The sequence below is a fragment of the Enterococcus pseudoavium NBRC 100491 genome, assembly GCF_001544295.1.
GTDB lineage: Bacteria > Bacillota > Bacilli > Lactobacillales > Enterococcaceae > Enterococcus_A > Enterococcus_A pseudoavium.
The window spans coordinates 115,344-222,319 of sequence record NZ_BCQF01000001.1; the positions used below are offsets into that span (position 1 = coordinate 115,344).

Annotated in this window: 114 protein-coding genes, 1 tRNA gene, 1 riboswitch and 1 other annotated feature (1 of these 117 only partly in view); of the genes, 23 read left to right on the forward strand and 92 right to left on the reverse strand. The window is 40.4% G+C overall.

The genetic code is table 11. From position 1 onward, the window contains the following. The 18 genes from rplE to rpsL all read right to left on the reverse strand — a co-directional run. Window positions 1–536, reverse strand: the 5' portion of a protein-coding gene (gene rplE / locus EP1_RS00535; RefSeq protein WP_067621749.1) for a 50S ribosomal protein L5. Its footprint begins 4 nt before the window's first position; the window shows 536 of its 540 coding nt (coding positions 1–536); it begins with the start codon at window positions 534–536; the stop codon falls past the left edge of the window. A 26-nt stretch (window positions 537–562) separates the two neighbouring features. Beyond that, window positions 563–874, reverse strand: coding sequence for a 50S ribosomal protein L24 (gene rplX, locus EP1_RS00540; protein ID WP_067621751.1), 312 nt, complete (start codon window positions 872–874; stop codon window positions 563–565). A gap of 35 nt (window positions 875–909) precedes the next feature. After that, window positions 910–1,278 (reverse strand): 50S ribosomal protein L14, encoded by a 369-nt coding sequence (gene rplN, locus EP1_RS00545; RefSeq protein WP_010742760.1) that lies wholly within the window; start codon window positions 1,276–1,278, stop codon window positions 910–912. Window positions 1,279–1,333: 55 nt separating this feature from the next. Then, window positions 1,334–1,600, reverse strand: coding sequence for a 30S ribosomal protein S17 (rpsQ, locus tag EP1_RS00550; protein ID WP_067621753.1), 267 nt, complete (start codon window positions 1,598–1,600; stop codon window positions 1,334–1,336). A 19-nt stretch (window positions 1,601–1,619) separates the two neighbouring features. Beyond that, the gene (gene rpmC, locus EP1_RS00555; protein WP_010747210.1) at window positions 1,620–1,811 is read right to left on the reverse strand and encodes a 50S ribosomal protein L29; all 192 of its coding nucleotides are present in this window, start codon (window positions 1,809–1,811) and stop codon (window positions 1,620–1,622) included. Beyond that, a complete protein-coding gene (gene rplP, locus EP1_RS00560; RefSeq protein ID WP_010742757.1) occupies window positions 1,801–2,235 on the reverse strand; it encodes a 50S ribosomal protein L16 in 435 nt (144 codons plus the stop codon). Before rplP ends, rpmC begins: the two co-directional genes overlap by 11 nt. Window positions 2,236–2,237: 2 nt before the next feature. Then, a complete protein-coding gene (rpsC, locus tag EP1_RS00565) occupies window positions 2,238–2,894 on the reverse strand; it encodes a 30S ribosomal protein S3 (RefSeq protein WP_010782057.1) in 657 nt (218 codons plus the stop codon). A gap of 13 nt (window positions 2,895–2,907) precedes the next feature. Beyond that, window positions 2,908–3,255 carry a 50S ribosomal protein L22 gene (rplV, locus tag EP1_RS00570; RefSeq protein ID WP_010742755.1) on the reverse strand — a complete coding sequence of 116 codons (348 nt, stop codon included), beginning with the start codon at window positions 3,253–3,255 and terminating at the stop codon, window positions 2,908–2,910. 21 nt (window positions 3,256–3,276) lie between these two features. Next, complete coding sequence (gene rpsS, locus EP1_RS00575; RefSeq protein WP_067621755.1) at window positions 3,277–3,555, reverse strand: 30S ribosomal protein S19; 279 nt, start codon at window positions 3,553–3,555, stop codon at window positions 3,277–3,279. A 42-nt stretch (window positions 3,556–3,597) separates the two neighbouring features. Then, window positions 3,598–4,428 (reverse strand): 50S ribosomal protein L2, encoded by an 831-nt coding sequence (gene rplB / locus EP1_RS00580; protein ID WP_067621757.1) that lies wholly within the window; start codon window positions 4,426–4,428, stop codon window positions 3,598–3,600. 38 nt (window positions 4,429–4,466) lie between these two features. After that, window positions 4,467–4,757, reverse strand: a complete 291-nt coding sequence (gene rplW, locus EP1_RS00585; RefSeq protein ID WP_067621759.1) for a 50S ribosomal protein L23 — start codon at window positions 4,755–4,757, stop codon at window positions 4,467–4,469. Continuing rightward, window positions 4,757–5,380, reverse strand: coding sequence for a 50S ribosomal protein L4 (gene rplD, locus EP1_RS00590; RefSeq protein WP_067621761.1), 624 nt, complete (start codon window positions 5,378–5,380; stop codon window positions 4,757–4,759). The genes rplW and rplD overlap by 1 nt, the downstream gene beginning before the upstream one ends. 28 nt (window positions 5,381–5,408) lie before the next feature. Beyond that, the gene (gene rplC / locus EP1_RS00595) at window positions 5,409–6,038 is read right to left on the reverse strand and encodes a 50S ribosomal protein L3 (protein ID WP_067621763.1); all 630 of its coding nucleotides are present in this window, start codon (window positions 6,036–6,038) and stop codon (window positions 5,409–5,411) included. 21 nt (window positions 6,039–6,059) lie between these two features. After that, window positions 6,060–6,368 carry a 30S ribosomal protein S10 gene (gene rpsJ, locus EP1_RS00600; protein ID WP_010756438.1) on the reverse strand — a complete coding sequence of 103 codons (309 nt, stop codon included), beginning with the start codon at window positions 6,366–6,368 and terminating at the stop codon, window positions 6,060–6,062. A gap of 445 nt (window positions 6,369–6,813) precedes the next feature. After that, window positions 6,814–8,001: an elongation factor Tu gene (gene tuf / locus EP1_RS00605; RefSeq protein WP_067621765.1), complete on the reverse strand. Its 1,188-nt coding sequence runs from the start codon at window positions 7,999–8,001 to the stop codon at window positions 6,814–6,816. Window positions 8,002–8,167: 166 nt separating this feature from the next. Continuing rightward, the gene (gene fusA, locus EP1_RS00610; RefSeq protein ID WP_067621767.1) at window positions 8,168–10,252 is read right to left on the reverse strand and encodes an elongation factor G; all 2,085 of its coding nucleotides are present in this window, start codon (window positions 10,250–10,252) and stop codon (window positions 8,168–8,170) included. An 80-nt stretch (window positions 10,253–10,332) separates the two neighbouring features. Next, window positions 10,333–10,803, reverse strand: coding sequence for a 30S ribosomal protein S7 (gene rpsG, locus EP1_RS00615; protein WP_016179468.1), 471 nt, complete (start codon window positions 10,801–10,803; stop codon window positions 10,333–10,335). A gap of 45 nt (window positions 10,804–10,848) precedes the next feature. After that, a complete protein-coding gene (gene rpsL, locus EP1_RS00620; RefSeq protein ID WP_010742744.1) occupies window positions 10,849–11,262 on the reverse strand; it encodes a 30S ribosomal protein S12 in 414 nt (137 codons plus the stop codon). A gap of 403 nt (window positions 11,263–11,665) precedes the next feature. Between rpsL and rpiA the strand changes: the two genes are divergently transcribed. From rpiA to EP1_RS00635, 3 genes are all read left to right on the forward strand, one after another. Continuing rightward, a complete protein-coding gene (rpiA, locus tag EP1_RS00625; protein WP_067621769.1) occupies window positions 11,666–12,337 on the forward strand; it encodes a ribose-5-phosphate isomerase RpiA in 672 nt (223 codons plus the stop codon). Between the two features lie 139 nt (window positions 12,338–12,476). After that, window positions 12,477–13,163: a 2,3-diphosphoglycerate-dependent phosphoglycerate mutase gene (gene gpmA, locus EP1_RS00630; protein ID WP_067621771.1), complete on the forward strand. Its 687-nt coding sequence runs from the start codon at window positions 12,477–12,479 to the stop codon at window positions 13,161–13,163. 105 nt (window positions 13,164–13,268) lie between these two features. Beyond that, window positions 13,269–13,352: transfer RNA gene (locus EP1_RS00635), tRNA-Leu, on the forward strand. A 42-nt stretch (window positions 13,353–13,394) separates the two neighbouring features. On the opposite strand, the gene udk is transcribed toward EP1_RS00635, so the two are convergent. The 3 genes from udk to EP1_RS00650 form a co-directional block, all read right to left on the reverse strand. Further along, window positions 13,395–14,021: a uridine kinase gene (gene udk / locus EP1_RS00640; protein ID WP_067621773.1), complete on the reverse strand. Its 627-nt coding sequence runs from the start codon at window positions 14,019–14,021 to the stop codon at window positions 13,395–13,397. Between the two features lie 70 nt (window positions 14,022–14,091). After that, a complete protein-coding gene (locus tag EP1_RS00645; RefSeq protein WP_067621775.1) occupies window positions 14,092–14,778 on the reverse strand; it encodes a YjjG family noncanonical pyrimidine nucleotidase in 687 nt (228 codons plus the stop codon). Between the two features lie 11 nt (window positions 14,779–14,789). After that, entirely contained in the window at window positions 14,790–15,506 is a 717-nt protein-coding gene (locus EP1_RS00650; protein ID WP_067621777.1) for a 16S rRNA pseudouridine(516) synthase, read from the reverse strand. A 409-nt stretch (window positions 15,507–15,915) separates the two neighbouring features. Between EP1_RS00650 and EP1_RS00655 the strand changes: the two genes are divergently transcribed. From EP1_RS00655 to EP1_RS00665, 3 genes are all read left to right on the forward strand, one after another. Continuing rightward, entirely contained in the window at window positions 15,916–16,533 is a 618-nt protein-coding gene (locus tag EP1_RS00655; protein ID WP_067621779.1) for a 50S ribosomal protein L25/general stress protein Ctc, read from the forward strand. 205 nt (window positions 16,534–16,738) lie between these two features. Continuing rightward, window positions 16,739–17,062 (forward strand): DUF960 domain-containing protein, encoded by a 324-nt coding sequence (locus EP1_RS00660; RefSeq protein ID WP_067621781.1) that lies wholly within the window; start codon window positions 16,739–16,741, stop codon window positions 17,060–17,062. 165 nt (window positions 17,063–17,227) lie between these two features. Next, window positions 17,228–18,598 (forward strand): MATE family efflux transporter, encoded by a 1,371-nt coding sequence (locus tag EP1_RS00665; protein WP_067621783.1) that lies wholly within the window; start codon window positions 17,228–17,230, stop codon window positions 18,596–18,598. Window positions 18,599–18,600: 2 nt separating this feature from the next. Here the strand turns inward: EP1_RS00665 and EP1_RS00670 are convergent, their stop codons facing one another. From EP1_RS00670 to rpsO, 5 genes are all read right to left on the reverse strand, one after another. Further along, entirely contained in the window at window positions 18,601–19,134 is a 534-nt protein-coding gene (locus EP1_RS00670; RefSeq protein WP_067621785.1) for a hypothetical protein, read from the reverse strand. Between the two features lie 94 nt (window positions 19,135–19,228). Next, on the reverse strand, window positions 19,229–19,750 hold the full coding sequence (locus EP1_RS00675) for a flavodoxin domain-containing protein (RefSeq protein ID WP_067621787.1): 522 nt from the start codon (window positions 19,748–19,750) through the stop codon (window positions 19,229–19,231). Window positions 19,751–19,874: 124 nt separating this feature from the next. Then, the gene (locus tag EP1_RS00680; protein WP_067621789.1) at window positions 19,875–21,872 is read right to left on the reverse strand and encodes a KUP/HAK/KT family potassium transporter; all 1,998 of its coding nucleotides are present in this window, start codon (window positions 21,870–21,872) and stop codon (window positions 19,875–19,877) included. Between the two features lie 361 nt (window positions 21,873–22,233). Then, entirely contained in the window at window positions 22,234–24,360 is a 2,127-nt protein-coding gene (gene pnp / locus EP1_RS00685) for a polyribonucleotide nucleotidyltransferase (RefSeq protein WP_067621791.1), read from the reverse strand. 319 nt (window positions 24,361–24,679) lie between these two features. Next, on the reverse strand, window positions 24,680–24,949 hold the full coding sequence (rpsO, locus tag EP1_RS00690) for a 30S ribosomal protein S15 (protein ID WP_067621793.1): 270 nt from the start codon (window positions 24,947–24,949) through the stop codon (window positions 24,680–24,682). A 266-nt stretch (window positions 24,950–25,215) separates the two neighbouring features. Between rpsO and def the strand changes: the two genes are divergently transcribed. After that, the gene (def, locus tag EP1_RS00695) at window positions 25,216–25,779 is read left to right on the forward strand and encodes a peptide deformylase (protein WP_067621795.1); all 564 of its coding nucleotides are present in this window, start codon (window positions 25,216–25,218) and stop codon (window positions 25,777–25,779) included. Between the two features lie 17 nt (window positions 25,780–25,796). Here def and EP1_RS00700 read toward each other — a convergent pair whose 3' ends face one another. The 8 genes from EP1_RS00700 to EP1_RS00735 form a co-directional block, all read right to left on the reverse strand. Then, on the reverse strand, window positions 25,797–26,324 hold the full coding sequence (locus EP1_RS00700; protein WP_067621797.1) for a transcription repressor NadR: 528 nt from the start codon (window positions 26,322–26,324) through the stop codon (window positions 25,797–25,799). A gap of 1 nt (window position 26,325) precedes the next feature. After that, window positions 26,326–27,159: a chorismate mutase gene (locus EP1_RS00705; protein ID WP_083507462.1), complete on the reverse strand. Its 834-nt coding sequence runs from the start codon at window positions 27,157–27,159 to the stop codon at window positions 26,326–26,328. A gap of 85 nt (window positions 27,160–27,244) precedes the next feature. After that, entirely contained in the window at window positions 27,245–27,943 is a 699-nt protein-coding gene (locus tag EP1_RS00710) for an NAD-dependent protein deacylase (protein ID WP_067621799.1), read from the reverse strand. A gap of 82 nt (window positions 27,944–28,025) precedes the next feature. Then, complete coding sequence (locus EP1_RS00715; RefSeq protein WP_067621801.1) at window positions 28,026–28,976, reverse strand: transketolase family protein; 951 nt, start codon at window positions 28,974–28,976, stop codon at window positions 28,026–28,028. A 1-nt stretch (window position 28,977) separates the two neighbouring features. Continuing rightward, on the reverse strand, window positions 28,978–29,823 hold the full coding sequence (locus EP1_RS00720; protein ID WP_376716057.1) for a transketolase: 846 nt from the start codon (window positions 29,821–29,823) through the stop codon (window positions 28,978–28,980). 14 nt (window positions 29,824–29,837) lie between these two features. Then, window positions 29,838–31,202, reverse strand: a complete 1,365-nt coding sequence (gene ulaA, locus EP1_RS00725; RefSeq protein ID WP_067621803.1) for a PTS ascorbate transporter subunit IIC — start codon at window positions 31,200–31,202, stop codon at window positions 29,838–29,840. Window positions 31,203–31,233: 31 nt separating this feature from the next. Beyond that, window positions 31,234–31,515 carry a PTS sugar transporter subunit IIB gene (locus EP1_RS00730; protein WP_067621805.1) on the reverse strand — a complete coding sequence of 94 codons (282 nt, stop codon included), beginning with the start codon at window positions 31,513–31,515 and terminating at the stop codon, window positions 31,234–31,236. Further along, a complete protein-coding gene (locus EP1_RS00735) occupies window positions 31,515–33,545 on the reverse strand; it encodes a BglG family transcription antiterminator (RefSeq protein WP_067621807.1) in 2,031 nt (676 codons plus the stop codon). Before EP1_RS00735 ends, EP1_RS00730 begins: the two co-directional genes overlap by 1 nt. 342 nt (window positions 33,546–33,887) lie before the next feature. Continuing rightward, window positions 33,888–34,061, forward strand: a riboswitch (Lysine riboswitch). Between the two features lie 124 nt (window positions 34,062–34,185). Between EP1_RS00735 and EP1_RS00740 the strand changes: the two genes are divergently transcribed. Both EP1_RS00740 and EP1_RS00745 read left to right on the forward strand, forming a co-directional pair. Next, the gene (locus EP1_RS00740; protein ID WP_067621809.1) at window positions 34,186–35,787 is read left to right on the forward strand and encodes an ABC transporter permease subunit; all 1,602 of its coding nucleotides are present in this window, start codon (window positions 34,186–34,188) and stop codon (window positions 35,785–35,787) included. Between the two features lie 29 nt (window positions 35,788–35,816). Continuing rightward, window positions 35,817–36,560: an amino acid ABC transporter ATP-binding protein gene (locus EP1_RS00745; RefSeq protein WP_067621811.1), complete on the forward strand. Its 744-nt coding sequence runs from the start codon at window positions 35,817–35,819 to the stop codon at window positions 36,558–36,560. Here the strand turns inward: EP1_RS00745 and EP1_RS00750 are convergent. Beyond that, window positions 36,557–37,198, reverse strand: a complete 642-nt coding sequence (locus tag EP1_RS00750) for a TMEM175 family protein (protein WP_067621816.1) — start codon at window positions 37,196–37,198, stop codon at window positions 36,557–36,559. The two genes, EP1_RS00745 and EP1_RS00750, sit on opposite strands and share 4 nt — an antisense overlap. A gap of 171 nt (window positions 37,199–37,369) precedes the next feature. Here EP1_RS00750 and EP1_RS00755 point away from each other — a divergent pair, with 171 nt between their 5' ends. After that, window positions 37,370–38,872, forward strand: coding sequence for a helix-turn-helix domain-containing protein (locus tag EP1_RS00755; protein ID WP_067621818.1), 1,503 nt, complete (start codon window positions 37,370–37,372; stop codon window positions 38,870–38,872). 718 nt (window positions 38,873–39,590) lie between these two features. On the opposite strand, the gene EP1_RS00760 is transcribed toward EP1_RS00755, so the two are convergent. The 7 genes from EP1_RS00760 to ispE form a co-directional block, all read right to left on the reverse strand. Further along, a complete protein-coding gene (locus EP1_RS00760; protein ID WP_067621820.1) occupies window positions 39,591–40,562 on the reverse strand; it encodes a ribose-phosphate diphosphokinase in 972 nt (323 codons plus the stop codon). A gap of 97 nt (window positions 40,563–40,659) precedes the next feature. Continuing rightward, a complete protein-coding gene (glmU, locus tag EP1_RS00765) occupies window positions 40,660–42,027 on the reverse strand; it encodes a bifunctional UDP-N-acetylglucosamine diphosphorylase/glucosamine-1-phosphate N-acetyltransferase GlmU (RefSeq protein ID WP_067621822.1) in 1,368 nt (455 codons plus the stop codon). A 139-nt stretch (window positions 42,028–42,166) separates the two neighbouring features. Then, window positions 42,167–42,985 (reverse strand): pur operon repressor, encoded by an 819-nt coding sequence (gene purR, locus EP1_RS00770; RefSeq protein ID WP_067621824.1) that lies wholly within the window; start codon window positions 42,983–42,985, stop codon window positions 42,167–42,169. Window positions 42,986–43,298: 313 nt separating this feature from the next. Continuing rightward, window positions 43,299–44,129 (reverse strand): metal ABC transporter permease, encoded by an 831-nt coding sequence (locus EP1_RS00775; RefSeq protein ID WP_067621826.1) that lies wholly within the window; start codon window positions 44,127–44,129, stop codon window positions 43,299–43,301. Then, window positions 44,102–44,782, reverse strand: coding sequence for a metal ABC transporter ATP-binding protein (locus tag EP1_RS00780; protein ID WP_067621828.1), 681 nt, complete (start codon window positions 44,780–44,782; stop codon window positions 44,102–44,104). The genes EP1_RS00775 and EP1_RS00780 overlap by 28 nt, the downstream gene beginning before the upstream one ends. 28 nt (window positions 44,783–44,810) lie before the next feature. Further along, window positions 44,811–45,776: a metal ABC transporter substrate-binding protein gene (locus EP1_RS00785; RefSeq protein WP_157065564.1), complete on the reverse strand. Its 966-nt coding sequence runs from the start codon at window positions 45,774–45,776 to the stop codon at window positions 44,811–44,813. A gap of 282 nt (window positions 45,777–46,058) precedes the next feature. Further along, window positions 46,059–46,910 (reverse strand): 4-(cytidine 5'-diphospho)-2-C-methyl-D-erythritol kinase, encoded by an 852-nt coding sequence (ispE, locus tag EP1_RS00790; RefSeq protein WP_067621831.1) that lies wholly within the window; start codon window positions 46,908–46,910, stop codon window positions 46,059–46,061. Window positions 46,911–47,088: 178 nt separating this feature from the next. Here ispE and EP1_RS00795 point away from each other — a divergent pair, with 178 nt between their 5' ends. Beyond that, entirely contained in the window at window positions 47,089–47,493 is a 405-nt protein-coding gene (locus EP1_RS00795; protein WP_067621833.1) for an Hsp20/alpha crystallin family protein, read from the forward strand. 46 nt (window positions 47,494–47,539) lie between these two features. Here EP1_RS00795 and mprF read toward each other — a convergent pair whose 3' ends face one another. The 9 genes from mprF to yfmF form a co-directional block, all read right to left on the reverse strand. Continuing rightward, window positions 47,540–50,101 carry a bifunctional lysylphosphatidylglycerol flippase/synthetase MprF gene (gene mprF / locus EP1_RS00800; protein WP_067621836.1) on the reverse strand — a complete coding sequence of 854 codons (2,562 nt, stop codon included), beginning with the start codon at window positions 50,099–50,101 and terminating at the stop codon, window positions 47,540–47,542. A 335-nt stretch (window positions 50,102–50,436) separates the two neighbouring features. Further along, window positions 50,437–51,993, reverse strand: coding sequence for a ribonuclease Y (gene rny / locus EP1_RS00805; RefSeq protein WP_067621838.1), 1,557 nt, complete (start codon window positions 51,991–51,993; stop codon window positions 50,437–50,439). A gap of 252 nt (window positions 51,994–52,245) precedes the next feature. Further along, entirely contained in the window at window positions 52,246–53,295 is a 1,050-nt protein-coding gene (gene recA / locus EP1_RS00810; protein WP_067621843.1) for a recombinase RecA, read from the reverse strand. A 123-nt stretch (window positions 53,296–53,418) separates the two neighbouring features. Continuing rightward, window positions 53,419–54,666: a competence/damage-inducible protein A gene (locus EP1_RS00815; RefSeq protein WP_067621846.1), complete on the reverse strand. Its 1,248-nt coding sequence runs from the start codon at window positions 54,664–54,666 to the stop codon at window positions 53,419–53,421. Between the two features lie 96 nt (window positions 54,667–54,762). Beyond that, window positions 54,763–55,344: a CDP-diacylglycerol--glycerol-3-phosphate 3-phosphatidyltransferase gene (gene pgsA / locus EP1_RS00820; RefSeq protein WP_067621848.1), complete on the reverse strand. Its 582-nt coding sequence runs from the start codon at window positions 55,342–55,344 to the stop codon at window positions 54,763–54,765. 29 nt (window positions 55,345–55,373) lie between these two features. Then, on the reverse strand, window positions 55,374–56,234 hold the full coding sequence (locus EP1_RS00825) for a RodZ domain-containing protein (protein WP_067621851.1): 861 nt from the start codon (window positions 56,232–56,234) through the stop codon (window positions 55,374–55,376). A gap of 256 nt (window positions 56,235–56,490) precedes the next feature. Beyond that, window positions 56,491–57,216, reverse strand: coding sequence for an elongation factor P 5-aminopentanone reductase (gene ymfI, locus EP1_RS00830; protein ID WP_067621854.1), 726 nt, complete (start codon window positions 57,214–57,216; stop codon window positions 56,491–56,493). A 1-nt stretch (window position 57,217) separates the two neighbouring features. Next, on the reverse strand, window positions 57,218–58,510 hold the full coding sequence (gene yfmH, locus EP1_RS00835; RefSeq protein WP_067621857.1) for an EF-P 5-aminopentanol modification-associated protein YfmH: 1,293 nt from the start codon (window positions 58,508–58,510) through the stop codon (window positions 57,218–57,220). Continuing rightward, a complete protein-coding gene (yfmF, locus tag EP1_RS00840) occupies window positions 58,503–59,765 on the reverse strand; it encodes an EF-P 5-aminopentanol modification-associated protein YfmF (RefSeq protein ID WP_067621860.1) in 1,263 nt (420 codons plus the stop codon). The genes yfmH and yfmF overlap by 8 nt, the downstream gene beginning before the upstream one ends. Window positions 59,766–60,163: 398 nt before the next feature. Here yfmF and mscL point away from each other — a divergent pair, with 398 nt between their 5' ends. Beyond that, window positions 60,164–60,607, forward strand: coding sequence for a large conductance mechanosensitive channel protein MscL (mscL, locus tag EP1_RS00845; RefSeq protein ID WP_067621863.1), 444 nt, complete (start codon window positions 60,164–60,166; stop codon window positions 60,605–60,607). Between the two features lie 28 nt (window positions 60,608–60,635). Here the strand turns inward: mscL and EP1_RS00850 are convergent, their stop codons facing one another. The 15 genes from EP1_RS00850 to EP1_RS00920 form a co-directional block, all read right to left on the reverse strand. Further along, a complete protein-coding gene (locus tag EP1_RS00850) occupies window positions 60,636–60,881 on the reverse strand; it encodes a Veg family protein (protein ID WP_067621866.1) in 246 nt (81 codons plus the stop codon). A gap of 106 nt (window positions 60,882–60,987) precedes the next feature. Continuing rightward, a complete protein-coding gene (locus EP1_RS00855) occupies window positions 60,988–61,545 on the reverse strand; it encodes a sigma-70 family RNA polymerase sigma factor (protein ID WP_067621869.1) in 558 nt (185 codons plus the stop codon). A gap of 72 nt (window positions 61,546–61,617) precedes the next feature. Then, a complete protein-coding gene (locus tag EP1_RS00860; protein ID WP_067621872.1) occupies window positions 61,618–62,145 on the reverse strand; it encodes an NYN domain-containing protein in 528 nt (175 codons plus the stop codon). Continuing rightward, window positions 62,145–62,975: a 23S rRNA (guanosine(2251)-2'-O)-methyltransferase RlmB gene (gene rlmB / locus EP1_RS00865; RefSeq protein WP_067622036.1), complete on the reverse strand. Its 831-nt coding sequence runs from the start codon at window positions 62,973–62,975 to the stop codon at window positions 62,145–62,147. The genes EP1_RS00860 and rlmB overlap by 1 nt, the downstream gene beginning before the upstream one ends. Further along, window positions 62,965–63,363, reverse strand: a complete 399-nt coding sequence (locus EP1_RS00870) for a Mini-ribonuclease 3 (protein ID WP_067621876.1) — start codon at window positions 63,361–63,363, stop codon at window positions 62,965–62,967. The genes rlmB and EP1_RS00870 overlap by 11 nt, the downstream gene beginning before the upstream one ends. Next, window positions 63,363–64,772, reverse strand: a complete 1,410-nt coding sequence (gene cysS, locus EP1_RS00875; RefSeq protein WP_067621879.1) for a cysteine--tRNA ligase — start codon at window positions 64,770–64,772, stop codon at window positions 63,363–63,365. Before cysS ends, EP1_RS00870 begins: the two co-directional genes overlap by 1 nt. Then, entirely contained in the window at window positions 64,765–65,298 is a 534-nt protein-coding gene (epsC, locus tag EP1_RS00880; protein WP_067621882.1) for a serine O-acetyltransferase EpsC, read from the reverse strand. The genes cysS and epsC overlap by 8 nt, the downstream gene beginning before the upstream one ends. Window positions 65,299–65,462: 164 nt before the next feature. Next, window positions 65,463–65,665, reverse strand: a binding site (T-box leader). Then, window positions 65,662–67,119, reverse strand: coding sequence for a glutamate--tRNA ligase (gene gltX, locus EP1_RS00885; RefSeq protein WP_067621885.1), 1,458 nt, complete (start codon window positions 67,117–67,119; stop codon window positions 65,662–65,664). It overlaps the preceding feature by 4 nt. A gap of 98 nt (window positions 67,120–67,217) precedes the next feature. Continuing rightward, window positions 67,218–68,372, reverse strand: a complete 1,155-nt coding sequence (locus EP1_RS00890; protein WP_067621888.1) for a PIN/TRAM domain-containing protein — start codon at window positions 68,370–68,372, stop codon at window positions 67,218–67,220. Between the two features lie 84 nt (window positions 68,373–68,456). Next, a complete protein-coding gene (gene radA, locus EP1_RS00895) occupies window positions 68,457–69,830 on the reverse strand; it encodes a DNA repair protein RadA (protein ID WP_067621891.1) in 1,374 nt (457 codons plus the stop codon). Between the two features lie 24 nt (window positions 69,831–69,854). Then, window positions 69,855–70,361, reverse strand: coding sequence for a dCTP deaminase/dUTPase family protein (locus EP1_RS00900; protein ID WP_067621894.1), 507 nt, complete (start codon window positions 70,359–70,361; stop codon window positions 69,855–69,857). A gap of 209 nt (window positions 70,362–70,570) precedes the next feature. Next, window positions 70,571–72,370, reverse strand: coding sequence for a glycerophosphoryl diester phosphodiesterase membrane domain-containing protein (locus EP1_RS00905; protein WP_067621897.1), 1,800 nt, complete (start codon window positions 72,368–72,370; stop codon window positions 70,571–70,573). 119 nt (window positions 72,371–72,489) lie between these two features. Then, on the reverse strand, window positions 72,490–73,449 hold the full coding sequence (locus EP1_RS00910) for a cation diffusion facilitator family transporter (RefSeq protein ID WP_067621900.1): 960 nt from the start codon (window positions 73,447–73,449) through the stop codon (window positions 72,490–72,492). A 233-nt stretch (window positions 73,450–73,682) separates the two neighbouring features. Then, window positions 73,683–74,429, reverse strand: coding sequence for a TIGR03915 family putative DNA repair protein (locus tag EP1_RS00915; protein WP_067621903.1), 747 nt, complete (start codon window positions 74,427–74,429; stop codon window positions 73,683–73,685). A 5-nt stretch (window positions 74,430–74,434) separates the two neighbouring features. Further along, window positions 74,435–75,730 (reverse strand): putative DNA modification/repair radical SAM protein, encoded by a 1,296-nt coding sequence (locus tag EP1_RS00920; RefSeq protein ID WP_067621906.1) that lies wholly within the window; start codon window positions 75,728–75,730, stop codon window positions 74,435–74,437. Between the two features lie 189 nt (window positions 75,731–75,919). Here EP1_RS00920 and EP1_RS00925 point away from each other — a divergent pair, with 189 nt between their 5' ends. After that, the gene (locus EP1_RS00925; protein ID WP_067621909.1) at window positions 75,920–76,135 is read left to right on the forward strand and encodes a zinc ribbon domain-containing protein; all 216 of its coding nucleotides are present in this window, start codon (window positions 75,920–75,922) and stop codon (window positions 76,133–76,135) included. 119 nt (window positions 76,136–76,254) lie between these two features. Next, the gene (locus EP1_RS00930; RefSeq protein WP_245630568.1) at window positions 76,255–76,524 is read left to right on the forward strand and encodes a hypothetical protein; all 270 of its coding nucleotides are present in this window, start codon (window positions 76,255–76,257) and stop codon (window positions 76,522–76,524) included. 234 nt (window positions 76,525–76,758) lie between these two features. Here the strand turns inward: EP1_RS00930 and EP1_RS00935 are convergent, their stop codons facing one another. Together EP1_RS00935 and EP1_RS00940 are read right to left on the reverse strand one after the other, a co-directional pair. Then, on the reverse strand, window positions 76,759–77,073 hold the full coding sequence (locus EP1_RS00935) for a hypothetical protein (RefSeq protein WP_067621912.1): 315 nt from the start codon (window positions 77,071–77,073) through the stop codon (window positions 76,759–76,761). 164 nt (window positions 77,074–77,237) lie between these two features. Further along, on the reverse strand, window positions 77,238–78,077 hold the full coding sequence (locus EP1_RS00940; protein ID WP_067621915.1) for an aldo/keto reductase: 840 nt from the start codon (window positions 78,075–78,077) through the stop codon (window positions 77,238–77,240). A 191-nt stretch (window positions 78,078–78,268) separates the two neighbouring features. Here EP1_RS00940 and EP1_RS00945 point away from each other — a divergent pair, with 191 nt between their 5' ends. Beyond that, entirely contained in the window at window positions 78,269–78,562 is a 294-nt protein-coding gene (locus tag EP1_RS00945; RefSeq protein WP_067621918.1) for a hypothetical protein, read from the forward strand. Between the two features lie 16 nt (window positions 78,563–78,578). Here the strand turns inward: EP1_RS00945 and EP1_RS00950 are convergent, their stop codons facing one another. Together EP1_RS00950 and EP1_RS13810 are read right to left on the reverse strand one after the other, a co-directional pair. Continuing rightward, window positions 78,579–78,962 carry an MmcQ/YjbR family DNA-binding protein gene (locus EP1_RS00950; RefSeq protein ID WP_067621920.1) on the reverse strand — a complete coding sequence of 128 codons (384 nt, stop codon included), beginning with the start codon at window positions 78,960–78,962 and terminating at the stop codon, window positions 78,579–78,581. 174 nt (window positions 78,963–79,136) lie between these two features. Next, a complete protein-coding gene (locus EP1_RS13810; RefSeq protein ID WP_245630569.1) occupies window positions 79,137–79,286 on the reverse strand; it encodes a hypothetical protein in 150 nt (49 codons plus the stop codon). A gap of 313 nt (window positions 79,287–79,599) precedes the next feature. On the opposite strand from EP1_RS13810, the gene EP1_RS00955 reads away from it, so the two are divergent. Further along, window positions 79,600–80,601 carry a thermonuclease family protein gene (locus EP1_RS00955; protein ID WP_067621923.1) on the forward strand — a complete coding sequence of 334 codons (1,002 nt, stop codon included), beginning with the start codon at window positions 79,600–79,602 and terminating at the stop codon, window positions 80,599–80,601. Window positions 80,602–80,820: 219 nt separating this feature from the next. Here the strand turns inward: EP1_RS00955 and EP1_RS00960 are convergent, their stop codons facing one another. Further along, entirely contained in the window at window positions 80,821–81,588 is a 768-nt protein-coding gene (locus EP1_RS00960) for an SDR family NAD(P)-dependent oxidoreductase (RefSeq protein ID WP_067621926.1), read from the reverse strand. Between the two features lie 296 nt (window positions 81,589–81,884). Between EP1_RS00960 and EP1_RS00965 the strand changes: the two genes are divergently transcribed. The 4 genes from EP1_RS00965 to EP1_RS00980 all read left to right on the forward strand — a co-directional run bounded on the left by EP1_RS00965 (window position 81,885) and on the right by EP1_RS00980 (window position 85,594). Next, window positions 81,885–82,844, forward strand: a complete 960-nt coding sequence (locus EP1_RS00965) for an ABC transporter permease (protein WP_083507463.1) — start codon at window positions 81,885–81,887, stop codon at window positions 82,842–82,844. Further along, on the forward strand, window positions 82,841–83,809 hold the full coding sequence (locus tag EP1_RS00970) for an iron chelate uptake ABC transporter family permease subunit (protein ID WP_067621932.1): 969 nt from the start codon (window positions 82,841–82,843) through the stop codon (window positions 83,807–83,809). The genes EP1_RS00965 and EP1_RS00970 overlap by 4 nt, the downstream gene beginning before the upstream one ends. Beyond that, complete coding sequence (locus EP1_RS00975; RefSeq protein WP_067621935.1) at window positions 83,806–84,564, forward strand: iron ABC transporter ATP-binding protein; 759 nt, start codon at window positions 83,806–83,808, stop codon at window positions 84,562–84,564. The genes EP1_RS00970 and EP1_RS00975 overlap by 4 nt, the downstream gene beginning before the upstream one ends. A 64-nt stretch (window positions 84,565–84,628) precedes the next feature. Next, complete coding sequence (locus tag EP1_RS00980) at window positions 84,629–85,594, forward strand: siderophore ABC transporter substrate-binding protein (protein WP_067621938.1); 966 nt, start codon at window positions 84,629–84,631, stop codon at window positions 85,592–85,594. Between the two features lie 50 nt (window positions 85,595–85,644). Here the strand turns inward: EP1_RS00980 and EP1_RS00985 are convergent, their stop codons facing one another. From EP1_RS00985 to EP1_RS01030, 10 genes are all read right to left on the reverse strand, one after another. Beyond that, window positions 85,645–86,304 carry a Crp/Fnr family transcriptional regulator gene (locus EP1_RS00985; RefSeq protein ID WP_067621941.1) on the reverse strand — a complete coding sequence of 220 codons (660 nt, stop codon included), beginning with the start codon at window positions 86,302–86,304 and terminating at the stop codon, window positions 85,645–85,647. 31 nt (window positions 86,305–86,335) lie between these two features. Then, window positions 86,336–86,872 carry a ferritin family protein gene (locus tag EP1_RS00990; RefSeq protein WP_067621943.1) on the reverse strand — a complete coding sequence of 179 codons (537 nt, stop codon included), beginning with the start codon at window positions 86,870–86,872 and terminating at the stop codon, window positions 86,336–86,338. Window position 86,873: 1 nt separating this feature from the next. Then, window positions 86,874–87,104, reverse strand: a complete 231-nt coding sequence (locus EP1_RS00995; RefSeq protein WP_067621946.1) for a heavy-metal-associated domain-containing protein — start codon at window positions 87,102–87,104, stop codon at window positions 86,874–86,876. A 30-nt stretch (window positions 87,105–87,134) separates the two neighbouring features. Next, window positions 87,135–89,051 (reverse strand): heavy metal translocating P-type ATPase, encoded by a 1,917-nt coding sequence (locus EP1_RS01000; RefSeq protein WP_067621949.1) that lies wholly within the window; start codon window positions 89,049–89,051, stop codon window positions 87,135–87,137. Window positions 89,052–89,242: 191 nt separating this feature from the next. After that, entirely contained in the window at window positions 89,243–90,577 is a 1,335-nt protein-coding gene (locus EP1_RS01005) for a DUF438 domain-containing protein (protein ID WP_067621952.1), read from the reverse strand. A gap of 64 nt (window positions 90,578–90,641) precedes the next feature. Further along, entirely contained in the window at window positions 90,642–90,875 is a 234-nt protein-coding gene (locus EP1_RS01010) for a DUF1858 domain-containing protein (RefSeq protein WP_067621955.1), read from the reverse strand. A 79-nt stretch (window positions 90,876–90,954) separates the two neighbouring features. After that, the gene (locus tag EP1_RS01015) at window positions 90,955–91,608 is read right to left on the reverse strand and encodes an HI_0552 family protein (RefSeq protein ID WP_067621959.1); all 654 of its coding nucleotides are present in this window, start codon (window positions 91,606–91,608) and stop codon (window positions 90,955–90,957) included. 227 nt (window positions 91,609–91,835) lie between these two features. Further along, complete coding sequence (locus EP1_RS01020) at window positions 91,836–92,726, reverse strand: sulfite exporter TauE/SafE family protein (RefSeq protein WP_067621962.1); 891 nt, start codon at window positions 92,724–92,726, stop codon at window positions 91,836–91,838. A gap of 152 nt (window positions 92,727–92,878) precedes the next feature. Next, window positions 92,879–93,193 carry a hypothetical protein gene (locus EP1_RS01025; protein WP_067621965.1) on the reverse strand — a complete coding sequence of 105 codons (315 nt, stop codon included), beginning with the start codon at window positions 93,191–93,193 and terminating at the stop codon, window positions 92,879–92,881. Beyond that, the gene (locus EP1_RS01030) at window positions 93,193–94,146 is read right to left on the reverse strand and encodes a helix-turn-helix domain-containing protein (RefSeq protein ID WP_067621968.1); all 954 of its coding nucleotides are present in this window, start codon (window positions 94,144–94,146) and stop codon (window positions 93,193–93,195) included. Before EP1_RS01030 ends, EP1_RS01025 begins: the two co-directional genes overlap by 1 nt. A gap of 295 nt (window positions 94,147–94,441) precedes the next feature. On the opposite strand from EP1_RS01030, the gene proC reads away from it, so the two are divergent. Further along, window positions 94,442–95,254 carry a pyrroline-5-carboxylate reductase gene (gene proC, locus EP1_RS01035; RefSeq protein ID WP_067621971.1) on the forward strand — a complete coding sequence of 271 codons (813 nt, stop codon included), beginning with the start codon at window positions 94,442–94,444 and terminating at the stop codon, window positions 95,252–95,254. A gap of 47 nt (window positions 95,255–95,301) precedes the next feature. On the opposite strand, the gene EP1_RS01040 is transcribed toward proC, so the two are convergent. The 3 genes from EP1_RS01040 to EP1_RS01050 all read right to left on the reverse strand — a co-directional run bounded on the left by EP1_RS01040 (window position 95,302) and on the right by EP1_RS01050 (window position 99,176). After that, a complete protein-coding gene (locus EP1_RS01040; RefSeq protein ID WP_067621974.1) occupies window positions 95,302–97,026 on the reverse strand; it encodes an ABC transporter permease/substrate binding protein in 1,725 nt (574 codons plus the stop codon). Then, window positions 97,019–98,221, reverse strand: coding sequence for a quaternary amine ABC transporter ATP-binding protein (locus EP1_RS01045; protein WP_067621977.1), 1,203 nt, complete (start codon window positions 98,219–98,221; stop codon window positions 97,019–97,021). The genes EP1_RS01040 and EP1_RS01045 overlap by 8 nt, the downstream gene beginning before the upstream one ends. Before the next feature lie 316 nt (window positions 98,222–98,537). Continuing rightward, the gene (locus EP1_RS01050; RefSeq protein WP_067621981.1) at window positions 98,538–99,176 is read right to left on the reverse strand and encodes a GntR family transcriptional regulator; all 639 of its coding nucleotides are present in this window, start codon (window positions 99,174–99,176) and stop codon (window positions 98,538–98,540) included. A gap of 363 nt (window positions 99,177–99,539) precedes the next feature. On the opposite strand from EP1_RS01050, the gene EP1_RS01055 reads away from it, so the two are divergent. Further along, window positions 99,540–100,715: a NupC/NupG family nucleoside CNT transporter gene (locus EP1_RS01055; protein ID WP_067621984.1), complete on the forward strand. Its 1,176-nt coding sequence runs from the start codon at window positions 99,540–99,542 to the stop codon at window positions 100,713–100,715. Window positions 100,716–100,781: 66 nt separating this feature from the next. Here EP1_RS01055 and EP1_RS01060 read toward each other — a convergent pair whose 3' ends face one another. The 8 genes from EP1_RS01060 to rbsR form a co-directional block, all read right to left on the reverse strand. Beyond that, window positions 100,782–101,099, reverse strand: coding sequence for a hypothetical protein (locus EP1_RS01060; protein WP_067621987.1), 318 nt, complete (start codon window positions 101,097–101,099; stop codon window positions 100,782–100,784). 3 nt (window positions 101,100–101,102) lie between these two features. Further along, on the reverse strand, window positions 101,103–101,432 hold the full coding sequence (locus tag EP1_RS01065) for a hypothetical protein (protein WP_067621989.1): 330 nt from the start codon (window positions 101,430–101,432) through the stop codon (window positions 101,103–101,105). Between the two features lie 194 nt (window positions 101,433–101,626). Further along, window positions 101,627–101,926 (reverse strand): DUF5960 family protein, encoded by a 300-nt coding sequence (locus tag EP1_RS01070; protein WP_067621992.1) that lies wholly within the window; start codon window positions 101,924–101,926, stop codon window positions 101,627–101,629. 42 nt (window positions 101,927–101,968) lie between these two features. After that, complete coding sequence (locus EP1_RS01075; RefSeq protein WP_067621995.1) at window positions 101,969–102,370, reverse strand: hypothetical protein; 402 nt, start codon at window positions 102,368–102,370, stop codon at window positions 101,969–101,971. Window positions 102,371–102,549: 179 nt separating this feature from the next. Continuing rightward, window positions 102,550–103,437, reverse strand: a complete 888-nt coding sequence (gene rbsU / locus EP1_RS01080) for a ribose/proton symporter RbsU (protein WP_067621998.1) — start codon at window positions 103,435–103,437, stop codon at window positions 102,550–102,552. Window positions 103,438–103,462: 25 nt separating this feature from the next. After that, window positions 103,463–103,858: a D-ribose pyranase gene (rbsD, locus tag EP1_RS01085; RefSeq protein ID WP_067622001.1), complete on the reverse strand. Its 396-nt coding sequence runs from the start codon at window positions 103,856–103,858 to the stop codon at window positions 103,463–103,465. Window positions 103,859–103,879: 21 nt separating this feature from the next. Next, entirely contained in the window at window positions 103,880–104,785 is a 906-nt protein-coding gene (gene rbsK / locus EP1_RS01090; protein WP_067622004.1) for a ribokinase, read from the reverse strand. A 108-nt stretch (window positions 104,786–104,893) separates the two neighbouring features. Further along, window positions 104,894–105,886 carry a ribose utilization transcriptional repressor RbsR gene (gene rbsR, locus EP1_RS01095; protein ID WP_067622007.1) on the reverse strand — a complete coding sequence of 331 codons (993 nt, stop codon included), beginning with the start codon at window positions 105,884–105,886 and terminating at the stop codon, window positions 104,894–104,896. Window positions 105,887–106,014: 128 nt separating this feature from the next. On the opposite strand from rbsR, the gene EP1_RS01100 reads away from it, so the two are divergent. Continuing rightward, entirely contained in the window at window positions 106,015–106,941 is a 927-nt protein-coding gene (locus tag EP1_RS01100) for an alpha/beta hydrolase (protein ID WP_067622010.1), read from the forward strand. The last annotated feature ends 35 nt before the right edge of the window (window positions 106,942–106,976 follow it).

The following is a 106,976-nucleotide window of genomic DNA, read 5'->3' on the forward strand; positions in this document are numbered from 1 at the left end:
TTTTGGAATGGCATTCCAAGTTGTGTTAATAATTCGCGAGATTCTTCGTCAGTTTTAGCAGTTGTAACAATAACGATATCCATACCGCGAACTTTATCAACTAAATCATAATCTACTTCAGGGAAGATCAATTGTTCTTTAACACCTAAAGTAAAGTTACCACGGCCATCAAAGGATTTTTTGCTTACTCCGTGGAAGTCACGTACACGTGGAAGTGATACAGACACTAATTTGTCTAAGAATTCATACATTCTTTCTCCACGTAGTGTTACTTTCGCACCGATAGGCATTCCTTCACGTAAACGGAAACCAGCGATTGATTTTTTAGCTTTTGTGATAACTGGTTTTTGACCAGAAATCAAGGCTAGTTCTTCAACGGCTTTGTCTAAGTTTTTGGCATTCGATACCGCATCACCAACACCCATGTTGATAACGATTTTCTCAACTTTAGGAACTTCCATAACTGAACTATAATTAAATTTTTCCATCAAAGATGGTGTAATTTCACTTACAAATTTTTCTTTTAGGCGGTTCATCTATAAGATCCTCCTTCCTTGTTTAATTATTTATCTAGAGCTTCGCCGGTTTTCTTAGAAACACGGACTTTCTTGCCGTCAACCACTTTATAGCCAACGCGTGTCGCTTCTCCATTTGAAGGGTCGATCACCATAACATTAGAAGCATGAATTGGCGCTTCTACCTCAACGATTCCGCCTTGAGGGGCTTCTTGAGAGGCTTTTTTATGTTTTTTCACGATATTGACGCCTTCAACAACGACTTTATCTTGTTTAGGAAGGGCTTCTAATACAACGCCTTCTTTATTTCTGTCTTTACCAGAGATAACTTTTACTTTATCGCCTTTTTTAACGAACATTACTGTTGCGCACCTCCTTTGGTTGAATCTTTCGATTATAATACTTCCGGTGCCAATGAAACGATCTTCATGAAATTGCCTTCGCGTAGTTCACGAGCGACAGGTCCGAAGATACGTGTTCCTCTTGGGCTCTTGTCATCACGAATGATAACAGCTGCATTTTCATCAAATTTGATATAAGAACCGTCAGTACGACGTGCGCCTGATTTAGTTCTAACGATAACGGCTTTAACGACGTCACCTTTTTTGACAACACCACCTGGCGTTGCTTGTTTAACCGTAGCAACAATCACATCACCGATATTTGCAGTTTTGCGACCAGATCCGCCAAGAACTTTAATAGTTAAAATTTCACGAGCGCCTGAGTTGTCCGCAATTTTTAAACGACTTTCTGCTTGGATCACTTGTGTATCCTCCTTTCAGATTTAAAAAACATCTATATAGGAAAATCTCGTGTGATTAGATAATCACTGCTTTTTCAACGATTTCAACCAGACGGAAACGTTTGGTAGCTGATAATGGACGAGTTTCCATGATTTTCACGATATCGCCAATTTTTGCTTCATTGTTTTCATCGTGAGCTTTGTATTTTTTAGAATATTTCATGCGTTTACCGTAGATTGGATGGTTCTTTTTGGTTTCAACGACAACTGAGATCGTTTTGTCCATTTTGTCAGATACCACACGTCCTTGATAAACTTTACGTTGATTTCTTTCTTCAGTCATACTGGAATGCCTCCTTCCACTATTTGTCAGCTTGTTCGCGCAACACAGTTTTAATGCGTGCAATCGATTTACGTACTTCTTTAATACGTGCAGTGTTTTCTAATTGACCTGTTGCTAATTGGAATCTAAGATTGAACAATTCTTCTTTTAATTGTTTTTCTTGATCTAGCATTTCGGCAGTGGTTAATTCTCTGATTTCTTTAACCTTCATTCGATTCACCACCCATTTCCTCACGTTTTACGATCTTAGTTTTCATGGGTAATTTGTGAGAAGCAAGACGTAATGCTTCACGAGCTACTTCTTCAGGAACGCCGGCGATTTCAAACATGATCTTGCCGCGTTTAACTGGTGAAACCCAGCCTTCAGGAGCCCCTTTACCTTTACCCATACGTACGCCGATGGCTTTTGATGTATATGATTTATGAGGGAAAATTTTAATCCACACTTTCCCACCACGTTTCATGTAACGAGTCATGGCGATACGTGATGCTTCGATTTGGCGGTTAGTAATCCAATGTGATTCAACAGCTTGTAAGCCGAATTCACCAAATGCGATTTCTTTTCCACCCTTAGCTTCTCCGCGCATTTTACCACGGAATTCACGACGGTGTTTTACACGTTTAGGTACTAACATGATTATTTCCCTCCTTTCTTAGTGTTTTTCTTTGTAGGAAGAATTTCTCCACGATAAATCCACACTTTAACTCCTAGTTTTCCGTATGTTGTATTCGCTTCTTCCCAAGCGTAGTCGATATCGGCACGCAATGTATGAAGAGGAACAGTTCCTTCTGAATATCCTTCTGAACGAGCGATATCCGCACCATTCAAACGACCAGATACTTGAGTTTTGATCCCTTTAGCTCCTGAACGCATAGTACGTTGGATTGCTTGTTTTTGTGCGCGACGGAAAGCAACACGGTTTTCTAATTGACGTGCGATTCCTTCTCCGACTAATTTTGCATCTAAATCTGGCTTTTTGATTTCAACGATGTTGATGTGAACTCGTTTGCCAGTTAATTTATTCAATTCTTTTCTTAGGCTTTCAACTTCAGATCCGCCTTTACCGATAACCATACCAGGTTTAGCTGTGTGAATTGAAATGTTTACACGATTTGCAGCGCGTTCGATTTCAACGGTTGACACAGCGGCATCAGCAAGTTTCGTTGCGATGAACTTACGGATTCTCAAATCTTCGTGTAAAAATTCAGCATACTCTTTTTCAGCATACCATTTAGCATCCCACTCACGGATGATGCCTACACGCATTCCAATAGGATTTACTTTTTGACCCACTGATTATCCCTCCTTATTTTTCTGATACCACAACGGTAATATGACTTGTACGTTTGTTGATTGGTGATGCTGAACCTTTTGCACGTGGACGGAAACGTTTCATTGTTGGTCCTTCGTTAACAAATGCTTCAGAAACTACCAAATTTTCTACATCTAAGTCAAAGTTGTTTTCTGCGTTAGCAACGGCTGACATCATTACTTTTTCGATGATTCCAGCAGATTTGTTCGGTGTGAATTTCAAAATTGAAATTGCTTCTGCTACGCTTTTTCCTCTAATAAGATCGATTACTAAACGTGCTTTACGAGGAGAAGTGCGAACTGTTTTCGCAGTTGCCTTAGCTGATGTAATTTGTTCTGCCATGTTAATATCCTCCCCTCAAAATTAACGTTTTGTTTTCTTATCGTCGGCGGCATGTCCACGATAAGTTCTTGTTGGTGCAAATTCACCTAATTTATGTCCTACCATGTCTTCTTGGATGTAAACTGGCACATGTTTGCGTCCGTCATAAACAGCAATTGTGTATCCTACGAAATTAGGGAAAATTGTTGAACGACGAGACCAAGTTTTAATAACTTTTTTCTTTTCAACACCTTGTTGCGCTTCGACCTTTTTCATCAAATGGTCATCGACGAAAGGTCCTTTTTTCAAACTACGACCCATGGTGTACCTCCTCTCAAAATATGCGACACATAGTCAATGGTTCTATTTAGTCTTACGACGTACGATAAGCTTGTCTGATGCAGCTTTCTTATTACGTGTTTTGTAACCCAATGCAGGTTGTCCCCAAGGAGATACTGGAGCTTTACGTCCGACTGGAGCTTTACCTTCACCACCACCGTGTGGGTGATCGTTAGGGTTCATTACGCTACCACGTACTGTTGGGCGTTTGCGCATCCAACGAGAACGACCAGCTTTACCGATGTTGATCAATTCATGTTGTTCATTACCAACAGAACCGATTGTTGCACGGCAAGTAGCTAAGATCATACGAACTTCGCCAGAGTTTAAACGTACTAATACGTATTTTCCTTCTTTACCAAGTACTTGAGCACTTGTACCAGCTGAACGGATTAATTGTCCGCCTTTGCCTGGTTTCATTTCAATGTTGTGGATAACTGTACCAACTGGAATATTTTCCAATGGTAATGTGTTACCAATCTTAATATCTGCATCTACGCCAGATACGACTGTCATGCCAACTTCTAGGCCTTTAGGGGCTAAGATGTAAGCTTTCACTCCGTCTGTATAATGAACTAATGCAATATTTGCTGAACGGTTTGGATCGTATTCGATCGTTTGAACTTTCGCAACCACGTTATCTTTATTACGTTTGAAGTCGATAACACGGTATTGACGTTTATGTCCGCCACCTTGATGACGTACAGTGATGCGACCGTTGTTGTTACGACCGGCGTTGTTTTTCAATGGTTGTAATAACGTCTTTTCAGGCGTCGAAGTAGTGATTTCAGCGAAATCAGAACTTGTCATATTACGTCGACCATTTGTGGTAGGTTTGTACTTTTTAATCGCCACGTCTGGTTCCCTCCTATTTACTAATGTTTTCCTGACGCTTATTCAGCAGCGTCAAAAAGTTGGATTTCTTTTGAGTCTTCAGTCAAAGTCACAACAGCTTTGCGACGTTTTTTTGTGAAGCCTTGATGTTTACCCATACGTTTTGCTTTTGGTTTAGCATTCATAATGTTTACATTTTTAACTTTAACGTCAAAAGCAGCTTCAACCGCTTGTTTGACTAAAGTTTTATTCGCACGAGTGTCAACTTCGAAAGTGTATTTCTTTTCATCCATGTCTAACATAGATTTTTCAGTGATCACCGGGCGTTTAATTACGTCTAGTAAGTTCATTATGCAAGCACCTCCTCAATTTGAGTAAGAGCGGTTTGCGTTGCTAAGATTTTTTCATTAGCGACTACATCTAATACAGTAACGTTGTTTGAAGTAGTAACAGTTACGTTTGCTAAGTTACGAGCAGCAAGGCCTGCAACTTCGTTTTCTGTTTCTAAAACAACCAATACTTTAGAATTGATAGACAAGTTAGCTAAAACTTGTTTGAATTCTTTTGTCTTAGGAGCGTCAAAGCTTAAAGCGTCAACAGCAACTAAGTTATTTTCAGCAACTTTTTCTGATAAAACAGATTTGATTGCTAAGCGACGAACTTTTTTAGGAAGTTTGTAGCTGTATGAACGTGGTGTAGGTCCGAAGACAACGCCACCTCCACGCCATTGTGGTGAACGGATAGAACCTTGACGAGCACGTCCAGTCCCTTTTTGACGCCATGGTTTGCGACCACCGCCACGAACTGCGCTACGATTTTTCACAGCGTGTGTTCCTTGTCTTAATGAAGCGCGTTGCATAACGATTGCATCGTAAACAACACTTTCATTTGGTTCGATTCCGAAGATTTCTTCATTTAAAGTGATGTCACCGTTTTGAGTTCCATCTTGTTTGAATAATGCTACAGTTGGCATTCCTTAGTTCCTCCTTTCCTCTAACTAATTATTTAGCTTTCACAGCTGATTTGATAGTGATTAAAGATTTTTTAGCGCCAGGAACGTTTCCTTTAACTAAGATAACGTTGCGTTCAACGTCAACACGAACAATTTCAAGATTTTGAATTGTTACGCGATTGCCACCCATACGGCCAGCAAGTTTTTTATTTTTAAATACACGGTTCGGTGCAACAGGACCCATAGATCCAGGACGACGATGGTAACGAGAACCGTGAGCCATTGGGCCGCGACTTTGTCCGTGACGTTTGATAACGCCTTGGAATCCTTTACCTTTAGTCGTTCCGGTAACATCAATGATGTCTCCAGCTTGGAAAGTATCAACTTTCACTTCTTTACCTACTTCATAGTCTCCTAGCTCAACATCTTTGAATTCTCGAATGAAGCGCTTAGGAGCCGTGTTTGCTTTTGCAACATGACCTTTCGCAGGTTTGTTAGACAAAACTTCACGCATATCTTGGTAACCTAATTGAACAGCTTCGTAGCCATCGTTTTCCATTGTTTTAACTTGTAAAACAACGTTTGGAGTAGCTTCGATAACAGTAACTGGAATAAGTTCGCCAGATTCTGTGAAGATTTGTGTCATTCCCACTTTTTTCCCTAAGATTCCTTTGGTCATGATTACACCTCCATCTTCTTATTATAGTTTGATTTCAATATTCACACCTGATGGTAAGTCAAGCTTCATTAAAGCATCAACTGTCTTCGGTGTTGGGTTCACAATGTCAATCAGACGTTTGTGAGTACGCATTTCGAATTGTTCGCGTGAATCTTTGTATTTATGAGTCGCACGGATTACAGTGTAAAGACTGCGTTCAGTCGGTAATGGAATTGGACCTGAAACGCTAGCTCCAGTTCTTTTTGCAGTTTCCACGATTTTATCCGCTGATTGATCTAAAATACCATGTTCATACGCTTTTAAACGGATACGAATTTTTTGTTTTGCCATCTTGTTCCCTCCTTCGCCTATTTTAAAAGTAGACATAGCTCCACGAAAATCTCCGTCACGCTCGTTCGTGGCAAAGCGTCCGGGCGTGTCGCAACCTCTCGTTTCAAAGCCGACGGATTCTTTTTCAGAACCCCCCAGTGATATCTGCACCTCTGCAAACAGCACCTTTATGATTATATTACATGAGGCCTACGATTGCAAGGATTTTCTAACAGTATTTCTTTTTTCTGTTCCATTTTCAGAAAACAACCTTTTCCACTACCTATTTTGATTCTCTCTCCGTTACTAAACAATATGTATTGTTCCACTTTTTTTGGTTTTAGTAAACACACGAAACCTTCACTAATCCCTCTATACAAAGAAAAATTTTTTATTGCATAAAAAAAGAGTCACCGACAAGTCGGTGACTCTTTACGTCCGAGCATAATTTGGTTTGTAAGGTTGATTAAGCTTTGATTGTAGTTACAACGCCTGAACCAACAGTACGTCCGCCTTCACGAATAGAGAAACGAGTTCCGTCTTCGATCGCGATTGGGTGGATTAATTCAACTTCCATAGTTACGTTATCACCAGGCATTACCATTTCAGTACCTTCTGGTAGATCAACAACACCAGTTACGTCAGTTGTACGGAAGTAGAACTGAGGACGGTAGTTAGTGAAGAACGGAGTGTGACGCCCGCCTTCTTCTTTAGTTAAAACGTAAACTTCTGCAGAGAATTTTGTATGTGGAGTGATTGAAGCTGGTTTAGCCAATACTTGTCCACGTTGGATGTCTTCACGTGCAACACCACGTAATAATGCACCGATGTTATCGCCTGCTTCAGCGTAGTCTAACAATTTACGGAACATTTCAACACCTGTAACAGTTGTTTTAGCAGTTTCTTCAGCGATACCTACGATTTCAACTTCGTCACCAACGCGAACTTGTCCACGTTCAACACGACCAGTTGCAACAGTACCACGACCAGTGATTGAGAATACGTCTTCGACTGGCATCATGAATGGTTTGTCAGTATCACGAACTGGTGTTGGGATGTATTCGTCAACAGCAGCCATTAATTCTAAGATTTTTTCTTCGTATGAAGGGTCGCCTTCTAAAGCTTTCAAAGCTGAACCAGCGATAACTGGAGTGTCGTCGCCTGGGAAATCGTATTCTGACAATAAGTCACGAACTTCCATTTCAACTAATTCTAGTAATTCTTCGTCATCAACCATATCCATTTTGTTTAAGAATACAACGATGTAAGGAACACCAACGTTACGAGATAACAAGATGTGTTCACGTGTTTGAGGCATAGGGCCATCAGCAGCAGATACTACTAAGATAGCTCCGTCCATTTGAGCAGCACCAGTGATCATGTTTTTAACGTAGTCCGCGTGTCCTGGGCAGTCAACGTGAGCATAGTGACGGTTTTCAGTTTCGTATTCAACGTGAGCAGTGTTGATAGTGATTCCGCGTTCACGTTCTTCTGGAGCACCATCGATTTGAGCGTAGTCCATAGCTGTCGCTCCGCCTTTTTTAGCAAGTACAGTTGTAATTGCAGCAGTTAAAGTTGTTTTACCATGGTCAACGTGTCCGATAGTACCAATGTTAACATGGGGTTTTGAACGGTCAAATTTTTCTTTAGCCATTTAAAATGTTCCTCCTAGATATATGAGATTAGTTTTTTTATCTGATAGGTCCGCGGTACATACGCACCGCGAGCCCATATCATCAGTTAGTTATTTTACATGAAATACTTTTAAAAATACAGCTCTTTTCGTAGAAACCAAGTGATCTACAATCGACCTTTAAGAATTATTCAGCTTTGCCGCCGTTTTTCTTAATGATTTCTTCTTGAACTGATTTCGGTACATCTTCATAGTGGTCAAAGACCATCATGAATGTTCCACGTCCTTGAGTAGAAGAACGAAGCGTAGTTGCGTAACCAAACATTTCAGCTAACGGCACAATTGCGTTAACGATTTGTGAGTTACCATGTGCTTCCATTCCTTCAACACGTCCACGACGAGCAGTCACGTGACCCATTACATCACCTAAGTAATCTTCTGGAACAGTAATCGTAACTTTCATCATCGGTTCAAGGATTGATGGGCTAGCTTTCTTCGCAGCAGCACGTAGCGCCATAGAAGCAGCTACACGGAAGGCAGTTTCATTTGAATCGACATCATGGTATGAACCATCATAAAGCTTAGCTTTAATGTCAACTAATGGGTAACCAGCCAAGACACCGTTTGCCATCGCATCTTCTAATCCTTTTTCAACAGCTGGGATGTATTCACGAGGAACCACACCACCGACAATTGCGTTTTCGAATTCGAAGCCAGCACCTTCTTCGTTTGGTGTAAATTCGATCCATACGTGACCGTATTGACCTTTACCACCAGACTGACGTACAAACTTACCTTCTGCATTAGTAGCCGCGCGGAATGTTTCACGATAAGATACTTGAGGCGCACCTACGTTAGCATCCACTTTAAATTCACGACGCATACGGTCAACCAATACGTCCAAGTGAAGTTCACCCATACCAGCGATAACAGTTTCGCCAGTTTCAACGTTTGTTTCAACGCGGAATGAAGGATCTTCTTCAGCAAGTTTTTGTAAAGCAACACCCATTTTATCTTGGTCAGCTTTTGATTTAGGTTCAACAGCAACTTCGATAACCGGATCAGGGAATTCAATTGATTCTAAGATAACTGGTGATTTTTCGTCACACAAAGTATCTCCTGTTGTTGTATCTTTCAATCCAACAGCAGCAGCGATATCGCCTGAATAAACTGTTTCAATCTCTTTACGTGTATTCGCGTGCATTTGTAGGATACGTCCAATACGTTCACGTTTCCCTTTAGAAGCGTTCAGTACGTAAGAACCTGAGTTCAAGATACCTGAATAAACACGGAAGAAAGTTAGACGACCTACGAACGGGTCAGTCATTACTTTAAACGCTAGAGATGAGAATGGAGCTGAATCGTCAGCTGGACGTTCAGTTTCTTCATCAGTTTTAGGGTTAAAACCTTTAATCGCAGGTACATCAGTAGGTGCTGGAAGATAGTCAATGACTGCATCCAACATCAATTGAACACCTTTGTTCTTGAAGGCTGAACCACATAAAACTGGATAGAAATCTACTGCTAAAGTAGCATTACGGATACCCGCTTTTAATTCTTCTTCAGTGATTTCTTCACCTTCCAAGAATTTCATCATTAAGTCTTCATCAGTATCAGCAACTGCTTCAACTAATTTTTCACGCCATTCTTCAGCTTGCGCTTTGTACTCTTCAGGAATTTCAGTTTCTTGAATTTCAGTTCCTAAATCGTTTGTGTAGATTTCTGCTTTCATTTTGACTAAGTCAATAATTCCAGTGAAATCATCTTCCGCACCAATTGGTAATTGGATTGGATGAGCGTTTGCTTGTAAGCGATCATGTAAAGTACTTACTGAGTATAGGAAGTCAGCACCAATTTTGTCCATTTTGTTACAGAATACGATACGTGGAACGCCGTATTCTGTCGCTTGACGCCATACAGTTTCTGTTTGTGGTTCTACACCTGATTGTGAGTCCAATACAGTAACTGCACCATCAAGTACACGTAATGAACGTTGAACTTCGATTGTGAAGTCCACGTGTCCTGGTGTATCAATGATATTTACGCGGTGACCCTTCCATTGCGCTGTTGTAGCAGCAGAAGTAATTGTGATACCACGTTCTTGTTCTTGTTCCATCCAGTCCATTTGAGAAGCGCCTTCGTGGGTTTCTCCAATTTTATGGATTTTACCAGTGTAGTATAAGACACGCTCTGTTGTTGTTGTTTTACCAGCGTCAACGTGAGCCATGATCCCGATATTACGAGTATTATCTAGAGAAAATTCTCTTGCCATTTCTTTGTTTGCTCCTCTCTTAAATTAAGTTAACATTGTTGGGCCAGACATTCTGCTGACCTTCGCCAGCAGGAAAAATCTTACCAACGATAATGAGCAAATGCACGGTTGGCTTCCGCCATTTTGTGTGTATCTTCGCGTTTTTTCACAGAAGCACCAGTGTTGTTAGCTGCATCCATGATTTCTTTCGCCAAGCGTTCTTCCATTGTATGTTCGCCACGTAAACGAGCGAAGTTTACAACCCAACGCAAACCTAAAGTAGTACGACGTTCTGGACGTACTTCAACAGGGACTTGATAGTTAGAACCCCCAACACGGCGAGCTTTAACTTCTAATACAGGCATGATGTTTTCCATTGCTTGTTCGAAAACTTCCAATGGATCATTTCCTGTTGATTCTTTGATTGTGCTAAAAGCGTTGTATACGATATTTGAAGCAGTACCACGTTTACCGTCAACCATTACTCGGTTGATTAAACGAGTTACTAACTTAGAGTTATACATAGGATCTGGCAAAACATCACGTTTTGCGATAGTTCCTTTACGAGTCATACGTAACTCCTCCTTCCGAAAATATGTCTTTATCTATTCGTTTGATTAAGCTTTAGGTTTTTTAGTACCGTATTTAGAACGGCTTTGTTTACGATCGTTAACACCGGCAGTATCTAGTGCACCACGAACGATATGGTAACGTACCCCTGGTAAATCTTTTACACGTCCACCACGTAATAGAACAACACTGTGTTCTTGTAGGTTATGGCCGATACCTGGAATATAAGCTGTTACTTCGATCAAGTTTGACAAACGAACACGAGCATACTTACGTAACGCTGAGTTAGGTTTTTTAGGTGTCATAGTCCCCACACGTGTACAAACTCCACGTTTTTGTGGTGAGTTCACGTTTGTTTGAGCTTTTTTAAAGCTGTTATATCCTTTATTCAATGCTGGTGAATTTGATTTTTCCACCTTTGATTTACGAGGTTTACGTACTAATTGGTTAATTGTAGGCATTCCTTGTTTCCTCCTTCCTCGATCCGCTTTCTAGTACCACACATCCTGGTGGTTCTTTTTCGGCGATAAAAAATAATGCATCCCTGCATTCGCTATCAAGTGTACTTCGACACAGTCAGCACGTCTCCATAAGAGAGACCTGTTCACAAAGCACCTTTGATAGCATACCATGATTGATTTTCGCTGTCAACAACCTACTTCAGACTTTTTTATTCTCGCTGATAATCGTCGGATTTTAGTTAGCTTATTTCAAATTAGGGAAATTTTATTTTCCGAAGCATTCCTATGTTACAGCAGCAGATAAAACGCATTCACCATTTTAGTATTTTTCACTGTAAAGGCTATCTTTTTCCCTTTCTTGCGATTACAATAGACGTAACTTAGTAAAAGGTGGGATTTTTCTATGAATTTGAAAGAGCTAGTTGGGATTGAAGCAGCTAAATTTGTCAAGGACGGTATGATCGTCGGTCTGGGGACTGGATCAACGGCTTACTATTTAGTGAAGGAATTAGGTCGGCGAGTTAATGAAGAAGGATTAAAAATTACTGGTGTAGTAACTTCGTCAAAAACTGAAGAACAAGCCAAAGCGTTAGGTATTCCGTTAAAAGCAATCGATGATGTTGAGTCGGTCGATCTTACAATTGATGGCGCAGACGAAATCAGTGATGATTTTCAAGGAATCAAAGGTGGCGGCGCCGCTTTACTCTTTGAAAAAGTCGTAGCTACTTATTCAAAAGACTGCATCTGGATCGTAGATGAAAGCAAAATGGTTAACAAGCTAGGCAATTTTCCTTTACCGGTTGAAGTTGTTCCTTTTGGCAGCCACAATGTTTTCCGTTTATTTGAAGAAAAAGGGTACCATCCAACTTGGCGCAAAACAGAAGATGGCGAACTGCTGAATACTGATGGCGGTCACCACATTATTGATCTACACTTAGAGGTTATTGAAGATCCCCGTGCGTTAGCAGAGGAATTAGACACTTGTGTCGGTGTAGTCGAACATGGCTTATTCATCGATATGATCTCACGGGTTATCGTCGGAACTTCAGAAGGACCAAAAATTTTGACGGTTTAAGCTAAATAATTTGCTAAAATTCTCTTTAAAGCTGGAAAATTCCGGAAAAACAAACTCAATTTAATGGAAATCACGGCCGAAACATTGTACAATGAATCAGGAATTGAAAATTTCAGAAATTTCAAAAGGAGAGAATAATATGCCAAAATTAGTTTTTTCTCGTCACGGCTTAAGTGAATGGAACAAATTGAACCAATTTACAGGCTGGGCAGACGTTGATTTGGCGCCAGAAGGTGTCGAAGAAGCAAAAGAAGGCGGACGTAAAATTAAAGAAGCAGGAATTGAATTTGATGTTGCTTATACATCTGTTTTAACTCGTGCAATCAAAACATGTGATCTAATCTTAGAATATTCTGATCAACTTTGGGTACCAACAATCAAATCTTGGCGCTTAAACGAACGTCATTATGGTAAATTACAAGGATTGAACAAAAAAGAAACCGCTGAAAAATATGGTGACGAACAAGTTCACATCTGGCGCCGTTCTTACGACGTATTACCTCCATTAATGGAAGCAACTGACGAAGGTTCAGCAGCTCAAGATCGTCGTTATGCAATGTTAGACCCTCGCGACATCCCTGGTGGCGAAAACTTAAAAGTTACTTTGGAACGTGCGTTACCTTTCTGGCAAGATGAAATCGCTCCTGCATTGAAAGATGGTAAAACTGTTTTAGTAGCTGCTCATGGTAACTCACTACGTGCATTAGCTAAACACATCGAAGGCATTTCTGACGATGATATCATGGACTTAGAAATCCCAACAGGTCAACCTTTAGTTTACGACTTGAACGATGACTTAACCGTCGCTAAAAAATACTACTTATAAAATTTTTCCCGGCTCAGTTGATGAGTCGGGATTTTTTCTGATACTTAGCTGGGTTAGCACTGGCACAATCGATTTTTTGTGCTAAAATAGATAAGTAATTTCTTCGCGGTCGTGGCGGAATTGGCAGACGCGCTAGCTTCAGGCGCTAGTGGTAGCAATACCGTGGAAGTTCGAGTCTTCTCGGCCGCATCAAAAAAGAACAAGTCAGGAAAATTCCTGGCTTGTTCTTTTTTACTCATGATTTAAAAAACTTGCAACCTTCGTGGCAATTAAATCAATAGCTACATGGTTTTCTCCGCCTTCTGGCACGATGATATCCGCATATCGTTTCGTTGGTTCGATAAATTGGTGATACATTGGTTTCACCACTGTTAAATATTGATCGATGACTGATTCTAACGTCCGACCACGCTCATGCATATCACGTTTGATCCGACGAATAATCCGAATATCGTCATCCGTATCGACATAAATTTTAATATCCATTAAATCACGTAACCGCTCATCTTCTAAAATCAGAATACCTTCTAAAATAATCACTTCTTTCGGCTCTTGAACATACACCTCATCACTGCGGGTATGAGCCACGTAATCATAGATTGGAACTTCCGCTGGCTGGTAGTTAGTCAATTCTTTTAAATGCTCAATCAATAGATCCGTATCAAAAGCAAATGGATGATCATAATTTGTTTTTAACCGTTCTTCGAAACTAATATCGCTTTGATCTTTATAATAGGAATCGTGCTCTAACATCATGATGGAATGATTCGGAAAGCGATTGAAGATCGCGCGACTGACACTCGTTTTTCCGCTTCCTGAACCGCCCGTTACACCAATAATGATCGGCTTGTTTTTCATGCAAGTAAAACCTCTTTCGTTTTTCATTAGTCCTATTATAGCGAAAAAGGATCAAATTGCTATCAAAAACCTAAAATTCTTCTAAAATCTGATAGAGGTCGGTCAATTTTTTAATCTGAAAGGTCGGTTTAATCTCATTTGCCACTTTTCCTTGTGGATTCATCCAAATCGTATCGATCCCAGCGACTTGTCCGCCTTTGATATCTGAAGTTAGTGAATCACCAATAATTACCGTCTTCTCCTTATCTAATTGCGGAATTTCCGAAAATACAATATCGAAAAATGCTTTCATCGGTTTATGGACACCTAGCTCTTCAGAAATGAAGAATTTCTTAAAATAAGGCGCTAACCCCGATTTCTTCAGTCGCTGATGTTGTGTGACAGAGACCCCATTCGTCACAATATACAGCTCTTCTTTTTTACTTAAATTTTCGACAACTTCTAAGCTGTCGGCCATCAATTGATACCCTTGGTTCAAATACTGTCGGTAACGGGCTTCCGTCTGTCGCCCATCAACTTCGCGTTCATATTGTTCAAAAAACAAACGAAAACGATTGTCTAACAAGTCTTGCCGTGATAATCGGCCGGCTTCATGCTCCCGCCAAAAACCTTGGTTCATTTTTTTATAATGATCCTTGACCACTACTGAAGGCTCTACGCCCATATCTTGGAAAAGCCAGCTCAGCGCTTGCTCTTCAGCAGCTTGAAAATCTAATAAAGTATCATCAATATCAAATAGGATTGTCTTATATTTCATCTTCTTACCTTCTATCTAAAATATACTTTTAATTGTTGCAACTCGGCGAGTGTCAAGGAGCGATACTCACCTTCAGCTAGTTCCGGTGGCAGGATCAAAGGTCCCATTGAAAGACGTTTCAAACTGGTTACTTTTTTTCCACAAGCCAAAAACATTTTTTTGACTTGATGAAATTTTCCCTCGTTGATTGTCAGCAAAACATTCGACGCACCCGGCTTCGCTTGCAAGATCTGAAGTTGAGCCGGTTGACAGCGCACCCCACCATGAAAGGTAATCCCTGCGGCAAAAGCAGCGACATCCTTTTCCGTGACTTGTTCATTGACTATGGCTTGATACGTCTTGCTCACCTTAGCAGTCGGCTGCAAAAGATCATATCCTAACTGACCATTATCCGTTAACAACAGCAAGCCCGTCGTATCACGGTCCAAACGTCCGACTGGATACAAATCGGCCGGGCGATCTGTAGCTGCTATTAATTCTGTCACCGTTTGGAACGTAGAATCTTTTTTAGCCGTTACCACTCCAGCCGGTTTATTCAATAGATAATACACCTGCTGTGTAGTCAAGTTTTTCCCAGCAACTTGGATTTTATGTAGCTGACTGTCAACATTCCGCTGTGGATTCAACTCAATTTGTCCGTCGACAAAAACCTTTTTCATTAGAAACAGACGTTTTTGCTCTTTACGCGTTGTCTTTAAATGATGCTCAATCAATTTGTCTAACCGCATGCTCGCAACTCCTTAAATCAATCGGACTCATTATACCCGAATTCCGCTAAAAGACAACCTTTCCAGCAAGGATACACGTGTCTTCGATCATTGATAAAAACTTTTTTTATTATTTTTGATTAAAAATAAAAGGGATTTTCCTTGCATTTTCCTAAAAGGAGCCCTACACTTAAAACATACGAGTTAATTCGTATAATTAAGTGAATCGACACTCCGGTGTCAAAGGTTTCTCATACACAGCGTTATGACCTGGTAGAGAAAGTTGTAATCAGACTTTTTTGGACAGTTGTGTATACGACTGTCTTTTTGCGTTTTTTTCGCAAAGCCATTGTGCTGAGAATAACCCGTCACTTAAATAAAATCTGTCTGAACAACCACAGGCAGTCACATTTTAAGGAGGAATTTGGTTATGGCAGTATCATTGAAAGTAGAAGAAAGAGCAATCCGTCCCCGTTCCATTCGCAACCAGTTACGTCACGAAGGAAAAGTTCCCGCAGTTGTTAATGGCTACGAGATCGAAAGTACACCGATTTCATTCGACGAACGCGAATTTTCAAAATTATTACGTGAAAATGGCGCAAACACTGTTTTTGCTATTGAAATTGGCGGAAAAAAAGTCAATACTTTATTGCGCGAAGCTCAAGTAGACACATTTACTCGTCATTTGACGCACGTTGAATTATTATCAGTAAACATGTCTGAAGAAGCAGAAGCTGAAACAGAAATTACTTTAGTCGGAGAAGCAGCTGGTGTCAAAGCTGGTGGCGTCTTGGCTCAAACGCTTTACACAGCAATCGTTTCTGCAACACCAGACAAGTTACCTGAAAACATCGAAGTAAATATTTCTGATTTAGCAATCGGTGATTCAATTTCAATCGGCGACTTAGCTAAAAATGCAGATTACACAATCCTCACTAACCCTGAGGAACAAATCGTGGCTATCCAAGAAGCGCAAGAACTTCCTGAAGAAGATGCCGCAGCTGATGGTGCAGAACCCGAAGTGATTGGTAAAGCAACTGAAGAATAAGGTTAAACACGGCGTACCGATTTTTCGGTACGCTTTTTTTGATTTCTTCTGTCAAAAATGAGTCTGCTGCTCGATCAAAAATTTTACTTTTTCTTATCTTCCAAGTAAAAAAAGTGGTCTTTTTTGTTAAAAAGAATTACAATAAAGCACTACAAGGCTTACTTATACTTTAAGTAAGTGATTCCAACTAAAGGAGGAAAAATCTATGTTAGAAACATTTGATTCAAAGAAAAGTCGTTACGCCTCTGTCGGTGTGGTGTCCAGCTTACCCGGTGAGCTGATTGATAGTATCTGGTATATCATTGACTTAGATTTAAAGGGATTAATCCCATTGGACAATATTTTGAGTTTTGATTTAATTAACCGTAACGGTCAAGTCACGATGCACTTCTCGCAAGAAGGCAGTGAAGTTGAGATGGGGATTGATTTGCCTTTCGGTTATTCTTACAATTTCCCACAAGAAGTCTACGCTTATGACGATGGCAATCGCCAAACAATTTTATTACCAAACGAGATCCGCCAACGTTAAGACGCTGTTCTCTATAACAATTGAAGATACCAACTTAAGCGTTGTGTAGAATAAAGAATCGTGCCAATTAGTTGGTACGATTTTTTTGTCGTTAACCTCTTGCTTTCCAAAAATTCTATGGTAGTATCTAACAGAAAATTTCTTTTAAGAGAAAGTAGGAATAGCATGAAAGAGTTGACCCGTGGGAATCCAGCAAAGCTGATTATTCTATTTGCATTGCCCTTGTTTGTCGGAAATGTGTTTCAACAGTTTTACAGTATGGTGGATATGGTCGTGGTTGGTCAGACCTTAGGCAAAGATGCGTTAGCGGCTGTAGGTGCCACTAGCAGTGTGAGCTTTTTAATCATTGGTTTCGCACAGGGCTTGACCGCCGGATTGTCGATCATTACCGCCCAGCGTTTTGGTGCGCAAGATGCGCAAGGTGTGCGAAAAAGTTTTGCGACTTCGATTATCATCAGTCTAGCCGTCACACTTATTTTAACCGCCTTGAGTCTCTTGTTTTTACGTCCCTTGTTACTCTTGATGCAGACCCCACCCGAACTCTTAAATCAGGCACAAGAATTTATTTCCATTATTTTAGGCGGGATCTTCGCTTCCATGAGTTTTAACTTGCTATCAAACATGGTTCGGGCTTTAGGCGATAGCCGGACACCCTTGTTCTTCTTAGCTTTTGCCGTTGTTATAAATGTCATTTTGGATTTAGTTTTTATTATTTACTTTCATATGGGCGTTGCCGGAGCTGGTTTTGCAACGGTGATCGCTCAAATTTCAGCTAGTTTAATGTGTGTGTGGTTTATCCATCGTAAGATTCCTTTACTGCAGATCAGCCGCAAACATTTCACTTTTGAAAAAGAGGATTTCCGGACTCATTTAAACGCAGCACTGCCGATGGGCTTCCAATCCTCCATCATCGCGATCGGAGCCGTCATTTTACAATCCGCACTGAACACACTGGGAACAGATGTTGTTGCCGCCCAAACAACGGCGAATCGAATCGATCAATTTGCGATTTTACCAATGATGTCTTTTGGGATTACCATGGCAACTTTTACCGCACAGAACTTAGGGGCCAAAGCCTACGGTCGCATCTTACAAGGGGTTAAACAGTGCCTTTTGATGAGTGGTGCTTTCAGTATTCTAGCGGGGATTTTAGTCATCACTTGCGGACGGTATTTTGTCGCACTTTTTGTCAGCCAGAGTGAAACCCGCGTCTTCCAATTAGCGCAGATCTATTTTACTATCAACGGTTCTTTATACTGGGTTTTAGCGATCTTATTTATCTTGCGCTATACCTTACAAGGCCTAGGACAAGCAAAAATCCCGACCATCGCCGGGATTATGGAGCTGGTTATGCGTTCCTTTGCGGCCATCATCTTGACCCACGCATTCGGTTTTGTTGGAGCCGCCTTTGCTTCCCCCTTAGCTTGGCTTGGTTCTACTGCTGTTTTGTTAACTTCCTATTTCAAAGCTATGCGCCACTTAAAAAAATTAGATCAAGAACAACAGCTACAAATCCAAAGAACGAGTGAGACCTAGTCTCACTCGTTTACTAACTGAGAATAAATCGTCAACATCTCCTGCGAAAATACTGTGGTAAATTCTTTCGCGCGTTCATTCAATTGATTGCATCTAGAATAATATGTATGAAAATAATTTTGGGAATGATCCTCTAAAATTCGCACAATCGCTGAAGCGTAAATCGTAACTAATAAAGCTTTAAAGGCCTGGTCCAAATCGCCAAAGATTTCCATAAAATCTAACCCACATTCAACAAAATACAACTCTACATCAATCAATGCCGCTTGATTTTGACAGCTCTTGCGAAACTCGCGTAGCAACTTCTTCGCGCTAATCAAAGAACGGTCCACCTTCCCTAGTGGAAAAAAAGCCCGATCTATTTTTTGTTTGACGCTTTCGGCTAATGACATGCAGTAACCTTCCCCTAAAAAGCGCGACTCAATGACTTGTTGAGAAGTCTTTGAACATTTATACAATTGACAAATCAATTCTCTTAACTGGTCTTCATCAGCATCAAATAACTTGTCTCGTAAACCTGCAATCGTCAGCTCCATTTCTCTCACTCCCACACTTTTTCTAATCCAAATTTAACTCATTTACCATAAAAAGAAAAGCGAATTTGGCTTTTCTTTATGCCAAATTCGCTTTTTAAGAATAAATTTTTTGAGCAAGATCAGTAAAATCAATCTTTTGTATCGACTGCGTCCCCTCAAAAGCCTGCAGTAATGCTCGCGCTTGTTCATCCAATTCTTCCGGTCCTTTCTTTTTGAAGGCCAGCAACATCGGTTTAATAACTAATTTGTGTTTTAGTGCTAATTGCTGATAATCGACTGTTCCTTGCAAATGATAGCAGCCTCTTAGCTGAACTTTCTTATCAGTAACTTGTTTCTGGATTGACTGTTGCATTTTTTCCAACATTTCAGCCGCCGGATCAGTCATCCCTACCGTGATAAGTGTCAATTCGTGCTTCCCAGTTGTTAATTTTTGTAATACTTTTTTTAACCCCATCATCCGACCGGCGTAGAGAGAACCAATCAAAATTACATGTGTCGCTTCGATTTCACCAACTAATTGTTGAGAATCAATGACTTTGTCCCCAGTGATCTGTGCCAACTCCAACCCATATTTTTTACTAGTCCCATACTGTGTCCCATAAACAATCAATCCCATCACCTTCACACTCCTTTTCCCTTAAGTATAACAAAAGGCCGTGGTCCAATAAAATCTGTTTACTATTTGACTAGGTAAGATAAAAAAACCGAGGCAGCTCTTCACTGCCTCAGTCGCTAAACGATCAGCCTTTTCTCTCTTTAAGCCACGTTTTTCTTGTTTCACCTACAATCAAAGGAACCGTCTCATACGTAACTTCGCTGTATTCGATTCCGAACCAACGCTCCGGCGTAACCGTATGACGCTTAATCGCTAAACGAGCCTGCATCACTTGACGATCCCATTTATCAATTCGCGTCATATTCGACAATTCTTCTTGAATCATGACAAAACGGAAGTCCCCAACTTGTCGTCCAGGTGTTAACGAATAATGTTGCGGTTGCTTAGGCAGGCGCCCTTGTTTCATCAAATCATGGATAATCTGTCGCAAATAAACATTTACATCTTGAGCGATCCGGAAACCTAGATAAAGTTTCACTTTTACAATAAAGTCCGTCCCCATCATATCCACACTATATTCTTCTGTGTAAGGCTCATCAGTAACTTCCACGTTAACGAACCAATAAACTTTTGCCCGTTTCAAGCGTTTATCTAAAATCGAATAAATAAACTGCTGAGGAATCATATCCCCTTCTAGTCGAGGAACTAAGAAAACGACATTGGTTTGATAGTAAGGAATCCGCTCATCATTATGCAGTTCTTGCAATTGTGGCAAATAATCTTTAAAGCGCACATCTTGACTAGCATTTTCCTGCACACGATTGCTACGATGCCAGATATACATCACACTTAAAATCATAAGCGCCATCGCTACCGCTACAAAACCGCCATGGAAGAACTTGGTAACACTAGAAATAAAGAAGAAGCCTTCTAGCACTCCAAAAAAGACCAGCATCAGACTTGCCAAAATACGGGAGGTCCCATTTTGCAATAAATAATGATACAGCAAGAAAGTCGTCATCAGCATCGTTACAGTGATTGATAGTCCATATGCCGCCTCCATATGACTTGACGTACGGAAGGTCAATACGATTAGTGAACAGGCTGCCCACAAAATTAGATTGATTGCGGGGATATACATTTGACCGATACTTTTCCCAGGATAGATAATCCGCATTCTGGGTAATAATTTTAGCTTGATTGCTTCAGAGACTAATGTAAATGACCCTGAGATTAAGGCTTGCGAGGCAATGATAGCCGCGATTGTCGCAAAAATTACCCCAAAGATCATCCAGCCATCAGGCAAAATTCGGAAAAAGGGATTTAAGTTTTCGATTCCTTGAATGGCCGGATTATCTTTTGAATGCAAAATCCAGGCTGCTTGCCCCGCATAATTCAACATCAAGCAAAGCAAAATATAAGGCCAACTAAAGTGGATATTTTTCTTGCCTACGTGTCCCATGTCGGAATACAAGGCCTCCGCACCAGTGGTCGCCAAGAAAATACTTCCTAAAATAAAAATTCCCATTTTATTATCAGGATTAAATAGTAGATGGACTGCGTAATAAGGATTTAACGCCTTGATGACACCAAAGTCATAAGGAATATTCAACAGTCCCATCAAACCTAGAAATGTAAACCATAAAAACATAATCGGACCAAAAGCCTTGCCGACAAAATCCGTTCCGAACCGTTGGATCAAAAATAAAAAGAGCAAAATCACCAAAGTAATCAGCACAATCACGTTTTGGTTATTGCCAAATTCTTGATAAAACTCAGGAATTCCCCGCAACCCTTCAATCGCCGTCGTAACTGTTACCGCTGGTGTCAATACCCCGTCAGCCAACAAGGCCGCCCCACCAATCATGGCCGGTATGATCAAATACTTTCCACCCTTACGGACCAAAGTATACAAGGAGAAAATCCCGCCTTCACCGTGGTTATCGGCACGTAAAGCGATCAGCACATACTTGACGGTCGTCAACAACATCACCGTCCAAAAAACTAGTGAAACCGCTCCAAGAACAAAATCCTGCGTAACGGTACTAATCCCGCCATTTTCTTCTAAAATGGCCTTCATTACATACAAAGGACTCGTCCCGATATCGCCGTAGACGACCCCCATCGCAATCAACAGACCTGCGGCCGAAAGTTTTTTTGTATGATCTTTTTTCTTTTCCATTTTACACACTCCTATTACGACTAAAAGCCGAAGCCCTCGCTAATTTTCCGAAATTTTCATTTTATCATAGCGATTCCCATTGTAGTTTACTGCTGCTGATATCCACAAATAAAATCGGCTTATAACTTTTCGAAAAATAAATACCCAGCTTTTATCCTTAGTTTACTGCGGAAAGTAAAACAAGCCCTAAACAATAGTTTGCACTATTGTTTAGGGCTTGCAAATTATCTCTTAGACCAGCGCTACGCACTTGTTGTTGATCTAAAAGCATAGAGTTTATCTATGTCGCTACTCCCCTAAAACTTACTCGTATTATCCAGTTTTAAACGAGCAATGTCAAAGAAAATCGAGCAATAAATGATTATTTTTCTTCTTTACTGCTTTCATCTTTCAGCAACACTTTACGAGAAGCATTTACGCGGCCTTGGCGATCGATTTCAGTCACTTTAACTAACACTTCATCGCCTAATTTCACAACGTCTTCAACTTTATTCACCCGTTCATTTGCTAATTGAGAAATATGCACTAAAGCATCTTTTCCTTTGATCAAGTTGACAAAGGCACCAAATTTTTCGATCCGAACGACTTTACCTAAGTAAACTTCGCCGACTTTGACTTCTTTTGTCAATTCTTCGATGATCTTGATGGCTTTCTTGATCATCTCTGCGTCAGAAGAAGCGATGCTGACATTGCCGTCTTGATCAATATCGATCTTCACACCAGTTTCTTCGATGATACCGTTAATCGTATCGCCACCTTTACCGATAACTGTTTTGATCTTATCTGGATCGATTTTGATCATTTCAATTTTCGGTGCGTATGGACTTAACTCTTCCCGCGGTGCAGCTAATGTATCGGTCAACACTTCAAGAATTTCCATCCGAGCTTTTTTCGCTTGTGTTAAAGCTTCAGTCAAGATTTGTTCTGTGATTCCTTGAATTTTAATATCCATTTGTAAAGCAGTGATTCCGTCTTTTGTCCCAGCAACTTTAAAGTCCATGTCGCCAAGGTGATCTTCTAAACCTTGAATATCCGTTAAAATTGTATAATTTTCGCCATCCGAAACAAGTCCCATTGCGATACCGGCAACCGGTGCTTTGATCGGTACACCTGCATCCATCAACGCTAAGGTTCCGGCACAGATACTTGCTTGCGAAGAAGAACCATTTGATTCCAATACTTCCGCAACTAAACGGATTGTGTAAGGGAAGTCTTCTTCACTTGGGATGATTTGTGCCAAGGCACGTTCACCTAACGCTCCATGTCCGATTTCACGACGACCAGGCGAGCCGGCGCGTCCAGTTGAACCAACTGAGAATTGAGGGAAATTGTAATGGTGGATGAATCGTTTGCTTTCAACCGTTCCTAGTCCGTCAATAATTTGATGTTCCCCTAACGGAGCCAAGGTACAAGCGGATAAAGCTTGCGTTTGTCCCCGAGTGAATAGTCCTGAACCGTGAACGCGTGGTAGTAGACCAGTTTCTGCGGCTAATGGACGAATTTCATCTAATTTACGGCCATCCGGGCGAATCTTATCGATTGTGATCAATTCGCGAACGACATCTTTTTCAAGATCTTCAGCGATTTGCTTAATTTCTTTTGTGATCTGAACTAAGTCTTCGGTCTCAATGTTTGCAAATTTTTCTGCGTAGACTTCTTTGACCGTTTCTTTAACTTTTTCAATTTCATCTTCACGAGCCAATTTGTCCATTGTCATAACAGCTGTTTTCATTGTTTGATAGTAGCTGTCAAAGACTTCTTTCTTCAAGTCAGGATTCACTTGTAATAATTTGACTTCCATTTTTTCTTTGCCGACAGCAGCCACGATTTCTTCTTGGAAAGCCACTAATTCTTTAATAGCATCAAAACCAAAAAGTAATGCGCCCAACATGTCTTCTTCAGAAACTTCTTTTGCACCAGATTCGACCATGTTGATGGCTTGTTTTGTTCCGGCAACTGTCAAATCAATATCTGATTCAGCGTGCTGTTCAACCGTTGGGTTCAAAACATATTCACCATTGACACGACCCACATCAACTCCTGCAATCGGACCATCAAATGGGATATCTGAAATAGATAGAGCTAGCGAAGAACCTAGCATCGCTGCCATCGCCGGTGTGCAATCTTGCTCCACACTCATCACGAAGTTAGTTACTTGAACTTCGTTACGGAAACCATCCGCAAACATTGGACGGATCGGACGGTCGATCAAACGAGCCGTCAAAGTCGCTTCTGTACTTGGACGTCCTTCACGTTTAATGAAGCCACCAGGGATTTTCCCGACTGCATACATTTTTTCTTCATAGTTGATCGTTAATGGGAAAAAGTCGGTATCTTTCGCTTCTTTTGAAGCAACTGCCGCACTTAATACGACGGTATCGCCATAACGAACTAACACGGCACCATTGGCTTGTTTCGCAAGCTGACCGATTTCAACTTGCAGAGGGCGGCCGCCCCAAGTAGTTTTAAAAACTTGTTTTTCTGACATAATTTCTCCTTTTTCCTCTGACCAGTGCGACGCTACTAAACAAATGAAAACAGCAAAACAGAGTTGACTGCTTTCATTTGGTTAGTAGAGTGACAACACGCCAATCAAAGGTTTCTTATTTTTTCCGAGCCAAGCTCAGTTTTTTACGTTCACACTAAAAGTTTGCAGCTAGCTCATTTTTAGTGCAATCATTTTTCTAAAAACTAGAAAAATGAACTGATTTTCGTACACATACTATTTGACTAATCTGCTAAAGCAGGAAGTAAAACTAGCAAAAAAAGTGAGATTCCTAGGAACCTCACTTTCATAATAGTACGAATTAACGACGTAGTCCTAGACGTTGGATTAATTCACGGTAACGTTGTACTTCGTTCTTACGTAGGTAAGCTAACAAGTTACGACGATGACCAACTTTTTTCATAAGACCGCGGTATGAATGGTGGTCTTTTTTGTGGACACGTGCATGCTCATTTAGTTGATTGATTTCTTCCGTTAATACAGCGATTTGTACTTCTGGAGAACCAGTATCTCCTTCATGGCGAGCAAATTCATTGATAATTTCGTTTTTACGTTCTTTAGTTAATGCCATGGTTTTCACCTCTTCCTATTTTCTTCCTATGACTGAGTAGAGCGTTGGTGAATCGCCTAACCAAGTGATAGGTGGTGTGCTGTGCACACTCTAACACTTTACTTGATTTGTATGAAAAAATCAAGCTGTACAACAATTTAACCAGGCATTTTATAATCATTACAATTTTTTTAAGGAACCAAACTCAAAAAAACAGTTTTTTTACCTTGCTTACTTTTTGTGTTAAAATTACGTGATGAAATACAGTCTTGAGAGGAGATTTTTTAATGATCACAATGGATGATATTATTCGGGAAGGCCATCCGACTTTGCGCGCAGTCGCTAAAGAAGTTCCAATTCCTCCAACTGCTGAAGATGTAGAACTTGGAAAAGAAATGTTGCAATTTTTAAAAAATAGTCAAGATCCCGTTAAAGCAGAAGAATTACATTTACGGGGCGGTGTCGGTTTAGCCGCTCCCCAATTAGATATCTCAAAACGGATCATTGCGGTTCACGTTCCTAGCATTGATCCAGAAAAACCAGAAAATGGTATCAGCACAGTGATGTATAATCCCAAAATTTTGAGCCATTCGGTTCAAGAAGCTTGTTTAGGCGAAGGAGAGGGCTGTTTATCCGTTGATCGTGAAGTGCCGGGCTACGTCGTTCGAGCTGCCCGGATTACCGTTTCGTATTTCGATGCAGACGGTGAAAAGCATAAGATTCGCTTGAAAAATTATAATGCAATCGTTGTTCAACACGAAATCGACCACATCAATGGCATTATGTTCTATGATCACATCGATGAAAAAAATCCATTAAAACTAAAAGATGGCGTCTTAGTTATCGAATAAGTAAAAGAAAACCGTCACTAGCTGTGGCGGTTTTCTTCGTATAAGATTCCTTTTTCTGAAAGAGCCACCTTAATCGCAGCTAAATCCTCCAATGTTTCATAGGCAATTGTGTGCAGATGAATGCCACCAGTTAATTCTGATAAAAAAGCCGCCTGTAATTTCTGCGCCGCTTCAAGAAAACGATCAACTTCTATCTGGGAGCCCACATGTAAGCCGCCAACTAACTCCCCGTACAAAGGATGTTCCACCACTACATCAATGACTTCTCCCCCGTGTTCAACAATCGTCCGCAATTCTTCCTCCGCTTGAGAACGATCGTGTTGGACCGCAATCTTACTGACTAGTTTTGCCGATTCCCGTTCCAACAAATAGCCCCGCGCCGTCGCAATAATATTTTCACCGGCCGCTCGTAACAAAGCGACATCCCCCACGACGATTTGCCGGCTCACACCAAATTTTTTAGCAAAACTCGTCGCGCTAATTGGTTTTTCCGCTTGCTGCAAAGCCGTTAAAATCTCAGCTTTGCGTTTGTCACCATCCAACATCCTATTTCAACCGCCCTTCTTGATAGTTTCGTGACTGTTTCATAATATCTTTAAATGTTTCCACGATCGTTTCACGATAGTCTTCATCCGTCACTAAATCCGCAACTTTTTGCAAAACGGCTTCCTCGCGGCTCGAATCTAAGACTGGTTTTTCCGTACGTGCCTTATATGCGGTCACTTCACTCACCGCGCCCATCCGTTTTTCCAAAAGTGCAACGATCTTTTGATCGATGTGATCGATTTGTTCCCGCACTTGAGCTAACATATCTTTTTTCGGTTCTTCTTCAATCGTCTTAATGATTTTAGCCGGATTTCCTCCAACAACAACATTGGCTGGAAATGATTTTGTTACAACTGAGCCAGCCGCAACCACCACATTATCTCCTAACATTACACCTGGAACGATCACGACTGAACCACCAAGCCAAACATTGTCACCAATTACAATCGGCTTGCCTAATTCCAAACCACTGTTGCGTTTCTGCGGTTCAATCGGATGACTCGCAGTATATAATTGAACATTGGGTCCAAACAGACAATTATCACCAATCGTGATAGGGCAAATATCTAAAAAGACATTGTGGAAATTACAATAGAAATTTTCACCCACAAAAATATTGTAGCCATAATCAAAAGAAATCGTCGGCTCGACATAAGCATGTTTTTTTGTTCCACCAAAAGCTGCTTTAACATAGGCTTCCCGTTTAGTTTTATCCGCTTCACTATTGATCGCTCGTAATTTGATTCGGGCATCTTTACGGTCTGCTACTAATTCAGGATCCCCCGCAAAATATAACTTACCAGCAATCATTTTTTCCTTTTCAGTCAATTCCAAAAAAAACTCCTCCTATTTCTATAAAAGTATTTGCTACTAGTAACGACTAGTTTCAATAACTCAATGTCCTGATGTCAATCATTAACTAAAGCTGGTCAAATACCGTTGCGCCATCTACCTGCACAAAAGGATAATTTCCAGCCAATTGAATCGGTGTTTGGTTGATCACCAAGACCCTTGCATCGCTGTGTTTTTCATAAATTAAATCACAAAATGGATGGACTTGGAAGCTGGTTCCCAGGATTACAATCAATTCCGCATTTTGAACAGCTGCAATCGCTTGCTGGATCACGTTATCGTCAAACCCTTCACCGTACAAGACAATCGCTGGCCGAACTTGTCCTCCGCAACCAGTATGCTGATCACTTTTCAAGTACTCTTGCCACGCCACTGACTGCCCACATTTGCGGCAGTAACAATCATAAAGCGAGCCATGAAAATTTACTAAATGATGGCTCCCTGCCGCCTGATGCAACCCATCGATATTTTGCGAAACTACCCAAGTATCTTTGGTTTGTTCCAGCTCTGCAATCTTTTGATGGATAATATTAGGCCGAGCTTCTTCATGATACAAATGTTTAACAAAAGCATAAAATTTCTCCGGCTCCCGAATCAAACACTCATGACTCAATAAATATTCTGGTGCTTCGATTCCTTGATAAACCCCTTTTAATGAACGATAATCCGGCACCCCCGACGGCGTAGAGACCCCCGCTCCCGTTAAAAAAGTGATTTTTTGAGCCTGTTGAATCAGTTGTACTGCTTGATCAAGCTTGATTTCCATCTTAGTCACCTCATCAAACAGTATAGTATAAAACACTCAAAATAAAAAATTCTCCCAAGCCAATGACTTGAGAGAAACGTTTTTATAAAATTGGTAATTGTTCTAAAATCTTATCTGCCGTTAAACCAAATTCAGCTTGTAGAAAATCAGGTGTACCGACTTGACCAAAACGCTCATCGACACCAATCCTTGTCAAAGGCACTGCTAAACCATTATCGGCCAAAACTTCTGCGACAGCACTGCCTAATCCCCCTGTTATCGAGTGGTTTTCAATCGTTATGACCTTTTTCTTTCCAACTAAACGTTCAAGTAAAAGTCCTTTATCTAATGGTTTAATAGTAAACATATCGATCACATCAGCCGAAAAGCCTTTAGTTTCAAGATTAGTTGCTACTTCTAATGCCTCTGATACAAGTTGACCAGTAGCCACAATTAGATAATCTTGTCCTTCACGTAGAAGATTACCTTGACCAATCTTAAAAGTTGATCCTGATGCATATACGTTTTTTACACCTTTCCGATTTCCCCGTACATAGTGTATCCCTTTCGACTTAGCAAATTCTTTAATAATCCAGTCCATCTGGACTTCATCAGCAGCATCACAAATTGTTACTCCAGGAATTGAACGTAATAACGCTATATCTTCCCACGTAGTATGCGTTCCACCATTGTGACCAGCAGCAAACCCAGGATCTGAGCCGTAAATATTGATCGTGTTATCTGCATACGCACCCGATAGATAGATTTGGTCTAAAACACGGCGCGTTGCAAAGGGACCGAATGTGTGAATAAACGGTGTGTAGCCAGTCAAGCTTAGTCCAGCTGCTACCCCTACCATATTTGCTTCGGCAATACCCACGTTAATAAATTGTTCTGGTAAGCTTTTCGCTAAATCCGTCCACTTGCTCGCACCGCCAAGGTCTGCATCTAAAGCAATTACTTTTTCATTTTCCGCCATTATCTCTTTTAATGAATCCACGACAGTAACTCGTAACTCTTTTCCAACTACATTGTTTTCTGTTAGAGTAAACATGCTATTTTCCACGCCCTTTCCGTAATTCTTCAAGGGCTTTATCCGTTGCTTTCTGCACTACTTCATTATCAAATTTGACTGAATGATTGGCGTCCATTTCTTCAAAGAATTTCACACCTTGACCCTTAATAGTATCTAAAACGATACAAACAGCTTGATCTTCGATTTTTTTACAATCATCAATCGCTTGATCAATCGCCGTTAAATCATTCCCTTTGACTCTTTGTACGGCAAATCCAAAAGCTCGCATTTTTTCTGCGATATCAAAAGGGTTCAAAATATCTTGTGTCGTTCCATCTAATTGCTTTTTATTTTCGTCAATGATCACAATACAATTATTTAATTTAAAATGAGCGATATATTGAAATGCTTCCCAACATTGACCTTCATTTAATTCTCCGTCACCAACAATCAGATAAACGTAATTATCATTTCCTTGTAGCTTCAATCCTGTCGCAATCCCAGCGGCTAGAGATGTTCCTTGACCTAATGATCCTGTAGTCGCATCCACTCCTGGAGTTTTTATTCGATCGGGATGAGAAGGCAAATTTGTACCGCCTTCATTTAAAGTCCATAGCCAATCTTCAGCAAAAAAACCAACTGCCGAAAGGGCGCTGTACAAGGCTGGACCAGCATGTCCTTTGGATAAAACCAAACGATCTCGTTTTTCCCATGCCGGATTATTGACGTCATAAACCATTTGTTTACCATATAATACAGCTAATAAATCTGCAATTGAAAGAGAGCCACCAATATGTCCTGACCCAACTTTACGAATTGCTTCGATACTATTGATTCGAATTTTCGCTGCTAAAGTTTCCAGTTCTGTAATTGACATTTTGTCCATTTAGTTTTTCCCTCTTATTCAGAAACGGTATCTGCTTTCTTATTTTTTTTGAACACTGTTAAACCGATTAGTACAGCTAAAACTGCAAGAATTCCAGAAATAACTGCGATCTGTCCACCAGCATTGGCTAAGTTTCCTAAGAAAATTCCTACAACACCATAATCAGTATCAGAGAAAGTAGAACCTTGGAATCCAAGATCACCCATGACTGGCATCAAAAGAATTGGCATAAAACTGATAATTACACCATGCACGAAAGAACCAATAACAGCGCCGCGCAAACCACCTGTTGCATTTCCATATACCCCAGCTGTTGCACCACAGAAGAAGTGTGGAACTACCCCTGGAATAATAACAGTTGTTCCTGTTAGTACCATGATTACTAAACTTACAATTCCACCAACAAAACTAGTTAAAAAACCAATCAAAACAGCATTTGGTGCATATGGGAAAACGATTGGGCAATCTAATGCTGGAATTGAATTGGGAACTAATTTTTCCGAAATTCCCTTAAATGCTGGGACAATCTCTGCCAAGATTAAACGAACTCCTGCCAAGATAACGAAAACTCCAGCTGCGAACGATCCAGCTTGTTGTAATGAATAGATGATGTAGTTTGTTCCGTCACTTAAGTTAGCCGTAACATAAGAATTTCCTGCAAACAATGCTACGATTACATATACAATAGCCATCGTAATAGTGATACTTACTGTTGAGTCCCGCAAGAAAGATAAACCTTTTGGAAAGTTAATATCTTCTGTTGACTTTTCTTTATTACCAACGTATTTCCCAATCAGACCGCTAAGAGCGTAGCCAAAATTCCCAGTATGTCCCAAAGCTACAGTATCATTTTTAGTGATCTGTCTAGTAAACGGCTGAGCAATCGCAGGGAAAATTGTATTAGCAATCCCTAAGGCTAAGCCTCCAAAAAATACCAAAGGAACAGTTCCCATTTTAGTTACGCTTAAAATTACACCAATCATACACGACATATAAAGTGTCGCATGACCAGTTAAGTAGATATATTTAAAGCGTGTAAAACGAGCGATCAAAATATTAAAGGCCATACCGACTAACATAATAAGTGCTGTATAAGTGCCATACTTTGTCAAGGCTAACGCAACGATTGCTTCATTGTTCGGTACAACCCCTTGCATGTGGAACGCTGCTTGGAACATCTCCCCAAAAGGTGCCAGTGAACCCTCAACTACTCCTGCCCCAGCTGTCACCACTAAGAAACCAACAAAAGTTTTGATTCCGCCTTTAACAATCGCTGCGGTATCCTTTTTTTGTAAAAGATTTCCTAAAATTGCTATCAAGGCAACCAATAACGCTGGTGTGCTGGCGATATCAATCAAAATATTTAAAATCCCGTTCATTTATATTCCTCCCATTTAATTTTCTAATTAATTAAAGTAGATTTTTTTCTTCACAAACAGCTTGTACTTTTGTTTTTAGTTCATCCATATCGATGATACTGTCTAATATCACAACTTCACCCAAGTGTTGAGCACTGTCGGCCAGATCCGTTCCTACAAAAAAGACATCTGCCAAATCTGGTGTTGCACTCCCCATATCGTAATGAGAAACTTCTACATCTGTTACTCCTAATTCTTGTAAAACACTATTAATATTCATTTCTACCATAAAGCTAGATCCTAAACCTGAACCACACACTGCTGCAAATTTCATTATTCATTCTCTCCTTTAGTTAAAATAGTCATAATTTCTTCTTTTGTCGTTGCGGCCAAGAGCGCATCCAAATTTTCTCGATTGGATAACAATTTTGTCAAACTGGATAACGCCCGTAAATGGGCCTCGTTATCTACTGCTGCCAAACAGACAAACAAGTGAATTTCATGTTTCTCGTCATCTAATAATAAAACTGGCTTTTCTACTTTTAATAATGACATCCCCAATTCTTTTACACCGTCTTCAGGACGTGCATGTGGCAAAGCAATTCCTTTACCAATATGAATAAATGGGCCATATTGTTTTACTTTTTCAATCATGGCCTCCGCATAACGCCCCTCAATTTTTTGACTGTCTACTAAAGGTTTTGCTGCCATGCGGATAGCTGTCTCCCAATCTGAAACCTCATCACATATTTGAATTGTTTCCGGAGTAATAAGTTCTGTTAACATCGGACGATTGTCCTCCTTCCTCTCAATTAATCGATTCATTTTCTTGTTAAGCACTTTATATAATTTTTCGTTCGTCACGCCTTGCTTTAACTCAATATAAGGAAGTAAGGCCTTGATTATCTCCTCTGCACTAGGCATCGAAAACCCCGGAACAAGTAGTTCTTCTTGAACTAGATTAATTAGTTGATTTTTCTCTAATTGCGACATTAATGGTTTAACTAAATAGACACGTTTGTTACTTTTCAATGGTATTGTCGAGAAAACTACATCGTAGCTTTCTTCTGGTACACTTTGTAACTGATTTACAGAACTAGCTTCTTGAAATTGAATCGTAGAAAACATTTTCTTTAATTCTGTTTGCAGGATCAAAGAAGAACTAATCCCATTAGGGCAAACAATCAATGCTCGAACTTCTTTTTCTGCTGCCTCGGTTTTTTGATTTGTGATAGCTCCGCCAAATAAGATTGAGAAAAAGCCCACTTCTTCAATCGGAATTTTTCGATCAACAGCTATTTCTAATGGCTTCAAAGCTTTCTTTGTGAAATCAAAAATTTCTGGATAGTCCATTTGAATATTTTCAATCAGAACATTGGGTAAATAAAAGCCAAAACGAATTCGAAAATACGCTGGAACAAGATGATAGAACAAGTTCATCAATAACTCTCGAAAATTAGAGAATTGGATAGCCGAGTAACTTTCCATTCGATAAATAATCTCAGCACAGTCGTTTAATAAAAAATCTAATTGCAGATCCCGAATTTCTCCTTGAACAATCGTCATGAACACAACGGTCAGATACCCTAACTCATAAGGATTTTTATTAGCAAAAAAATTTTGGGAAAAACTCTCGCTAACTCGATAAACAGTTAATGACTGTAAAAATTCTAAATCAGCTAAATTGGCTAGGTGCATCTCCTTAATTCGGTTATAAGACAAACCGATAAAAATACTGACCTCGTCAATTCGACTGGGAACGATCGATAAACCTAAAGTGCTAGTTTGTAATAAAATCTCATCTCGCATTCGTGGATACAAAGTCAAATCAAATTGATTGAGCCAGTAAAAAAGACTAAATTTACCAACTGAGTCTTGTACCAGCAAGGCAACAAAGTTCTGGGCAACACGTCTAAGCTCTAGCTCATCACCCGTTAAATAAAAACCGGTTTTTCGAGTATAACTTAACTCAATCTTCTGCGTAGCTAAATATTTACGGAGCTTTTTGACATCGGCAATCGCTGTCCCTTTCGAAATTTCTAAAAAATCTTGAAAATGAAATAATGATAATTCTTCAAAACCAGAATAGCTCAACAGATAAATTAGCGCCTGACGCTGTTCTTCTGAGTATACGGAATACTCAGTGGTTTCATTTACAAGTTTTCGAGCCCATTGTTCTGCCGATATAGTCGGAATAAATATTCTTCTTTCACCTGTATCAGCATTTTTTTCAATAGTTAAATTTAGTTCTGCTAGTTGAGTCGCGAGCTCATTAGCAGATAGTCCAGTTCTTTCTATTGCTTCTTTTAACGTTACGTAACAATTAAAATTGTTGGATAGGAGATAGCTCATTTTGTAATTCACTTTCTCCTCACCTCCTGACTAAAGTATAATTTGTAAACGGTTTATTAGCGATCTTTCTTCAGTACAATTTATATTTAGAAAACATATTTGATTGTACCGAAATCATTTCCTACATATTTTTTTAGAACAATTAATCGTATCATTTGAACTTTATTTTTTCAGTGAAATTTTTTTAAAAAGATGAACATAGAAAGAATTTTTTTGTCAACCAAGACAATCCAACTGGAATAAACTAAAAAATAGCCATCGTTTTTTTGTTCATTTCCAATGATTTCCATTGACTTTTTCATTTTTAGCCTTTAGACTGTGAAACATAATAACTGAATACGAGATGCCTCAGTACAATGAGGTAGAGGTCGCGAACCTTATTAACCCTATGGAGTGTAGAGACACATTGAAATAGGTCTAGGAAGTTTCGCCGAAATGTACAAAATTCTCTTAGTTTTGTATGTTGGGACGCAAGCGAATAACTTGCGGACTGTCTTAGCAGTGATGCTAAGTTGCGCTATGTTTTTGTGAGAGGGAACATCATCTTCTTATTATCTGCAAGCGGCCTTATATCCAAATCGGCGGCTTTTTTTGTTGTAGATTTTCAAAGACACCCTACCCAATCTCGTGATTTCAAGAAAGGGAGAAATTTATGAATAGAAGAAAATTTTCAGTTATCGCATTCATCGCATTATTTATTTCATTTTTAGGAGCCCCATTAATTACTCAGGCCGATGCAAAAACGCCTGATGGAGAATTACGCGTGGGGATGGAGGCGGGCTATGCTCCCTTCAACTGGACACAAAAAGACGATCGGAATGGCGCTGTCCAAATCCAAGGTGACAAAGCTTACGCCGGTGGTTACGACGTTCAGATGGCGAAAAAAATTGCCGACAAAATGAATCGCAAGTTAGTCATTGTAAAAACCGAATGGGACGGCTTATTGCCAGCACTGCAATCAGGTAAGATCGACGCGATTATCGCCGGGATGTCACCGACTGCTGAACGCCGCAAAGAAGTCGATTTTTCCGATCCTTATTACGAATCACAGCTCGTCATCGTTACACGTAAAGATTCAAAGTATGCTAAAGCTTCCTCAATCAAAGATTTTTCTGGAGCGAAAATTACTGCTCAATTAAGTACTTTCCATTATAGTGTCATTGATCAAATTCCAGACGTGAAAAAACAGGAAGCCATGGATAATTTCCCAGCGATGCGGGTTGCCTTAGAATCCGGCACGATTGATGGATATGTCAGTGAACGACCTGAAGGCGTGACTGCCGCAAGTGTCAATCCAGACATTATGATGGTGGAATTCGATGAAGCCGATGGGTTTCAAACCAACCCAGAAGATGTTCAAGTTTCCGTTGGAATGCGTAAAGGTGATCCCGACATGGCACAAATCAATCAAACATTAGCTGGCATCTCACAAGACGAACGCGTTAAAATCATGGACCAAGCCATCAAAGATCAGCCAGCTGCCGATGAAACAGAAAGCACTACTACTGGTAAAAAAGAAAATGTTTTTGTTCGTATCTTGAAACAAAATGGTTCGATGTTTTTACGTGGGACAGGTGTAACACTATTATTAGCCATCGTGGGGACGACTGTTGGAACCTTGATTGGTTTATTAGTCGGCGTCTTCCGGACCCTACCTGAAGCTAGCAACGGGGTCAAACGCGGCTGCCAAAAAGCCTTTGGTTGGTTGTTAAATGCCTATATCGAAATCTTCCGCGGTACCCCGATGATCGTTCAATCAGCCGTGATCTATTATGGAATCGCGATGGCTTTCGGAATCGATTTGAATCGAACCGCTGCTGCCTTGTTCATCGTTTCTATCAATACGGGAGCTTACATGTCTGAAATCGTCCGCGGTGGGATCTTCGCGGTTGACCCAGGACAATTCGAAGCTGCTCATGCGATCGGTATGACACATGGTCAAACGATGCGGAAAGTTGTTTTACCGCAAGTTTTACGAAATATCTTACCAGCAACCGGTAATGAGTTGGTTATCAATATTAAGGATACTTCAGTATTGAGTATTATCTCTGTTTCTGAATTGTTCTTCCAAGGGAAATCAGCTGCCGGAACGAACTATCTGTTCTTCCAAACGTACTTTATTATTTGTGTAATTTACTTCGTCTTGACCTTTACTGCGACCCGTATTCTGCGCGTTGTTGAGAAAAAAATGGACGGCCCTTCTGCTTATGTCCGTTTAGATGATGTGGATGTAGCCGTAGCTGAAGATAAATAATAAAGACTGAACAAATAAGGAGGATTATTATGAGTAGTATTATTGAAATTGAACACTTGAAAAAAAGCTTCGGCGATAACCTCGTCTTAAAAGATATCAGTATGAACGTCAACAAAGGAGAGGTCGTAACCATCATCGGTGCTTCTGGTTCCGGTAAATCAACTTTCTTGCGTTGTATCAATCTCTTAGAAACACCCAGCGCTGGAAAAATCGTTTATCAAGGTGAAAATGTACTGGCTCCCGGCTACAACCTGCCGAAATACCGTACCCATCTAGGAATGGTTTTCCAATCATTTAACCTCTTCAACAACATGAACGTCTTACAAAACTGTATGAGTGGTCAAGTGACTGTACTAGGACGGAAAGAAGAGGAAGCGAAGAAAATTGCGTTAGAAAATTTGGAAAAAGTTGGGATGGCGCGGTTCGTCGATGCCAAACCGGCCCAACTTTCAGGTGGTCAAAAACAACGGGTCGCGATTGCTCGTGCGCTGTCAATGGATCCCGAAGTAATGCTTTTTGATGAACCAACTTCCGCGCTTGATCCAGAAATGGTCGGCGATGTGTTACAGATTATGAAAACTCTAGCCGAAAGTGGCTTGACGATGGTGATCGTCACTCATGAGATGGCCTTTGCAAAAGAAGTTTCCGATCGTGTCATCTTTATGGATAAAGGGCTGATTGCCGAAGAAGGTGCCCCTGAAGACATCTTTGGTAAGCCGAAAGAAGACCGGACTAAAGAATTCTTACACCGGGTCTTGCATCCAGAACCTTAAAACAATTTAAACAGCCGAAGAGCGACAGAAGACTCAGCTTCTGTCGCTCTTTTTTTACCAAAAAATTTTTGATAGTATTCATCTGCCTTGCGATAGGAGATTACCCAAATACCTGAAACTAAAAAACGGCCAAGCATTCCGATTGGGGGAAAGATAAAGACCCCCGCCAACACAGCCAAATTGATTGCCATCGACAGCTTACTGCGCTGGTCACGTTGTAAGACTTTGGCCACATGACTGTCTGGCGCATTGGCTTTGATTACTTGTTTGGATAAAATTCCGTACGAAAAGCTCCACATCGTATAAATTACTACATAAGCAAATTCGGGCCAAAAAGCATTTGGATTTCGCCCTACCCAACTTGTTACCGCCGGACATAAAGTTAACCAAAATAACCAAAAAATATTAGCCCAAATCACTTGGTAATTGATTTTTTCCGCCATTTGCATCACCCGGTGGTGGTTGACCCAAATCACTGCAACAAAAATAAAGCTAACCGTATAAGCAAATAAGGTATTTGTAATACTTAGCAACGAAGCTAGCGTGGGTGCATCTGGAAGTTGAATATCTAATACCAAGACCGTTAGCACAATTGCTACTACTCCGTCAGTAAAGGCCTCTAAACGTGATTTTGTCACTTGCTCATCTTCTTTCTTAGAATAGCATGAAAATTATATTTTTATACATAATTTTACTCACCTTTTGTCGGTTAATAACTGACAGCCTCATGTAAATACAGTACAATATAATAGAAAATATGGTTAAAAAAGTTCAAATTAATCACCCATTTTACTAAAGGAGGAATACAGATGTTATATGAGGAACTTATGTTTGATTCATCGCTCCTCTTACGTTTCAATATTTTTAAATATCTGAACCAATCGACAAAACAAGTCTTATCGATCAACCAATTATCAGAAGATTTAGCTTTGAACTATCAACAAGGCGTGATCGAATTAAATGAGATCGACCAAGAATTAGCTGAAATTCGTCCAAATCATGAAACCATTATGATGCGTGCAGGCAAGGTCAATTTAGAGAACATTAACGCGACGGTCGATGAGTACCGTTATCATTTATTACAACAAGCTGTTCCTTTCCAGTTTATTTTATACTTTATGAATGAAGAAAATCCAACAATTGAACAGTTTTGTGAAAAATATTTTGTCAGCCGCTCTACCGTTTCCCGTAAAATCGATAAGCTGAAAAGATATTTGAAGGGTTTCAACATCCGCTTCACCTATACAGAAGCTGGGATGTCTGGGGATGAACGTTTGATCCGGTTGGCGTTGTTCAATCTTTTATGGTTGGGAACCCGTGGAATTGAATGCCCTTTACAGGTTGATGACCAATCATTGAAGCAGATCGTTGCAACTTATAAAGATTATTTTCCATTATCTCGGACCTATTTTGGCAACCAAGAAATTAAGTTATTCGCTAGTATCATCTTAATTCGCATCAAAAACAAAAAATTTGTTAAGTATGATCCACGCTATAATTTCTTGATGAAGGATAATCCTTACTACGATTTTATCTCATTGCGAGACTTAGTTGAGGTACCTTTGACTACGCGTCAATTGAAAGGGGAGTCCAGCTTTATTTATTTATTAGCGCATTCTTCTCCCTTCTACACGATCCGTGACGATCAAAGTATGAAGCAAGCGCTGCACGATTTCGAAGCACGGCCAAATCCGGTCAATGACTTCGTGACAGAATTCCGAAATTTTGCGAAGAAAGCTTTGTTTCCTAATCACCCTGAAACCATGGATGACCCATTATTGGTGGCTAATTTGTTAAATATCACCTTTACTTACTTTATTTTCCGTCAGCCTTTTCCAACTATTACGGATTTGTTGATGGATCCAAATGAAAAGCAAACTAGAGGGGAGTATATTTTATTCCAAAATATTCAAAACTTTACACAGATGGCTAAAGACAATCCATCTTACAGCTTTATTAGCTCGATTCATCCATTGCTTACAAGATCCTTTAAACGTTTATTATTGCCTTATTTCAATCAATTTCCATATGCCTATAATTTGAAAGTCGGTATCGCCCTTGAACATAATGCAATTTTTGTTCGCGATCTATATCGTTTCTTGGAAGATTTGCGTTTTATCGATGCAGAGCCCTATGATGTCTCATTGAAGGATGATTATGATTTAATTATCAGCTCGTCTTCTTTACTGAAAAAAGAAAAACCCCACATTCCATTATATCAATTAGATCTTCCTTATACTAAGAATGAATTGGTCCCTTTGTATTTGGAATTACGCAAAATTTACGACAAAAAGAACCGAGTCTATGAATAAAATGAAAAGTGGTTATGACAAAATTTTTGTCATAACCACTTTTTTAAACTCATTAGAAGACGTGCTCCCGTTTTCTAGCTCATCTCAAACTGGAGCGTTTTATTTTTATAAGTCATTTAGCTATTTCAGCTTATTTATTCTTAAAATTAATGGTTTCGCTAGTTTTTCATCATATTTTATTCATAACTAGTTGCTATTATACTTGCATACCAACAAACAACCCTAACACTTTTTCATTTTTAACTCCTTTGCTCATCGGCCACCCACCGATGAGCTCTTTTTTTAAGTAATAAAATTAATTCACTAATTAAATCCCATTTTTTTAACAAATCATTCAATTTCCGAACAATCAACATTCACACTTTTTTCACAACTTGTTGCTATTATATAGGCATACCAACAAACAACCCTAACACTTTTTCATTTTTTAACTCCTTTGCTCATCGGCCACCCACCGATGAGCTCCTTTTTTTCACTAAAATAATAAATATAAATAAACTTTTTGTAGCTTATTTTTTTTACTTTTATATAAAACTTCATTCACAATTAATTCATAACTTGTTGCTAATATATAAACATACCAACAAACAACCCTAACACTTTTTCATTTTTTAACTCCTTTGCTCATCGGCCACCCACCGATGAGCTCTTTTTTACGCCTTAATTATCAGAAATAAAAAATCGGCTCAAGGTGAGTACCTTGAGCCGATTTTTCACTTTATTTTTTGTGTGTTTCAAATAGCGGGCTAACTGGTTTGTTTTCGTGGATGCGTTTGATAGCATCGCCCATTAATTCGCCAACACTAATTTCATCGATCTTATCGATTTTACGTTCATCTGATAAGTAGATTGAATCCGTTACAACTAAATGCTCGATCGCTGAATCTTGGATCCGTTGCATTGCTGGACCTGACAAAACAGGGTGAGTACATGAAGCGTAGACTTTTTTTGCGCCAGCTTCTTTTAGTGCATTAGCAGCCAGAGTAATCGTACCTGCTGTATCGATCATATCATCGATGATGACACAAGTTTTGCCATCGACTTTTCCAATGATATTCATGACTTCAGCTACGTTTGCTTTTGGACGACGTTTATCGATGATCGCGATTGGTGCCTTTAAGAATTCAGCTAATTTACGCGCGCGTGTAACCCCACCATGGTCTGGTGAAACAACCACGACATCATCTCCACAGATCCCTTTTTCTAAGAAATAATCCGCAATCAATGGAGCACCCATTAAATGATCCACTGGGATATCAAAGAAGCCTTGGATTTGTGAGGCATGTAAATCTAGCGTCAATAGACGAGTTGCGCCAGCTTTTTCAATCATGTTGGCCACAAGTTTAGCAGTAATTGGTTCCCGTGCACGTGCTTTACGATCCTGACGGGCATATCCATAGTAAGGCATAACGACATTAATCGTTTTAGCACTCGCCCGTTTCAAGGCATCGATCATAATTAAAAGCTCCATCAGATTATCATTTACTGGACTACTTGTTGACTGAACGACATAGACATGACAGCCACGAATACTTTCTTCAATATTTACTTGAATTTCACCATCGCTAAATTGGGTCACGGAACTTTTCCCTAGTTCCACACCAACTTCTTCAGCAATTTTTTCAGCTAAGGGGCGATTTGAATTCAAAGCAAAAATTTTCAATCTTGGATCAAAATAATGTTTCGACATGGGGACCTCCACTTTCTTTTTCAGCATACGTTACCGATTATATACCATTTCAAATAAAATACTAGTCATTTCCATTTAAGAAATCAAGAGATTTCCCTTAAAATGGTAGGTGTTTCGCATAACCTTCTTTATTCACTTGGCGCGCACGAGCAATCGCCATATCGCCTTTTGCAACATCATTAGTAATCGTCGAACCAGCAGCAGTAACGCTATTGTCCGCAATGTTAACCGGTGCAATGATATTAGTTCCAGAACCAATAAACACATGATCACCTACATTGGTATGGTGTTTGTTCTTGCCATCGTAATTGACGAAAACCACTCCGCAGCCAACATTGATGTCTTTTCCGAGTGTTGCATCACCCACGTAAGTTAAATGGCCAACCTTTGTATTTTCACCAATCGTCGCTTTTTTGACTTCGACAAAATTACCGATATGAGCATTTTCCCCGATATCTGCTTGTGGTCGTAAATGGGCATTCGGACCAACATCTGCATTTTTACGTACGATTGCTTCTTCTAAAACGGACGCTTTAATTTCCACATTGTCTTCAATTGTGCTATCAACGATTTTTGAATGCGCACCAATCACACAATCTGAACCAATTACTGTATTTCCTTGAATTTGAACCCCAGGTTCGATGATCGTATCTGAACCAATCTCAATTCCAGCATCAATGTAAGTCGTCGCTGGATCAATGAAAGTCACCCCATTAACCATGTGCTGACGGTTGATGCGACGACGCATGATTTCATTCGCATTCGCTAACGCAATCCGATCGTTGACGCCTAGTGATTCTTCAAAATCTTCCGTTTGATAAGCCGCCACCGTTTGCCCCTCATTTTTCAAGATTTCCACGATGTCGGTCAAATAATATTCACCTTGAGCATTGTTGGTTCCGATTTTTTCTAACGCCGCAAATAATTGTTCGTTATCGAAGCAATAGGTTCCCGTATTGATTTCTTGAACACGCGCTTCTTCTAATGTCGCATCTTTTTGCTCAACGATTTTTTCGACGATCCCTACATGGTCACGTAAAATACGGCCATAGCCGGTTGGATCTTCAGCATGCGCAGTCAAGATGGTAGCACTGGCTTTTTTCCCTTGATGGTAGTCAAATAAATTATTCAAGGTTTGCGTAGTAAGCAATGGAGTATCGCCACTGATCACCAAAGTTGTCCCTTTTTTGCCTTTTAAAAATTCTGCCGCCTGCATCACAGCATGACCAGTTCCTAATTGTTCTGCTTGTAAGGCATAGTTACTGCGTTCACCTAATTGTTTTTTGACCATTTCGGCACCATGACCGACGATCGTTACAATTTCAGAAGGTTGCGTCTCTACCACCCGTTCAATGATATGTTCCACCATCGGTTTACCAGCAACTGGATGCAGAACTTTATATAACTTCGATTTCATGCGAGTTCCCTTACCCGCAGCTAAAATAATCGCATAACGATTTTCCAAAAAAGTCACTCCTTAATTTGCATTAATGAAATAATTTTCATGCCGTAGCTTATTCTACTAGCCAGACACAAAAAAGACTAGCTCGTTAAGACCCTCTCACTAAAAAATCAGGAGAATATCTTAACAGCTTAGCTTTTTTCTATTTGTCGAAGCAGTTACCAGGGACAACGGTAATTGTTTTGGTACTAGTATCGACATCTTGAACAAACAACAATGAATTATAATCATCGATCGCCCGTTCACCTTTAAATTTAGATTCTGCAAAGACTGTAATTCCGACAAGTTCCGCTTCAAATTCTTCAATCAAGCTCTTCATCCCGTTCACAGTCCCGCCACCTTTCATGAAATCATCCACGATCAGAACTTTGGAACCGCGCTTCAAACTACGCTTGGATAATTCCATTTTTTCGATTCGTTCTGATGATCCAGAAACATAATTCACACTGACGGTTGAACCTTCCGTGATTTTAGAATCACGACGGACAATTACAAAGGGCGCGTTCAAGTAATAAGAAACTGCTTGGGCAATTGGCACACCTTTTGTTGCTACAGTCATGACTGCATCAACTTTTTTATCGATATATTGAGTAGCGATGATTCGTCCGATTTTACGAAGCAAGTCCGGTTGCCCCAACATATCAGACAGATAGACATAGCCGCCTGGCAATAAACGGTCCTCTTCTGATAAACGTTCAGCTAAAGATTCGATGTACTCACGAGCTTCTTCATCGGTAATACTCGGTGTGAAAACGACACCCCCAGCAGCTCCGGGAATTGTTTCTAAGAAGCCGGTCCCTCGTTCTTTAAAAGTCTTCTTGACGATGGCTAAGTCTTCACTGATGGAAGATTTTGCCGAACCATATCTCGCTGCAAAAAAAGTCAATGGGATCAAATCATGAGGATGATCCAATAAATATTGTGTCATGTCGATTAAACGTTCGCTTCGACGCACTTTCACGTAATTCACTCCTATTTCATTTTATTGTTTTTGAAGCCGTAGACCATTCTACTAGCGACTTGAACTTTATACCAGCTCATTTCTAGCGTTTCACTTAATGGACTAGATGAACCTAGTAGCCTAGTTCGATCTTCAATGCAAATCATTTTTCTACTCACATAAGAATGGAATGAACAGATTATCTATTCTGATTTATCGTTTCTCATTATAAGGGTTTTACCGATAAAATTCGAGTATTTTCTCGGTTCAAAGTCCAAAAGTTCGTAATTTATTAATTATTACACAAAAAAAGAGGAAAAGCTTTCGCTTTCCTCTATTTTTCTAACTGTTTTCGTTGAATTAGAATCCGCAGTCGGCGTACGCCGTTTAATATTAGAAACAGCAAAATAAAGCCTAACGTAATCGTTGCGCCTGGCGGTGTATCTAAATAATACGATCCGGTTAACCCCCCGATCATCCCGACGAACCCCACTAAAACACTGATTAAGATAACGATATTAAAACTTTTGCCGACGCGCATTCCGATGGCAGCTGGCAACACCATAATTGCTGAGATCAGCAATGCCCCAGCAATTGGGATCATAATGGCGATGGCAACCCCAGTGACAATATTGAAAATCATCGACATGATACGCACAGGCAAACCATCAACTGCGGCAATGTCTTCATCAAACGTCAAGACGTACATCGGGCGCTTGAACAGGAAGAACAGGATCCCAACTAGTACAAATAGAACGCCTAAAAAGACAACTTGCTGCCAAGTGATGGTTACAATCGAGCCAAATAAATAGGATTGGATGCTCAGCGCGGAATTTCCCGGCGCTAAACTCATTAAGACTAACGCAATTGCCAACCCTGCCGCCATCAGAATTGCAATCGAGATTTCCGAATAGGAACTGTACATATTTTGTAAATACTCCATGATAATCGCAGCAATAACCACTACTAGCAAAGTAGTTCCGGTCGGATTCAAGTTTAAGAAAAAACCTAGGGCAACGCCGGCCAAAGAAACATGGGATAATGTGTCCGCCATCAACGACTGACGGCGAATGACTAGAAATACACCTAACATTGGTGCGATTCCGGCAATAAAGATCGCGGCTAAAAAGGCCCGTCTCATGAACTCATATGAAAGCAACGCCATTGAGAATTCTCCTTTCGTACCAACCGAATATGCCGATCAATATATTTTTTAGTATCCTCGTGGTCGTGGGTGATCATTAAAATACTCTTTCCGTGGGCATGAGCGCTATGCCGCAACAGCTCGTAAAAGGCGTTGCGAGATTTTTCGTCCATCCCCGTCGTTGGTTCATCTAAAATCATCAAATCAGGATTCTTAGCAAACAAACGCGCCAAGCTGATCCGTTGTTTTTGTCCGCCTGACAGTTCACCCACTTTTTTCTCGCGCATATTCCACATATCAACCGATTCTAGCGCCTTCTTCACATGTTCGTGATCTCGCTCGCTTAATTTTTTAAACCACTTCCCTTGAGGATAACGGCCTGATTCAACCAATTCTAAAACGGTACTGGGAAATCCGACATTAAAAGAGGCGACTTGTTGCGGAATATAGCCGATACTTAATTTTTTCCCTTGATCATTTTTCTTTGCAATCGTAACTTTTCCACTGCTGGGTTTTAATAAACCTAATGTCGCTTTGATCAATGTCGATTTTGCGGCACCATTTTCTCCAGTCAAAATGACAAACTCTCCTGGATCAACGTGATAAGATACATTTTCTAAAACGGGTTCGTTGTCATAATAAAACGAGAGGTCTTCCACTTCAATATACGACACGTTTGTCTCTCCTTTAAGAAGCGAGCGATTAATGAATACTTTCCTTCAAAGCGGTCAAATTATCCCGCATGACAGAAAGATAGTCTTCGCCTGCTTTGATTTGTTTTTCCGTTAAACTTTCTAACGGATTTAATACTTCTAATTTAACTCCGGTCTCTTTTGATAATGTTTCTGCAACTTTAGATGAGGCATTTTCCTCGAAGTAAATCACTTTAACCTCGTGGTCTTCCACATAATGTTTCAATTCGCTTAAGCGACTAGGGGAAGGCTCTTGATCTGGCGAGATTCCCGCGATTGCTTCTTGTGTTAAGCCGTATTGTTTGGCCAAATAGCCAAAAGCCGCATGCTGCGTGACAAACGTTTTGTTTTTAGCACCTTTAACTGCTGCTTGATATTCTTGATCGACTGTTTTTAATTCATCAATGTAGCTTTCCGCATTTTTCTCAAAAACAGCCTGATCTTCTGGATATTTTTTACTTAGCTGATCTCGAATCGTCTCGACTTCTTTGATCGCTAATACCGGATCTAGCCAGACATGGGGATCTAAATTATGGTCATGACTATGTTCTTCAGGCTCTTCTGCAGCATGATCGTGAGCCTCTTCATGATCATGCTCCGTTCCTTCCATTAACGTGATGTTTTGGGAAGCTTTGATGATCTCAGTTTTTTTCGTATCAATTGTATCCGTTAAATTCTCCGTCCAAGTTTCTAGTTCTGGACTGTTGTAGACAAACACATCGGCATCCGCAATTTTTGCCAAATCTTTAGCAGAAGGTTCAAAATCATGGGGCTCGGTTCCAGCTGGAATCAGCAATTCTACCTGGCCTTTGTCACCAACTACTTGTTTGGTGAATTCATACATTGGATAGAAAGTCGTCATCACTTGAATTTTTCCATCCGCGGCAGTCTCCTTTTGATCTTGTCCGCCACAAGCCGTCAATAAAACTGATAATAACATAGTTCCCAACAGTAGTAGTCCTTTTTGCATTTTCATCTATCTAAACACCTTCTCTTCTTATTTTAAGACAAGAACCAATGTATCAGATGTTTTTCTATCCGTCAACACAAAGCGTAAATTTTACGATTTAAATTATAATAAAGCTTTTAAAACGTAAAATAAATGACCCTTCATTCATATGAAGAGAGAGACCTGTATCCGATTCATCGATGTACTTTTGTTATTTAAAACGAAATCATACAAAAAAAGTATTATTCCCAAAATCGGAATAATACTTACATGTCTCCTGTGATTGACGTTAACGCTAGGTAACCATTTCTATTTCAGTGTTCTAACTAAATAGACTTCCTCACAAAAACCTTTCAATGCATTAACGACATGCTTTGCTCGTGAGTACTTATGACAAAGCGCGTAGACAGTCGGACCGCTGCCACTCATCATGGCAGCATCAGCTCCATATTTCAACATCCGATCTTTCAGCTGTTGGATGACTGGGTGCTTTTTAATTGTGACGACTTCCATCGAATTCCCTAGGTTTTCGGTCATCTTCTGATAATCATTTTCTTCAATCGCTGAAACCAAGGCTGGTATATCGGGGTGGTATAAATCCTCCATCACAATCTTGGCAAAAATTGTTCGCGTCGAAACACTCATGCGTGGCTTGACAACTACGACCCAACATTGAGGCATCGGAGCGATCGGAGTCACTTTTTCGCCAAATCCTTCTACCAAAGAAGTCGTTCCATAGACACAATAAGGGACATCTGATCCCACTTCTGCGCCTAACTGTGCTAACTCTTCAACTGACAATCCCAAATTCCACAAACGATTCACTGCCCGCAAAGCTGCTGCTGAATCGGTCGAGCCTCCGCCTAACCCAGCAGCTACTGGAATCTCTTTGTGGATTTTGACTCGCAGGCCTTCTTTTATGTCAAAACGCTCTTTAACCAACTCCAGCGCCTCATATACGTGGTTTTTTTTATCCGTGGGTAAAAAAGCCTTGTTGGTCTCAATGATAATTTTATCTTCTGGAATTTCTTCTAAATACAAACGATCCGCTAGATCGATACTTGTCATGACCATCGCCAATTCATGCAAGCCATCCGGCCGTTTGCCTAAAATATCAAGACCCAGATTGATCTTTGCTGGGGCCTTCTCCATAATTTCCATTTTCTCACCCGTTCAAATTTTTCACTAGACGATTCTATCATAGCCCATCCTAAAAGTATAGATAATTCATTTTAGCATAGGCACTCCAAATTAGTTGAATAATTCTGCCTGAGGCCTTACCATTAATTAAGAACTACTAGCTACATGAGCGTCTCATTACAAATTAGGAGGGGTATGTATGAAACTACTACCGAAAAATGATTGGTTAGACGGCGAAGAATTAGTAGGCAAGTTGATGAATAGCTTCTGGGATGATCGAAAAATGAATGTCGATATTCGCGATCTGGATGATCACTATGAAGTGAAGGCGGACTTACCCGGGTTTGAAAAAGCGGAAATCGCTGTTCAGTACAACAATGATATTCTTTCGATCGATGCTGAACACACTACTGAAAATGAAGTTAAGGATGATGGTCGCTTCGTTCGCAGAGAACGCTCTAGCAGTGCTTATCATCGCCAATTCGTAGTCAAAGATATCTTGGAAGAAGCGATCAGTGCTAAATTTGAAAATGGCGTGCTCACTTTAAACCTGCCTAAAGCAGATTATCAGGAGAAAAAAGGGAAAACCATTACAATTGACTAATTACAAAAAAGGACAAGCCAGTAATCGGCTTGTCCTTTTATATTTCTTATACCTCAATCATTTCTTCAGAAATAGTCGCTCCCTTATTTTTCCCACGACCAATCAGCAATAATAGTTGCAAGGCAGAAAATAGGAAACTACTATCTTTCATGTAGGCAAAGTATCTAGGCCGCCAATGGTCGACATAGATGGTCTTTTCCTCCGCTACTTGCTGAAAGGCATAGATCGAATGACCATATTTGTAAATCAAGTTCATGATCCGTTCCCCTAAAAAGGCGAAAGAAGTTTCCCCAACCTTCGCTAGCGGAGCCATTCCTTGATAGACCTCGCGATAGCCCTGTACCTTTAATTCATCCATTAAATGCAGCTTCAAGAAGGTGGGTAATTCATTAGGGACATTATTTCGAAACCGTAAAAGATCGAAGGACGCTTTCTCTTGGTTAATCGGCTGTTCGGTAATAAAACCGACAATCCGGTTTTGCGGATCACGAGCGATTCCGATCTTACTCGTCTCAAGATAGTCGCGGTCAAAGGAACCTACTGAGAAACATTTTTCTTTTTCCCCATTCAACCATTCATCTGAGATTTCCTCAAGCTCATCAAAAACTTCTTCCGGGAGCTTATCGAAATAGCTAAATTGATAGCCTTCATTTGCTAGCCGCTTGAACTCGAAGCGATCAGAAAAAACATCATGTTCGTGTTGGGTAAAATCAGTCACCCCAGTTTCTCCAATCTTATCAAAGTGAAATCCAAGATCATGTAAAAGCAACACATACTCTTCCGATATTTTATAAAATGCCAACTGATAGCCTAATTTATCCGCGTGCTCCATAAAAGCAATAGTGGCAGTCTGCCATTTTGCTGGATTGCCAACTGGATCGCCTAAGACAAAACACTTATTGGCCCGAGTTTGAAAACCAAAAATAATTTGATCATTGCCATTTTCTTGATAATAAAAATACTGATAACCTGGTACCCGCAAATAATGACTAGCTGGAGTTCCACCGTAGCGATTCACCAAATAGTTAAAGCGCTTCTCATCCCACATGGCCCCTAGTCTCGTTTCACTTTGGGTTAAGTATTGATATAAAATAGCTAGACACAAGATCGATAAAATTAACCCGACCAACCCGGAAAACCAGATTTCTTCTGATGGAAAAGCAAAATATTTCGTAGCTAAGCGTTGCGTGCTCCAAATTTGACCGCTATGATAACCTGCCACAGCGTAGAAAATAAACAGCAACCCGAATAAAATACCATCAAAAGCTAGGGCTCCCCAAGAATAAACAAATTGTTCCCGATAAAATTCCTTCCGTGACATCCAGACGATCAATAGGATAATCAGATAAACAACGATCAAACGAATCGAGGCCGTTCGCGCTACCGTATTGACAATCCCAAAAATCAGTAATAGGATTGTCGGCCAAAATGCGCGTTTTACTTTTTGCGAAATCCCACGAGCAAACCCTAATAGCAAAAAGCCCATTAATAAATTTAACGTCTGATCTAAAAAATCAAAAGAGAAGGGCAGCAGTACCTGAAACAGGCGACTGATATTAGAAAGATTGGTTAAAGTCGATAATAATATCATCATGATTCCAGCAAAATAGACGGCGCTAACCATCACTACGTGGGCAAATTTTTGCGACAACAGCCGCGGTAGATTGTCAAAGTAACGATTCAATTTGACACTCGTATTGGTCAAAAAGATGACGATCCCAGTGACAAAAGGAATCAAATAATAAAAAATTCGATAAAATAAAATCCAGACAACTGCTGTACTTTGATCCAATCCAAGATGACCTAAACCTAAAATCATCATAACATCAAATGTTCCGGCACCTCCAGGGACCATTGTCAACATCCCTAACCCGGTGGCGATGACAAACATCGGATAAACTTCACCGGCGTTTAACTGGGCACCCATCAAATAACCGACGGCTAAAAAGACCAGCAACGCCCCTAGCCATTGACCTAATGAGGCAAGATACAATTCAAAAATCTGTTTTAAGCGAAACTCTTTAAAAATGGTCCGACGTCGGCCATAGACAAACACAAATAAAATTGGAGCAAACGCTCCACCCGCTAATAACCAAAAACGATAACGGACAAAGGGATTTTGGGTTCGGAAGAAAATTAGATCTAAAGAGGTGATAAAGGCCATCATCGATAGACCCGCCAACATAAAGAGCGCGATCTTAGAGATCATTGCCAGCACTTTCTTCTTCTCCATCCCCTTACCATAAAAGCTGGAGCGTAAACTAACGCCGACAACTCCGCCGAAGCCAGCTAAATTATTGATAGTATTAGTCGTCCAAGCAGAAACTAACCATTCTTTGCGGTTCATCCGTGGGCGCCCGGCCGCTTCCAGTGTTGTGATTGCCACGTGATCATATAAAAGCATGGGCAGAACACCACACAGACCGACTCCCAACATGCTTAATAATGCGAATTGATTCTGTTGTTTGATCGTTAACCAAACCGTTTGCCAGCTCATTCCATGGGCAATATTTTTCACCTGATTAGCGACGAAAAATAAAACGATCCCAAAGAAAATAATTTTGAGTAAGGTGGCATGCCGTTTGAACCAGTGACTGATAGTCGTCATCCTTCTACTCCCATTCTTTCTTTTCTTATACTCTATTTTAAAGGAATTACGCCTTGGACGCTATCCTTTTAATTAGCGCGTTCCATCAAATATAATTTGTTATTTGAAGTATAGCGCGCTATTTTCTGAGCCTACTATACTCAATCTTAACGAAGGCCAAATAAGCGTGAGCCCTGCTTACAAAAAATATGACTCCTGCACAGACGCTGGCTTAGCACTGCTCGTAACTAGCAGCCCAAAAGACTTATTTACACACGTATAAAAAAGTATGCCAGCTTCCCCCTTAGAAAACTACAAATAAAAAGCCTCAAATAATTGAGGCTTTTTATAATTAACTATTTGGCATAATCAGTTGCCCGTGTTTCACGGATAACGACTACTTTAATGTGTCCTGGATAGTCTAACTCATCTTCGATTCGACGACGAATGTCGCGAACTAAACGAGTCGCTTCTAAATCAGAGATTTCTTCTGGTTTAACCATGACACGTACTTCACGGCCGGCTTGGACCGCAAAACTTGACTCTACGCCATCAAAGCTATTCGAAATATTCTCTAAGTTTTCTAGACGACGAATGTAGTTTTCCAGTGATTCGCTTCGGGCACCTGGTCTAGCTGCTGATACTGCATCGGCAGCGGCTACTAATACAGAGATGACGGAAGTTGCTTCTGTATCTCCATGGTGAGAGGCGATTGCATTAATCACCACAGGATTTTCACGATATTTAGCGGCAAGTTCTGCCCCAATTTCGACGTGGGATCCTTCGATCTCATGGTCTAACGCTTTCCCGATATCATGTAGTAACCCTGCTCGTTGCGCTAACTGAACATTTTCGCCTAACTCTGCGGCTAAAACACCAGTTAATTTGGCAACTTCGATTGAGTGATTCAATACATTTTGACCATAGCTGGTTCTGAAATGTAAGCGACCCAAAATCTTGATTAAATCTGGATGCAAGGTATGAGCACCCACTTCAAAGGCTGCTTGTTCCCCGTACTCACGAATCCGCTCATCCATTTCTTTGCGAGATTTTTCAACCATTTCTTCGATTCGAGCTGGATGAATCCGGCCATCTTGAATCAATTTCTCTAAAGTCATCCGGGCAATTTCCCGTCTGATTGGATCAAAACCGGATAGAACGACTGCTTCTGGTGTATCATCAATAATCAAATCAATACCTGTCAGTGTTTCTAATGTCCGAATGTTACGGCCTTCACGTCCAATGATGCGACCTTTCATCTCATCATTTGGCAAGGTTACAACCGAAACCGTTGTTTCAGAAACAGCATCCGCACCACAACGTTGAATTGCCATCGCCAAAAGATTTTTCGCTTTGCGATCAGCTTCTTCTTTGGCACGTTGCTCAGATTCCTTAACCATGACGGTTAATTCATGGTTCAATTCCTCTTCGGTCGTCTTCATAATTACTTCTTTCGCTTCGTCTCTTGTTAAAGAAGCAACCTGTTCCAATTTTGTTTGTTGTTCATCAATCAGTTGTTCTACTTCTTTTTCTCGCTCGTCAATTAATTGCTGTCTAGCACTGATTTTTGTTTCTTTTTCTTCCAGTGAGTGCTCACGTTTCTCAAGAGAATCATCTTTACGATCTAAAGTCTGTTCTCTTTGAAGCAAGCGATTTTCTTGCGATTTTAATTCTTGTCTGCTTTCTTTCAACTCACTTTCAACTTGTGCGCGATACTGCTGGTTTTCTTCCTTGGCTTCCAACAAAGCTTCTTTCTTTAAGGTCTCCGCTTCTTTATTTGCATGCGTAATGATCCCTCTAGCAGTGTTTTGTGCCCCATCAATTTCTTTTTCATGGCGTGACTTTGCCCCCATGAAACCCAAACCAAGACCGACAATTAAACCGATGATAGCGAGGAGAATAGGAACTAACATTAAATCCACCTCCGTACTATCTTATTTACCTATCTGTAGTTTTTTGATAAACGAATACTTAATTATCAATATGCCTACTTGCATATGTGTGGCTGTCACACAACTTTATTCTAATGTTTGTCTGATAGCGTGTCAACTTTATTTCTCTTTTGTCCGGTTCACTAATTAAGCGCTTTGATTTATGAGAAAAAAGAGTGAAAAAAAGCCAATGATCTTGTAGATAACACTAGATCATTAGCATTTTTTGTTTTTTTATTCTTCTAAGGGTAATTCTTCTTGTCCTGCTTCTTCAGCCTTACCCGCCTCTACATCTTCGCCGATTCCATAGGCCGCGCGAACCCGAGTAGCAACTTCAGCCATCATTTCTGGATGATCTGCCAAGTATTTCTTGGCATTCTCACGACCTTGGCCGATTCGATCTTCCTTATAGCCATACCAAGCACCACTTTTATCAATAATGTCTTGCTCAACGGCCATATCCAATAATTCGCCTTCTTGTGAGATTCCAAAGCCATACATAATATCAACTTCCGCAACTTTGAATGGCGGAGCAACCTTATTTTTTACAACTTTAATCTTTGTCCGGTTTCCGACAATATCCGTACCATTTTTCAACTGTTCGGCACGCCGGACTTCTAAACGAACGGTCGCATAGAATTTCAAAGCACGTCCCCCTGGAGTTACTTCAGGGTTCCCAAACATGACACCGACTTTTTCCCGAATTTGGTTGATGAAGACCGCAATCGTCTTCGTTTTATTGATAGAACCAGATAACTTACGCAAAGCTTGTGACATTAAACGGGCTTGCAAACCAACGTGTGCGTCCCCCATTTCGCCATCAATTTCTGCTCGTGGAACTAACGCTGCTACAGAGTCGATTACGATAATATCAACCGCACCACTAGAAACCAAGGCATCAGCAATTTCTAATCCTTGTTCGCCAGTATCTGGTTGTGAAAGCAGTAATTCGTCGATATTGACACCCAAACGCTGTGCATATTGCGGGTCAAGGGCATGCTCAGCATCGATAAAAGCTGCTGTACCACCATGTTTTTGAACCTCTGCGATTGCGTGCAAGGCAACGGTTGTTTTACCTGAACTTTCTGGACCATAAACTTCAATGATTCGACCACGCGGGTAACCACCTACGCCTAAAGCAACATCCAACGCCAAAGAACCACTTGGGATGGTTGAAATCTGTTGATCAACCTTTTCCCCTAATTTCATGATCGAGCCTTTTCCGTAATTCTTTTCAATCTTCTTCATTGCAGCATCTAAAGCTGCTTTACGATCATTTGCCAATCGCTGATCCTCCTATTTCCTATAATAAATATGCTTTCCACATCATTATTTCTTTTTCAGTAACCCTAGTTTATCGGTTTGATATCAAAAAAGCAAGCAAAAAACGAACAAACATTCGCGTTTTTAATTTTTATTTAGAATTGCTCGCCGGACCAAATCCAATCCCTTCATCACAGAGCTATGACGAACATATGAACGATCCCGAGTGAAATGATTTTCAGTGATAATCGTTTCACCGTCTTTTTGAGCCAAGGCGATGTAAACCGTTCCTTTAGGTTTTCCTTCTAAGTCAGTTGGGCCAGCTACGCCGGTGAAAGATAAGGCATAATCGGTCGCAGCCAGACGCAATGCCGCTTCCGCCATTTCTTTTGCACACTCTTCACTGACGACGCCAAATTGTTCTAATAGCCCTGGATCGATACCTAAAAAGCGGGATTTGGTTTCTTTAGAATAGGTCACAAAACCACCAGGAAAGACCTCAGATACGCCAGGAATCGTTCCTAAAGTCGCTTGAAACTCACCAGCAGTCAAACTTTCGGCTGCTGTGATGCTTAAATTCTTTTCTCTTAATAAATTCACTACAACTTCAACTAGACTGTTCTCTTCCCCATAACCGTAGAAAAAGGCTCCAACTTTTGCCATGATTTCGGTCTCTGCCTGATCTAACAACGTTTTGGCTGATAGCTCATCTTCAGTCTTAGCGGTAATTCGTAGGGTCACTTCATTCGGCTTGGCATAAGGCGCAATCGTCGGATTTGACTGATGTTCGATCATTTCTGCTAAATCCGTTACTAATTGCGATTCCCCGATGCCAAAGAAACGTAGTACACGGGAAGTCAATTTTTCTGCTGATGGAAATTCCTTTTCTAGTAATGGTCGCGCTTGCTCCAAAAACATTGGTTTCAATTCACTTGGTGGTCCGGGCAATAAGATATAATTATTCTTCTCCCCTTTATATAGACAGCCAATCGCTAAGCCGGTTCGGTTCGGTAAGGCGATCCCATCCTGTAACGTCTCGATTTGCCTTAAGTTATTTGGTGTCATGGTGCTTTGACGTTGGGCAAAGAAGTCCTGTAACGCTACTAACCCAGCTTGATTTTGAACCAGTGGGACACCTACATGATCGGCTAAAACATTTTTCGTTAAATCATCATCCGTTGGCCCCAACCCACCACACAAAATAATCAATTCACTGCGAGTATCGGCTAGCTGCAACAATTCTTCTAAACGTTGGGGATTATCCCCTACAACTGTATGATAATAGACTTCGACACCCATATCTGCTAATTTTTCTGACAAGAAGGTGGCATTCGTATTCACAACTTGCCCCAATAAAAGTTCTGTCCCTACAGCAATAATTTCTGCTTTCATTTCTTCCTCTTCTTTCTAAGATACGCCATTTTTTCTCAACTATAACAGAAAAAAACGATCAGAACGATAGATTTTCCACCGTGCTGACCGTCTTTTTTACATTGATCCTTTAAAAAGCGCTGTGTTTTTGGCAAAGTAGTCATAGCCTGAATAAACGGTGAAGAATAAGCAGACGTATAACATGATTTGATCCATTGGAATTCCGATAAAATTAAAAGGGACATTGTTTAAGTACAGCAGTACGATCCCAACCATTTGAGTAGCCGTTTTGATTTTCCCAGGCATAGCTGCCGCCATCACACCGCCACCTTGCTCTACGATTAATAACCGTAAACCCGTTACTGCTAACTCGCGACAAACGATGATCGCAATCACCCAAGCAGGGGCTTTGCCTTGTTCGACTAAAATAATGAAGGCTGTCATCACCAACATTTTATCAGCTAACGGGTCGGCAAACTTCCCGAAGTTTGTCACTAATCCCCGGGCACGAGCGATCTTGCCATCTAAATGGTCTGTATAACTAGCTAATGCGAAGATAATTGCACCTACCAGCTGAGTCACAGCCAAACTTGTATTACCAACTTGCAAAGTTCCCCAATCCCAAGGGGCTAAAACGATCACCATAAACAAAGGAATCATAAAGATCCGAATGACCGTCAATTTATTTGGTAAATTCATTATTGTTTCCTCCTAATCCTATTAACCGGTTAAGACGCATAAGCAACATTCAACGTCACATTTTTTTGCAGTAACGAATCCCCCGGCTGGAAGTCAAGCCCTTGATCGTTAACTTTGATTTCAGCGTACTTCGCTATCCCAACAGTGAGAACCGCTTGTGCGGCATCCGCAGGTAATTCAGTCGTTTGGGATTCGCCTGGCTGTAGCGTATATTGATACACCAATGCTCCATTGATCTGGACACCAACCCACACACGTTCTTTCCCAGTGAAAGTGATTTTTAGCGGTTTCTCCGCATGCTCCACTTTCATCGTTGCGGCATTGGCGGTATTGTTCTCCATCGATAAAGCCATTTTTGGTTTTTCCGGTGGCTTCGACGATTCTACCGGTTTAGGTTGCGAAGAGACCTTCTCCGGCGTGGTCGAAGAGACGCCAGAACGTTCTACTTGGACAGAACTACTTTCGGGAATGATTGCAGTTTCTTGATGATCTAACCAAGTCATGTAGCCTACCACCGCGATAATCGCTAACGCCACCAAGCCCAAGACAATCATCGGCAAGGTTGCTTCGAAACGGGCCCGATTAGGGTTTCCAGTATGTTTATTTTTCCTAAGTCCCTCTACTGTTTCCAGTTCTGGATAAGAAGGTAATGGCCGATCTTTGCCATCTAACACATCGATTAAATGAGCGCCGTCAAGATTTACTTCATCAGCATATTGGCGAATAAATGTCCGCAAATAATAATCACTAGGCAATTCTTGAAAATCGTTTTCCTCAATTGCCAGCAAATAACGCTTTTGAATTTTCGTGCGCTGTTGCAGCTCATCTAAACTGATTTTTTTATCGATCCGGGCTTTGCGTAACGTTTCTCCAATATTAATACTCGCCACTTGCTTCTCTACTCCTAATTCGTATTAAAGTACTTATTTTCTCTCAATGAAAAAAACAAAGGTTATTTCCATACCATCTATCAGCCAACTAGCCATGTTAAATCAAACTAACTCCTGTTAGAAATGGTCTTTTCCAAAATCACTGAAAATACTTTCATCTTTGTTTGGCATCCGATTCCACTAATCACAATAAATTACCAAGTGGAACTCACAAAGTTGACGGGACATTTTCATTCAGCTTAAAGCCGTCGCTTTCTTATTCCATCCAGCCGCCAGCGACAGGTAAAACAATCCCCGTCGTATAGCTAGCCTCTTTAGAAAACAAGTACAGACAAGCTGCCGCAATTTCTTTTGGGTCGGCTAAGCGTCCCAAAGGAATCTCCGCTTTTAAATCCTGTAACTCCTGCGGCTCCCAATTATCATTCATTTTTGTTTGTACGGCGCCAGGAGCGACTACATTGACCGTAATCCCTAAGGTCGCCACTTCCTTGGCGTAGGCTTTTGCGAAGGCCTCCTGAGCACCTTTTACAGCGCTATAAACAGTCTCCATACTACTGCCTCGGTGTCCATAGACTGAGCCAATAAAAACAACTCGCCCATTGCTGCCAACCGCCAGCTTATTCTGCAGTCCTTGCAACAATAGCAGCGGGGTCTTCAAATGGACTTGCCACAAGGCTTCCATCTGGTCTGCTTTAGTTTCCGGTAATAGCTCGTAAAAAGTAAATCCCGACGCAAAAACAATTCCATCTACCTGAAATAATTGGTCTAGAAAGCGTGGAATTTCTGCTTCTTTCAACATGTCTAAGGATACCATAAAAAAATCTTGCTGAGGATAACGTTTCTGTAAGTCTGAAACGAAATTTAAAACTTTTTCTTTTTGCTGATTATAGTGGCAGTAGAGCGACCAGCCTTGTCCAGCTAATTTTTCACAAACAGACTGACCAATATCTCCGCTGGCCCCCATTACTAAGGCATAAGGCATCTTAGGCCTCCTTATCCATATAAAAGCGTGTAAAGGCTGGTTCTTTAATAAATAGTTCACCGGCTGCCAAAACATCGGCCAGTGTAATTTCTTGAATAATTTCCGGCATATCAAACAAGGTCCATTCACCAAATAATGTTTGGGTAAATTGATTGGCGACATATTCTAATGAATTTAATGATTGGAAGTATTTTCCTAACATTTTTTTCTTTAACAAAGCCAGATTTTTTTCATTAATCTCAGGGTCACTAGAAAAGTGCAACAAAATCTCTGATAGGCGATCGGCTAGTTTTTGGGGTTCTTCGCTATCACCACCGAAATCAGCAAAATAGAAGCTACGATCCATTGAAAATTCATAACCGAAACTATCGTCCAATAACCCTTCGTTATAAAGACGTAAATAATTCTGTGAGGTAGTTCCCACTAGTAATTGTAGCAACAAATCAATTGAGACTTTAAACACCAGCCGCTCCTTGTCATCTTTGGGAAGCTCTGCCAGTCCTTTGATCCCGACAATTGCTTTGGGTACCGTGATTGGCATTTTTTCTTCACTAAGCGGAATGATTTCCTCCACGGTCTCTTCTGGAAAACGCCGTTGAATTGGTTCGGGTTGTTCAAAGTTTTTCTTCTCTTGATTTGTACGAATGAACGCCATCAACGCTTCCGGCTCTAAATTTCCCACAACAAACAGTGTCATGTTGCTGGGATGATAAAAAGTGTTGTAGCAAGTATACAAATCCTCTGCTGTAATCTGGGCAATCGAATCAATCGTCCCAGCAATATCAATGTGCAACGGATGCTTTGGATACATATTTTTTAGAATTGCAAAAAACTGCTGCCAGTTTGGATCATCTTGATACATTTGGATTTCTTGACCAATGATTCCTTGTTCTTTTTTCACAGATTCTTCCGTAAAATAAGGCGTTTGAACAAAATCCAATAATGTTGCTAAATTCAATTCCAGCTGGTCGGTCGTGGAAAATAGATAGCTGGTTCGCGTAAAACTAGTAAAAGCATTGGCTGAAGCACCTTGTTCGCCAAATTTTTGGAACACATCGCCGTCTTCCTTTTCAAACATCTTATGTTCTAGAAAATGAGCGATGCCATCGGGTACTTTGATGTAATCCGTTCCACCGCGAGGGATGAATTCATTATCGATTGATCCATAATTCGTACTGAATAAGCCGTACGTCTTATGATAGCCGGCCTTTGGCAATAAATAAACAGTCAGTCCATTCGGCAAGACTTCTTTATATAAAGTTTCATTGATTTTTTGATACGCTAATTTATCCATTTTGCTGTCCTCCATCTAAAAAGAAGATTGCTTGCAAACGAATTTTTTTCGCAACTTTTTGCACATCTTCTGGTGTCACAGCTGCCAAACGTCGTAGCCATTCTTCGTCTGTCAGTTTACTTTGCGGCAACCACTGGGCCAAATAGGTCGTCTCAATCGTATTTTGCATACTATCTAGGCCTAGTAAATAATGATTTTTCAGCATCGCCTTTGTTTGCTGGAAGGCCAATTCCGTAAAGTTTCCTTTTTGCAGTTCAATTAATTGTTCCCCAATTAAATGCAAAACTTTTTCGCGATTTTGGCCATTAATTCCCGTTTGAACTTGCAAATAACCGCGGAAGGTATCAAGGGAACTCGATGCATAATACGCCAGACTCGCTTTTTCGCGAACATTCATAAATAATTTTGAATGAGGAAAACCGCCAAATAATCCGTTAAAGACTAACAAGGCAAAACGATCGGTGTCTTCGTAATAAACATCCGTTGCATACGCTAAGTTCAATTTCGCTTGGGTCACAGGTTCTTGCACTTGCTGTTCACGGATCACATTGTCATTTATTTGCGAATAGTAAATCTCTGGAGAACGTTCTTCCCGCGCTTTAAAGGGCAACCCTTTAAATAGCTCAGCGATTTCCGCTTCTTCCACGTCGCCAATCACAAACAGATCCACTTGATCCTGATCAATCATTTCTTGATAATAAGCAGCTAATCCATCACTTGTTTCCGCAACCAGATCTACCACTGTCCCAAAGCTCGGTAATTTTTGTGCTTCATCGGTGAAGTAAGTCTCCTTAATCTTCAAAGAAGCCATCGTTTGTTTATCTTCTTGTAAAGTCTCAATATAACTTTTTAGATTTTCTTTTTCTAATTGAAACGTCTGTTCATCAAATTTCCCGTTACGGATATTGGGATAAAACAAAACTTCACGTAAAAAATCCAGTGCTGCCGGCAATAGTTGTGGATCATCCACATATTTACCATTGACGACGCCTAAACCGACATCTAGCCAATGCAAATTGCCCTTTCGTCCCACATTTAAACCAAAACTGGCACCATAAAGATCTGCCAGTTGCGCACTCAACTGTGTCTGATCTGGATAGCGCAGAGAGTTCGTCTCCAATAAATTGGCTAAAAGTGCTCGCTTGGTCATGATTTCTTTTGTTAAACGGGTAGTGAAACGCCCGTAGATTTGGATCGTTTTATATTTTTGAGTCGCAATCACGTGCAATCGCACGCCCTTTTTAAGTTCGATCATAGTATCGCTCCTTATTCCTAATATTGTATTTATTTTTCTTGTAGAAAAATAAGTTTGCTGTTCAGATTATCTATCCACCAACTAGTCACGTTCCATTACGCGAACTTCCTTTTAGAAAAGACTTTTACCCTCGTTTCACGGATGATTTCACTAATTCTATTAAAATCCGAAGGCGCCTTGATAAGGTTAGACTAGCCGCCCGATTCCTATTACTATTTTTCCATAAAAAAAGGCTAGCTAATTCTTATTTGTTAAGGCTAATTATAGCACAGGCGGGGGTTAAGGACTGGAATCAGACTTAGTCACTAGCCCCTTTTATTTCTAATTTTTTTCTTCTTTCGCTATACTAAAATCATAGATATAAATTAATCTTTAGTATGGAAGAGAGGAGTGACACGATGATTAAGGAATTTAAAGAGTTCTTAATGCGTGGCAATGTCTTAGACTTGGCTGTTGGTGTAGTAATCGGGACTGCCTTTACTGCCATTGTGACGAATGTCGTTGATGGCTTGATTACCCCACTAGTCGGTTTAATCGTTTCATTATTTACAAAGGGGAAAGATTTAGAAGAAGCCATGTCCGTCTTGGACTGGTCGCCAGTTAAAGGGGTGACCTTCGCTTTTGGTGATGTTATCAGTGCTTTAATCACCTTTATTATCACCGGTTTTGTGCTATTTTTAATAGTTAAAGCTGCTAATAAAGCCAAAGATGCCACTCATAAACATGAAGAACCTGAAATTGCTGTTCCAACTGCCGAAGATTACTTGGCAGATATTCGCGATCTTTTAGTGGAACAAAATAAAATCACTGATTTAAAAGAAGACCCAAACACAGACAAATAAAAACCATGGAGCACCTGCTCCATGGTTTTTAAATTGCTTCTGTTAAAAATTCGATTTCTACTGTGCGAGTCAATACATCGGAATAGCTGTATGAAACACGTTCGAAAGAATTTTCTTCTGGATCCAAATCGACAACAAACACTGAAGGATATGTCTCAGTTAAGATTCCTTTGCGTTGTGTCTGGCGCTTGCGTCCCGTTTGAGCTACAAGCATGATTGGCGCACCAATCCGGTCTTCCAAGTTCTTCTTGATAGACGATAAAGTTGTTGGCATACAGTTCACCTCAATTTATATTATACCACAAATCCAAAACTTTTCAATGTAGCATAAGATAAAAAGAAATGCAACTTTCTAATCAATTCTGAACTTGACTGTTAACTTAACTAATCGTGCTGTTAAGTTTTTTCTTTATTTTATTTTTCGTGCGGTTTAATGCATTTTGGACCGCTTTTTCAGGTTCCGCCAAGCGCTGTGCGATGACATCAGGGTCCTCGCCCTTTAAATAATAATACAAGGACTGTTTTTCTAAATCGGAGAGTGGGATTTCCCCCGCCAGCAGTTGCTCGCTAATGCAAATATTTTCTTCCATGAATCCATGATATTGAAACTGTTCACTAAAAGCTTCCATTCCGACTTTTTCAATCGAGACCGCTTGTTGCTGCGCCAATCGCTTTTTCGCTTGCTGGCGTCGTAAAAGCGACCGAATCCGATTTTCAAAAATCATCTTGTAGTAAAGACCAAACGTCGTCCCACGACCTTGACGATAACTATTCATCGCATCATTCAAGGCGATCCGACCTTCTTGCAGCCAATCATCGTAATCAAAATCCCGAATCGCATAACGTGATTGCATACTATAAACAACCGGTAAATACTGACTAAACATCTTTTCAAAAGTATCCTCATCAAACTCTTTCAAATATGTTGGTTCTTTCATTTTCCACACTCCCCTCTCAACAATTAAAAGCATACACGTTGAGAAGCGTGAAGGGGAAAATAATTCGTCAATTTACTTTTTTTGGCTCAATTCGTCCAGTTTTTGCGACAATTTTTGTAATTGTTCATTATTCCAAGGAGAATTGCGGCGAAAATTTTGATAATGCGTATCTTCTGTATCCCCAGTAATCATTGCTTCCGTTTGCTGAACTGACTTGTAGAGTTCACGTGCCGATGTCCGCAGAGCCCCTTGGGAGAATATCGTCCATTGTTCCGCTAAATCACTTGTCGCTACTGTCACCTGGGTCAAACGATCGTTCAGCTCACCAGCAATTCTTTCAATATAACTGTCAGCCGTCTCATCTTCTTTGGTAAAGACCACTGTCAGCTGATATTTTTTATAACTTTGGGTAATCCCCGGCACAAATTGGGCATCAAAAACAACGATCGTCTCTAAACCTTGATATTTTGCGAAATTAGAAAGGCGAAACAAAAGGGCCTCACGTGCTTCTTCTAAGCGATCTTGATTTTTCAATGTCGTTAATTCCGGCCATGCACCAATCATGTTGTAACCATCAACGATCAGCAGCTGTTTTTTCATCACAGCTCACTTCGCTTTCGGAAGACCTCATACATCAATAGACCAGCGGCTACGCCGGCATTCAAACTTTGAACGTGTCCAGTCATCGGGATTGTCAGCATTTCATCGACTTCTTTTTTCAAGCCGGCGCTCATGCCCTTACCTTCATTACCGATGATCAAAGCAATCGGTCCAGTGACTTTCCACTGGCGATAGTCCGTGCCTTCCATATCTGTCCCAAAGATCCAATAGCCTGCATCTTTTAATTGTTTGATACTTTGAGCCAAATTCGTTACTCGTGCAATCGGTACATATTCCACGGCTCCAGTAGAAGCCTTGGTGACAACTGGTGTAATCCCAACTGAACGATGCTTAGGAATAATTACACCCGAGACACCGCTCGCATCTGCCGTTCTTAAGATCGAACCAAAGTTATGAGGATCTTCTAAACTATCCAAGATCAATAGGAACGGTGCTTCTTCAGAAGTCGTTTTTGCCAGCAGATCTTCTAGTGTTAAATATTCATACGGCGTAATACCTAAAACGATTCCTTGATGAACCCCGCCATCACTTAATATATCTAATTTTTGTTTAGGAACCCATTTCACTGGTACCGCCTGTTCCTTGGCTAAACTTTTCAATTGATTAATCTTATCCCCATGGGCATCTTCTTGTATGAATAATTTATTCCCTCGCCCAGCCTGTAAGGCCTCCACACTGGCATGATGACCAAAGACAAAATTATTTTCTTCTACTTCACTCGTCTCTAGCTCTTTAGAATACTCTTTCCCTCGATTGCTTCTTTTGGGATTGTTCCGTTCATTTCCTCGTCGCTGTTTTCTATCCTTCAATTGCTTCACCAGCTTTCTCCAAACACCATGTAATTAATTCTTCTAATCGTTCTTGTCGTTCCAACAAATGCAGATAACCCATCAATGCTTCAAAACCCGTCGACATTCGATATGTCATAATGTCGGTATTTTTAGCCGAAGTATAACTTTTGGCATTGCGGCCACGTCGATAAATTCCTTGCTCTTCTTCTGTCAGCATATCATCATCCAACATTTTTTGGATCAACGTTGCTTGGGCTTTCGCGGATACATAGTGGGTCGCCAAATGATGCAATTTATTGGGTCGAGTCTGCCCTTGGCGAACCAAATAATCCCTTACATAGGTTTCATAGATCGCGTCACCAACATAAGCCAACGCCAAAGCATTTAATTGTTTATAGTCTGTCATTATACACGTCTCCAGCGAACACCTTGTGGAGTGTCTTCTAAAATAATTCCTTGTTCTTTCAATTGATCCCGAATCTCATCGCTACGAGCAAAATTCTTATTTTTACGGGCTTGATTCCGTTCTTCGATTAATTGATCAACCTCTTCATCTAGCAAGCCGGCTGTTTGAAACTCAATCCCAAAAACAGCTAACATTTTCAAATATTCTGCTAATGCCGTCGTTAAAACATGTGCTGAAACCTTTGCTTGCTCACTATAATGATTCAGCCATTTTGCAAATTCATAAACAACAGTGATCCCATTTGCCGCATTAAAATCATCATCCATCTCTTCGATGAAGCGATCTTTCAGTGCTTGGACTTCAATTAGTTTTTCTTGATCCTCTGCTAATTCAGCATCAGCCGTTGTTTGGCGGAAACCCGCATTTTCAAAAGCTGTCCGTAATTTATGCAGGTTGGCTTGTGCGTCTTTCAGCGTGGCCTCACTGTAGCGGATTGGACGACGATACTGTGTCGTTGCCATAAAGAAACGTAGAACTTGTGGATCAATTTCTTTCACCATATCATGAACCGTCACAAAATTCCCTAATGACTTGCTCATTTTAGTGTCATCTTCACCAATCGTTACGTATCCATTATGCATCCAGTAATTGGCAAAACGTTGGCCTGTCTTCGCTTCACTTTGCGCGATTTCATTCTCATGGTGAGGAAATTCTAAGTCTTGCCCACCGCCATGGATATCGATCGTATCGCCCAAGTGTTTGGTCGCCATGACTGAGCATTCAATATGCCAGCCGGGACGTCCTTCACCCCAAGGCGACTCCCAAGAAATCTCATCAGGCTTCGCACTTTTCCACAAAGCAAAGTCTAATGGATCTTCTTTGATCGCCTGCTCAGCACCAGTCCGTTGGCTTGCCCCAATTTCCAATTCATCGATCGATTGATCACTTAACTCGCCATAATGCTCAAATTTACGCGTGCGGTAATAGACATCGCCTTCTGCTTCATATGCGTAGCCTTTTTCAATCAACGTTTCTATAAAGCTTAGGATATCTGGAATATGATTGATCACCCGCGGATGTAATGTCGCTGGTTTCACATTCAACGCGGCCGTATCTTCTTCAAAAGCCGCAATAAAGCGATCCGCTACTTCAGGTGCAGTAATCGATAATTCCTTCGCCGCCTTGATGATCTTATCATCCACATCGGTAAAGTTCGACACGTAATTCACTTCGTACCCACGATATTCAAAATAACGCCGGATCACATCAAAAGCGATTGTACTGCGGGCATTGCCGATATGGATATAATTATAAACAGTCGGTCCGCAGACATACATTCGGACTTTATTCTCTTCAATTGGTTTAAAAATTTCTTTTTTTCGGGTTAACGTATTGTGTATTTTAATCATGTTTGACCTTCTTCCCATTTAATCTTACTACTTTTGCAGGAACCCCTACCGCGGTTGCATCCGCCGGAACACTGTTGAGTACGACAGCCCCCGCACCGATTTTACTTCTTGCCCCAATTTCGATTGGCCCCAGAATTTGGGCATTCGCTGAAATAAATGCACCTTGACGCACCGTGGGATGCCGTTTTCCTGTATCTTTTCCAGTTCCGCCCAATGTCACACCATGAAACAATACAACATCGCGTTCAACTTCTGCCGTTTCACCAATCACGACACCCATTCCGTGATCGATAAAAACGCCAGGAGCGATCTGAGCACCTGGATGAATCTCAATCCCCGTCAAAAAGCGCCAAAATTGTGAGTGGATACGCGCCAACAAAAACCGCTGGTGCCGATACAGAAAATGTGAAAATTTATGAAAAAAAAGCGCATGGACTCCCGGATATGTAAGCGCAACTTCAATCCCTGACCTGACCGCTGGATCATTTCTCTTCGCTGCTGCGATTGCTTCTTGCCACCATCCCATTTCTTTCAACTCCCTTTTCTATTTTTTGCGCATAATACCATCTGCGCTATTTCTTATGATTTATTCAAATACTTTACTCCCATACTAAAAAATACAACTGATAGTTAATTCGTTTTGAAGTGTGACTTTTTCAAAAGGCGAAAAAAAGCGTCTTTTGAGTTTCCTCAAAAGACGCTTTTACGTGGTCCCACTTTTGTTTGCAATCAGTCATTGCCTCGAAACAGATAACGTCTGTGAACCGTCCTTGGCTACGTATCGCCAAGACCACTCGGAGATGCATTTCATAAGTGTTGATTTGACTGCTCGCACCTACCGCAATCTCTCTGAAAAATCGCCACCTATTACTTCTTCTCTTCTTTGTGTTTACATTACTTGATCTAAATGTGATAAGGCTTTTTCCTTGCCTAATAACTCAACTGTTTCTGGTAATTCTGGTCCATGAGTGACTCCACTGACCGCTACACGGATTGGCATCCAAAGATTTTTCCCTTTAACACCCGTTTCCTTTTGAACGGCTTTAATTGCCGCTAGAACACCTGCCGCATCCACTGTTTCCAATGCTTCTAATTGTGCTTTGAAAGCAGCTAAAACAGTTGGGACAGCTTCACCTGCTAAAACTTCTTTCGCAGCAGCATCTAAAACAGGGTGTTCTTCAAAGAACAAGTTTGAAACTTCAGTAATTTCAGCCGCATAACTCATTTGTGGTTGATACAAGCTAACCACCCGTTTTACCCAATCTTTGCGTTCAGCTGTTGGATTTTCTTCGACTTTACCAGCCTTGATTAAATAAGGCAAGCACAATTCCGTCAATTTATCTAAATCCATTTCTTTAATGTAATGGTTGTTGACCCATTCCAATTTCTTTTGATCAAATGCTGCAGGTGATTTGCTCAAACGTTTCGTATCAAAAATTTTGATCAATTCATCTTGCGGGAAGATCTCCTCTTCACCGACTGGCGACCAGCCAAGTAGCGCAATAAAGTTGAACATCGCTTCTGGCAGATAGCCTAGTTCACGATATTGTTCGATAAATTGCAAAATACTTTCATCACGTTTACTTAATTTTTTACCTGTTTCACTATTAATGATCAGCGTCATATGCCCAAAAGTTGGACGTGGCCAACCGAAAGCATCATAGATCATCAACTGTTTTGGTGTGTTAGCAATATGATCGTCGCCTCGCAACACATGGGTAATCTTCATTAAATGATCGTCCACCGCTACTGCAAAGTTATACGTCGGCATACCATCACGTTTTTGGATGACAAAGTCGCCACCGACATTATCTGATTCAAAACTGATTTCTCCTTTGACCATATCATCAAAAGTATAACTAGTGTCACGTGGAACACGGAAACGGATAACTGGTTCTAGACCTTGAGCTTCTTTTTCCGCTTGTTCTTCCGGTGTCAAATTGGCACATTTGCCTGAGTAGTGAGGCATTTCGCCACGTGCACGTTGCGCTTCACGCTCAGCTTCTAATTCCTCAGGCGTACAATAGCATTTATAGGCTAAGTTGCTTGCCAATAATTGATCGATCAATGGTTGATAGATCTCACGCCGTTCTGATTGACGGTAGGGACCATATTGACCAGGATTTTCTGGTGATTCATCCCAGTTGATTCCTAACCAAGCTAAATTTTCTAGTTGGCTTTTTTCGCCATCTTCAATATTTCTTTTTAAATCAGTATCCTCGATTCGAATGATGAATTCTCCATCATTGTGACGAGCAAATAGATAATTAAACAACGCTGTTCGCGCATTTCCAATGTGTAAGTGTCCAGTTGGACTTGGTGCATAACGCACACGAATCTTTGACATATAGCAGTTCCTCTTTCCCGCTTATTTTAGCAAACAAAAATCATTTGCTACTCAACTCAAATTGTACAATCATTCCACTGTTTAGTAAAGTCGCACCGCTATTTAGCTGATTTCTCTTGCGTGTAGTCTAATTTTTCTTTTGGTGTGTCGTCATTGATATTACGATTTGAATGGGCTGGCTTGGCAAAAATCATCCGACCCGCCGCGGTTTGTAAGGCACTGGTTACCACAACTTCAATATGTTCATTCATATAGTGTTGCCCATCTTCCACGACCACCATCGTACCATCATCAAGATATGCGACCCCTTGCTGCCGCTCTGTTCCAGCCTTCACAACTAAAACATTCATGTTCTCTCCAGGGATTACGACTGGCTTCACAGCATTAGCTAATGCATTGATATTCAAGACTGCCACATTTTGAAATTCAGAAACCTTGTTTAAATTGTAATCGTTGGTGACGATCACACCGTCTAATAATTTAGCTAATTTGATTAATTTACTATCGACTTCGCTAATATCTTCAAAATCCCCGTCATACATTTCAACAACAATACCTTCTTCTTTTTGTAAAGCATTTAAGATATCTAGACCACGGCGACCGCGAACCCGTTTTAAACTATCGCCAGAATCAGCGATATATTGCAATTCATACAAAACAAAATTTGGAATCATCAAGACACCTTCTAAAAACCCTGTCTTGGCAATATCATAGATCCGACCATCAATAATGACGCTCGTATCTAAAATTTTATACTTATGAAAATGGTCATCGGCTTTGCGCTCTAATACTTCACCTTCGTTTGTCTCTGGTTTTTTACTGCGACCGCTAAAGAATTTCTTTAATTCATCGATTCGCGTTGTACCCATCCGAAAACCTAGATAGCCTAATAGCAGCATGATCAGGATCGGTAGACCACTGTTGATGAACGGAATTGGAATCTGATATAAAGGGGTCGTTCCGATCAATCCTAATGTCAATCCTAAAATTGCCCCTACCACTCCAAATAAAATATAGGTCAAGCTAAGTTCATTTAATTGTTTTTCAATTTTTTTAACACCAACTGTGATTGGCTCTACGATCACCAAAGAAATAAGATAAAAAATAATTGCTCCAATTAGGCCATTCGTAAGTGAATTATTCAACCACATGTTGTTTGCATAGCCAATCGCTATCCACGCTATTGGTAGGAAAGTTATTCCTAAACTAATCCCAACAAGTAGAACGATGACTGTTAACACACGTTTTTGCATGCCATCCCTCCTCAATTTCTAGTTACTCGATTAAAATTTTTAAATAAAGGCTCTGCCGGAAAGTTTTGACGGCACAACCACTTATTAGCGAAATACTTTTCTCAACGTTTCACCTAAAGTCGCCACCGGAACCAGCTCGATCCCTTTTGGTGGTTGCCAGTCGCCCATATTATTTTTAGGCAGATAGATTTTTTTAAAACCTAACTTACTAGCTTCTTTGACTCTCTGTTCAATACTGCTGACTCTCCGAATTTCACCCGTCAATCCGATCTCACCGATAAAACATTCAGTTGCTTCTGTCCCATTTTCTTTATAGCTGGAGGCAATCGCTACGGCTACGGCCAAGTCAATGGCCGGTTCATTCAATTTTACGCCACCTGCCGCTTTCAAATAAGCATCTTGGTTTTGTAACAGTAAGCCGGCACGTTTTTCCAACACCGCCATGATCAGCGATACTCGATTAAAATCCAGTCCGGTCGTTGTTCGTTTAGCATTACCAAAAACCGTCGGTGTTACTAAGGCTTGCACCTCAACCAAAATCGGCCGACTACCTTCCATTGCAACCACGATTGCTGAGCCAGTTGCACCTTCCAAGCGTTCTTCTAAAAAAACTTGGGAAGGATTAGCCACTTCGACTAAGCCATGTTCTCGCATTTCAAAAATTCCGATCTCATTGGTAGAGCCAAAACGATTTTTTACCGCCCGCAAAATCCGGAAGCTATGATGCTTCTCGCCTTCAAAGTATAAAACGGTATCCACCATGTGTTCCAGCATCCGTGGTCCCGCGATGTTGCCTTCCTTTGTCACATGACCCACGATGAAAATCGCGATTCCATTCGTCTTTGCCAGTTTTAACAGTTCAGCGGTTGTTTCGCGAACTTGGCTGACTGATCCCGCCACACTAGTGATATCAGGTTGCGTCATGGTTTGGATCGAGTCGATAATGACGTAATCGGGCTTCAAATTCTCAATTGTTCGGCTGATCTCACCCATATCTGTTTCAGCATATAAATAAAAATCAGTCTTACTTGAACCCAAACGTTCTGCCCGTAATTTGATCTGCTGCGCACTTTCTTCACCAGACACATAGAGTACGTTGCCGCCCGTCGCAGCTAATTGATGGGATACTTGCAATAGCAAGGTTGATTTCCCAATCCCAGGATCCCCACCAATCAATACTAAAGAACCGGGAACTACTCCGCCGCCTAACACACGGTTCAACTCGGCTAATTCTGTTTGAATCCGGGTCTCTTTTTTAAAGACGACATCTTTTAGCTTAGTCGGGACCGCGCGTTCTCCCGACAAACTAACCCGATTACGACGATCTTCTGGATGATTTTGTTCAACCTCTTCCACCATTGTGTTCCAATTACCACAGTTGGGACAACGGCCTAAATACTTAGGTGAAACGTAACCGCACTCTTGGCAGATGAATTGTGTCTTAGATTTTTTTGCCAAAAACTTTCGCCTCACTCAATTATTTTATTGTTTGTCAGAAGAACCGAAACCGCCCGTCCGTTCAGTCTCAACTTCATCCTTGTCAGCTTTTAGAAACGGCAGGAAAATTCCTTGGCCGATCCGTTCGCCCTTTTTGATCTGCACATCCGTCAAACCAAAGTTAGAAAACTGAAACATGATATGTCCTTCGTTATCCGAATTATTGTAATAATCGCTGTCAATCACACCCACGCCGTTACTCAAAGAAATAAAGCGTTTCAAGGGATTGCTAGAACGATTTGCTAATTGCAAATACTCGTCCTCGCCCATGTATGCTTTGATGCCTGTCGGGACTAAAACAGGCTTAACGATTTTTTCAGATACTTTGTCACCTTTTGTAAAATGTTGGATTACTTGTTTCCAGACCGCTGGAATGACAATAGCTTCCGCCGCTTCAAAATCATAGCCGGCCGCATTTTTCGTCGCTCGTTGCGGTAGATTGATTCCTTGTCCTTGATAAGCTGTAATAATTTCGAAACCTCTTCTTCTCATTATAGACCCCTTTTTTGAACTTAATATTAAGGAAAAAAATTCTTCCAATTATTATCTTAATTTCATCACAAAATCCAGCTGGTAAAACTCTTGAAATGAGACTTCCAGCCTTTGTGAAATATATTGCTATTCTACCATAATGGAAGCAGCTGTTATAAAATCTTTAGCGAAAACTCTATGGAAATTTAATGAATTTTCCCTCTTCTTAATCAATTGTCATGGATCCGTTCATCCAATGCTGGCAATCGATTGATATAAAGCTCAATCCGCTTCGCATATGACGGTTTTTCCTCATAGACTTTAATCTGTTCTTGGAGCATTTTAAGATCATCCGTCACGATCCCATTCACATTTAAAGAGATCATGCGATCCATTGCGTCAGCATCGTTTACTGTCCAAGCATAGACTTCCTTTTTTTCTTCATGGGCCTGCTGAACAAAATCCCCGGTCAACGTGGTTTCTTCCATGGTATATGCATTCGCAGGCGTCCGAGGGAAAACTAAATTATAGGGTAAAATGTAACTAACATACAACTTTGGTGCCTTTTCTTTCAGTTCAGTTACTACGTCATAGTCTAGTGAATGAATTCGATGCTGGTGCTGCAAAATACTTTGCTGATACTTTTGGATGAAGCGTTCGATTAGTTGCTTCGAATCAGCTGGAGATGTTTTAATCTCAATCAATAGTTTCTGCTGATGCTCGTTCGCAAAAGCGAGATAGTCATCAAAACTAGCTACCGGAGCGACATGCCCGTTTTCCACTGCGTGCAGGTCTTGCAGCTGACTTAGTGTTAGATCGTGCGTGGTTTTATCCTGACCAGTTAAATTTTTCAAATTATAATCATGCATTACCACAAATTGATGATCTTTGGTTTCTTGAATATCCATCTCGATATAATCAGGTTTTTCTTTAACTGTGGCAGCCATTGCTGGAATCGTATTTTGGACTCCGTTACCATTGTCCACTCCACGATGAGAAATCGTTAAAGGCGTCGAGTCCTCTAACCCAGCTAAATAAAGAACATTGCTAAAAAGAATGGAGCCGCCAAAGAAAATACATAGTGCAATCGCAGCGACCCGTGTCCATAAACTAGGCCGAATCAGCTGTAAGGGACGTTCACCGCTGAGTATCAGTGGATAAAATTTTTGAATCAAAATACTAAAGTACAACACTGTTGCCCAAGCCAAAGTCAACTGACTAAAAAATTGGATACTGGTCAAAATAATCATTGCACCTATTGCCGGAAATGGTTTGGGAAATAAATCAAAAATGGCTTGCAACCCATATGCTACCCCATAGCCTATATAAGAAACGATGGTCAAAAAAAGTGTCATGACAAAAATTCGCCACGCATAATGCCAAAAGCGGTGATGCGTCAAAGCCAAACTGCTAGTTATCGCAGAACGTGGTGAGTGATTGGCAAAGATCATCAAGGGCAACACGAACAATAAACGAATCCCCACATAAGAAACAACGATTGAAATAATAAATAGTAGCAACGAAAAGAGCAAATTTTCACTTAAAAAATCCAAAATAAAAATCGGAATCGTCACTTTACTCAACAGTGGCGTTCGGAAAATCGCATTAGCAAAAGGCAGAATCAATAAAAAATAGAATAAAAAGAAAAAAAAGGTTGTTGGACGCAAATGACGCATGTGATAAACAGATTGTTTAAACAACTCCCACAACGAGCGATCTTCTTTAGTTTGAATACTTTTAATCCCAAATAATTGAAAAGTAAACTGGAGAAAAACCAGCGTTAATACTAATGCTAAAAGCAGTAATAAAGCCACTAAAACTGCTGGATGATGAGTTAAAATCGTCGAAATATTCGTATTGGAAACGTACGGAATCTGGCCCTGTTTTAAAATAAAAGAAATTAAAAACTGACAGACTGGAATCACACACATCTCTAAAACAATATTTGTTCCCACGATCAAAAGAATGTAGCTGCCCCAATGACGAATAAACTCTCGCGAATAGGTGAAAAAAAATCGTAACGAGGACATTCGTCCACCTCCTTCCTAGGTTTCAAACTAACTGACAGTCCTTTTCTACAACCTGATTGGACCCCTTTCTCTCAAAATGGCCCATTCACTTCAATCAATTTAAAAAAAATCGGGCACAACTATTCTGTGTCCGATTGTGTTTGACGCTTCCGATCATATTCTGGATCAAATTCGTCGGTTTCAATATAAATATATGCTTTTTTATCTGGTATTGCTCTACGGATTGTCCGTTCAATCTGATTCACTACATCATAACTGATACCTTCATAAGAATCAGCGATATCAATCTTCGCCGCAATCATAACCTCCGTCGGACCTAAATGCACGGTCTTGATGTCGATCACTTTTTTGACCTCAGCGCGTTTGAAGGCATTCTGAATTTTGGTTAAATCGTTTTTAGAAACACTTTCACCAATAATCAAGCTATAAAATTCTCGAGCCAAAAAGATCGAAGCAAACATTAACATCAAGCCAATCAGTAAACCACTCAACGCATCAAACATCGGATTGCCTGTAATCATAGTTAACAGCGTTCCTATAATGGCTAAGACCAAACCAATTACCGCACAGAAATCTTCAGTAAAAATAATCAAGATCTCACTGTGACGACTTTCATGTAAAAACTTAAATAGAGACAGATTTTCTGTATTCAGCTCGCGGATTTCCTTCATTGCTACTCGTAAGGAACTGCCTTCAACCAAGATGCCAAAAACTAAGATACCCAAGACAATTAATGGATTAGCGACTTCATGACTAGGATGGAATAATTTTTCTACCGCTTCCCAAATCCCTAATGCGCCCCCACCAAAAAACAGCATCGTAGCAACGATTGTGCTAAAAAAATATTTAGCCCGACCTTCACCGAACTGATGCAGCTCACTTTGCCCACGAGCAGCTCGCCGATCACCAAATAATAACAAAATTTGATTGCTACAATCCACGACACTATGAATGCTTTCGTTCATCATGGCAGCACTGCCGCTAAGCATATAGCCAATAAATTTGCTGACAGCTACTAGTACATTAGCTAATAATGCAGCTAATACTGCCATCGACCCTTGCGTCTTTCTCTCTTCCATTTGATTCACTCACTTCCTGATTACTTTTATTATAGAACAGAAAGGTAAATTCTAAAAAACAAAACTCTTCAAGTAAATCATTCGTTTTTCCGCAACTAGTCAGGCCTCATCCTGAACTAAGCTAGAGCAAGCCACTGGCTACCATTTCCCGCTGTTTTATGTTTCTGTCCAAGACCTACTGAAACCTACTCAGATAAGCCTTTAGACAAGATATTTGCCGAAAATATTTTTTTCTAAGCCTTAAATTCTATCATGTTGTCGCGAAAACGTAGAGGAAGATGATTACGCTGAACCACACGATTTGTCCGCTCATCAATCGTGACTGCTCGTAAGAAAGTCTTCCATTGCTGACGAATCCGTCCTTCATTAGTTTCTTCCAGAAATTCAGGGCAGCTAGCGTCTGCCAGTAAATGGATGTCTCCCTGATCAATGATCCCTAACAATTTATGGCGCTCATCATAAATCATGATTTTTTCCTGTGGATAGCGCTCCGCAAAGTGCGGACAGAGATAAGGCATAACGTAATGCTTCGGTCGAATCTTGCTAAACAAAACATCAGCGACATATTCAAAACGTACAAATCCGGTCAAGGCATGGGTCTCCCCTAACAACGTTCGAATACTTTTCTGCAAAGCTAAAATCGCAGGATGCCCTAAATGATTCTCCAATAAATCCTTGGTTTGTAAGGCAATCTCGATCGCCTCTAGCAAATAGCGCTCCTTACCCTCAAGCGTTGCATAAAAACCATTTTGAATAAACAGAACGTTTTCTGTTCGCAATCGTTGCTGCAAACGTCGATAGATTTTTTCACCTCTCACCGGATCCGTCGGAATATATTCCGCCAAAAATAAACTTTCTATAGCCGTTTCCGGTGATAAGATTACTGTCGGAAATTTTTTCTCGCGGAAACTACGATCCACGACCGTCATAAAACCGAGAAAACTCCCATCATATTCCCAGTGTTCTGCTGATTCCCGCATTACTCTCACCTACTTTTCGCATGTTCAAAACGCTCTACATCAAATAGCGATAACTGTTCACTGGTTGACTGGGTATTATGCTTTTTCAACACCTCGTATTGTTTTGAAGAGATCAAAGATGTGATGATCCACTCAGGATCTTTGATCAACCCAGCGGGGGTCTCGTGATTGCAGGCAATAAAATACTGCGCCCGTTTGATCACGATTCCTAATTTTTTTAAATCTGTCAGGTGTAGCCGATAATATTTACGGGCTTTGACGATGTTTTGTGCACTTTTCGGACCAATTCCCGGTACTCGCAGCAATTGATCATAAGGTGCAGTCTGGACATCAACGGGGAAGTGTTGATAATTCTGGACTGCCCAGTTAGCTTTTGGATCTAGATACAGGTTAAAATTAGGCTTCTGCTCAGACAAAATTTCGTCGGCTGTAAACTTATAATATCTTAGCAGCCAATCGGCTTGGTATAAGCGGTGCTCCCGCAATAATGGTGGCTCCGTTGTCACTGCTGGCAGTAGATTATCCTGATTAACTGGGATATAAGCTGAATAATAAACTCGTTTCAACTGATATTTCTGGTATAAATTCTCCGATATTTTCACGATCGAACGGTCACTCTCAGGACTGGCTCCAATAATCATCTGAGTCGACTGCCCCGCCGGCACAAAACTTGGTCCCCGTCGAACTGCTGGTAAAAATTCCTGTTCTTTTTTTACCGTCGTGATCTGCTTCATGGGTTTATATAAGTCAAAGGGATCTTTATCCGGAGCCAATAATTTCAAACTTTCACGGGAAGGCAGTTCGACATTGACGCTCATTCGATCTGCCAGAAAGCCCAATGCCTCGATCAATTTTTCATCTGCACCAGGAATCGCCTTGACGTGGATATACCCGCGAAAGCCTTTTTCTTCCCGCAAAATTTTCAGCGTCTTGATCAAGAGCTCGCAGGTGTAGTCCGCACTTTTAATAATTGCTGAGCTCAAGAAAAGACCTTCGATATAATTACGCATGTAGAAATCCATCGTTAAATCAGCCACTTCCTGCGGCGTGAAGGTCGCCCGAGGAATCGCATTTGATTTGCGATTGACGCAGTAATGACAATCAAAAATGCAGGCATTAGTAAATAACAGTTTTAACAAGGACACACATCGACCATCTGGTGTGAAAGAATGGCAGATTCCTGAAACTGCCGTGCTGCCGACTGTTCCTGAACGCGTATTGTTTTCAACACCGCTGCTGGAACAAGAGACATCATATTTGGCAGATTCTGCTAAAATTTCGATTTTTCTTTCCAGCTCCATTAAGAATCACTCCTTTATATATCGAACGTACGTTCTTATTTAACCAAAAAAAGCAGACTATGTCAAAAATAGTTTGATAGATACTCCTAAAGACGGATGAAGGCCACGAGAAATTTGCTATAATTTAAGATATTAAGCGGAGCCGGCTCGAAAAAAATTACTTTAAATAAAAAAAGGAGTGAAAAAAAGATGGAAAGAAAACAATACGTTTGTGATAAGTGTGGGTGCCAACATTATACTTCTGACCAGTTCCAAGCGACTGGTGGAAATTTCGCAAAAATATTCGATGTTCAAAATAAAAAATTTACTACTATTAGTTGTAGGCAATGTGGATACACTGAGCTTTATCGCGGTAACTCTTCTGATGGCTGGAATATCCTTGACTTCCTGATGGGTGGCGGTTAAATAAAAAAAGCGGCGAGCGCCGCTTTTTTTATTTGCTCATTTTTATCCCATTGCTTACATCTTTACTGGCATTATAGATCGTTTCAAATATGGTACGACTTAGCCCATAAGTTCCGCTGATGGAATCAGATTTTCAACGAAGGTCGAACCACAAAACCGTTTATAAGGTTGGCACTTCGTTTCTAAAGGGCTTGATCCCAGCGACTTTAGTGGCGATGATCGTAGAAAGCATGGTTCATTTTCCAGCCCTGACTTGGTTGGATTCAGTCACTTTCACAGGACAAATAAAACAGCTGCCGATCTTGATTGTGGGGATTCTAGTTTATATCGTAACGATGTGGGCGACCTATAAAATCTCGGCTCGCAGATTTAGTCAGGTAAATCTGTAGGTACTATGTTGGCAACGGATAAGATAAACCATGGGCTCGCTTCTTTCCTGAATCATCTAGGGAAAGCACAAAAAAGACCTCGGCTTCCAAAATCTTCAGTCACTTTTTGGAAATTCAAGGTCTTTTAAATGTCGTCTCGAAGTTGTGCTTAAATCACAACCTCACTACCATCCAAGACAAATATAGCAGGTAGAAGCAGCCGCCGCTGATTCTACCTGCTACTCTTAGTATGTTTTACTTCTCAAAATAAGCCGTCCAAGAATTTCCCGTACCATTTGCTTTTGCCCCAACAAATTCCTGTTGTGTTGACTTTCTAATGGGACTTTCCCCATCGCTTAAATCGGCCAATAAATCCGAATACTTTGAATAGTTGACGGCTTCCAACTCATTCAAATCACGATTGGTGAAGAAATCTTCGCTGCGCTCGACTTGCTCCGGCTGCGAAAAATCCGGTGTTGCAGTCTTCTCTTCAACTTCACCCTTTTGGCTGATCCAAAAAAATAGAAACGCCGCCGCCAATACACCAACCAGTGCTACTACTTTTTTCATTGCGTCCTCCTTGTAGCATCCTCTTACTTTTCAGTATGCCACAGTTGAAAACGTTTTTGAATGAAAAAATTACTGTCGGTAAAAGAAAGTTTCTTTGAGTAGAGAATGATTGGCGGTATTAGTTACTTCTTGATTAAAGATAAGCTTACTCTCAGCAACCGTTTCTATTCAAACTCCTCATATTCATTCGGATCTTGATCATCAATTCGACCATCGACTTTTTCTAGCCGGTTAATTCGTTCGATTTCTACTTTGGTCAATTCAAAATCAAAAATGGCCAAGTTTTCTCGTTGATGTTGTAAATTACGTGATTTAGGAATCGGAATGATCTCCCGTTGCGCGTGCCAGCGCAAAATAATCTGTGCCGGAGTCTTTCCATATTTTTCTCCTAGCTCCGTGATCGTCGATTCTTTTAAGGCGTCGTTTCCACGGCCTAACGGACTCCACGCCTCTGTTATGATTCCGCGTTCTTTGTTGGCTCTTACCATTCGTTCTTGAACCCAATAAGGATGAATCTCGATTTGATTGACCGCCGGAGTTACACCCGTTTCTTCAATGATTTTGTCTAAATGTTCTGGCTCAAAGTTAGAGACACCGATTGAGCGAATTAAGCCCATTTTTTTAGCTGTTATCATTGCTTTCCAAGCTTCCACGTATAAACCACGTTTTGGCAATGGCCAATGAATCAAATACAAATCAAAATAGTCCAATCCCATGCGAAATAATGATTCTTGGATCATCATCAAGGCATCAGCATAATGGTGATACTTTCCAGGTAACTTAGTCGTCACAAAAAAATCAGAACGAGGAAGCCCCGAACGGCGAATCGCTTCACCAACAATTCCTTCACTGTCATAATTGGTGGATGTATCTAACAGACGATAGCCATCTTGAATCGCCGTCAAAACTTGATCAAGCCCTTCTCCACCGCGAATCTGATAAGTCCCTAGTCCAAGCGCTGGTACCTGATGTCCGTCATTCATAGTAATCAATGGTGCGTGCATCAATAAATTCCTCCCTTATTTTATGACTCCCTAAGTAATAAAGCCTACTCTCAATTTCTAGCTTACCATCAAAATCTTATGGCTGTTAAATCCTATGCTCAACATACCAAAGTTAATTTGAAAAATAAGCAGAAAAAAAATTATGAAAGAGGTATACTACAGATTGAACACATTAGAAGGAGAAGATTACGATGGATTCGATTATTTGTATAGTTCTGGGCATGGTATTTGCCAATGGGGTTCCCCATTTTGTTAAGGGAATCACCGCTGAAAGATGGGATGTTCCATGGAAGAAATCAGCCTCTGCCTCCACAAATGTGTTATGGGGAATTGCGAATTGGCTGTTTGTCGTAATAATCTATGCCATTGGTAAACCTGATGTCAATAGTTTCGATGCGGCTTGTTTTTTAATTGGTATGGGTATTACCGGCTATTATCTAGCTTTGCATTGGTCAGAGAAAAAGAATGAAAATGACGCTGCTTAATTCGCAGCGCCATTTTTTATGCTTCAATTTCAGCTTTTTGTTTTTTCGTCAATTTTTGATAGACCAGTCGATAAGAAGTTTCAATTAATTGTTCTATCGCTTCATCTGGAAGTTCAACACTGGCTAATTTAATTGAGTTCCAGTGATTTTTATTCGTATAGTAGCCAGGAATGACGATAGCCGGATATATTTCTCGCAGCTCTTCATTTTTTTCCGGCAAATTTTTCAATGTAATAATCGCAGCTTCACTGGCTTGATCACTCATCATACCGAACATTTTGCCTTGCAGATCAAAGTAAAGGACCTGCCAATCTTCACGAAAATAGACTTTCGCACCCTTTAACGTCTCACCAAATGCCTTGAATGTTTCGATTCGCTGTTGTATCACTGAATTTTCCATAATTCCTCCTTAAATCACTATCCATCCCAACTTATGCAGTTACTTGCGCTGTACAGTAATGACTAATCTCACTATTCATTTTAGCAAAAATCATGACCGGTCAGAGCGCGATTCGCTAAAAACTTTTATTCTTTTGGCTAATCAGTTAAATAGCTAACCATAAACAAAAAACCGCTAGCCTCCTATATCCAAGAGCCAAACATAGTAAACGCTTGAAGCAAAATCTGCAACGACCGTTGAAATTCCAGTACCGAACACATGTAAATTAAAGACTAAAATCAATAAAGCAGCTAACGCGATACTAACTGCAACACTGATAAACATCCCCTACATAGACTCTTTTACGGCGCCTTCTGAACGAACTAGTTGTTCTAAAGCAAAATTCAAAATAAAAGCAAACCCATCAGCAAATAAAGATGCTTTCTCATTCGGTGGCTGGTTTTACTAACTAAAAGAGAAAGTAACATTATCCGGCTCAAAGCATTTAACTGCTTTGAGTCTTTTTTATCCAGAAAATTCTATATAATGTTATTTTGTAAGTTTTTTTATAATTTTATCGGAGGAATATAGTATTATTTAGATATGCACATATTCTTAGATAATTGTTTTTAAGTATTGATCAGAAGGAGGACAACAAATGAAAAAGCAGATTGGGGTTAAACTGGGGGTTACATTCGCGTTATTATTTAGTTTCCTGTTTTCTACACCAACACAGTATTATCAAGTAGAGGCAGCAAAAACTAAAACTGAGAAAAAAGTAACAATCAAACGAGTCGCCAACAAAAAAGTTACTGTCAAAGTCAAAAAGTATATCGATGGCGACACGACACGGTTCAAATTGAAAAATGGAAAAAATGTCACAGCCAAATATTTGCTGATTGACACACCTGAACTAAAAAAAGAAAGTCCGTATGCAAAAGAAGCGAAAAATCGGACAAAAGAACTGCTTAAGGGCGCCAAAAAGATCCAGATCGAATACGATAAAGGCCAGAAACGTGATAGTAAAAAGCGCGAGTTGGTTTATGTCTGGGCTGATGGCAAGTTAATTCAAGAAACACTTGCTAATGAAGGCTTAGGAATGGTTCGCAGCACCAAAGGGGAAAATACGAAATACCTTGATCAAATCAAAAAAGCGGAACAAAAAGCAAAAGAACAAAAACAAAATATTTGGAGCATCTCAAACTACGCTCAGGCAGATAAAGGGTACAGCCAAGCTGCTGTTACTGCTCATGTAAAAGCTCTTGAAGAAGAACTAGCGGCCAAGGAAGCCGAAGAAGAACGACTGCAAAAAGAGCAAGCAGCAAAAGAAGCGGAAGAAAAACGGGTAGCAGAACAAGCGGAGGCGGCTAGAAAAGCCGAAGAAAAACGCCTAGCAGAGGAAGCGGAAGCAGCTAAAAAAGCCGAAGAACAGCGGATTGCTCAAGAAGCAGCTGCACAGGCCCAAGCGGAGGCGGAGGCTCGAGCTCAGCAAGAGGCTCAAGCTCAACAAGCTGCGGAACCTGCTCAAGGACAAACCGTCTACGTAACTCCGACCGGCAGCAAGTATCATACCCATAAATGTGGAAACGGCACGTATTCACCGGCGACATTAGAGGAAGCTCAAGCTCGCGGTTTAACACCTTGTGCTAAATGTTACTAATTATAAAAAATAGGCAGCCGCTTAAATCGGCTGCCTATTTTTTGACTCTCCCACTAACAACTATCTCGAAATTCCCAACTAAATTTACTAAAATAACTATTTTAATTCCATATTTTTTATATGGAAACGAGAATAAGTGTAGCAGAAACCCTTGTTTAATTAAAATACCTTGATAAAAAAGACACTCCCTCAATTTGAGAAAGTGTCTTGCAAATGCCTTTAAACGATTGACATACCACCGTCAATAACAATAAATTGTCCGTTTGTATAACTTGATGCATCACTTGAGAAGTAAAGGATTGTCCCGTTCAACTCGCCTCGTTTGCCTGGACGACTCATAGGATTTAACCCTTGATACAGATTCAAGAAATCTTCTGATTTAAATAAAGTATCTTCGGTCATCTCAGACTCAAACAAACCTGGGCCGATCGCATTAGTCGTAATATTATATTTACCATAACTAGCTGCCATACCTTTCGTTAGACCCAGCACAGCTGCTTTACTGGCATTATAAGAGTGACGAATAAATACGTCTTCTTTATCTGCCATAATCGCATTGATTGAAGCAACATTAACGATTCGACCGTATTTATTTTCCATCATGTGTTTTACTACATATTTACTAACTAGAAAGATTCCTTTTACATTGACGTCCATTGATTTGTCGAAATCTTCTACCGTCAATGTATCTACACCGCCACGTACCGCGATCCCTGCATTGTTTAGTAAAATATCCAAATGGCCAAAATGATCATAAGCTTGTTGGATCCCTGCTTTGACATTCTCTTCATCCGTCACGTCCATTTTGATAGCGAGGACATCCCGACCGATTTCTTTGATTTCTGCCGCTACTTCTTCCAAACGTTCCAAACGTCTTGCTAACAAAACCACATCTGCACCTGCCTGAGCATAGGCAATCGCAGCATCTCGTCCTAAACCACTGCTGGCACCTGTTACAACTGCAACTTTTCCATTTAATTCAAACATTACTTCTCCTCCTTTTGATAGCGCATTCATCTCTACAATCTTAACGGTACCTAATTTGCTAGGGAAATGTCAATAGCTTATAACAAAATGACTCCCACTACAGGGAATTTTCTTACTTTATAGTAAAATAAACCGCACTAAAATTAATAACGCCTGTGGGAGTGGATAATCCTTTTCCACGGATAACACACAATTTGAGCATTTTTATTAAAATTATTATTTAAAAATAACTTGCATTTGTTCGATACTTCACCTAAACTTTATATCCAGAGAGAATGAGAATCATTATCATTCAGATGAGGAGTGAGTTCTTGAAAAAAGGATTAATTTTCGTTTTATTTTTATTAAGCGGACTCTCAATCTTTATTGGTGTAAAAGAGTTGATGTTGCAAGCCTTGTTACAAGGTGACTCAGAGCAGTGGTTAGTCCTAGCTACTACTCGTGTACCGCGAACCGTTAGCTTAATTTTAGCTGGCGCAACGATGAGCATTTGTGGCCTAATAATGCAGCATTTAACACAAAATAGATTTGTTTCACCGACCACCGCCGGTACGATGGACAGCGCTCGTTTAGGTATTTTGTTCGTGATGCTTTTTTTACCGAACGCCTCTACTGCGATTCGGAGTTTGGCTGCTTTTGTCTTTGCGTTCTTAGGAACAATGGTCTTTCTGGCTTTAAGTCGATTGTTGCCAGCTAAAGATCCCATTTTTTTGCCGCTTTTGGGTGTGATGTTTGGTAATATCGTCGGTTCAGTCGCAACCTTCTTCGCCTATCAATTCCAATTGATCCAAAACATGTCTTCTTGGTTACAAGGAAATTTTTCCCTAGTAACCAAGGGCAGCTATGAACTGCTTTATCTAACGGTTCCGCTTTTTTTTATGATTTATTTTTTTGCTTATTACTTCACAATTATCGGTCTAGGCGAGGACGTTGCAGTCAATTTAGGGATCAATTATCGCCTGATTCAAGCATTTGGAATCGCTTTAGTTGCTGCTGCTAGTGGATTAGTTTTAATCATGGTTGGAACAGTCCCTTTTTTAGGCATAATTGTCCCTAATATCATTTCCTTGTTGTTTGGTGACCATGTAAAACAAAACTTATGGATTACCGCATTAGGCGGCAGCCTCTTTTTAATGCTTTGCGATATTCTTTCCCGCGTCGTCATCGCTCCTTATGAAGTTCCTGTCAGCTTAACAGTGGGAATTTTAGGGAGTCTGATTTTTATTTATTTATTAGTCGGGAGGGAGCGTTCATGAAAGTTTCTCTTCCTAAAAAAGAAAAAATGTTGATCTGTCTCAGCATTGTGGCACTAGTCTTATGTGGGTTGTACTTAACTTACAATACATATGGAAATTTCCACTTTGCCTGGCTGCTACGGGGAAAAAAAATGGCGGCCTTTCTTCTAGTAGCCTTGGCCACTGGCATGGCTACCGTTAGTTTTCAAACGTTAACTCAAAATCAGTTTTTAACACCGAATATTTTAGGGTTGGATGCTTTATATGTTTTGATCCAAACCGTTCTGTTTTTTATCATTGGGGGCGTAAAAATGTTGTCCCGAGAACATACTGCCATCTTTTTACTCAGCATTCTGTTAATGGCTCTTACAAGTTTAGTATTAGCCAAATTTTTACTAAAACAACGCCAAAATGATTTATTGATTTTACTGATGTTAGGAATGATTTTAGGTACGTTCTTCAGCAGTATCAGCAGTTTCTTACAAGTGATGATGGATCCGAATGAATATGATTTGCTGCAAGGCCGACTGTTTGCCAGCTTCAGCAACGTTCATACATTTCATTTAAGTTTGGCAGCGGGGATTATTTTGCTTGGATCACTCATTTTATTTGCCCTCAATCGCTATTTAGATGTTTTGCATTTAGGCTCGGATCAAGCGACGAATTTGGGAATCTCACTAAATACCTTTCAATTATTGATTTTATTTCTCGTCAGCCTCTTGACTGGAACAGCCACGGCATTAGTTGGACCAATCACCTTTCTAGGATTTATCGTGGCCAATATCAGTTATCAATTGATGCCGACATATCGTCACAGTTACCTGTTTCCCACAGCAATTTTATTAGGCATCATTTTTCTAGTCGGCGGCCAATTTTTAGTTGAACAAGTTTTCCAACTGAAAACGACCATCAGTGTCGTGACGCAATTTATCGGTGGACTTTATTTTATTTGGAAAATCATTTATGAAAGGAAGCGGCAAACATGATCGACATTCAAAACCTCTCAAAAAATTACGGAAGCAAAAAAGTGCTCTCTGAAGTCAGTTTACCGATTAAAGAAGGTCAATTGACTGCTTTTATTGGACCGAACGGCGCAGGAAAAAGTACGTTATTATCCATGATCAGCCGCTTGATCACGATTGATAGCGGTCAAATTTATCTTGATCACAATGAAGTGAAAGCTTGGCACTCCAATGAATTGGCTAAGAAGTTGGCGATTTTAAAGCAGAGCAATAGTGTCAATTTACGGATTACGGTGCGGGAACTAGTCAGTTTTGGGCGGTTTCCTTATTCAAAAGGGCGTTTAACAGAAGCTGATCAGGCACTGATCGCTTATGCTTTAGAAAAATTAGGATTGGTCGAGCTGGCAGAAGAACGCATCGATACATTATCCGGTGGGCAGCTACAGCGGGCTTACATCGCGATGATTTTAGCTCAAGATACTGATTATATCCTCTTAGATGAACCACTAAATAATCTAGATATGAATCATGCTGTCCATTTGATGCACACTCTACGACGCCTTGTGGAGGAAGACCACAAAACAGTTTTACTAGTGATCCACGATCTCAACTTTGCCGCTAGCTATGCCGATCAGATCGTAGCTATGAAAGCCGGGCAAATCTTTGCTTTTGGAACTACGGATGAGATGATTCAGCCAACTATTTTAAACGCTTTATACGACATGGAGATTAAAGTTTGCGAGCTGGAAGGTAAACGTTTTTGTATGTATTTCAATTAATAACCAGGCATTTCAGTCTCATTTTATGAAATGTAGACTTTATTATAATTTAGGAGGAAACAAAATGAAAAAATATATAGTAAGTTTGGCAATTGTATTACTAGGTGTCGGATTGACCGGCTGTGGTGCGACGAATAGTGAAGGTACCCATGATTCCACGAGTAAGACTTCGGCCAGTAGCCCAGCCAAAAAAGAAACAATCGAAGTAACTGATTCCAACGGCAAGCTAAGCGTTCCTAAAAAGCCCAAAAAAGTCGTGGTCTTTGATAATGGTTCATTAGATACACTAGATGCTCTTGGTGTTGGTGATACTATTGTGGGTGCGGCAACCGACAATCTACCAACCTACTTGAAAGAATATAAAAAAGTCGAATCTGCTGGCGGAATCAAAGAACCTGATTTAGAAAAAATCAACCAAATGAAACCCGATCTAATCATTATTTCTGGTCGCCAGAGTGATTTTCTAGAGCAACTGCAAGCAATTGCGCCGACGATGTATTTAGCCGTCGATCCAACGGATACTTGGAATTCCATCAAACATAACGTTGAAACATTAGGACAGGTCTTCGGCAAAGAAAAAAGTGCCAAGAAACAATTAGCCGAACTTGAGACAAACATCTCCGAAACCAAAGAAAAAGCCGCAGCCAGCAATGAAAAAGCCTTGGCGGTATTAGTGAATGAAGGCCAGTTATCTGCTTTTGGCAAAGATTCTCGCTTTGGAATCATTTACGATACCTTTGGCTTTGCAGAAGCCGATGATGCGATCAAAGCTTCGACCCATGGCCAAAGTGTCTCTTATGAGTACGTTTTAGAGAAAAATCCTAATATTCTTTTCGTGATCGATCGGACTAAAGCGATCGGTGGTGATGACAGCAACAATAATGTCGCCGACAATCAACTGGTCGCTCAGACCACTGCTGGTAAAAATAATAAAGTGCTCTCATTGCAACCCGACGTTTGGTACTTAAGCGGCGGTGGTTTAGAATCCGTTAAACTGATGTTAGCAGATGTCAATCAAGCATTGAAGTAAATAAAAAATCAGGTTTGAAACGCTTAGTCTGAGCGTCAAACCTGATTTTTTTATATGTCTTCTAATCCAGCTGGGTCCAATAAAACTACTAAGCGTTTGTTTCGCTGAATCAACTGCTCCTGCTCCAACAACTTGAATTTTCGTGACAATGTTTCCGGGGTCGTTCCTAGAAACAGCGCCAATTCTTTCATTTTCATCGGTAGACTGAACTCATTTGTGCCGGAAGCTTTAGCTAGATCCAGCAAATAAGTCGCCAGTCGTTCTTCGACTTTTTCCATCATTAGAAATTGGGTTTGCTGTTCTGTTCGGACTGATTTTTTCGCGTTGATCTCTAATAATTTTAAACTCAATTGGGGGTATGTTAATAACAGGTCAGAAAAATCCTGTTGTTTGAGGATACAAACCTCAGTTGTTTCTAGCGCCTCGCCAAACAACACATCATTATGGACACCAAACAGCTGATTTTCTCCTTCATAACCACCGGGCTCTACCACGCGCAAGACTTGTTCCCTGCCATTAGAGGAAAGCTGATAGACTTTCATATTTCCACGAGCAACGATCACCAGCTGCCCATCGCTAGCGGGAGTAAAGATTTGTTCCCCCTTGACCATGACCTGATGCTTCATCAAAGCATGAATTTTTCTTTGATCCTCCAGCTCTAAATGATTAAATAATGGAACTAAAGAAATGCACAGATGTTCTTGGCTCATGATGAAAAACTCCCCCTCTCAGCTTAATCTGTTACTCGTCTTCTTCATCCTCTTCAGTTTGAACACTCTCTTTGCCTAAGTAACGTTGCCAAATCAACTGCTCTTGTTTCATCCAAGTATACAGTTTTTTCAAAAATTCAGCCAAGCCGAACTTCGCTTCGTTTTCAGCTAACGTGATTCCGCGAGTAATGAATAAATTTTGCGTGGCCAGGTCAGCTACGAGTTCCTTTATGATCGTTTCGGTTGTTTCATACTTCAATTTTCCGCTATCTTCGAGCATTGCATAGTCTAGAAACTCTTTGATGGTTGTCGGGATTAGTTCTTCTTCAGCTAAGAGCAACTGATTCAATTCATCAAAGAGTTGATCTTCTTCACTAATCATCTGTTCTAATTTTGGTTCAGCAAATCCTCGAACCTCACCTGTCAAATAATAATTCGCTTGACGCAATTTTACCCGATGGATGAATAAATTCGACAAAATATGACTAATCATCGCACCAGCTGTCGGTGTATGATGATCTTTATCACTTTGGATTTGCTCAGCTTGGTATTTTTCTTCTGCATTCATTTTAAGATAACTCCTTAACTTTGATGGCTTCTACTTCATAACCTAGGTCTTCAATCACCTTTTGCAAAGTTTCTGGAGTGGTTTGATCTGATTGAATTTCCGCTTTGACCTTGCTGGCATTAAATAAAACTTTTACTTTATGAACCCCAGCCTGTTGCCCTACCGCCTTTTCGATTTTTTGCAGACATGAGGGACAAGTTAAGGTGCCTAGCTGGATAATTACTTTTTCCATGATTAATTCCTCCTTCTTTATTGAACACTCTTATTCTACGTTTGTTTTCATTTTGACAAATTGATTTCTATCAAGTTTTGAACTTTTTGGGTGATAAGAAAGCAGACGCATGCCATTGATAATGACGATCAAAATGCTCAACTCATGAAAGAACATACCGCTAGCCATATAAACATAGCCGAAGATTAAACCGATTAGTAAAAATAGTACTGTCCCGATAGCAATCGCGATATTTTCTTTCATATTCCGTACGGTTTTTTTGGTCAAACGATAAGCGTGGAGCAAGTTCTCAAATTTTGATTGGATCAATACGACATCTGAAGTTTCTACCGCAACATCCGTTCCGCCTCCCATCGCAATCCCGATATCAGCTAATGCGATGGAGGGACTATCGTTGATCCCGTCACCAACAAAGGCAACGACTTCACCGGCTGCCTGTAAGCGACGAATAAACGCCGCTTTTTCTTCCGGTAACAATTCTCCATGAACTTCAGATAACCCTAGTTCTTTACCGACGATTTCGGCAGTCGTTTGATTATCACCTGACAGCATGATCAGGCGTTTGATTCCATTGCTCTTCAACGTAGCCAGTGTCTGAGCTACTCCGGGACGAATTTGATCTTTGATTCCAAACAAGGCGATAACCTGTTTTTCTGCAGCTACAAATACCACCGAATTTCCCTGTAGCTGCAAAGCCTTTTCAGTCTGCTCAATCTCAGTAGTCAATGAGATGGCTGCTTCCTCCATCAAGGCTCGATTCCCAAGCGTCAAGCGAATGCCATCTGCCGTTGCTGTCATCCCTTTTCCTTTCACTACAACGGTATCAGAGACATTGATCGCTATACTTTGTTTTCTGCCTTGTTGTTGCGCATAGTTGACGATTGCTTGACCTAGCGGGTGATCGGATTCCCCTTCGATGGCAGCAATCAAGCTTAAGTAATCGATGGTCTGATCTTCATAGAATTTAGCAAAGGCAACACTTGGTTTCCCATTGGTTATTGTTCCTGTTTTATCGAAAACTATCGTCTCTACACGGCTAAAAGTAGCCATCACTTCACTGCCTTTGATTAAAATACCATTTTTCGCACCATTGCCAATCCCGGCGACATTTGACACTGGGACTCCAATGATCAAAGCTCCGGGACAGCCTAATACCAAAATAGTAATTGCTAGCCGAATATCTTTGGTCATGAGCCCGGTGAGCAAGGCTAAAACTAAAATCAACGGCGTATAATATTTTGCGAAACGATCAATAAACCGTTCTGTTGATGATTTGCTATCTTGAGCTTCTTCCACCAGTTCGATAATCTTGCCAAAAGTCGTATCTTCTCCTACACGCTGAGCTTCAATTTTTAGCGTGCCGTTTTCTAAGATCGTTCCGGCAAATACTTGGTCGTTTTTTTCTTTGTAGACCGATTTTGCTTCACCGGTGACGGCTGCTTCATTAAGGTACCCCGTTCCCTCACTTACTACCCCATCTACCGGCACTTGAGCACCGGTTTTGACTAACAGCTGATCGCCAACAGCGACTTCTTCAATCGCGACTTCTTCCACTTTATTTTCGATCAACTTCCAGGCAGTTGCCGGGGCAAGTTTGACTAGCTTTTGAATCGCTGACCTAGTATGCTCTAACGTTTTTTGTTCAAGTAAGTGGCCTAATAAGAACAAGAAAGTGACAATCGCTGATTCATTGTACTCCCCGATAACAAACGCCCCAATTACGGCGATCGTTACTAACAAATCGATACTGACAACTTTAACTTTCGCCGCTTGATACGCTTGGATCGCAATCGGTAAAGCACCACAGACCGATGCAAGCACCATTTCGATATCGTAAATGACTATTTGTTGAAACAAAAATTTAGCAGCTACGGCCGAGACAATAAAAAATGCATTAATAAATGTGAGCACGGTCTTATGAGCCAATATTTTTTTCTGAAACTTCATTTTTTCCACTCCTCTTCTTTTCACTATCAGTTTACAAAGAACACCGCGGAAAATAATTGATTAATATCAAGAAGAGGGATTTTCGGGCAAATATCATTTTTTGATTGGCGCTCACGCTTTAAGGGCAGCTGGTTCTTCAATTCATAAAAAAAAGCGCTCGGAAACTATTCCGAACGCCCATACTTTAAAAGCTATTCTGTTTTTCCTTCCAATAGACGATTTTGGCCTTCAATCGCTTGGATATCTGTAATATCTTGGGTAACCTCTAAACAGCCAAGATAGTCTCCCATTTCATCTTTTAAGGCAAAATAACGAATATAGATTTTTTTATCTCGTAGATCGATCCAAAAATCTGCCTCACTCCGCGCGCCAGAACGAAAATCATCTAAAATCTGTTGGACGATGTGCATACTTTTAGGTGGGTGACAATTCACAACTTCGCGACCGATTACTGATTTTGTTCGTGGAAAGACCCGACTTTTGCCTTCTGAGAAGAAACGCACGCGATCGTCTTTATCGACAAATGTTAAATCTACTGGCAAAACTTGAAATAAAGCAATCATTTCTTGCAGCTTCAGTGTTCCAGTTGGCAGCACAATCGTTGTTTCGGAAGAGACTTTGTCTTCCCAATCATAGTGTTCCTCTGCTGCAACTTCTGTAGCTTCAGCCGCCAAACCAGCAGCGATGCCTTCCGTTGTTTCCTTAGCTTGCTGAATCGCTAATTGGCGAGCAGGCTCACGTTCTTGTTCCTTTTCCAAAGAAGCTTGGCTAGCCTTCCATGGCAATGGCTCAGGAATAAATGCAAAGCCGATATCAAAGCTATCTTGGGCGATTTTTTCCCAGTCTTTCAAACTGAATACATCAAGTGTCATCGGCGCCATGATCTCTTCTTCTTTAAAAATCATCTCCTCAATCTCGTTTTTAGCCGCTTCCCATTTTTCTGCGATTGGATTATAAGCCGCTTTTTCTGAGTGGACTAATTGGATTAATTCCTTGATCTGTTCACGAACGTCATCGTCCACGCCCCACATAACCTTCGGTGGCGCAGTGATCCCGTATTTCTCCATATAAGAAAAAATCAGTGTTTCTTTGCGGGCATAATGTTTATCGATCTGCATCAAATCTGTTAACGCATTAAGCAATCGTTCCTGCTGGGACCAGTCACCAGCTTTGATCTTAGTTAACAAACCATCGATTTCATCGGTCAACAATGATTGCAAGACTTGATTTTCCAGTTTTAATGTATGGATCGGATGGCCTGGCTGTGCATGCTCTAAATTCGAGCGATGGATCTCATTGATGGCGCCCTTAAAAACCGCTGCATGGATATTACATAATTTTTGGATTTCTTGTGGATCCAAGCCACCTTGGATCAAAGATTTTTCAGCGGCCGTGATCTCTGTCACATCGACACCATCGAATTCTTGATTGAAAAGCTCCTTCGCTTCTTCAAATGAACCACCTTGATGCAGCAGCGACAAAATCTCGACAATTCTTTCTTGACGTTGTTCTCTTGTTCGTTCCATTAGACTACTCCCTTGTTCATAGTTAGATCTGAATTTCTGGTAAAAAAGCTGGCCTAGCGCTCACTTAAAACGAATGGTCTTTTATCGTAAACCCATTGGCTTCAAACATTTCGATCACTTGTTCCAGTGGGATGTGTTTCATTTTGGCACCTTTTGGGATCGTCATGTAGCGTCCCGCCGTTTGTAGCATACCTGGCTTTGCGATTGCTTCAAAACCTAATTGATACATTAAATCTTTTACCTCAGGATATAAGGTGACTAATTCATACAGCGATTTCGATAAATCAAGCTCCTTCATACACCAACCTCCTTTGACTTGTTTCTATATGTGAACTTCCGCTAAATTTTACAGTCCTGCTTCAAGCTTTTTACCAGACTCATTGATTTAATGCAAAATACAATGGGGCCAATTCTTCTAATGATTGACGAGTAAGCTCTTCAATATCAGTAATCTTCGTTGTTTTAAAAAATAATTTACCGATTTGAAACGTCCGTCCCTCCAAAGTATTTAGCAATACTTCTGGTTGCTTCTGGTCTGCTAAAAAATCTGTAAGCGACAGATGATCGACCAATTCATGTTCTACCTGCGGCCAAATATAATAATCTGAACTATCGACGTGTTGGCTCCATTCATACAATAAATTAACTAATTTATTGTACGCCTCACTACCACCATTGCGTTCAGCACTTTTATAATGCTGAAACATCAAATAGACTTGAAATTGTTTCTTATTAAGTAAGACAGCCAAGCAGGCATTTTGATTTCTGTGTTGCGGATCACGGTAAGCACTCCAAAAATGGTTCCGTAAATGCCAGCCATTCGTCCAGCTTTCAATTTTTGGTTTCTCCAAATGATAGTCTGACGGCAATGACTGTGCGACTATTTGTTGTAACTTTTTCCATTTTTGCCAATGCTTTTTATAGTCCTGCTTCACTTGGTCAATCTCGTCTGCCGAATAGCGTTCTTTTAATTGCTTAAACGTATATATCTCTCGATCCAACACCTGAAAGTCTTCGATCGTTAAGTCCATTGCAACGCCTCCTTCTTTTAAATCGCTTTTATTGTAAGCAGTGTGACCCATTTATTCAAATAAAAACCTTCCAATCATTGGAATAGAAACAGCCTCTGACGCGATATTTGTTTCAAAACAAAGAACTTTTTACCGTATCCTGAATCTTCATTAATCGCAATCCAAGACAGACTAAACCAAGCTAGCTGCTAGCTTAATAATATAAAAAAAGCCTTAGAGATTACTCTCTAAGACTTCTTCACATGCCCCGGAAAGGCCTGCATCCCTTTGCGGATATAAGTAAAACCTGAATACAATACGACTGCAATCACGATCCACGTCAAAATATTCATGTTTAAACCCGTAACGAATTTAGTTGCAATAAACACTCCGATGACTCCACCGATTGTAATCGCCAAGCTAACTTTTCGAGAATAATCTCCTGACTTAATGAAGTTTGTTCCCGCAACCGGCATCAAACCCGCGCAAGAAGCCATCATGATCGGAAAAGCAACTAACGGACTCAAACCCAGCATATAGACCATCGCCATACAAGGAGCATAAAGGCCCACACCAATCGTCATCAGCGCCCCTAAAATAAAGTTGCCGACGATTCCGATGATTAATTTAATACCAGTCAAACTAGTCAACTGATTGCCAGTTCCTAATAAGTCTAACAAACCTAATTGTTTTAAGGCCATCAAAGCGGCTGTAATGATCAACGCAATTCCCATGTAAAACTGGACTTTTTTCTCAGGTAATTTGCTGACTGTTTTAGAACCCAAGTAAGATCCGATAATCGCTGCGATTACTAATGAGAATAAAGTCAACGGTGCAACTTTTACTACGGTAATAAAAATAAACGCTTCAATGATTACCGGTACGGTATGGGAAACATTCAATGTTCCTGGTAGTTGGCGATCATTATCTAACTGATTAGTCATTTCCAACAACATCGTCGTCGGTGCAAAACTTCCAATTCCTAACGTATCCATTGCATCAGTGACAAAACCAATCAAGCCAGAAACGAAAAAATTTCCGCCGCCCCAATTACCACGGGCTGCAATCAAATCGCGGATAAAATAAAAAAGATAGTAAACCAATAGGACTGCTAGGAGTCCCAACAAAATTTGTACCATAATTCTCTCCTTCTAATAAAATAATGAATGAAAGCTCTTTTCCATTTAAGATGATACAACAATTCACAAAGTATTAAACCTAAATCTACTAACAGTTTGATGATATTCATCCAATAAAGCTTAAAAGCTTCTATTAAAGTAGAGAACTTACTCTATTTATCATTTAATAAATCTCCCAGTGAAAATCCATCGAAGGTCTCACCATCATAATATTTCAACAATTGCTCGGCGGATAATAGTGAAGAGGTCATTTCTTCTTCGGTATTTTCACGCTCTTCCTGATTTAATAAAACATACTCCTGATACTGCTCGGCCAGCTGGCGATACAAGATCTTTTTAGAAGAACCTTCCCCCGTGATAAATGGTAATTCTTTGAGATGTCCGCGATAAAGCGGCAAGTTATCGACCCATTCGATCGGTTGTTCGACCACTGTTAACTGCACTTCAGCAAAAATATCTTCATACATTAGTTTTCTTCCTTTCTTCTATTACGATACTGACGTGGCGTGAGCCCTTCGATTTGTTTGAAGCGTTTATAAAAAAACGCTTTATCTTTGTAACCCAAACGTTCCACGATTGTTTGAACGGTTAGATCCGTTTGAACCAAATAGTTTTTACAGCGCTCGATGCGCCGCAACAACACCCATTCAGTAAAAGAATGCCCGGTTTTTTCCTTCAACAAACTCGATAAATAATTCGGATGGAAATGAAATTTCCCAGCAACTTCTGCTAACGTCACTTGTTCCAAACGAAGATCCACATAGGCTAGTATCTCTTCAATTAATTGACTATTGGATATAAAATTATCTTTCCCCACTAAGCGCTCCGGCAACGCTTGGCTGATCTCAACAACCAAAAGTACAAAAGCAGCCTTTGTGACTTTATTATTGAAATAAGCCATTTTGACGATTTGTTTCAATAGCAGTAGCACGTAAAAATGAACGTCTGTTGCTTGAGCAAAATCATACACCAAAAAACGGCTAATTCCGCTAAATTCCTCGCTTAAAGCTTCCACAAAAAAGCGGTACAACCAGGGTTCTTCAAAAAATTGTCCCAATAACGATTCATTAAAATAGCTCGGCTTAAAATAAAATACCACTATATCCGTCTTTAAATCACCTTGATAAACCAATTCAGTTGCTGTGTTCGCCAAAATTAGGCTCCCACTATTCAACTTTTTTTCAGTTCCATCAATCATTACCGTGATCGAGCCCTTCATCACATATAAAATTCGAATAAAATTAGTTGGAACTTCGATCTTATCTGCCGTTTTTCGTGTCACAAAAGCCGCAATCTCACGCTGCGAATTATCCGCAAAACGTTGGACCTCACCTAACATTTGTTCTTCGCTTCCTAAATAGCAGTCTAAGGTTTTTAAAAAATGATAGAAACTACTATATTGTGCTGCCGTAACTTCCATATTCCACCCCACCTTAAAATCAAACACTTTCTTCTTTATCTAAACTATTTTAAACAAGCGCCTATCGGCTTATAATTTCTTTATTGATTGTACCACTTTTATGAATTTCACACATTTGATTCAGACACTTTCAAGGATATCCTTCTGCTTTTCGCGGGATTATACAATCAAGAGCAAAATAATTTGTCTAGAAGTAAAGATTGAACGTAGTTTGCAGAATGATCTACAGTGCGGGAATCAAACAACTTTTCCCCCCAAAAAAATAGTGCATTAATACGAACAAGGAGGATTTACTATGAAAATTGGTTTTATCGGTGCCGGGAATATGGCATCTGCAATCGTTACAGGCATAGTCCAAAAAGGTTTTAGTCAGCCTGAAGATATTTACTTATACGACATTTCAACAGAAAAAGTCCAAGCTTTCGCCAAAAAAATCGGTGCCCATGCATTAAAAGATCCGCAGGAAGTCATCGAAACGGTCGATACGCTAGTCTTAGCAGTCAAACCGAATGTCATTAAAGGCGTATTATTGGAGGCGAAAGACGCGATCCTGCAAAACGATCCGCTAATCGTTTCGATCGCAGCGGGAACTAGCACGGAAGCCATCTATGAAGTCTTTGAAACGGAACAACCAATCCGAATCGTGCGAGTAATGCCGAATATGAATGCGATGGTCGGTGAAGGCGCCGCCGCTGTTTGCGGAAATACAACAGCTACCAAAGAAGATGTCGCAACGATTATTGATTTATTCAATGCCGTCGGTAAAGCTTGGCCACTAGAAGAAAAATATTTCTCGATCTTCACCGCAATTGCCGGGAGCTCACCTGCTTATACATTCCTATTTATTGATTCGATCGCGCGGGCAGCAGTGAAAAACGGCTTGCCAAAAGATATCGCTTTAGAAATGGCGACCCAAGCAATTTTAGGTAGTGCAGAAACCTTGGCTCACAGCAAGGAAAATCCTTGGACACTGATTGATCGGGTAAGTTCACCAGGAGGTACGACCGTTGCTGGAATCGTTGAATTGGAAGATAATGCCTTTATCTCGACGGTCATCAAAGGCATTGATGCAACGATTCGTAAAGATCAGGAATTAGGGGAAAAATAATCCCATAAAAAAAAATGCTGATCGTAATTGATCAGCATTTTTTCACTTTATTTCTTCCACTCATTGACTTCTTTTTGGTGATCTTCAACCCAATCCTTGGCTGCTTGAGCAGGATCTTTTCCTTCGTTGATGGCGAGCATGACGCTCTCCATATCTTTTTGATTCCAATGGAAATTATCCAAAACTTGATACGCTTCTGGTTGATCCTTTTTTAGCTCTTTGCGGGTAATCGTATGGATCGCTTCTTCTGTCCCCATCGCACCTTTGGGATCTTCCAAATATTTCAAGCCATACTTAGCAAACATCCAATGTGGCGACCAGCCGGTAATCACAATCGGTTGTTTCTTCTTGATAGCTTGACCAAGAGCAACTGTCATCGCACCAGAAGATGAGGTCGAGACTTTCCAATCTGCTAAATTAGGATAAGCTTTCAAGGTATTTTCTGCTGCATTTACAACACCCGCACCAGGTTCGATTCCTGTGATCGTTTGGTTAGCTTGATCTGATAGATCCGCAATAGAATTGACGTCCATATAATCAGGAACAACTAGCCCAACCTTGGCACCTTTCAAGTTAACACCCAAATCATCAACTTGCTCTTTATATTGCGCAAATTGTGATTTATGAGTATTCGGCAGCCAAGCCGCCACCATCGCATCCGACTCACCTTTTGCCACAGATTCCCACATAATTGCGTTATCCAATGGCGTCAAATTGACTTGATAACCCATTTCTTTCAGTACTTCGCCAACTACGTGAGTAGAAGCAACTTCTGTATCCCACTCCACATAAGAAAGGTTAATCGTGCCTTTATTTTCTTTAGACGTGCCACCGAAACCGAATGAAGCAAGTAACGTCACAATGACAATGATCCCCGCAACAATCCCGATTTTCTGTTTTTTCGCTTTTGGCATTTTTTCAGCTGCTTGTTGTTTTGGTTTATTGAGATTTTGGGTAAAGCGGTCAATGATAATCGCTAAAATTACTAACGCTAGTCCATTAACAAAACCATTCCCAACTTGTGCTCGTTGCAACGCTGATAAAACGCCACGACCAAGACCGGGAGCTCCGATCATTGAAGCGATCACGACCATGGATAAAGCTAACATCATGGTTTGGTTAATCCCTGCTAAGATCGTACTTTTAGCTAGAGGCAATTCTAGTTTAAATAGTTTTTGTTTACCCGTCCCGCCGAATGAATCAGATGCTTCCACCAATTCTTTAGGAATCTGACGAATTCCTAAATTAGTAAAACGCACTGTTGGCGGTAAAGCGAAAATCACTGAGGCAAACACCCCCGGAACCATACCGATACCGAAGAAGGCCACTGCTGGAATCAAATATACAAAACCAGGCATCGTTTGCATGAAATCCAAGATCGGTGTGATGATCTTTTTGGCTGTCTCGTTTTTCGCCATCAGAATGCCTAATGGAACACCGATGATGATTGACAATAAACTAGATAACAAAACTAATGTGACGGTGCTCATCAGATCGGTCCATAACCCTTGATTATAAATAAAGAGTAAGCCAATCAAAGTAAAACTCGCCAGTCCCCATTTTTTATTAGAAATAAAAAATGCGGCGACGGTTAAAATGAGGATCAACAATAATGGCGGGATCATTGTTAGGAGTCCTGTCATCCCATCCATTAAGTACTGACCCATGTGCTGCAAGACTGAGAATAAACCCGCAAAGGTTGCAGTTAACCAATCGGTAAATCCTTCGACCCAATCTGCTACAGGCAAGGCTTGTTGTAAGAAATTAAACATTTGCTTTCACCTCTTCTTCAGTTTCTGTATTCGCTAACGCCTCTAGGACACTGCCGCGGATGACAACCCCGACTAAACGATCCCCCTCGACTACCGCAAGTGGCGCTGGCGAATCAAAAATCAGATTGAAAATGTCGGTAACTAACATATCTTTAGGAATCCGACGGACATTTTTATCAATGACTTCTTTCAATGTCAGATTATTTTTACGGGCTTCTAATGCTTTCTCCGCCGTTAAACTACCTTTTAGTTTACGCTTGCGATCAACCGCTAACAGCATGCTGACCTCTTCTTTACGCATCCGATTCAAGGCAACGTTTGGCCCATCCACTTCAATATTCGTCGTTAAAGCTGGAACCATGATATTTTGTGCAGTTAGAACTTTCGAGCGATCGACGTCTTCAACAAAGTCCCGCACGTATTGATTGGCTGGATGCGTCAGGATTTCTTCCCCTGTACCTATTTGCATAATCTGTCCGTCTTTCATCAAAGCGATTCGATCTCCGATCCGCAATGCTTCATTCAAATCGTGGGTAATGAAAATAATTGTTTTTTGTACGTTTGATTGCAGATCTAATAATTCATCCTGCATCTCCCGCCGGATCAATGGGTCCAAAGCTGAGAAAGCTTCGTCCATCAATAAGATCTCCGGATCATTGGCTAATGCCCGGGCTAAACCGACCCGCTGCTGCATCCCGCCAGATAGTTGATCAGGATATTGATCTTTAAAAGTCAGCAAGCCAGAATTCTCTAAAGCTTGCTCCGCTTTGGCTTGACGTTCGGCTTTCGGTACCCCTCGTACTTCCAGACCATATTCGGTATTTTCTAAAATCGTTCGATGGGGAAATAGACCGAAATTTTGGAAAACCATATTGACTTTATGACGACGGACTTCCCGCAGCGCTTCTTTGTCCATTTTGGCAATATTTTCGCCATCGATATAGATCTCACCAGAAGTTGGATCAATCAAACGATTTAATAAACGAATCATTGTTGATTTCCCGCTACCAGAAAGTCCCATGATAACGAAAATTTCTCCTTCATTAACTTCAAAGCTTGCATCGTATACACCAACGGTAGCACCAGTCTGCTCAACAATTTCATTTTTACTACGATTTTCTTGAATCATCGCTAGAGCTTGCTGCTGCTTTTTTCCGAATATTTTAGTTAAATTTTCTACCTTAACTTTACTCAAAATAAATCCTCCTCTTCACAAAAGTGACCATACCACACTAACATCATGTGGTCACTTTGTCAAAAAAAGTGTTGGAAGTTTTCAGTAAATCAGTCTGATTGACTAGTTTCCCCACATTCTAGTAATAAAAAAAAACACGTTTATCCCCTGTCTGACATCAATACATGACAACACAAAAACACCGGCCAGATTTCTCCAGTCGGTATTTTTTTACGGTCAGTATCACTTCGAGGTTCAGCACTGAGCTTTCACAAGTTTAGTCAAAAAGCTTTTCCAGCATATTTGAAATAGAATCTTTGGATTTTTGCTAAAAGCGTTAGACCCCAGGATAAAATAAATGCTGCATTCGCTGCAAGACTAATTCATTTCCTACAAAAAATAACGTATCACCCGCACAAATTTTGGCGTAGGGGCCTGGGGATAGCAATAGTTGATCTTTTTGCTGAATAGCGACAATCGTTGCGCCCGTCTCATGCCAAATATTCAACTCATTGACGGTCCTTTCCAAATGAGCAGCTTTTTCTGTCACCGTCAATTCATAGGGAACAAAGGGAGCCACATTATGTACCCGCTTTGTTTGAACAAGCAATTGATTCAATAATTTGCTGACAGTGTCCAACTCTTGTTTTTGTTTTTCAACACTAGCTTGGATTTCTTGATTGATTTCTTGAATGGACTGCACATCTTGATATTTTTCAAAATAGGCTTGCGCCTTTTCTCGTGAAAGTACATAAGCGCCGCTGCCATGCCGGACTTCCATGATCCCCAAATCCACTAAAACATTGATCGCTTTGCGGGCTGTCTCCGGTGACACATTGAAATTACTTGCTAAAGTGGAGCGCGCATGGATTTTTTCGCCCACTTGATATCGTTTATCGGCGATTCGTTCAGCAATTTCCACTGCAACCTGCTGATAGCGCGGCAACAAGATCCGCTTCTTATTTTCCCCTTCCAATCTGATCCCTCCTAATTCGTCTAAACGTACTCCATTTTTCAAAAAGTAAAAAATGAGTCTGATTCTCGTCTCGTATGTCCTTCCGTTAAAGTGGCTCGACCTTAATTAAAGGAGTAACTACATCGGTTACTTTTTACTCTATACAGCGAAAAACGATACTGACATCTTTTTCTGCAGAATTCTTTTCAAGCATAGCATATTTTTTTTAGAAAAGCTGTAAACGGTAAAAAGAGCCCTAAATGAAGTTGTTAGTGTTTTCGTCTTTAGAATTTATTCATAGAAGTCTTGTTTTTAAGGATATCTTTCGTAAATTTTCGCAAAACAGGCTAAGCTAATTCAGGATAATTTTGAAGGAGTGATTTTTTGCATTTTGTGATAGGTATTATTGGATTGATTCTTGTTTTGGCCCTCAGTTTTCTAATTAGCAATGATCGAAAAAAGATTCGCTACTCACCGCTTTTGATCATGCTAGTTCTACAATTTTTATTAGGTTTCATTTTATTACGGACCACGGTGGGAACTACCATTGTTAGTAGTTTGGCTGATGTCTTTGATGCGTTATTACGTTTTGCTGGTGCAGGGGTCGACTTTGTTTTTGGCGGTATCGCTAATAAGGGCAGCTTTCCCTTCTTTTTAAACGTTTTGATGCCGATCGTCTTTATTTCAGCGATTATCGGAATCTTGCGCTATATTAAAATTTTACCGCTTTTCATGAAGGGCATTGGACTGGCCCTCAGTAAGATTAATGGCATGGGAAAATTAGAATCCTATAACGGGATTGCTTCAGCAATTTTAGGCCAATCCGAAGTCTTTATTTCTGTCAAAAAGGAATTACCTACTTTTTCAGAACAGCGTTTGACAACGATGAGTATCTCAGCCATGTCCACCGTGTCCATGTCAATCGTTGGTTCATATATGGCGCTGATCCAACCCCGTTATGTTATTACTGCGCTAGTGTTGAATCTATTTGGTGGGTTTATCATTGCTTCAATCGTCAATCCCTATCAATTGGAAAATGATGAATTAGTGATTGAAGAAGACAAAGACCAAACCTTCTTCCAAATGCTCGGCGAGTATATTTTAGATGGCTTTCAAGTTGCCGTAACCGTTGCAGCGATGTTAATCGGTTTTGTCGCACTGATTGCCATGATTAATTTCATTTTTGCCAAAGTTACCGGTCTGACTTTCCAAGAGATCTTAGGTTATGTCTTCGCACCATTGGCTTTTCTGACCGGGATCCCTTGGCAAGAAGCTGTCGATGCCGGCAGTTTGATGGCCACTAAACTAGTGACCAATGAATTTGTTGCTATGACAGAGTTAGCTAAAGGCAACTGGGAGTTTTCTGCTCGGACAACCGCAATCGTCTCTGTTTTCTTAGTTTCATTTGCCAACTTTTCTTCCATCGGTATCATCTCTGGTGCAATGAAAGGCTTGAACGAAGAAAAAGGGAATCTAGTAGCCAAACATGGCTTGAAAATTTTGTTGAGTGCCAGTCTGGTCAGCTTTTTGAGCGCGATCATTACCGGCTTGATCTTTTAATCAATAGGAAAAGGGGTGTGACAAAACTTTGTCACACCCCTTTTGGATTCTTATTTATCCAATCTATTAACTAGTTTCGATTAATCGCAGCTTGATAAAATGGCCTTCAGCAGATTCAACTACTTGCTCAATTTGGCAGTGTGGAACAAAGTCACATTCATCAATTTCCAATAGTGTGACTTCTTTTCCAAAACCAGGAATCCCCACAACTAATTTTTCAGTCTCTAAATGTAGTTGCATCACATTTTGCAATTGTTTTGAAAAATCCAATAAAGTATGTTGTTCTTTTCTATTCCGCCAGCTACTTTGATGAAGCAATCTAAGCCCGTTGCGTAAAATGGTATTGTCTACTTTTTCTTGTCGAATAACCTCTTTCCAAACCATCGTCTAGGCCGCCTCTTCATTTACTGTTATCGTTACACGGATACCTAAAGAACGGCCGTAGTCCCTTAGTTGCTCTGCTTCCGCTGAGGAACAGTCTAAATAGAAGACCAGTGCTGAATAATCATCGACAAATTTCTCCATAAATCGTTGACCTTCAGCGACTAAGCTCTTACCAGTCAAACTTTCATAAAAAATAACTTGCTTATTACGCAAGAAAGTCTGTGGCAATTGCCTCTTTATCCCTACGACTGCTACTTTTTCCCCCTGATAGTTACGTTTGATGTGATTCCAAATCTGTTGTGTTGGTTCCGCTGTCTTTTCAAGAATAAACAATCTATTAACTTCCTTTCAGTTTTCAATGATTGCCTGCAGGAAATAGTCCTGCTGCTAGTCGATCATGCAAGACCATCACCTCCCATTCTTGCTAAAAAATAACAAACCGTATTATATCCATCATACCAACTTATTTTTTTAAAGCAAGTCAAAAAAAGACTTTTAAGTTTTCAGCAACTTAAAAGTCTTTAAAATTATAATTGTTCATCTTCTACAAATTCATATTCGTAGGGTGATCCTTCATAAAAAAACTGCGTTGAAACAGCCGCTTCATTATCAGTCGCTATTAATTTTTTTCGAAACGGAAATCGAACAGCTAGACCGCTGACTGTTTCAGAACCAGGTAAGATATAGATTAATTTGTCATCTGGTGTAGGTTTATTCAGTTGCTCCATTACATCATCAATAACTTTTTCCGAATCTTTATTTGTTTTCGCAATTTTTTTGTAATCCTCTAAAAATGCCGCTTGTCCTTCAAAATAAGTCATCATCATGTTACTCATCCTCTCAATTTCATCATTATTTTTTTGTACTAGTTACTCTGTTAAATCTAGCCGCCCAGCTGCTGTTTGATATAAGGGCCAGCTACCGACAAGTTCTACTCGAATCAGTTGCAATTCCGGATATTTTTGGATTGCGGTCAGTAAAGATTCAATTAACTTCCCTTGTTTAGTTAAATGCTCTTGCGGTGCCAAAGGCTGGTCTTGATCCAAACTTTGGCGATACTCACGATTTTCCTGCAAGACTTCATGAAACGCCATTTTAAAAGAGCGCTCGATTTTTCGAGCAAATTTTGCTTCATTTTCAGTCGTATAAGCAACTTGAGCCTTTTCCGCTAAAAAAGTTGTATAAATCAAAGGGACTGTAGAAACTGGTTTAACCGGCGAAACATAGTAAAACGTCTCTTCCAAGATATCCAATGAAATCGTCAGCTTCATCATTGTTCCTCTTTCCTACAAAAGGTTTTTTACATTTTTATTATAGCACTCACAAGCTGAAAACTTCGATTTATCCGCTTTAGCCTAAAATCATGACCTTACTAATAAAAAAAGCTACCGGCGTTTGATCCTCGATGATCGAACGCCGGTAGCCATTTTATTCTGCTTTTTTAGTTGATTTAAAGCATGACAGTCATCATAGCGGCCACTAAAATCAAGACCAGACCAACGATTGTAACAGTCATTTCTTTTTTTGTTTTCTTTTGTCCTAAGAACCAGATCCCGGTAAGCGTAGCTAACACAACGGATGTTTGCGATAAAATGAAGCCGGTTGCTAGTCCGTTCATATCTGGTTGGGCAGAGATCAAATACGTCAATGCGGCAAAGGCGAAAAAGAAACCAGAGAAAATATGTTTATACGATACGACTTCTGTAAATGCCGCTTTTTCTTTGCCTCTTACACTTAAAACTACTGAATAGACCACCGCTACTAAAACCATTCCGATTGCTTGCGGCAAGAAAGCGTGCATGCCGTCGATCGATGTCGCCTGAGGCGCAGCTGAGTAAGCCCAATAACCAATTTCACCGACTGCTAATAGAAGAACGGCTTTTTTCAAAATACTTGATTGCTCTTGTGTTTTTTCTTCGCTCCAAACCGTCATCCAAGCTCCTAGGATAATTAAAACGAGAGCTAAGCCGCCTAATAATTTTGCCGTGGTTCCGGGCCAATTTCCTAGAGCCAATACTCCCCACAGTGAAGCTCCTAACAGTTGAAAAGCCGTAGTGATCGGCATCGCTCTTGATGAACCAATCAGTGTAAACGATTGGAAAGTGATAATCTGAGCGGTTGCCCAGCCGATTCCTGAAATAATCGAGAAAACTAAATCCACTCCAGTCGGCAGACTCATTCCATTAACTGCTGCAAAAATCAGTGCAAAAATCAGCGTTCCTAGTGTTGATCCTAAAATTTGATTAACTGGACGACCACCAATCTTTGAGGCAATCGTAGGATACAACCCCCAACCAAGTAATGGTCCTAAACCAATCAAAATTGCTGTTACATTCATGATAATTCCTCCTCGTTAGTACTGACTAAAAGACAACGCCACTCTCCAATAAGATATTGGCATACGGGGTCATTTCACCCGTTCGGATAAATGCCTTGCTGTCATGTAAAGCAGCCTTCATCTCACTATGAGGAATAAAAGTAAGCGGTGTTTCTGGTAAGCGAGCTTGAATTTTTTTTAACATTTCAGGGTTTTCCGTTTTGATTTCTTCGGCTAAATAAATCCGTTGAACTTCTAATTCTTCTAATACATTATTCAATACATCCATAAAACTGGGAATACCGTTAGCTACTGCTAAATCAATTTTTTCAGTGGTCATTGGAACGGGCATACCGGCATCACCAATACTCAATTGATCAAAGTGGCCCATTTGAGCAATTACTCGTGAAATATCTGAATTAATAACTTTTCCTTTTTTCATCGTAAACATCCTCTCGCTACTTTAATTTAGTTCATTTTTATAGGGAATTGATGGTTGTGCGCCAAAACGTTGAACTGTGATAGAAGACGCTTGGTTGCCATATTTGATGGCTTCTTCTAAATTACTGAAATCTTTGGTTAAAATACTGCTCATAGCCCCGATAAACGTATCGCCAGCCGCTGTCGTATCCACCGCATTCACTTTGAATGCGGGTACGATCCCACTGCGGCCGTTAACATCGTAAAAAGCGCCTTTACTACCGATTGTAATAATTACTGCTTCGATCCCCAAATGGTGTAAATGATCCGCCGCCGCTTTCAAGCTGGCTTCATCGCTCACTTTAATTCCCGTTAAAATTTCAGTTTCTGTTTCATTTGGAATGATCATATCCGTAACTCTCAACAATTCTTCCGGCACATTTTCTAAAGCAGGTGCGGGGTTTAAAATAGTTTTTACTCCTGCTTCACGAGCGATTTTAAAAGCTTCTACTGTACTGGCTAAAGTGCTTTCAAATTGTGCTATGACAAAATCGCTCGTTTTGATTAGTTCAGCATGTGCTTGGATCTGTTCAGGGGTAAAGGCATTGTTCGCACCCGCATGAATCATAATACTGTTTTCGCCTTGATCATCCACAATGATGTAAGCTTGACCCGTCGCTTGTTTTTCTAATGTTTGAACGCCAGCCAATTCGATGCCCTCTTCAGATAGAAGTTCTTTCATCATTTCACCAGCTTCATCGTTACCGATCGCTCCGATAAAACGAGTCGTTGCTGCTGAACGCTTCGCTGCAACTGCTTGATTGGCACCTTTTCCTCCGCCAGCAGAGAAGATTTCTTTTGTATGCATGGTTTCTCCTGGTTTCGGCATTTGTTTTACTCGGATCGTACGGTCAAGGTTGATACTTCCTACGATTGTAATCGTATTCATTTTATTCACTCCATTTCGTATTTTTCAAATCATTTTAATTACCTTTAGATTAAAACGTTTTATTAAAACGTTTTAATTCGACACAAAAAATATAGCACAGCTTGAAAATTATTTCAAGTGTGCTGTTGAAAAACGCTCAATTAATTGAACTGGCAAGGTTTTCTCCTCCCAATCCTTTTCTGGTTGCTGAATTCTTTCCAATAATAATTCGGCTGTCGTTTGCCCTAATTCATAGATTGGTTGAGCAATCGTCGTTAATTGTGGTGTGATGTATTCGCACATATCGACGTTATCGTAACCAATTACACTATAGTCTTGGGGAATCCGTTTACCTGACTCCGCTAACCCTAAATACAAACCAAAAGCTAATTCATCGTTGATTGCAAAAATCGCTGTCACATCTGTTTGAATGATTTCTTGTGCCGCTGTCCGTCCGGCTTCTTTCGCTAATTCTCTATAAATTAAGATCGGCTCAGGATAGACTTCTTTAAATCCCTTCAAACGATTGGCGATATTTTCAGTAGCATCGGCTGGTAAGACGACAGCGACCTTTTGATGACCTAATTGTTGCAAATGTTCTGCAGCGTTTTTTCCACCTGAAAAATCATCAGTCAACACAGCATCACTAAAACCCTCGGCTTTTTTTTGATCCAGCACAATAAAGGGCAGGTTTTTTTTGCGTAAATTCTCATTAATAGCCTGATTAGAAATTGCCGAACTAGCAATAATAAAGCCATCTACTCCCCGCCGACTCAACTCTTCTAAATAATCAGTTTCTTTTTTGGGATCAAAATCCGCATTACAAAGTATTGTTACAAAGTTTTCACGATACAAGATCCCTTCGATGCCCCGAACCAATGTACTAAAGAACGGGTTTGTAATATCTGGGATGAGAACCCCGATCGTCTTGCTTTTTTTCATAATCATCCGGCGAGCAAAGTAATCTGGTTCGTAATTTAACGCCGTTTTAGCAGCTAAAACTTTTTCGACTGTTGTAGGACTAAATTTTTGTTCATTGCCGTTTAAGATTTGAGATACCGTAGCAATCGACATGCCTGATTGTTTCGCGACATCTTTAATCGTTATTTTCTTATTTTTCATCTAATCGCTCCTGTTTAAACTCTGCTACATTTTCTCACGAAAGTATTTCCCTGTAAATACGCAAGTAAACTTGCTAGGTGTCCAAAATTTTTTTATACTGCTAATGAAGTCATATACAAGGAGAAAAAATGAATAAGACGACAAAATTTATTATAGGAACACTGGTGATTCTAGTAATTGGATTGATTGCTGCAGGAAATTATTTTTATTCTTATGCAATTATTCCAGCTAAAAAAGATTTTTTAGCCGATAGTTCGGAAAAGAAATCCGCTGAATTAGTTACTGCTGAAAATTGGTTCAATGATAAAAATAACCGCCATGACTGGCAGCTTACATCTAGAGACGGCTTGAAATTAGCCGCTTATTATCTGCCAGCGCAAAAAAATCAACACAAAACAGCGCTTATCGCCCATGGTTATATGGGACAAGCTTCGGATATGTCCCAATACGCCAAAATCTATCACGATCTTGGCTATCATGTTTTAATGCCGGATGCCCGAGGTCATGGTAAAAGTGCCGGTGATTATATTGGTTTTGGCTGGCACGAACGGAAAGATTACTTGCAGTGGATCGAGCGGATCACCAAAGAGGACCCACAAGCTGAAATCGTTCTGCACGGTGTCAGTATGGGCGCCGCGACAGTCATGATGACGAGCGGTGAAAAACTACCAGATAACGTCAAGGCCTTTGTCGAAGACTGTGGGTATAGTTCCGTCAATGGAGAATTGCGCTATCAATTGAAACAGCTGTTCAAGCTACCATCCTTTCCTTTAATCCCAGTTACTAGCCTAGTAACAAAAGTCCGCGCTGGTTACTTTTTCAGCGAAGCGGATACGGTGAAACAGTTAAACAAGAATACTCGGCCGATGCTGTTCATTCACGGTGATAAAGACGATTTTGTTCCTTATTCGATGTTGGATGAAGTTTATCAAGCAACCAGAGGACCTAAAGAAAAATATGTCGTGCATGGAGCGAAACATGCTGAAGCATTAAGCACCGATCCTACTTTGTATCAACAAAAAATAACTTCATTCGTAACAAACTATGTCCCTTAATGTTTAAACAAAAGACCTTCATTTTGCTAAAAAAC

Coding starts and splice junctions, on each gene's coding strand:
- rplX (WP_067621751.1), bottom strand. CDS start 874: ATGTTCGTTAAAAAAGGCGATAAAGTAAAAGTTATCTCTGGTAAAGAC.
- rpsQ (WP_067621753.1), bottom strand. CDS start 1,600: ATGACTGAAGAAAGAAATCAACGTAAAGTTTATCAAGGACGTGTGGTA.
- rpmC (WP_010747210.1), bottom strand. CDS start 1,811: ATGAAGGTTAAAGAAATCAGAGAATTAACCACTGCCGAAATGCTAGAT.
- rplP (WP_010742757.1), bottom strand. CDS start 2,235: ATGTTAGTACCTAAACGTGTAAAACACCGTCGTGAATTCCGTGGTAAA.
- rplV (WP_010742755.1), bottom strand. CDS start 3,255: ATGGCAGAACAAATTACATCAGCTAAGGCAACTGCGAAAACAGTTCGC.
- rpsS (WP_067621755.1), bottom strand. CDS start 3,555: ATGGGTCGTAGTTTGAAAAAAGGACCTTTCGTCGATGACCATTTGATG.
- rplW (WP_067621759.1), bottom strand. CDS start 4,757: ATGAACTTACTAGACGTAATTAAACGCCCGGTGATCACTGAAAAATCT.
- rplD (WP_067621761.1), bottom strand. CDS start 5,380: ATGCCAACTGTAGCATTATTCAAACAAGATGGAACTCAAAACGGTGAC.
- rplC (WP_067621763.1), bottom strand. CDS start 6,038: ATGACCAAAGGAATCTTAGGGAAAAAAGTGGGAATGACACAAATCTTC.
- rpsJ (WP_010756438.1), bottom strand. CDS start 6,368: ATGGCAAAACAAAAAATTCGTATCCGTTTAAAAGCGTATGAACATGGT.
- tuf (WP_067621765.1), bottom strand. CDS start 8,001: ATGGCTAAAGAAAAATTTGACCGTTCAAAACCCCATGTTAACATTGGT.
- fusA (WP_067621767.1), bottom strand. CDS start 10,252: ATGGCAAGAGAATTTTCTCTAGATAATACTCGTAATATCGGGATCATG.
- rpsG (WP_016179468.1), bottom strand. CDS start 10,803: ATGACTCGTAAAGGAACTATCGCAAAACGTGATGTTTTGCCAGATCCT.
- rpsL (WP_010742744.1), bottom strand. CDS start 11,262: ATGCCTACAATTAACCAATTAGTACGTAAACCTCGTAAATCAAAGGTG.
- rpiA (WP_067621769.1), top strand. CDS start 11,666: ATGAATTTGAAAGAGCTAGTTGGGATTGAAGCAGCTAAATTTGTCAAG.
- gpmA (WP_067621771.1), top strand. CDS start 12,477: ATGCCAAAATTAGTTTTTTCTCGTCACGGCTTAAGTGAATGGAACAAA.
- udk (WP_067621773.1), bottom strand. CDS start 14,021: ATGAAAAACAAGCCGATCATTATTGGTGTAACGGGCGGTTCAGGAAGC.
- EP1_RS00645 (WP_067621775.1), bottom strand. CDS start 14,778: ATGAAATATAAGACAATCCTATTTGATATTGATGATACTTTATTAGAT.
- EP1_RS00650 (WP_067621777.1), bottom strand. CDS start 15,506: ATGCGGTTAGACAAATTGATTGAGCATCATTTAAAGACAACGCGTAAA.
- EP1_RS00655 (WP_067621779.1), top strand. CDS start 15,916: ATGGCAGTATCATTGAAAGTAGAAGAAAGAGCAATCCGTCCCCGTTCC.
- EP1_RS00660 (WP_067621781.1), top strand. CDS start 16,739: ATGTTAGAAACATTTGATTCAAAGAAAAGTCGTTACGCCTCTGTCGGT.
- EP1_RS00665 (WP_067621783.1), top strand. CDS start 17,228: ATGAAAGAGTTGACCCGTGGGAATCCAGCAAAGCTGATTATTCTATTT.
- EP1_RS00670 (WP_067621785.1), bottom strand. CDS start 19,134: ATGGAGCTGACGATTGCAGGTTTACGAGACAAGTTATTTGATGCTGAT.
- EP1_RS00675 (WP_067621787.1), bottom strand. CDS start 19,750: ATGGGATTGATTGTTTATGGGACACAGTATGGGACTAGTAAAAAATAT.
- EP1_RS00680 (WP_067621789.1), bottom strand. CDS start 21,872: ATGGAAAAGAAAAAAGATCATACAAAAAAACTTTCGGCCGCAGGTCTG.
- pnp (WP_067621791.1), bottom strand. CDS start 24,360: ATGTCAGAAAAACAAGTTTTTAAAACTACTTGGGGCGGCCGCCCTCTG.
- rpsO (WP_067621793.1), bottom strand. CDS start 24,949: ATGGCATTAACTAAAGAACGTAAAAACGAAATTATCAATGAATTTGCT.
- def (WP_067621795.1), top strand. CDS start 25,216: ATGATCACAATGGATGATATTATTCGGGAAGGCCATCCGACTTTGCGC.
- EP1_RS00700 (WP_067621797.1), bottom strand. CDS start 26,324: ATGTTGGATGGTGACAAACGCAAAGCTGAGATTTTAACGGCTTTGCAG.
- EP1_RS00710 (WP_067621799.1), bottom strand. CDS start 27,943: ATGGAAATCAAGCTTGATCAAGCAGTACAACTGATTCAACAGGCTCAA.
- EP1_RS00715 (WP_067621801.1), bottom strand. CDS start 28,976: ATGTTTACTCTAACAGAAAACAATGTAGTTGGAAAAGAGTTACGAGTT.
- EP1_RS00720 (WP_376716057.1), bottom strand. CDS start 29,823: ATGGACAAAATGTCAATTACAGAACTGGAAACTTTAGCAGCGAAAATT.
- ulaA (WP_067621803.1), bottom strand. CDS start 31,202: ATGAACGGGATTTTAAATATTTTGATTGATATCGCCAGCACACCAGCG.
- EP1_RS00730 (WP_067621805.1), bottom strand. CDS start 31,515: ATGAAATTTGCAGCAGTGTGTGGTTCAGGTTTAGGATCTAGCTTTATG.
- EP1_RS00740 (WP_067621809.1), top strand. CDS start 34,186: ATGAATAGAAGAAAATTTTCAGTTATCGCATTCATCGCATTATTTATT.
- EP1_RS00745 (WP_067621811.1), top strand. CDS start 35,817: ATGAGTAGTATTATTGAAATTGAACACTTGAAAAAAAGCTTCGGCGAT.
- EP1_RS00755 (WP_067621818.1), top strand. CDS start 37,370: ATGTTATATGAGGAACTTATGTTTGATTCATCGCTCCTCTTACGTTTC.
- EP1_RS00760 (WP_067621820.1), bottom strand. CDS start 40,562: ATGTCGAAACATTATTTTGATCCAAGATTGAAAATTTTTGCTTTGAAT.
- EP1_RS00775 (WP_067621826.1), bottom strand. CDS start 44,129: ATGGCGTTGCTTTCATATGAGTTCATGAGACGGGCCTTTTTAGCCGCG.
- EP1_RS00785 (WP_157065564.1), bottom strand. CDS start 45,776: ATGAAAATGCAAAAAGGACTACTACTGTTGGGAACTATGTTATTATCA.
- ispE (WP_067621831.1), bottom strand. CDS start 46,910: ATGGAAATTATGGAGAAGGCCCCAGCAAAGATCAATCTGGGTCTTGAT.
- EP1_RS00795 (WP_067621833.1), top strand. CDS start 47,089: ATGAAACTACTACCGAAAAATGATTGGTTAGACGGCGAAGAATTAGTA.
- mprF (WP_067621836.1), bottom strand. CDS start 50,101: ATGACGACTATCAGTCACTGGTTCAAACGGCATGCCACCTTACTCAAA.
- rny (WP_067621838.1), bottom strand. CDS start 51,993: ATGTTAGTTCCTATTCTCCTCGCTATCATCGGTTTAATTGTCGGTCTT.
- EP1_RS00815 (WP_067621846.1), bottom strand. CDS start 54,666: ATGAAAGCAGAAATTATTGCTGTAGGGACAGAACTTTTATTGGGGCAA.
- pgsA (WP_067621848.1), bottom strand. CDS start 55,344: ATGAATTTACCAAATAAATTGACGGTCATTCGGATCTTTATGATTCCT.
- ymfI (WP_067621854.1), bottom strand. CDS start 57,216: ATGCCTTATGCCTTAGTAATGGGGGCCAGCGGAGATATTGGTCAGTCT.
- yfmH (WP_067621857.1), bottom strand. CDS start 58,510: ATGGATAAATTAGCGTATCAAAAAATCAATGAAACTTTATATAAAGAA.
- yfmF (WP_067621860.1), bottom strand. CDS start 59,765: ATGATCGAACTTAAAAAGGGCGTGCGATTGCACGTGATTGCGACTCAA.
- mscL (WP_067621863.1), top strand. CDS start 60,164: ATGATTAAGGAATTTAAAGAGTTCTTAATGCGTGGCAATGTCTTAGAC.
- EP1_RS00850 (WP_067621866.1), bottom strand. CDS start 60,881: ATGCCAACAACTTTATCGTCTATCAAGAAGAACTTGGAAGACCGGATT.
- EP1_RS00855 (WP_067621869.1), bottom strand. CDS start 61,545: ATGAAAGAACCAACATATTTGAAAGAGTTTGATGAGGATACTTTTGAA.
- EP1_RS00860 (WP_067621872.1), bottom strand. CDS start 62,145: ATGAAAAAACAGCTGCTGATCGTTGATGGTTACAACATGATTGGTGCA.
- EP1_RS00870 (WP_067621876.1), bottom strand. CDS start 63,363: ATGACAGACTATAAACAATTAAATGCTTTGGCGTTGGCTTATGTTGGT.
- cysS (WP_067621879.1), bottom strand. CDS start 64,772: ATGATTAAAATACACAATACGTTAACCCGAAAAAAAGAAATTTTTAAA.
- epsC (WP_067621882.1), bottom strand. CDS start 65,298: ATGGGATGGTGGCAAGAAGCAATCGCAGCAGCGAAGAGAAATGATCCA.
- gltX (WP_067621885.1), bottom strand. CDS start 67,119: ATGTCAAAGATTCGTGTGCGTTATGCACCAAGTCCAACTGGACACTTA.
- EP1_RS00890 (WP_067621888.1), bottom strand. CDS start 68,372: ATGCAAAAACGTGTGTTAACAGTCATCGTTCTACTTGTTGGGATTAGT.
- EP1_RS00900 (WP_067621894.1), bottom strand. CDS start 70,361: ATGAGAAGAAGAGGTTTCGAAATTATTACAGCTTATCAAGGACAAGGA.
- EP1_RS00905 (WP_067621897.1), bottom strand. CDS start 72,370: ATGTCCTCGTTACGATTTTTTTTCACCTATTCGCGAGAGTTTATTCGT.
- EP1_RS00910 (WP_067621900.1), bottom strand. CDS start 73,449: ATGGAAGAGAGAAAGACGCAAGGGTCGATGGCAGTATTAGCTGCATTA.
- EP1_RS00915 (WP_067621903.1), bottom strand. CDS start 74,429: ATGCGGGAATCAGCAGAACACTGGGAATATGATGGGAGTTTTCTCGGT.
- EP1_RS00920 (WP_067621906.1), bottom strand. CDS start 75,730: ATGGAGCTGGAAAGAAAAATCGAAATTTTAGCAGAATCTGCCAAATAT.
- EP1_RS00925 (WP_067621909.1), top strand. CDS start 75,920: ATGGAAAGAAAACAATACGTTTGTGATAAGTGTGGGTGCCAACATTAT.
- EP1_RS00930 (WP_245630568.1), top strand. CDS start 76,255: ATGGAATCAGATTTTCAACGAAGGTCGAACCACAAAACCGTTTATAAG.
- EP1_RS00935 (WP_067621912.1), bottom strand. CDS start 77,073: ATGAAAAAAGTAGTAGCACTGGTTGGTGTATTGGCGGCGGCGTTTCTA.
- EP1_RS00940 (WP_067621915.1), bottom strand. CDS start 78,077: ATGCACGCACCATTGATTACTATGAATGACGGACATCAGGTACCAGCG.
- EP1_RS00945 (WP_067621918.1), top strand. CDS start 78,269: ATGGATTCGATTATTTGTATAGTTCTGGGCATGGTATTTGCCAATGGG.
- EP1_RS00950 (WP_067621920.1), bottom strand. CDS start 78,962: ATGGAAAATTCAGTGATACAACAGCGAATCGAAACATTCAAGGCATTT.
- EP1_RS13810 (WP_245630569.1), bottom strand. CDS start 79,286: ATGTTTATCAGTGTTGCAGTTAGTATCGCGTTAGCTGCTTTATTGATT.
- EP1_RS00955 (WP_067621923.1), top strand. CDS start 79,600: ATGAAAAAGCAGATTGGGGTTAAACTGGGGGTTACATTCGCGTTATTA.
- EP1_RS00960 (WP_067621926.1), bottom strand. CDS start 81,588: ATGTTTGAATTAAATGGAAAAGTTGCAGTTGTAACAGGTGCCAGCAGT.
- EP1_RS00965 (WP_083507463.1), top strand. CDS start 81,885: ATGAGGAGTGAGTTCTTGAAAAAAGGATTAATTTTCGTTTTATTTTTA.
- EP1_RS00970 (WP_067621932.1), top strand. CDS start 82,841: ATGAAAGTTTCTCTTCCTAAAAAAGAAAAAATGTTGATCTGTCTCAGC.
- EP1_RS00975 (WP_067621935.1), top strand. CDS start 83,806: ATGATCGACATTCAAAACCTCTCAAAAAATTACGGAAGCAAAAAAGTG.
- EP1_RS00980 (WP_067621938.1), top strand. CDS start 84,629: ATGAAAAAATATATAGTAAGTTTGGCAATTGTATTACTAGGTGTCGGA.
- EP1_RS00985 (WP_067621941.1), bottom strand. CDS start 86,304: ATGAGCCAAGAACATCTGTGCATTTCTTTAGTTCCATTATTTAATCAT.
- EP1_RS00990 (WP_067621943.1), bottom strand. CDS start 86,872: ATGAATGCAGAAGAAAAATACCAAGCTGAGCAAATCCAAAGTGATAAA.
- EP1_RS00995 (WP_067621946.1), bottom strand. CDS start 87,104: ATGGAAAAAGTAATTATCCAGCTAGGCACCTTAACTTGTCCCTCATGT.
- EP1_RS01000 (WP_067621949.1), bottom strand. CDS start 89,051: ATGAAGTTTCAGAAAAAAATATTGGCTCATAAGACCGTGCTCACATTT.
- EP1_RS01005 (WP_067621952.1), bottom strand. CDS start 90,577: ATGGAACGAACAAGAGAACAACGTCAAGAAAGAATTGTCGAGATTTTG.
- EP1_RS01010 (WP_067621955.1), bottom strand. CDS start 90,875: ATGAAGGAGCTTGATTTATCGAAATCGCTGTATGAATTAGTCACCTTA.
- EP1_RS01015 (WP_067621959.1), bottom strand. CDS start 91,608: ATGGACTTAACGATCGAAGACTTTCAGGTGTTGGATCGAGAGATATAT.
- EP1_RS01020 (WP_067621962.1), bottom strand. CDS start 92,726: ATGGTACAAATTTTGTTGGGACTCCTAGCAGTCCTATTGGTTTACTAT.
- EP1_RS01025 (WP_067621965.1), bottom strand. CDS start 93,193: ATGTATGAAGATATTTTTGCTGAAGTGCAGTTAACAGTGGTCGAACAA.
- EP1_RS01030 (WP_067621968.1), bottom strand. CDS start 94,146: ATGGAAGTTACGGCAGCACAATATAGTAGTTTCTATCATTTTTTAAAA.
- proC (WP_067621971.1), top strand. CDS start 94,442: ATGAAAATTGGTTTTATCGGTGCCGGGAATATGGCATCTGCAATCGTT.
- EP1_RS01040 (WP_067621974.1), bottom strand. CDS start 97,026: ATGTTTAATTTCTTACAACAAGCCTTGCCTGTAGCAGATTGGGTCGAA.
- EP1_RS01060 (WP_067621987.1), bottom strand. CDS start 101,099: ATGGTTTGGAAAGAGGTTATTCGACAAGAAAAAGTAGACAATACCATT.
- EP1_RS01070 (WP_067621992.1), bottom strand. CDS start 101,926: ATGATGATGACTTATTTTGAAGGACAAGCGGCATTTTTAGAGGATTAC.
- EP1_RS01075 (WP_067621995.1), bottom strand. CDS start 102,370: ATGAAGCTGACGATTTCATTGGATATCTTGGAAGAGACGTTTTACTAT.
- rbsU (WP_067621998.1), bottom strand. CDS start 103,437: ATGAATGTAACAGCAATTTTGATTGGTTTAGGACCATTACTTGGTTGG.
- rbsD (WP_067622001.1), bottom strand. CDS start 103,858: ATGAAAAAAGGAAAAGTTATTAATTCAGATATTTCACGAGTAATTGCT.
- rbsK (WP_067622004.1), bottom strand. CDS start 104,785: ATGAATACGATTACAATCGTAGGAAGTATCAACCTTGACCGTACGATC.
- rbsR (WP_067622007.1), bottom strand. CDS start 105,886: ATGAAAAATAAGAAAATAACGATTAAAGATGTCGCGAAACAATCAGGC.
- EP1_RS01100 (WP_067622010.1), top strand. CDS start 106,015: ATGAATAAGACGACAAAATTTATTATAGGAACACTGGTGATTCTAGTA.